This is a genomic window from Rhodanobacter koreensis, from assembly GCF_054782855.1.
Genome location: NZ_BAAGRR010000011.1, coordinates 57672 through 172584 on the forward strand (window position 1 = coordinate 57672; position 114913 = coordinate 172584).

General features: G+C 65.0%; 103 protein-coding genes and 1 pseudogene (2 of these 104 only partly in view). 59 read left to right on the top strand and 45 right to left on the bottom strand.

Annotated elements, in window-relative coordinates; genetic code table 11:
- The 9 genes from ACYVKM_RS12560 to purH all read left to right on the top strand — a co-directional run.
- A protein-coding gene (locus tag ACYVKM_RS12560; protein ID WP_460877951.1) for a protein-disulfide reductase DsbD family protein crosses the window boundary here: on the top strand, positions 1-140 show its 3' end. The gene continues 2068 nt to the left of window position 1, outside the view; the window shows 140 of its 2208 coding nt (coding positions 2069-2208); its start codon lies off the left edge, out of view; it ends in the stop codon at positions 138-140.
- Positions 140-676 (top strand): TlpA family protein disulfide reductase, encoded by a 537-nt coding sequence (locus tag ACYVKM_RS12565; RefSeq protein WP_460877952.1) that lies wholly within the window; start codon positions 140-142, stop codon positions 674-676. Before ACYVKM_RS12560 ends, ACYVKM_RS12565 begins: the two co-directional genes overlap by 1 nt.
- A gap of 142 nt (positions 677-818) precedes the next feature.
- Positions 819-1277: a type II 3-dehydroquinate dehydratase gene (aroQ, locus tag ACYVKM_RS12570; protein WP_460877953.1), complete on the top strand. Its 459-nt coding sequence runs from the start codon at positions 819-821 to the stop codon at positions 1275-1277.
- Between the two features lie 74 nt (positions 1278-1351).
- Positions 1352-1819, top strand: a complete 468-nt coding sequence (gene accB, locus ACYVKM_RS12575; RefSeq protein ID WP_460877954.1) for an acetyl-CoA carboxylase biotin carboxyl carrier protein — start codon at positions 1352-1354, stop codon at positions 1817-1819.
- A 10-nt stretch (positions 1820-1829) separates the two neighbouring features.
- Positions 1830-3197 (top strand): acetyl-CoA carboxylase biotin carboxylase subunit, encoded by a 1368-nt coding sequence (gene accC, locus ACYVKM_RS12580; RefSeq protein ID WP_460877955.1) that lies wholly within the window; start codon positions 1830-1832, stop codon positions 3195-3197.
- Positions 3198-3345: 148 nt separating this feature from the next.
- Entirely contained in the window at positions 3346-4245 is a 900-nt protein-coding gene (prmA, locus tag ACYVKM_RS12585; protein ID WP_460877956.1) for a 50S ribosomal protein L11 methyltransferase, read from the top strand.
- 108 nt (positions 4246-4353) lie between these two features.
- Positions 4354-5199: a zinc-ribbon and DUF3426 domain-containing protein gene (locus ACYVKM_RS12590; protein WP_460877957.1), complete on the top strand. Its 846-nt coding sequence runs from the start codon at positions 4354-4356 to the stop codon at positions 5197-5199.
- Between the two features lie 142 nt (positions 5200-5341).
- A complete protein-coding gene (locus tag ACYVKM_RS12595) occupies positions 5342-5674 on the top strand; it encodes a helix-turn-helix domain-containing protein (protein ID WP_460877958.1) in 333 nt (110 codons plus the stop codon).
- A 68-nt stretch (positions 5675-5742) separates the two neighbouring features.
- The gene (gene purH / locus ACYVKM_RS12600; protein ID WP_460877959.1) at positions 5743-7353 is read left to right on the top strand and encodes a bifunctional phosphoribosylaminoimidazolecarboxamide formyltransferase/IMP cyclohydrolase; all 1611 of its coding nucleotides are present in this window, start codon (positions 5743-5745) and stop codon (positions 7351-7353) included.
- Between the two features lie 70 nt (positions 7354-7423).
- Here purH and ACYVKM_RS12605 read toward each other — a convergent pair whose 3' ends face one another.
- Positions 7424-8434 (bottom strand): bile acid:sodium symporter family protein, encoded by a 1011-nt coding sequence (locus tag ACYVKM_RS12605; protein ID WP_460877960.1) that lies wholly within the window; start codon positions 8432-8434, stop codon positions 7424-7426.
- A 226-nt stretch (positions 8435-8660) separates the two neighbouring features.
- Between ACYVKM_RS12605 and ACYVKM_RS12610 the strand changes: the two are divergent.
- Positions 8661-9369 (top strand): annotated as a pseudogene (locus ACYVKM_RS12610) (glutathione S-transferase).
- Positions 9370-9384: 15 nt separating this feature from the next.
- Here ACYVKM_RS12610 and ACYVKM_RS12615 read toward each other — a convergent pair.
- Both ACYVKM_RS12615 and ACYVKM_RS12620 read right to left on the bottom strand, forming a co-directional pair.
- The gene (locus tag ACYVKM_RS12615; protein ID WP_460877961.1) at positions 9385-9816 is read right to left on the bottom strand and encodes an EamA family transporter; all 432 of its coding nucleotides are present in this window, start codon (positions 9814-9816) and stop codon (positions 9385-9387) included.
- Positions 9817-9888: 72 nt separating this feature from the next.
- Positions 9889-10392 (bottom strand): DUF2782 domain-containing protein, encoded by a 504-nt coding sequence (locus ACYVKM_RS12620; protein WP_460877962.1) that lies wholly within the window; start codon positions 10390-10392, stop codon positions 9889-9891.
- A gap of 237 nt (positions 10393-10629) precedes the next feature.
- Here ACYVKM_RS12620 and polA point away from each other — a divergent pair, with 237 nt between their 5' ends.
- From polA to uvrD, 3 genes are all read left to right on the top strand, one after another.
- On the top strand, positions 10630-13413 hold the full coding sequence (polA, locus tag ACYVKM_RS12625; RefSeq protein WP_460877963.1) for a DNA polymerase I: 2784 nt from the start codon (positions 10630-10632) through the stop codon (positions 13411-13413).
- 312 nt (positions 13414-13725) lie between these two features.
- Positions 13726-13944: a hypothetical protein gene (locus ACYVKM_RS12630; protein WP_460877964.1), complete on the top strand. Its 219-nt coding sequence runs from the start codon at positions 13726-13728 to the stop codon at positions 13942-13944.
- A 72-nt stretch (positions 13945-14016) separates the two neighbouring features.
- Positions 14017-16212, top strand: coding sequence for a DNA helicase II (gene uvrD / locus ACYVKM_RS12635; protein WP_460877965.1), 2196 nt, complete (start codon positions 14017-14019; stop codon positions 16210-16212).
- A 107-nt stretch (positions 16213-16319) separates the two neighbouring features.
- Here uvrD and ACYVKM_RS12640 read toward each other — a convergent pair whose 3' ends face one another.
- The 4 genes from ACYVKM_RS12640 to ACYVKM_RS12655 form a co-directional block, all read right to left on the bottom strand.
- Entirely contained in the window at positions 16320-17087 is a 768-nt protein-coding gene (locus tag ACYVKM_RS12640) for a hypothetical protein (RefSeq protein WP_460877966.1), read from the bottom strand.
- A gap of 305 nt (positions 17088-17392) precedes the next feature.
- Positions 17393-18649, bottom strand: a complete 1257-nt coding sequence (locus tag ACYVKM_RS12645) for a heme biosynthesis HemY N-terminal domain-containing protein (RefSeq protein ID WP_460877967.1) — start codon at positions 18647-18649, stop codon at positions 17393-17395.
- Positions 18646-19791 (bottom strand): uroporphyrinogen-III C-methyltransferase, encoded by a 1146-nt coding sequence (locus ACYVKM_RS12650; RefSeq protein ID WP_460877968.1) that lies wholly within the window; start codon positions 19789-19791, stop codon positions 18646-18648. The genes ACYVKM_RS12645 and ACYVKM_RS12650 overlap by 4 nt, the downstream gene beginning before the upstream one ends.
- 56 nt (positions 19792-19847) lie before the next feature.
- A complete protein-coding gene (locus tag ACYVKM_RS12655) occupies positions 19848-20618 on the bottom strand; it encodes a uroporphyrinogen-III synthase (RefSeq protein ID WP_460877969.1) in 771 nt (256 codons plus the stop codon).
- Between the two features lie 89 nt (positions 20619-20707).
- Here ACYVKM_RS12655 and ACYVKM_RS12660 point away from each other — a divergent pair, with 89 nt between their 5' ends.
- From ACYVKM_RS12660 to ACYVKM_RS12670, 3 genes are all read left to right on the top strand, one after another.
- Positions 20708-21181: a YiiD C-terminal domain-containing protein gene (locus ACYVKM_RS12660; protein ID WP_460877970.1), complete on the top strand. Its 474-nt coding sequence runs from the start codon at positions 20708-20710 to the stop codon at positions 21179-21181.
- 55 nt (positions 21182-21236) lie between these two features.
- Entirely contained in the window at positions 21237-21650 is a 414-nt protein-coding gene (locus ACYVKM_RS12665) for a hypothetical protein (protein ID WP_460877971.1), read from the top strand.
- 91 nt (positions 21651-21741) lie between these two features.
- Positions 21742-22188 (top strand): rhodanese-like domain-containing protein, encoded by a 447-nt coding sequence (locus ACYVKM_RS12670; RefSeq protein WP_460877972.1) that lies wholly within the window; start codon positions 21742-21744, stop codon positions 22186-22188.
- A gap of 59 nt (positions 22189-22247) precedes the next feature.
- On the opposite strand, the gene ACYVKM_RS12675 is transcribed toward ACYVKM_RS12670, so the two are convergent.
- Positions 22248-23330: a 2Fe-2S iron-sulfur cluster-binding protein gene (locus tag ACYVKM_RS12675; protein WP_460877973.1), complete on the bottom strand. Its 1083-nt coding sequence runs from the start codon at positions 23328-23330 to the stop codon at positions 22248-22250.
- A gap of 54 nt (positions 23331-23384) precedes the next feature.
- Between ACYVKM_RS12675 and ACYVKM_RS12680 the strand changes: the two genes are divergently transcribed.
- From ACYVKM_RS12680 to ACYVKM_RS12715, 8 genes are all read left to right on the top strand, one after another.
- On the top strand, positions 23385-23825 hold the full coding sequence (locus ACYVKM_RS12680) for a hotdog fold thioesterase (protein WP_460877974.1): 441 nt from the start codon (positions 23385-23387) through the stop codon (positions 23823-23825).
- The gene (locus tag ACYVKM_RS12685; protein WP_460877975.1) at positions 23768-24766 is read left to right on the top strand and encodes a serine/threonine protein kinase; all 999 of its coding nucleotides are present in this window, start codon (positions 23768-23770) and stop codon (positions 24764-24766) included. Before ACYVKM_RS12680 ends, ACYVKM_RS12685 begins: the two co-directional genes overlap by 58 nt.
- Positions 24767-24835: 69 nt before the next feature.
- Positions 24836-25273 (top strand): hypothetical protein, encoded by a 438-nt coding sequence (locus tag ACYVKM_RS12690; RefSeq protein WP_460877976.1) that lies wholly within the window; start codon positions 24836-24838, stop codon positions 25271-25273.
- 94 nt (positions 25274-25367) lie between these two features.
- Entirely contained in the window at positions 25368-26540 is a 1173-nt protein-coding gene (locus ACYVKM_RS12695) for a class I SAM-dependent rRNA methyltransferase (RefSeq protein ID WP_460877977.1), read from the top strand.
- Positions 26541-26606: 66 nt separating this feature from the next.
- Positions 26607-28160: a DNA recombination protein RmuC gene (locus tag ACYVKM_RS12700; RefSeq protein WP_460877978.1), complete on the top strand. Its 1554-nt coding sequence runs from the start codon at positions 26607-26609 to the stop codon at positions 28158-28160.
- Entirely contained in the window at positions 28157-28735 is a 579-nt protein-coding gene (locus ACYVKM_RS12705) for an FUSC family protein (RefSeq protein ID WP_460877979.1), read from the top strand. The genes ACYVKM_RS12700 and ACYVKM_RS12705 overlap by 4 nt, the downstream gene beginning before the upstream one ends.
- A gap of 81 nt (positions 28736-28816) precedes the next feature.
- Entirely contained in the window at positions 28817-29419 is a 603-nt protein-coding gene (folE, locus tag ACYVKM_RS12710; RefSeq protein WP_460877980.1) for a GTP cyclohydrolase I FolE, read from the top strand.
- Entirely contained in the window at positions 29419-29748 is a 330-nt protein-coding gene (locus ACYVKM_RS12715; protein WP_460877981.1) for an EF-hand domain-containing protein, read from the top strand. The genes folE and ACYVKM_RS12715 overlap by 1 nt, the downstream gene beginning before the upstream one ends.
- Positions 29749-29786: 38 nt before the next feature.
- Here the strand turns inward: ACYVKM_RS12715 and ACYVKM_RS12720 are convergent, their stop codons facing one another.
- Genes ACYVKM_RS12720 through ACYVKM_RS12745 form a run of 6 tightly spaced genes read right to left on the bottom strand, consistent with a single transcriptional unit; the run spans position 29787 to position 34337 of the window.
- Complete coding sequence (locus tag ACYVKM_RS12720) at positions 29787-30992, bottom strand: ABC transporter permease (protein ID WP_460877982.1); 1206 nt, start codon at positions 30990-30992, stop codon at positions 29787-29789.
- Positions 30989-31723, bottom strand: a complete 735-nt coding sequence (locus ACYVKM_RS12725; RefSeq protein WP_460877983.1) for an ABC transporter ATP-binding protein — start codon at positions 31721-31723, stop codon at positions 30989-30991. Before ACYVKM_RS12725 ends, ACYVKM_RS12720 begins: the two co-directional genes overlap by 4 nt.
- Positions 31720-31893 (bottom strand): hypothetical protein, encoded by a 174-nt coding sequence (locus ACYVKM_RS12730; RefSeq protein WP_460877984.1) that lies wholly within the window; start codon positions 31891-31893, stop codon positions 31720-31722. Before ACYVKM_RS12730 ends, ACYVKM_RS12725 begins: the two co-directional genes overlap by 4 nt.
- Positions 31894-31904: 11 nt before the next feature.
- Positions 31905-33485, bottom strand: a complete 1581-nt coding sequence (locus ACYVKM_RS12735) for an alpha/beta hydrolase (protein WP_460877985.1) — start codon at positions 33483-33485, stop codon at positions 31905-31907.
- A 3-nt stretch (positions 33486-33488) separates the two neighbouring features.
- Positions 33489-33686 carry a helix-turn-helix transcriptional regulator gene (locus tag ACYVKM_RS12740; RefSeq protein ID WP_460877986.1) on the bottom strand — a complete coding sequence of 66 codons (198 nt, stop codon included), beginning with the start codon at positions 33684-33686 and terminating at the stop codon, positions 33489-33491.
- 33 nt (positions 33687-33719) lie between these two features.
- The gene (locus ACYVKM_RS12745) at positions 33720-34337 is read right to left on the bottom strand and encodes a hypothetical protein (protein ID WP_460877987.1); all 618 of its coding nucleotides are present in this window, start codon (positions 34335-34337) and stop codon (positions 33720-33722) included.
- Between the two features lie 420 nt (positions 34338-34757).
- On the opposite strand from ACYVKM_RS12745, the gene ACYVKM_RS12750 reads away from it, so the two are divergent.
- The 4 genes from ACYVKM_RS12750 to ACYVKM_RS12765 all read left to right on the top strand — a co-directional run bounded on the left by ACYVKM_RS12750 (position 34758) and on the right by ACYVKM_RS12765 (position 40021).
- On the top strand, positions 34758-35309 hold the full coding sequence (locus ACYVKM_RS12750; RefSeq protein ID WP_460877988.1) for a fimbrial protein: 552 nt from the start codon (positions 34758-34760) through the stop codon (positions 35307-35309).
- 103 nt (positions 35310-35412) lie between these two features.
- Positions 35413-36159: a fimbrial biogenesis chaperone gene (locus ACYVKM_RS12755; RefSeq protein ID WP_460877989.1), complete on the top strand. Its 747-nt coding sequence runs from the start codon at positions 35413-35415 to the stop codon at positions 36157-36159.
- Between the two features lie 68 nt (positions 36160-36227).
- Positions 36228-38927, top strand: coding sequence for a fimbria/pilus outer membrane usher protein (locus ACYVKM_RS12760; RefSeq protein WP_460877990.1), 2700 nt, complete (start codon positions 36228-36230; stop codon positions 38925-38927).
- Positions 38924-40021: a fimbrial protein gene (locus tag ACYVKM_RS12765; RefSeq protein ID WP_460877991.1), complete on the top strand. Its 1098-nt coding sequence runs from the start codon at positions 38924-38926 to the stop codon at positions 40019-40021. Before ACYVKM_RS12760 ends, ACYVKM_RS12765 begins: the two co-directional genes overlap by 4 nt.
- A 565-nt stretch (positions 40022-40586) precedes the next feature.
- Here the strand turns inward: ACYVKM_RS12765 and ACYVKM_RS12770 are convergent.
- Positions 40587-40979 (bottom strand): hypothetical protein, encoded by a 393-nt coding sequence (locus ACYVKM_RS12770; protein WP_460877992.1) that lies wholly within the window; start codon positions 40977-40979, stop codon positions 40587-40589.
- 265 nt (positions 40980-41244) lie between these two features.
- Positions 41245-41991, bottom strand: a complete 747-nt coding sequence (locus ACYVKM_RS12775; protein ID WP_460877993.1) for an FAD-binding oxidoreductase — start codon at positions 41989-41991, stop codon at positions 41245-41247.
- 345 nt (positions 41992-42336) lie between these two features.
- Between ACYVKM_RS12775 and ACYVKM_RS12780 the strand changes: the two genes are divergently transcribed.
- The 3 genes from ACYVKM_RS12780 to ACYVKM_RS12790 all read left to right on the top strand — a co-directional run bounded on the left by ACYVKM_RS12780 (position 42337) and on the right by ACYVKM_RS12790 (position 44930).
- Positions 42337-43311 (top strand): ABC transporter ATP-binding protein, encoded by a 975-nt coding sequence (locus ACYVKM_RS12780; protein ID WP_460877994.1) that lies wholly within the window; start codon positions 42337-42339, stop codon positions 43309-43311.
- On the top strand, positions 43308-44087 hold the full coding sequence (locus ACYVKM_RS12785) for an ABC transporter permease (RefSeq protein WP_460877995.1): 780 nt from the start codon (positions 43308-43310) through the stop codon (positions 44085-44087). Before ACYVKM_RS12780 ends, ACYVKM_RS12785 begins: the two co-directional genes overlap by 4 nt.
- A gap of 123 nt (positions 44088-44210) precedes the next feature.
- Entirely contained in the window at positions 44211-44930 is a 720-nt protein-coding gene (locus ACYVKM_RS12790; protein ID WP_460877996.1) for a pseudouridine synthase, read from the top strand.
- 107 nt (positions 44931-45037) lie between these two features.
- Here the strand turns inward: ACYVKM_RS12790 and tsaD are convergent, their stop codons facing one another.
- Positions 45038-46111 (bottom strand): tRNA (adenosine(37)-N6)-threonylcarbamoyltransferase complex transferase subunit TsaD, encoded by a 1074-nt coding sequence (gene tsaD / locus ACYVKM_RS12795; protein WP_460877997.1) that lies wholly within the window; start codon positions 46109-46111, stop codon positions 45038-45040.
- 68 nt (positions 46112-46179) lie between these two features.
- Between tsaD and rpsU the strand changes: the two genes are divergently transcribed.
- Both rpsU and ACYVKM_RS12805 read left to right on the top strand, forming a co-directional pair.
- Entirely contained in the window at positions 46180-46395 is a 216-nt protein-coding gene (gene rpsU, locus ACYVKM_RS12800) for a 30S ribosomal protein S21 (protein ID WP_007081639.1), read from the top strand.
- A 209-nt stretch (positions 46396-46604) separates the two neighbouring features.
- Positions 46605-47051 carry a GatB/YqeY domain-containing protein gene (locus ACYVKM_RS12805; RefSeq protein ID WP_460877998.1) on the top strand — a complete coding sequence of 149 codons (447 nt, stop codon included), beginning with the start codon at positions 46605-46607 and terminating at the stop codon, positions 47049-47051.
- A gap of 3 nt (positions 47052-47054) precedes the next feature.
- Here ACYVKM_RS12805 and ACYVKM_RS12810 read toward each other — a convergent pair whose 3' ends face one another.
- Entirely contained in the window at positions 47055-47357 is a 303-nt protein-coding gene (locus ACYVKM_RS12810; protein WP_460877999.1) for a hypothetical protein, read from the bottom strand.
- A gap of 173 nt (positions 47358-47530) precedes the next feature.
- On the opposite strand from ACYVKM_RS12810, the gene ACYVKM_RS12815 reads away from it, so the two are divergent.
- Entirely contained in the window at positions 47531-47701 is a 171-nt protein-coding gene (locus tag ACYVKM_RS12815; protein ID WP_460878000.1) for a DUF1328 domain-containing protein, read from the top strand.
- Positions 47702-47740: 39 nt separating this feature from the next.
- On the opposite strand, the gene ACYVKM_RS12820 is transcribed toward ACYVKM_RS12815, so the two are convergent.
- The gene (locus tag ACYVKM_RS12820; RefSeq protein WP_460878001.1) at positions 47741-48382 is read right to left on the bottom strand and encodes a GNAT family N-acetyltransferase; all 642 of its coding nucleotides are present in this window, start codon (positions 48380-48382) and stop codon (positions 47741-47743) included.
- A 152-nt stretch (positions 48383-48534) separates the two neighbouring features.
- On the opposite strand from ACYVKM_RS12820, the gene dnaG reads away from it, so the two are divergent.
- The gene (gene dnaG / locus ACYVKM_RS12825) at positions 48535-50271 is read left to right on the top strand and encodes a DNA primase (RefSeq protein WP_460878002.1); all 1737 of its coding nucleotides are present in this window, start codon (positions 48535-48537) and stop codon (positions 50269-50271) included.
- A 129-nt stretch (positions 50272-50400) separates the two neighbouring features.
- A complete protein-coding gene (locus tag ACYVKM_RS12830) occupies positions 50401-51021 on the top strand; it encodes a DedA family protein (RefSeq protein ID WP_460878003.1) in 621 nt (206 codons plus the stop codon).
- Between the two features lie 115 nt (positions 51022-51136).
- Here the strand turns inward: ACYVKM_RS12830 and ACYVKM_RS12835 are convergent, their stop codons facing one another.
- The 9 genes from ACYVKM_RS12835 to ACYVKM_RS12875 all read right to left on the bottom strand — a co-directional run bounded on the left by ACYVKM_RS12835 (position 51137) and on the right by ACYVKM_RS12875 (position 64050).
- Entirely contained in the window at positions 51137-52648 is a 1512-nt protein-coding gene (locus ACYVKM_RS12835) for an efflux transporter outer membrane subunit (RefSeq protein ID WP_460878004.1), read from the bottom strand.
- Between the two features lie 2 nt (positions 52649-52650).
- Positions 52651-55746, bottom strand: coding sequence for an efflux RND transporter permease subunit (locus tag ACYVKM_RS12840; RefSeq protein WP_460878005.1), 3096 nt, complete (start codon positions 55744-55746; stop codon positions 52651-52653).
- A complete protein-coding gene (locus tag ACYVKM_RS12845) occupies positions 55739-56866 on the bottom strand; it encodes an efflux RND transporter periplasmic adaptor subunit (protein WP_460878006.1) in 1128 nt (375 codons plus the stop codon). The genes ACYVKM_RS12840 and ACYVKM_RS12845 overlap by 8 nt, the downstream gene beginning before the upstream one ends.
- 339 nt (positions 56867-57205) lie before the next feature.
- A complete protein-coding gene (gene mgtA / locus ACYVKM_RS12850; RefSeq protein ID WP_460878007.1) occupies positions 57206-59860 on the bottom strand; it encodes a magnesium-translocating P-type ATPase in 2655 nt (884 codons plus the stop codon).
- Between the two features lie 156 nt (positions 59861-60016).
- Positions 60017-60271, bottom strand: coding sequence for a hypothetical protein (locus tag ACYVKM_RS12855; protein WP_460878008.1), 255 nt, complete (start codon positions 60269-60271; stop codon positions 60017-60019).
- A 358-nt stretch (positions 60272-60629) separates the two neighbouring features.
- Complete coding sequence (gene cyoE, locus ACYVKM_RS12860; protein WP_460878009.1) at positions 60630-61532, bottom strand: heme o synthase; 903 nt, start codon at positions 61530-61532, stop codon at positions 60630-60632.
- Positions 61533-62708 (bottom strand): COX15/CtaA family protein, encoded by a 1176-nt coding sequence (locus ACYVKM_RS12865; protein ID WP_460878010.1) that lies wholly within the window; start codon positions 62706-62708, stop codon positions 61533-61535.
- Entirely contained in the window at positions 62708-63280 is a 573-nt protein-coding gene (locus ACYVKM_RS12870; protein ID WP_460878011.1) for a hypothetical protein, read from the bottom strand. The genes ACYVKM_RS12865 and ACYVKM_RS12870 overlap by 1 nt, the downstream gene beginning before the upstream one ends.
- Positions 63277-64050 (bottom strand): SURF1 family protein, encoded by a 774-nt coding sequence (locus ACYVKM_RS12875; RefSeq protein ID WP_460878012.1) that lies wholly within the window; start codon positions 64048-64050, stop codon positions 63277-63279. Before ACYVKM_RS12875 ends, ACYVKM_RS12870 begins: the two co-directional genes overlap by 4 nt.
- 59 nt (positions 64051-64109) lie before the next feature.
- On the opposite strand from ACYVKM_RS12875, the gene ACYVKM_RS12880 reads away from it, so the two are divergent.
- Positions 64110-64325, top strand: a complete 216-nt coding sequence (locus ACYVKM_RS12880) for a twin transmembrane helix small protein (RefSeq protein ID WP_077445008.1) — start codon at positions 64110-64112, stop codon at positions 64323-64325.
- A 144-nt stretch (positions 64326-64469) separates the two neighbouring features.
- Here ACYVKM_RS12880 and ACYVKM_RS12885 read toward each other — a convergent pair whose 3' ends face one another.
- The 5 genes from ACYVKM_RS12885 to ACYVKM_RS12905 form a co-directional block, all read right to left on the bottom strand.
- On the bottom strand, positions 64470-65357 hold the full coding sequence (locus tag ACYVKM_RS12885; RefSeq protein ID WP_460878013.1) for a cytochrome c oxidase subunit 3: 888 nt from the start codon (positions 65355-65357) through the stop codon (positions 64470-64472).
- A gap of 115 nt (positions 65358-65472) precedes the next feature.
- On the bottom strand, positions 65473-65619 hold the full coding sequence (locus tag ACYVKM_RS12890; RefSeq protein WP_460878014.1) for a hypothetical protein: 147 nt from the start codon (positions 65617-65619) through the stop codon (positions 65473-65475).
- Positions 65620-65676: 57 nt separating this feature from the next.
- Complete coding sequence (gene ctaD / locus ACYVKM_RS12895) at positions 65677-67293, bottom strand: cytochrome c oxidase subunit I (RefSeq protein WP_460878015.1); 1617 nt, start codon at positions 67291-67293, stop codon at positions 65677-65679.
- A 72-nt stretch (positions 67294-67365) separates the two neighbouring features.
- The gene (gene coxB / locus ACYVKM_RS12900) at positions 67366-68289 is read right to left on the bottom strand and encodes a cytochrome c oxidase subunit II (RefSeq protein ID WP_460878016.1); all 924 of its coding nucleotides are present in this window, start codon (positions 68287-68289) and stop codon (positions 67366-67368) included.
- A 20-nt stretch (positions 68290-68309) separates the two neighbouring features.
- A complete protein-coding gene (locus ACYVKM_RS12905; RefSeq protein WP_460878148.1) occupies positions 68310-68750 on the bottom strand; it encodes a DUF2244 domain-containing protein in 441 nt (146 codons plus the stop codon).
- Positions 68751-69041: 291 nt separating this feature from the next.
- On the opposite strand from ACYVKM_RS12905, the gene putA reads away from it, so the two are divergent.
- The 8 genes from putA (at position 69042) to ACYVKM_RS12945 (ending at position 83955) form a co-directional block, all read left to right on the top strand.
- A complete protein-coding gene (putA, locus tag ACYVKM_RS12910) occupies positions 69042-72197 on the top strand; it encodes a bifunctional proline dehydrogenase/L-glutamate gamma-semialdehyde dehydrogenase PutA (RefSeq protein WP_460878017.1) in 3156 nt (1051 codons plus the stop codon).
- A 115-nt stretch (positions 72198-72312) separates the two neighbouring features.
- Positions 72313-73392, top strand: coding sequence for an AraC family transcriptional regulator (locus ACYVKM_RS12915; RefSeq protein WP_460878018.1), 1080 nt, complete (start codon positions 72313-72315; stop codon positions 73390-73392).
- A gap of 129 nt (positions 73393-73521) precedes the next feature.
- The gene (locus ACYVKM_RS12920; protein WP_460878019.1) at positions 73522-74757 is read left to right on the top strand and encodes a parallel beta-helix domain-containing protein; all 1236 of its coding nucleotides are present in this window, start codon (positions 73522-73524) and stop codon (positions 74755-74757) included.
- Positions 74754-75962: an SO2930 family diheme c-type cytochrome gene (locus ACYVKM_RS12925; RefSeq protein ID WP_460878020.1), complete on the top strand. Its 1209-nt coding sequence runs from the start codon at positions 74754-74756 to the stop codon at positions 75960-75962. Before ACYVKM_RS12920 ends, ACYVKM_RS12925 begins: the two co-directional genes overlap by 4 nt.
- Positions 75963-76033: 71 nt before the next feature.
- Positions 76034-78547: a TonB-dependent receptor gene (locus ACYVKM_RS12930; RefSeq protein WP_460878021.1), complete on the top strand. Its 2514-nt coding sequence runs from the start codon at positions 76034-76036 to the stop codon at positions 78545-78547.
- 90 nt (positions 78548-78637) lie between these two features.
- Positions 78638-80053, top strand: coding sequence for a coniferyl aldehyde dehydrogenase (locus tag ACYVKM_RS12935; RefSeq protein ID WP_460878022.1), 1416 nt, complete (start codon positions 78638-78640; stop codon positions 80051-80053).
- A gap of 83 nt (positions 80054-80136) precedes the next feature.
- The gene (locus tag ACYVKM_RS12940; RefSeq protein ID WP_460878023.1) at positions 80137-80430 is read left to right on the top strand and encodes a YcgL domain-containing protein; all 294 of its coding nucleotides are present in this window, start codon (positions 80137-80139) and stop codon (positions 80428-80430) included.
- 72 nt (positions 80431-80502) lie between these two features.
- Entirely contained in the window at positions 80503-83955 is a 3453-nt protein-coding gene (locus tag ACYVKM_RS12945) for an ankyrin repeat domain-containing protein (RefSeq protein ID WP_460878024.1), read from the top strand.
- Here ACYVKM_RS12945 and ACYVKM_RS12950 read toward each other — a convergent pair.
- The 5 genes from ACYVKM_RS12950 to bioD form a co-directional block, all read right to left on the bottom strand.
- Complete coding sequence (locus ACYVKM_RS12950) at positions 83931-85064, bottom strand: glycosyltransferase family 9 protein (protein ID WP_460878025.1); 1134 nt, start codon at positions 85062-85064, stop codon at positions 83931-83933. The two genes, ACYVKM_RS12945 and ACYVKM_RS12950, sit on opposite strands and share 25 nt — an antisense overlap.
- Before the next feature lie 98 nt (positions 85065-85162).
- Positions 85163-86998, bottom strand: a complete 1836-nt coding sequence (locus ACYVKM_RS12955; protein ID WP_460878026.1) for a monovalent cation:proton antiporter-2 (CPA2) family protein — start codon at positions 86996-86998, stop codon at positions 85163-85165.
- A gap of 154 nt (positions 86999-87152) precedes the next feature.
- A complete protein-coding gene (dcp, locus tag ACYVKM_RS12960; protein WP_460878027.1) occupies positions 87153-89363 on the bottom strand; it encodes a peptidyl-dipeptidase Dcp in 2211 nt (736 codons plus the stop codon).
- 138 nt (positions 89364-89501) lie between these two features.
- Positions 89502-89849, bottom strand: coding sequence for a hypothetical protein (locus ACYVKM_RS12965; RefSeq protein ID WP_460878028.1), 348 nt, complete (start codon positions 89847-89849; stop codon positions 89502-89504).
- 56 nt (positions 89850-89905) lie between these two features.
- Positions 89906-90583 (bottom strand): dethiobiotin synthase, encoded by a 678-nt coding sequence (gene bioD / locus ACYVKM_RS12970; RefSeq protein ID WP_460878029.1) that lies wholly within the window; start codon positions 90581-90583, stop codon positions 89906-89908.
- A gap of 100 nt (positions 90584-90683) precedes the next feature.
- Between bioD and ACYVKM_RS12975 the strand changes: the two genes are divergently transcribed.
- On the top strand, positions 90684-91175 hold the full coding sequence (locus tag ACYVKM_RS12975; protein WP_460878030.1) for a GAF domain-containing protein: 492 nt from the start codon (positions 90684-90686) through the stop codon (positions 91173-91175).
- 47 nt (positions 91176-91222) lie between these two features.
- On the opposite strand, the gene yihA is transcribed toward ACYVKM_RS12975, so the two are convergent.
- A complete protein-coding gene (yihA, locus tag ACYVKM_RS12980; protein WP_460878031.1) occupies positions 91223-91873 on the bottom strand; it encodes a ribosome biogenesis GTP-binding protein YihA/YsxC in 651 nt (216 codons plus the stop codon).
- 164 nt (positions 91874-92037) lie between these two features.
- Here yihA and ACYVKM_RS12985 point away from each other — a divergent pair, with 164 nt between their 5' ends.
- The 5 genes from ACYVKM_RS12985 (at position 92038) to ACYVKM_RS13005 (ending at position 95842) form a co-directional block, all read left to right on the top strand.
- The gene (locus ACYVKM_RS12985; protein WP_460878032.1) at positions 92038-92769 is read left to right on the top strand and encodes a c-type cytochrome; all 732 of its coding nucleotides are present in this window, start codon (positions 92038-92040) and stop codon (positions 92767-92769) included.
- 98 nt (positions 92770-92867) lie between these two features.
- The gene (locus tag ACYVKM_RS12990; protein ID WP_460878033.1) at positions 92868-93743 is read left to right on the top strand and encodes a thiol:disulfide interchange protein DsbA/DsbL; all 876 of its coding nucleotides are present in this window, start codon (positions 92868-92870) and stop codon (positions 93741-93743) included.
- A gap of 66 nt (positions 93744-93809) precedes the next feature.
- On the top strand, positions 93810-94460 hold the full coding sequence (locus ACYVKM_RS12995) for a thiol:disulfide interchange protein DsbA/DsbL (protein ID WP_460878034.1): 651 nt from the start codon (positions 93810-93812) through the stop codon (positions 94458-94460).
- 135 nt (positions 94461-94595) lie between these two features.
- The gene (locus tag ACYVKM_RS13000; RefSeq protein WP_460878035.1) at positions 94596-95411 is read left to right on the top strand and encodes an endonuclease/exonuclease/phosphatase family protein; all 816 of its coding nucleotides are present in this window, start codon (positions 94596-94598) and stop codon (positions 95409-95411) included.
- Entirely contained in the window at positions 95411-95842 is a 432-nt protein-coding gene (locus ACYVKM_RS13005; protein ID WP_460878036.1) for a hypothetical protein, read from the top strand. The genes ACYVKM_RS13000 and ACYVKM_RS13005 overlap by 1 nt, the downstream gene beginning before the upstream one ends.
- Here ACYVKM_RS13005 and ACYVKM_RS13010 read toward each other — a convergent pair.
- Positions 95753-97351: a glycoside hydrolase family 17 protein gene (locus ACYVKM_RS13010; protein ID WP_460878037.1), complete on the bottom strand. Its 1599-nt coding sequence runs from the start codon at positions 97349-97351 to the stop codon at positions 95753-95755. The two genes, ACYVKM_RS13005 and ACYVKM_RS13010, sit on opposite strands and share 90 nt — an antisense overlap.
- Before the next feature lie 133 nt (positions 97352-97484).
- On the opposite strand from ACYVKM_RS13010, the gene ACYVKM_RS13015 reads away from it, so the two are divergent.
- The 4 genes from ACYVKM_RS13015 (at position 97485) to ACYVKM_RS13030 (ending at position 104345) form a co-directional block, all read left to right on the top strand.
- Positions 97485-99533: a transglycosylase SLT domain-containing protein gene (locus ACYVKM_RS13015; RefSeq protein ID WP_460878038.1), complete on the top strand. Its 2049-nt coding sequence runs from the start codon at positions 97485-97487 to the stop codon at positions 99531-99533.
- 29 nt (positions 99534-99562) lie between these two features.
- Positions 99563-100501, top strand: a complete 939-nt coding sequence (locus ACYVKM_RS13020) for a complex I NDUFA9 subunit family protein (protein WP_460878039.1) — start codon at positions 99563-99565, stop codon at positions 100499-100501.
- A 314-nt stretch (positions 100502-100815) separates the two neighbouring features.
- Positions 100816-102051, top strand: coding sequence for a multifunctional CCA addition/repair protein (locus ACYVKM_RS13025; RefSeq protein ID WP_460878040.1), 1236 nt, complete (start codon positions 100816-100818; stop codon positions 102049-102051).
- A 77-nt stretch (positions 102052-102128) separates the two neighbouring features.
- A complete protein-coding gene (locus ACYVKM_RS13030; protein ID WP_460878041.1) occupies positions 102129-104345 on the top strand; it encodes an LTA synthase family protein in 2217 nt (738 codons plus the stop codon).
- A gap of 53 nt (positions 104346-104398) precedes the next feature.
- On the opposite strand, the gene ACYVKM_RS13035 is transcribed toward ACYVKM_RS13030, so the two are convergent.
- Both ACYVKM_RS13035 and ACYVKM_RS13040 read right to left on the bottom strand, forming a co-directional pair.
- Positions 104399-105592 (bottom strand): class I SAM-dependent methyltransferase, encoded by a 1194-nt coding sequence (locus tag ACYVKM_RS13035; protein ID WP_460878042.1) that lies wholly within the window; start codon positions 105590-105592, stop codon positions 104399-104401.
- A gap of 317 nt (positions 105593-105909) precedes the next feature.
- Positions 105910-108084 (bottom strand): TonB-dependent receptor, encoded by a 2175-nt coding sequence (locus ACYVKM_RS13040; RefSeq protein ID WP_460878043.1) that lies wholly within the window; start codon positions 108082-108084, stop codon positions 105910-105912.
- A gap of 216 nt (positions 108085-108300) precedes the next feature.
- Between ACYVKM_RS13040 and ACYVKM_RS13045 the strand changes: the two genes are divergently transcribed.
- Both ACYVKM_RS13045 and ACYVKM_RS13050 read left to right on the top strand, forming a co-directional pair.
- On the top strand, positions 108301-109083 hold the full coding sequence (locus tag ACYVKM_RS13045) for a hypothetical protein (protein WP_460878044.1): 783 nt from the start codon (positions 108301-108303) through the stop codon (positions 109081-109083).
- A 57-nt stretch (positions 109084-109140) separates the two neighbouring features.
- On the top strand, positions 109141-109887 hold the full coding sequence (locus ACYVKM_RS13050) for a pteridine reductase (protein WP_460878045.1): 747 nt from the start codon (positions 109141-109143) through the stop codon (positions 109885-109887).
- A gap of 39 nt (positions 109888-109926) precedes the next feature.
- On the opposite strand, the gene ACYVKM_RS13055 is transcribed toward ACYVKM_RS13050, so the two are convergent.
- The 3 genes from ACYVKM_RS13055 to folB all read right to left on the bottom strand — a co-directional run bounded on the left by ACYVKM_RS13055 (position 109927) and on the right by folB (position 111712).
- Positions 109927-110787 carry a DUF6159 family protein gene (locus tag ACYVKM_RS13055; protein WP_460878046.1) on the bottom strand — a complete coding sequence of 287 codons (861 nt, stop codon included), beginning with the start codon at positions 110785-110787 and terminating at the stop codon, positions 109927-109929.
- Positions 110788-110864: 77 nt separating this feature from the next.
- Complete coding sequence (folK, locus tag ACYVKM_RS13060) at positions 110865-111353, bottom strand: 2-amino-4-hydroxy-6-hydroxymethyldihydropteridine diphosphokinase (protein ID WP_460878047.1); 489 nt, start codon at positions 111351-111353, stop codon at positions 110865-110867.
- On the bottom strand, positions 111353-111712 hold the full coding sequence (gene folB, locus ACYVKM_RS13065) for a dihydroneopterin aldolase (protein WP_460878048.1): 360 nt from the start codon (positions 111710-111712) through the stop codon (positions 111353-111355). Before folB ends, folK begins: the two co-directional genes overlap by 1 nt.
- A 99-nt stretch (positions 111713-111811) precedes the next feature.
- Between folB and dbpA the strand changes: the two genes are divergently transcribed.
- Entirely contained in the window at positions 111812-113191 is a 1380-nt protein-coding gene (gene dbpA / locus ACYVKM_RS13070) for an ATP-dependent RNA helicase DbpA (RefSeq protein ID WP_460878049.1), read from the top strand.
- A gap of 38 nt (positions 113192-113229) precedes the next feature.
- Positions 113230-114913: the 5' portion of a tetratricopeptide repeat protein gene (locus ACYVKM_RS13075; protein ID WP_460878050.1), read on the top strand. The gene runs 362 nt beyond the window's last position; the window shows 1684 of its 2046 coding nt (coding positions 1-1684); the start codon lies at positions 113230-113232; the stop codon falls past the right edge of the window.

The window sequence follows — 114913 nt, forward strand, 5'->3', positions numbered from 1 at the left end:
GTGCCTTCCTGCAGCAATACCATTCGCCGGGCGTGCCGCTCTACGTGGTATTTCCGAAAAATGGCGGCCCGGGCAGGCAGCTGTCGACCGTGCTGACCTCGTCCATGGTCGAACAGGCGCTGACGGAAGCGGCGCGCTGATGCTGGATCGCGGCAACTGGCTGATTCTCGGCCTGGCGGTACTGGCCGCGGCGATCGGCGGCTATGTACAGCACCGCCAGCAGCCCTCGCCACCGGATCTGGCATTGCTCGATCAGCGGGCGCCTGCCATCACCTTGTCCGGTCTCGACGACAAGCCGCACCGGCTGAGCGATTACCACGGTCATCGCGTGCTGCTGAATTTCTGGGCCAGCTGGTGCGGTCCGTGTCTGGACGAGATGCCGGCGCTGAACCGGGCACAGGCAAAGTTCGGCGAACAGGGGGCGATCGTCGTCGGAATCGCCATGGATGAACCGGAGCGGATCCGCGCCTTTCTGACCATGCATCCGGTGAGTTACCCGATCTTGCTGGGTCGCCTGAACTCGCCAAGCACCTCGCTGCAACTGGGCGATATCCGCGAAGTGCTGCCATATAGCGTCCTGATCGACGCTGATGGGCGCATTCTTGCCACCCATGCAGGGGCCCTGTCGGCAACGCAGCTGGAACACTGGCTGACGCCCGGCCGCGACAAGCCCTGACCAAACCTCGACATACGCTTCCGCACGGATAGTTGCGCTTCTCCGTCAAACATCGTCGATCTGCAGTGAACTGGACAACATCCCCGACTGCGCGCACACTGCGCCGGGTTCCGGGGCCTCCGGACGCAGAGTGGACGGTTTCGTGGCGAAGATCCTGGTCCTGCACGGACCCAATCTCAACCTGCTGGGTGTACGCGAGCCGCAGATCTACGGCCGCGAGACGTTGGCTGACATCAACCAGCAGCTGGCCGCGCGTGCACAGGCGGCGGGACACGAACTGGCCTGGTTCCAGTCGAACGCCGAGCATGAGCTGATCGGCCGTATCCACCAGGGCCGCGACGACCAGACCACGCTGATCCTGGTCAATGCCGGCGCGTTCACCCATACCAGCATTGCCCTGCGTGATGCACTGGCTTCGGTGGCAATCCCGTTCATCGAAGTGCATCTGTCCAATGTGTTCGCGCGCGAGTCGTTCCGCCACCATTCGTACCTGTCGGACATCGCAATCGGCGTGATCTGCGGTTTTGGCGGCGACAGCTACCGGCTGGCGCTGGAAGCGGCGATCCAGCGATTGCGGACGCCAGCACCTGGCGCGGCATAAACGAATCTGGCCGCATGGCCAACCCCATCCCCTTCCGGCCACCCGTGGTGGCATGACTGACAAAGGCTGATCCGATGGATTTGCGCAAAATCAAGAAACTGATCGATCTGCTCGAGGAATCCAACCTCGCCGAACTGGAGATCAAGGAGGGCGAGGAAGTCGTCCGCCTGTCGCGCGTGCCCAAGAACGCCGCACCCGCCACCGCACCGGTGAACGTGGCCGCCGCGCCGGCGCCGATCGCCGTCGCGAGCGCCCCTGTCACGGCAGCTGCTGCTCCGGAAACTCCGGCCGCACCTGCGCTGCCTGCAGGCCACGTGGTGAAGGCGCCGATGGTCGGTACGTTCTACGCCTCGGCCACACCGGGCACGCCGGCCTTCGTCAAGGTCGGCCAGCAGGTCAAGGCCGGCGAGACGCTGGGCATCATCGAAGCGATGAAGATGTTCAACCAGATCGAGGCTGATGTAGCCGGCACCGTGCAGGCCATCCTGGTCGAGAACGGCCAGCCGGTGGAATTCGACGAACCCATGTTCGTGATTGCCTGAGGCCGCCCGGATGCTCGAGAAGGTCGTCATCGCCAACCGCGGCGAAATCGCGCTGCGTGTGCTGCGCGCCTGCCACAGTCTGGGCATCAAGACCGTGGCGGTGCACTCCACTGTGGACCGCAATCTGAAACACGTCGGCCTTGCCGACGAGTCGATCTGCATCGGCCCCGGCCCGTCGGTCGACAGCTATCTGAACATCCCGCGCATCATCGCGGCGGCCGAAATCACCGACGCCCAGGCGATCCATCCGGGCTACGGTTTTCTTTCGGAGCGCGCCGACTTCGCCGAGCAGGTCGAGCAATCCGGTTTCATCTTCATCGGCCCGACCGCCGAGGTGATCCGCCTGATGGGCGACAAGGTCGAGGCGATCCGCGCAATGAAGGCCGCCGGCGTACCGTGCGTGCCCGGCTCCGGCGGCCCGCTTGGCGAGGACGTCGACACCAACCTGAAGATTGCACGCGAGATCGGTTACCCGGTGATCATCAAGGCCGCCGGCGGCGGCGGCGGCCGCGGCATGCGCGTGGTGCGCACCGAGGCGCACCTGGGCAATGCCATCACCATGACCAAGGCCGAGGCCAAGGCCGCGTTCGGCAACGAGCAGGTCTACATGGAGAAGTTCCTGGAGAATCCGCGCCACGTGGAAATCCAGGTACTCGCCGACGGCCAGGGCAACGCGATCCATCTGGGCGAACGCGACTGCTCGATGCAGCGCCGCCACCAGAAAGTGGTCGAGGAAGCACCCGCGCCGGGCATCACGCCCGAGCAGCGCGAAGCGATCGGCAAGGTCTGTGTCGACGCCTGCATCCGCATCAACTACCGCGGCGCCGGCACGTTCGAATTCCTGTACGAAAACGGCCGCTTCTACTTCATCGAGATGAACACCCGCATCCAGGTCGAGCACCCGGTGACCGAGCTGATCACCGGCATCGACCTGGTGCGCGAGCAGTTGCTGATCGCCGGCGGCGAAAAACTGTCGATCAAGCAGGAAGACATCGTGATCCGCGGCCATGCCATCGAATGCCGCATCAATGCCGAAGACCCCGATACCTTCATGCCGTCGCCGGGCACGGTGAAGCGCTTCGAGGCACCCGGTGGCCCCGGCGTGCGTGTCGACACGCATCTGTACGACGGCTACAGGATTCCGCCGAATTACGATTCGATGATCGGCAAGCTGATCGTGCACGGCCCGGATCGCGAAACGGCGATCGCGCGCATGCGCCTGGCGCTCGCCGAAACGGTGATCGAAGGCGTCAAGTGCAATATCCCGTTGCAGCAGCGCATCATGGCCGACGTCGGCTTCCAGCATGGTGGACAGAACATCCACTATCTGGAGAAGCGGATGGCGGAGCAGAAGGAACACCCCGCCACCGGCCACTAACAGAAAGAAGTGAGTGAAGAGGAGTGAGAAGAAGCAGGCACGCCCTGCTTCTCGTCATGAACCGAAGTTTCTCTCCGCAGCCCGACACACTCGTCACCGTGCCCGCTCTTCTCTCTCTACTCACTCCTCTTCACTCACTCCTCGCCCTATGCCCTTTCTCGAACTCTCCCTCATCGTCCGCACCGAACAGCAACCCGGCGCGGAAGAAGCGCTGGACGATCTCGGCGCGCTGTCGATCACCCTGCAGGACGCCGATGCGGAGACGCCGGACGAGCAGGCGATCTTCGAGCCGGGCGTGGGCGAGCTGCCGCTGTGGCCGACGATCACGCTCAACGCGCTGTTCGATGAGCACACCGATCGTCGCGGCCTCAGCGCAGCGCTCGGCGAACTGCTGCCGTGGCTGGAGCCGGATCAGCTGACGTTTCGCGATGTCGCCGACCAGGACTGGGAGCGCGCGTGGATGGATCAGTTCAAGCCGATGCCGTTCGGTCGGCGGCTGTGGATCTATCCGTGGAACATCGAACCGCCGATCGACGATGAACTGGTGGTAGTTCGACTCGATCCTGGCCTTGCGTTCGGCAGCGGCACCCATCCGACCACGGCGCTATGCCTGGAATGGCTGGATGGCCTCGATCTCGCCGGCAAGACCGTCACCGACTACGGCTGTGGCTCCGGCATCCTGGCGATTGCCGCACTGAAGCTCGGTGCAGCCAGCGCGGTCGGCGTCGACAACGATCCGCAGGCGCTCACGGCTTCGGCCGACAACGCCGAGCGCAATGGCGTGGCCGAGCGCCTTGCACTGTTCCTGCCGGAAGATGTCGGCGCCGCACCTGCGGACGTATTCATCGCGAACATCCTCGCCGGTCCACTTGGTGAACTCGCCTCGACCTTCGCCGCCGCGGCGAAACCGGGCGCACCGTTCGCGATCTCCGGCATCCTCGACGGCCAGCAGGACGAGTTGCTGCAGCGCTACTCTGCATGGTTCGACGAGCTGCGCGTGGACACCCGCGAGGACTGGGTGCGTATCAGCGGCCGCCGCCACGCCTGATTGCGTCGGATCGATGCAAGCGATTCGCTCGTGGTTCGCGCACGCACCGTGTGCGAACCACGCGAGGCTCCCTGCTAAGCTTGTCGCTTACTGATCGAAGCGGCCCGCATGTACACCCAATGCCCCGAATGTCTGTCGGTGTTTTCGCTGGATGTGCACACGCTTGCGCAGGCCCACGGCCACGTCGTGTGCGGGCATTGCAAGGCCTGGTTCGACAGCATCGCCACGCTCACCGACCAGCTGCCGCCGGAACCGTTTCACGAACTGCCGGTGAACGAACCCGCGTTTGAACCGCCGTGCATCGACCTGGTGGTCTACCGGCCACGCCCCGTGCCGCCCGCCGTGGCCGAAGCCGATGTGGCGGCGGTGGAAGCGCCGAAGACGGAGGATTTCTCGCAATTGGTGTTTGCGCCACGCTTTGCCCGCGAGTCGCCTACGAGCCGGCTGGCGCGGTCACCGCGCCAGCAACGCACGCGTTCGTCCGGTGAGCACCGCTGGCCCTGGATCATCGCCTGCACCCTGCTCGCCTTGCTGCTGGCCGCGCAGCTGGCCTGGGCCGAACGCGACCCGTTGCTTCGCAATCCCACTACAGGAGGCTGGCTGCGTAGCAGTTGTGCGGTACTCGGCTGCCCTCTGCCACTGGTTGCCGCGCCAAAGCAGCTGCGTCTGCTTGCCAGCAATGTGCAGGCGCATCCGAGTGTGTCCGGTGCGCTGATGATCAGTGCCCGCGTGCGCAACGATGCGGCGTTTGCCCAGCCGTATCCCGTGCTGACGATCACCTTGTCGAACGCGCAGGGCCAGCGGATTGCCATGCGTCGGCTGCAGCCAGCCGAGTACCTCGACGACCCCGCCATTCTGGGCCGCGGCCTGGCCCCCGGTGCCAGCGCGGTGCTGTTGCTGGAAGTGGAGGATCCCGGCGACAAGGCGGTCGCATTCGAATTCGGCTTCGAATAGCACTTAAAATTATCGGCACGCACGGGTAGACTCGACCCTCTGCGCAAACCGGCAACCGGTGCTCATGCACATCACGGTCTGCGGCGATAATCAAAAACACATGCAGTGGCCCACGCAGCCGCCGCTTCGTACATGAGGGAAGATGTCCGTGAATGCCGTAAGACTGCCTGCCGTCGAGGCCGCAAAACAGACCTCGTCGCAGGGCACCGATTCGCCGGGTGCCGGCACGCACAGCGCAAGCTCGCAAAGTGCACTGAGCGAATGCGTCAGCCGCACGGTACGTCGCTACCTCGCCGACATCGGCGACACCGAATGCGCCGAAGGCCTGCACGCGCTGGTGCTGCGCGAAGTCGAGGTACCGCTGCTGCGCGAAGTACTGGCGTTCCATGACGGCAACCAGAGCCGCGCCGCCAGCGCGCTCGGCATCAACCGTGCCACCCTGCGCAAGAAACTGGCTGCACACGGCCTGCTGTAACCCCCGCCAAAACCGCCGATCATCCGGACGGCTATAATCAACGGCTTTCCCCTCCTGGAAACCCGCTCATGCCCGCTCCCCAGCTCGTCCCGGTTCGTCGCGCCCTGCTCAGTGTTTCCGACAAGGCCGGCCTGATCGACCTGGGCCGGCGGTTGGCTGCCAGGAACATCGAACTGCTCTCCACCGGTGGCAGCGCGAAGGCGCTGCGCGAGGCCGGCATCGCGGTCACCGACGTCAGCGAGCTCACCGGCTTTCCCGAGATCATGGATGGCCGCGTCAAGACATTGCACCCGAAGGTGCATGGCGGCCTGCTCGGCCGGCGCGGCACGGACGACACGGTGATGGCCGAGCTGGGCATCGCGCCGATCGACCTGCTGGTGCTGAACCTGTATCCGTTCGAGGCGACCGTGGCAAAGCCCGGCTGCACGCTGGAAGAGGCGATCGAGAACATCGACATCGGCGGCCCGGCGATGCTGCGCTCGGCAGCGAAGAACTGGAACGATGTCGGCGTGCTGACTTCGCCCGACCAGTACGACGGCGCGTTGGCCGAGATTGAAACCCAGGGCGGACTCAGCCGCGCCACCCGCTTCAAGCTCGCGGTCGCCGCGTTCAACAACGTGTCGAACTACGACGGCGCGATCAGCGACTATCTGTCGGCGCTGCAGCTCGACGAGGCGCAGGAGGCCATCGCCGGGCACGATGCGTTCCCCGGCCAGGTCAACGGCCGCTTCGTGAAGCTGATGGATCTGCGCTACGGCGAAAACCCGCACCAGCAGGCCGCGTTCTACCGCGATCTCTATCCGGCGCCCGGCACGCTGGCCACGTTCAGGCAGCTGCAGGGCAAGGAACTCTCGTTCAACAACATCGCCGACGCCGACGCGGCGTGGGAATGCGTGCGCAGCTTCACCAAACCGGCCTGCGTGATCGTCAAGCACGCCAACCCGTGCGGCGTCGCAGTGAGCCTGGACGGCATCGACAAGGCGTATGACCTGGCCTACCAGACCGATCCCACCTCGGCCTTCGGCGGCATCATCGCATTCAACCGCGAGGTCGATGGCGCCACCGCCCGCGCGATCGTCGAGCGCCAGTTCGTCGAGGTAGTGCTGGCGCCCGGCTATGCGGACGACGCGCTGAAGGCGTTCGCGAAGAAAGGCAACGTGCGCGTGCTGGTGATCCCGCTGCCGACTGATGGCAACCTGCTCAGCGCACATCCCGGCAACAGCTCGAAGCGTGTCGGTTCGGGCCTGCTGATCCAGAGCGCCGACCTCGGCATGGTCGGCGCGGACGATCTGAAGATCGTCACCCGCCGCGCGCCGACCGAGGCACAGATCCATGACCTGATCTTCGCCTGGAAGGTGGCCAAGTTCGTCAAGAGCAATGCCATCGTGTATGCCCGCGACCGCCAGACCATCGGCATCGGTGCCGGCCAGATGAGCCGCGTCTACAGCGCGAAGATCGCCGGCATCAAGGCGGCCGACGAGAAGCTCGAAGTGCGCGGCTCGGTGATGGCCTCCGATGCCTTCTTCCCGTTCCGCGACGGCATCGATGCCGCCGCGGCTGCCGGCATCAGCGCGGTGATCCAGCCCGGCGGGTCGATGCGCGACGCCGAGGTTATTGCCGCGGCCGACGAGCACGACATGGCGATGGTATTCACCGGGATGCGCCACTTCCGGCATTAATGCCGGAAGTAAATTCGGCAATATCGTCACTGAAAGTGACGGAAATCAATCGGGCAAGTCGGGCATGGGTTCAATCGGCGGGCGCGATGTCCGTTTCGGCCAATGGCACGACTATTCCCGTCGAGGGCCGCCGCGCATAGCGCCGCGCCAGCACCGCGCAGGTCATCAACTGGATCTGGTGGAACAGCATGATCGGCAGCACGATCATGCCCAGCGGATGGCCGGCAAACAGTACCTTGGCCATCGGCACGCCACTGGCCAGACTCTTCTTGGAACCGCAGAACACGATGGTGATCTCGTCCTCCTTGCTGAAACCCAGCGTGCGCGAGCCGTAGCAGGTAATCAGCAGCGCCAGCGTCAGCAACACGGCATTGATCACCAACAAGCCCAGCAGCACCGGCAGAGGTGCCTGTTTCCACAGCCCTTCCAGTACGGCTGCACTGAACGCGGTGTAGACCACCAGCAGGATCGAACCCTGATCGACCAGGCCGACCAGCGGCTTGTGCCGCTGCACCCAGCCACCGATCCAGCGTTGCGCCACCTGCCCCGCCACGAACGGCACCAGCAGTTGCAGCACGATGCCACCCACCGCATCCCCCGACATGCCGCCCGACCCGTGTGACTCCAGCAGCGCGCCCACCAGCAGCGGCGTGATGAAGATGCCGAGCAGGCTGGAAGCGGAGGCCGAACAGACCGCCGCGGAAACATTGCCATGCGCGATCGAGGTGAACGCGATCGACGACTGCACCGTCGACGGCAAGGTGCACAGGAACAGCACGCCCAGGTACAGGTCCGGCGTCACCAGCGGTGACAGTACCGGCCGCAGCAGCAACCCCATCAACGGGAACAGCACGAAGGTGCTGGTCAGCACGGTCAGGTGCAGCCGCCAGTTCGTGATGCCGGCGACCACCGCCGTGCGTGACAACTTGGCGCCGTGCAGGAAGAACAGCAGCGCGATCGCCACATCGGTGAGCACGCCGAACACCGGTGCTGCCGCGCCACGGCATGGCAGCATGCTGGCCAGCAGCACGGTGCATAGCAGCGCGCAGGTGAAGTGATCGGGGAGGAAACGACGAAGCATCGGCGATAGGCCTGCCATCCGGAACGACGGCGCGGAAAGTGAGCAGTGGCTATTGCACCGTTCCATGGCTGATAAATCAAATCGTCTTGTCTTGTGCCCAGGATCTACGTCTTGCGCATGGCCGAGCCGATCTCGGCGAGACTCCACGAACTTGTCGACGAACCGATCGCTCACATCGTCTTGAACCTCGCGCATCTAATCTCGACGGCAACCACCGGAGAACGTCATGCGTTACCAGCTCTACTACTGGTCCGGCATCCAGGGACGGGGTGAGTTCGTGCGACTGGCGCTGGAAGATGCCGGGGCTGAATATGCGGATGTCGCCCGCGACCTGGGCGACGCGGCGATCATGCCGTTCCTTGAGGGCGAACGAGCCGGCGCGCTGCCGTTCGCACCGCCCTTCCTCAAGGCGGGACGCACGGTGATCGCACAAACCGCTGCGATTCTGCTTTACCTGGCGCCACGGCTGAAACTGGTGCCCGCAGGTGCCGCCGCCTCGCTTTATGCGCACCAGCTGCAGTTGACCATCGCCGATCTGGTCGTCGAGGTTCACGACACCCACCACCCGATCGCCAGTTGCCTGTACTACGAAGACCAGCGCGTCGCCGCCAGGCAACGCGCGCAAGACTTCCGCCAGCACCGGTTGCCGAAGTACCTCGATTACTTCGAGAACGCGCTGATACGCAGCGATGGACGGCATGCGCTGTCCAGGCATTCCTATGTCGATCTTTCGCTGTTCCAGATCATGAGCGGGCTCGATTACGCCTTTCCACTTGCGATGCGCCGGCTGCGCCGCAAGCGGCCGCATCTGTGCGGACTGGCCGCGCAAGTCGCCGAACGACCACGCATCGCCGCCTACCTGGCCTCGCCGCGCCGGCTGGCCTTCAACGAGGACGGCATTCCGCCACTATCGTGAACTGGATGCTTCGCGCTGAACGCTGCACGGGCCTTCAGAACAGTGCTATCACCATCGCACCGGCCACGATCAGGCCACCGCCGATCAGCAAGGGCAGACTCGGTTTCTCACCGAGGAATACCAGCGCCAGCACGATCGCGATCGCCACGCTCAGCTTGTCGATCGGGGCGACCTTGCTCACCGGGCCCAGCTGCAGCGCGCGGTAATAGCACAGCCACGACAGCCCGGTGGCGATGCCGGACAGCACCAGGAACAGCCAGCTGTGCAGCGGCAGCCCGCTTGGCTTGGCCCATTCCTGACGCAGGCTGAGGATGCCTGCGGTGACGATCAGGATCACGATGGTGCGAATGAAGGTGGCGAGGTTGGAATTGATGCCGACCACGCCGAGTTTGCCGAACAGTGCCGTCAATGCGGCGAACAGCGCCGAGCCGAGGGCAAACAGCAGCCAGCTTTCACGCAGTTGCATCGTGCTGTTCTCCGCTCGACATACAGCCCGTTGTGCCACGCCGCGCTGCCCGCCGACGGCGACATTCAAGGATCAATGACTGTTCTCATCCGGATTCGTCTGCGACGAATCCTCGGCGGCCGGTTTGCTCTTGCCCCATTCCAGCACCTTGTACATCGCCGGTGCCACCTCTCGCTTGCCGTGCTCGTCGATCAATCGCCCCTGCGGATCGACCATGTAGGTCTGTTGCAGCCCGTGCTTCGGGGTAACCACCACCATGTAGACCTGCCCACTGTGGCTGTACTCCTGGATGGTGTTGTCGCCCTCCTGGCGCACGCGGATCTGTGGCAACTGCGCCTCCCTGCCACCCGGCGCGGCACCCTGCACCTCCGGCAGGGGCGGCGGCTCCCGGGTCATCGGGTTGCTGTTCTGCGACGCGGGGGCGGGGGCTGGGGATGCCGCCGCCTTCACGCCAGGGTCATTGATGCCTGGCGGTGGCGGCACGCTGGCCGACATGGACTGCGCAGAAACGTTCGACACGAGCAGGCTCGAAGCGAACAGGGCGCTGGCGGCAGCCAGCAAGGCAGCGATTTTCATGGCGGCAACCTCGATCGGGTGGCAAAGCATAGCAGCGCCTTCGCACAGCTTCCGTGAAGCGGATTGCCGCATGCGAGAATGCGGGGTGTCTGGCCATGCGAAGCAGACCGGGTCCGCTTGCCAGCGATCCTGCGCCATCATTCGGTCGTGTATCGACATACACTCCCTCACTCTTCCTTGGTTTCGCCGGCAAGCAGCTCCCGGCGCGACCTGCTTCGCTCTAGGTCAGCAAACCTCATGCCCAAACTCATCCTGATCGACGGCTCCTCCTACCTGTATCGCGCATTTCACGCGCTGCCACCGCTGACCAATGCCCATGGCGAGCCGACCGGCGCACTGTTCGGCGTGGTCAACATGCTGCGTGCGACGCTGAAGGCGAAACCGGACTATCTCGCGTTTGTCAGCGATGCACCCGGCCCGACCTTCCGCGACACGCTGTACGACCAGTACAAGGCGAACCGTCCGCCGATGCCGGACGACCTGCGCGCGCAGGTCGAGCCGATGCTGGCAATCGTCGGCGCGCTGGGCTTCCCGATCCTGCGCGTACCCGGCGTGGAGGCCGACGACGTGATCGGTACGCTGGCCGTGCGTGCGCAGGCACTCGGCATCGAGGTCGAGATCTCCACCGGTGACAAGGACATGGCGCAACTGGTGAACCCGCACGTCACCCTGGTCAACACCATGAGCAATACGGTGATGGACAGCACCGGGGTGATGGAGAAGTTCGGCGTACGGCCGGAGCAGATCATCGACTTCCTCGCGCTCACCGGCGACACCGTCGACAACGTGCCGGGCGTGCCCAAATGTGGCCCGAAGACCGCCGCCAAGTGGCTGGCCGAATACACCACGCTGGACGGCGTGATCGCGAACGCCGGCAAGATCGGCGGCAAGATCGGCGAGAGCCTGCGCGCTGCGCTGCCGCAGCTGCCGCTGTCGCGTGAACTGGTGACGATCAAGACCGACGTGCCGCTGGAACTCGGCCCCACCGAGCTGGCCCAGCGCGAGGCGGACACTGCACAACTGCGCGAGCTGTATGCCCGCTACGAGTTCAAGGCAGCGCTGAAAGAGCTGGATAATGCAGCGTCGGCAGCCGGGAATCCCTCCGGACACGACAACCCAAGCGGGAGCGACCTCAGTGGCAAGACTATGGCGGATAGCCCGAACCAGAACGTCACCACTGAAGTCGCCTCCCCGGAAACATCGGACCTTTCCTTCGCCGGCGAGTACGAACTGGTCACCACCTCGTCACAACTTGACGCGTGGCTGGAAAAACTTCACCACGCCGAATTGATCGCCTTCGACACCGAGACCACCAGCATCGATGCGATGCGTGCGGACATCGTCGGCCTCAGTCTCGCCGTGGAGCCGGGCAAAGCCTGCTACATACCGCTCGGCCACGATTATCCCGGCACCCCCAAGCAGCTGGATCGCGACAAGGTGCTGGCCGCGCTGAAACCGGTGTTCGAGGACGCCGGCCGGCCGAAACTGGGCCAGCACGCGAAGTACGACATCAACATCCTGTCGCACTACGGCATCGCCGTGCAGGGGCTGAAGCACGACTCGATGCTCGAGTCCTACGTGTGGAACGCCACCGCGACACGCCACGACATGGATTCGCTGGCGAAGAAATACCTCGGCTACGAGACGGTCAAGTACGAACAGGTTGCCGGCAAGGGTGCCAAGCAGATTTCGTTCTCGCAGGTGGATCTGGACACCGCCTGTCGTTATGCCGCCGAAGACGCCGATGTCACCTTGCGCCTGCATCACGCACTGTGGCCGAAGCTGGAAAGCGTGCCGACGCTGCGCAAGGTCTACGAGGACATCGAGATTCCGCTGGTGCCGGTGCTGGCTGCGATGGAACGGCGCGGCGTGCTGATCGACGGCGACGAGTTGCGCAAGCAGAGCCAGCAACTCGGCAAGCGCATGCTGGAACTGCAGCAACAGGCCTGGGCCCTGGCCGGGCGTGAATTCAACCTGGATTCGCCAAAGCAGCTGCAGGCGATCCTGTTCGACGAACTTGGCCTGCAGGCAAAGCTGAAGACACCGACCGGCCAGCCATCCACCAACGAGGAAGCCCTCGAGGCGATCGCCGACGACCATGCGCTGCCGGGGCTGATCCTCGACTATCGCGGCTTCGCCAAGCTGCGCTCCACCTATACCGACAAACTGTCCGGCATCGTCAATCCGCGCACCGGCCGCGTGCACACCAGCTACCACCAGGGCGCGGTGGCGACCGGCCGGATCTCCTCGTCCGACCCGAACCTGCAGAACATCCCGGTGCGTACCGAGGAAGGGCGACGCATCCGCCAAGCCTTCATCGCGCCGCCCGGCTGGAAGGTGCTGGCCGCGGACTATTCGCAGATCGAGCTGCGCATCATGGCGCACCTGTCCGGCGACGAAGGCCTGCTGCGCGCGTTCCGTGAAGGCGGCGACGTGCATCGCGCCACCGCCGCGGAAGTATTCGGTCTCAAACCGGAAGAAGTCAGTACCAACCAGCGCCGTGCCGCCAAGGCGATCAACTTCGGCCTGATGTACGGCATGAGCGCGTTCGGGCTGGCGCGCCAGCTTGGCGTCGACCGTGGCGAGGCCAGCGATTACATGGCGCGTTATTTCTCGCGCTATCCGGGCGTGCGCGCCTTCATGGACGCCACCCGCGAGCAGGCACATCGCGACGGTTATGTCGAAACGATCTTCGGCCGCCGGCTGTATCTGGAAAACCTCACCTCACGCAACCAGGGTCTGCGTCAGGGCGCGGAGCGCGCCGCCGTGAACGCGCCGATGCAGGGCAGCGCGGCCGACATCATCAAGCGCGCGATGATTGCCGTGGCCGCGTGGATTGACGGGCGCGACGACGTGCACCTGCTGATGCAGGTGCACGATGAACTGGTGTTCGAGGTGCGCGACGATGCAATCGACGAGGTGCGCGCCGCCGTGATCGCCCGGATGTCCGGCGCCGCGGAACTGGCGGTGCCGTTGCTGGTCGATGTCGGGGTGGGAGCGAACTGGGACGAGGCGCACTGAGGCCAGGCCCTCGCGTTAAGGTTTCATCAAATGAACCGGCACTAAATTTTTTCGCCAGAGGTTGAAACTTTCCCGGTGCATCCGCATCTAAGTCTTCGGATGCACGCAACGGCATCCATGGCAGGCTCACCTCCCTGAGCAGCCACGGGCGCGAACCTCCTCCCCTGGGTTTTCGCGTCCGCCCGGCCCCGAAGGTTCCCCCTAACCTTCGGGGCCTTTTTTTGCCTGCCATTTTCATATGCGATCGACCTGTACTTTTTGTGCACACCTGCAACCGGCATACTCGACGCACATCCATCAAGGGGAACCTCCATGCGCGCAGGACTGATCATCGTCGGCATCATCTTGCTGGTCGCCGGCATCTGGGTCGTCACCGGTCACGCCAGTTACCAGGACACCGATACGCTGCTGCAGGTCGGCTCGGCCAAGATAACGGCCACCCATGACAAGGGCGTGCCCCAATGGGTGGGCATCGCCGGCATCGTGGTCGGCGGCCTGCTGGCGGTGGGCGGTTTCATCAGCAAGCGTTAAACCGCCATCCGATGCACAGAAAACCGCCGCCTGCCCGGCGGTTTTCTTTTGTGGCCCGCTACAATTGACAGGATGGATGTCTCGTACCTGATCGACCCGCTCAACGACGCACAGCGCGAAGCGGTCTGCGCTCCGCCCGGCCACTACCTGGTGCTGGCCGGCGCCGGCTCCGGCAAGACCCGCGTACTCACCCACCGCATCGGCTGGCTCAACCAGGTCGAACGCGTGCCGCCGTGGGCGATCCTCGCCGTCACCTTCACCAACAAGGCCGCCGGCGAGATGCGCGCACGACTGGAGGCGCTCATTCCCGGCAAAACCCAGGGCCTCACCGTCGGCACCTTCCACGGCATCGCCCATCGGCTGCTGCGGCGGCACTGGCGCGAGGCGGGCCTGCCGGAAACCTTCCAGATCCTCGATGCCGACGATCAGCTGCGCCTGGTCAAGCGTGTGGTCGCCGGACTGGGGCTGGATGACGCGAAGTACCCGCCACGCCAGGCCAGCTGGCAGATCAACAACTGGAAGGACGAGGGCAAGCGCCCGGACAGCATCGAGCATCGCGACCATCCGGTCACGCATACGTTCGTCAACATCTACAAGGCCTACGAAGATGCCTGCCGGCGCGCCGGACTGGTCGATTTCGCCGAGCTGCTGCTGCGCGCGCACGAACTGTGGCTGAAGAACCCGGCCGTGCTGGAGCACTACCAGCAGCGCTGGCGTTACCTGCTGGTCGACGAGTTCCAGGACACCAATACGCTGCAGTACGCGTGGATTCGTGTGCTCGCCGGAAGCACCGGCCAGGTGTTCGTGGTCGGCGACGATGACCAGGCAATCTATGGCTGGCGCGGCGCCAAGGTGGAGAACGTGCAGCAGTTCCTGCGCGATTTCCCCGGCGCCAGGACGATCAAGCTGGAACAGAACTATCGCTCCACCTCGACCATCCTGAAGGCCGCCAACAGCGTGATCCAGCGCAACGGCAGCCGCCTCGGCAAGCAGCTGTGGACGGCGGGCGAGGACGGCGAGCGCATCGCGCTGTACGCCGCCTACAACGAGCAGGACGAGGCGCGCTTCGTGATCGAGCGCATCCGCGAATACATCGCCGAGCATGGCCATGCGAAGGATTGCGCGATCCTGTATCGCTCGAACGCGCAGTCGCGCAACTTCGAGGAACAGCTGACCCAGCACAGCATCAAGTACCGCGTCTATGGCGGCCAGCGCTTCTTCGAGCGTGCCGAAGTCAAGGATGCGCTGGCCTATCTGCGCCTCAGCGCGAACCGCCATGACGATGCCGCGTTCGAGCGCGCGGTGAACACCCCGCCGCGTGGCATCGGCGATCGCACACTCGATGCATTGCGTCGTCGCGCACGCGGCGACAATACCTCGATGTGGGAAGCGGCACTCGTCGAACTGGCCAGTGGCAGTGAGCTGGCCGGCCGCGCGAAGAATGCGGTGAAAGCCTTTCTCGTCTTGATCGACGAGATGGCGCGTACTTTCGTCGGCCAATCGGATGATGAAGCGCTCAACCTGGCCGAGCAGATCGACCACGCCATCACCCACACCGGCCTGCGCGACTTCTACGAGAAGGACAGCCGCGGCAATGCCGAGTCGCGGGTGGATAACCTGGACGAACTGGTCAACGTCGCCAGCCGCTTCGAGCTGACACCCGACGATATCGAAGCCGGCCTCGGCGAACTTTCGGCCTTCCTCTCGCACGCCGCGCTGGAAGCCGGCGAGAACCAGGGCGAGGCGTGGGACGACTGCGTGCAACTGATGACCCTGCACTCGGCCAAGGGCCTGGAGTTTCCGGTGGTGTTCCTGGTCGGTATGGAGGAAGGCCTGTTCCCCAGTCAGCGCTCGGTCGACGACGAGGGCCGGCTGGAAGAGGAACGCCGGCTCGCCTACGTCGGCATCACCCGCGCCCGCGAGAAACTCGTCGTCACCCACGCCGAATCACGCCGCATGCACGGCACCGAAATGCTGGCACGACCCTCGCGTTTTCTCGGCGAAATGCCCGCCGAACTGATCGACGAAGTCCGCCCGCGCGTACAGGTCACCCGACCGATGTATGCCGGTCGCTCGCGCGAAACATCGTCATCGCTCGAAGAAGCCCTGCCGGTGAAACTCGGCCAGCGCGTCAGCCACCCCAGCTTCGGCGAAGGCGTGGTGCTCAGCGCCGAAGGCAGCGGCGCGCATACGCGGCTGCAGGTGAATTTCGAAGGCGCCGGCAGCAAGTGGCTGGTGGCGGCGTATGCGAACCTGACGCCGCTGTAGGTCAGCACCAAGTGCCTTGTCGCTGGCCACGACACCTGATCTTGCGCCGCCAGCAGCGAGACGGATTCAGGCCCATAGAAACAGCGGCCTCGCCATCAGCGCACTGGTCACTTTTTCGGCGCCGGAACCGGCTCAAGAGGCCCGACGTCGACGTGCCCGAATTGACTGGTGATGAACTTGTCGAACTCCTGTTTTCGCGCCGACCAGAAATTCGCTTCGGAGGATACGCTGGTCCGCATGCTTGTCGCGTTCAACTCGGAGATCAGGGCGGCATTGCCCATGGGCGTTCCGGCAGGGTTGAAACCGCTGGTCGAGAAGACGTAAGCGGTGGGATCGTCTTCCGTGGTCGCGGATCCGAGGCGCGCAGCACGGTAGCTTCGCTCGAACAGCTGGGTCGCCCGCGCGAGAGTGAACCTGTCGCCGTAGACGGCCTCCAGTGTTTTCCAGATCCCGTCTGCGCGCCGGCGTTCGTCAGGACTGAGTTCCGCGTACGCGCTGACCAATGCCTTGTCGTAATTGGGCTCGTGTTCTTCGGCAGCGATGCCAAGCCACGCGGCACCGCGCGCGCGGTCTGCGGGGATGCTCCCCATGCCGTGAAAATAGATTTCGCCGAGATCGTATTGAGCTACCTTGTTGCCCCAGTACGCGGCTTCCTTGTAGGCGCTCACGGCATCCGCATAGTCCTTGCGATGCATGGCATCCAACGCGATGCGTTCGTAGTATTTGGCCGGCAAGTAGTTGCGGGTTGGATCCGTGACTGTCTCGTGCGGCAATGCATCGAAGCGACCGGCAGCGGCGACATTCCACCAGCAGCACGCCAACAGGCATGCCATGGGGCCAACCCAGCTCTTCACGGATACGCCTGCAGCAGTCATCGTGTTGCTCCAACGTGACCCTCGCAGCCGTATCTTAATACCGAGCCCATCGGCGATGAGGTGCAAGATCACGGTGGCCGGTTCCGGGCACAACACCGTGCGCACAAGCGGACCCTAGACCGCTCCCGGTTGCGTGGAGATTGCGCCATGAAGCCCGCACCCGCCAAGTCGCCCGGCTCGACCGACCGCGAATGTCAGCAATGGGTCGAGGATTCAACCGATCGACGCAGCACGCTGAAGCCTGACCAGGCAGCGGAGGTGATGCCGATGAGATTCAGGACGCGGTTGTTGCGCCTCCAATGCATCTACCCGCGCAACCGCGGCACACCGTGCTGGTCACGTTCCTCGACCGCGATCGATTGGGTATCGAGGCGGGTCCCGCGGCTGTCTGGCGGCAGCGCATCGACCGCCTCGCCACGGATGAACGCCAGCGCGTTGCGGTAGCAGCGTTGCGCCTGCTCGACGTCGCCCTGACCGGCGAAGCTGTCGCCGAGCGCTTCCCACGCGCCGGCACTTGGGGCCAACGCCAGCGAGCGCTGGAGATGCTGCTGCGCCTTGCCCCACAGCTTGAGCCGCACGCACATGCGGCCGAGCGTGAGCAGGAGCACCGCGTCATTCGGATGGCCGTCGTACCAGCCTTCGGCGCGGCGCAGGCGTGCCTCGATATCGTCGCCGCCAAGCGTGCCGTAGGTCTCGATCAGCAATGGCGACCATTCGCGGCGCAAGGCAGATTCGACTTCATCCATCGCCGGCAGGATCAGGCCGAAGCCGGCCGCGCGACGTGCATACGCGTCGATCACCGCGGGCACCCGACGCTGCGCCTTCGGTAGTTGCGACCACAGCGTGTTGAGTGCGGCGCCATCCGGCGCGGCGTTGATCGTCGCGGCGAGTACCTTCGCTTCCAGCGCAGCGTAGGCGCGGCTGCCAAGTGCGCCGCTTTTCTGCAGCGGATCGAGCGCCTCGCGGGCGCGCCGTATATCGCCGCTGGCCAGCGCTGCCAAGGCCAGCTCGCGCCAGCCTCCGGGAGTCAGCGTGCCCTTGTCGGATTCGGGCGCCAGCAACGCCACTGCCTCGCCCGGCTTGCCTTCGCGGCGCAGCACGCGAGCGCGCAGTACACGGGATGCCTGCGGTGCGGCTTGCGAGGCCTGGTTCAGCGCTTCCAGCGCACGACCGTGTTCACCACGACGCGAGGCCGCTTCGGCAGATGCCAGCAACGCCGGACCGCGCAGACTGTCAAGTCGCGAGGCGCGGTTGAGGTCGCGTTCGGCGTCGCCATGACGGCCCTCGATCAGGGCGATCAGCCCCTCGCCCATGCGCTGCTGGCTGAGTCGCCGATGCCGCCGCGAGAACGCGCCGAATGGCCAGCGCAGCAGACGCCACAGCGCGGTAAGCAGACCCCACGCCAGCAACAGGATGAGCACGGCCGCCACCACCGTGGTTTCCACGCGCCAGCCGCGCAGCCGCAGCAACACATAACCGGGATCCACCGCCACCCAATGCCAGCCGAACGCAGCCAGCGCGGCAACGATCACCAGCAGCAGGATCCAGCGCCACAACTTCATGGCCTGGCTCCGGCTGCTGGCTTTGTCGTGCCGCTGGCGGCGGCAGGGGCGGCATCCGGTTTCAATGCATGGACGGTACGCAGGTTGCGCAACTCGCTCAACGCGGCACCGAGCTGTACCGGGGCCTTCGCGGGCAAGGCGGCGGCGAGCTGTTTGATCGTGGCGTGCGCCTGCTGCACGGCCGGCGTGCTGCCGTCGAACTGGGTCGCCAGTGCAATGTCCACCCGTTGCAGCGCGGCCGCATACGCGGGGCCGTCATACGCCATCAGCGCGATCTGCGCCTGCGCCAGGTCCAGTTCGGCCAGCTCGCGGGCAAAGCGCGCATCGGCCACTGCCAGCGGTGCACCGTTGTCGCGCTGCACGCTGACCACACTGGCCAGCGCATGGCGGATGCGCGACCAGGTATCCGGCATCTGGACAACGTTCGCGGTGTCGAGCGGCTTCAACGGCAGCGTGGCCAGTGCGCCGCGCAACTCGGTCAGTTGCTGCAGGGCGCTGGCCTGGCTGGCCGGCTGGCTCTTCGCCAGCGCGTCACGTTCGGCGTCGATGGCCTGGCGCACGCCGGAGAACGCACCATCGTTGACCGCCGCCAGGGCCTGGTCGGCCAGTACATATGCAGCCGCAGCACCCTGCGCGTCGTGAAACAGCGTATAGCGCTCGCTGGCCATGCGCAGCAGCGATTCGGTTTCATCCAGCAGCATCGCATCGTGCCCGGACAGGCTCTTCTCGGCGAGCTTCGCCACCGCGTCCTCGAGATTGCGCGTGCGCTCCGCCTGACCAAGCAGCTCCTCGCGCAGTGAACGGTTGACTGCCGCCGCGTCGTTCAGGCGCTGGTTGAGGCTGGTACGTTCGCCGCTGACACCGGTCAGTGTGGTTTCCAGCGCGGCGACGCGCTGCTGCAGGCCGGTCACGCTCCGGCTGTCGGCAGCGTTGCCCTGTTCCTGTTGCCACTGGCGCCAGCCGACGTAGCCGGAAGCGCCGAGCGCGATCAGGGCCAGCAGCAAGGCAAGCGCCAGACTGCCGCCGCCACGCGGGCGCGATTCGCGCGTGGCGGGCGCGGTTCGCACCGGACGCACCGGCATCGCATCGGGACGGGCGCCCTCGGGCGCGGCGGACTCGTTGGGCTTGTCTACGTTGCTCATGCGCGCATGCTAACAGCCCATACGCCCGCGTTCGTAGCAAGGTGGCGTGAAGAGGCTCAACCCACGCGCATGGCAGCGCCAAGCAGATCGGCCGGCAGCGCCGAGGTGGCCAGCACGATGCGCGAGAAACCGCTGTCGCGAGCGACCGCCGCCAGCCGCTCGCTGCTGACCACCGCAGTTGCCGTGCACAGCCGCGCCCATGCAGCTGCCGGCAGCTGCTGCTGCAGGTTGTGCAACGCCTCCGCGCTGGACAGCAATACCTGCGCCGAGGACGGCAGCACCATCAGCGCATCGACATGCCGGCGATCCAGCCGCGGCGCCACGCGCCGATAGACATGCAGCTCGTGCAATTGCGCACCACGCGCGACCAGCTGCTCGCGCAGCAGGCCGCGACCGCCGGCGGCACCGATCAGGCCGACGCGGCGGCCACGCAGGTCATGCAGGGCCGGATGTTCCAGCAGGCCTTCGCTATCCTGCTGCGACGGCGTCAGCGGCATGCGGATACCGTGCCGGCGCAACGCCCGTGCGGTGCCGTGGCCCACGGCCAGCACCGTGGCCGTTGTCTGCAACGGTGCCAGGATCGCGGCGAAGCGAACGGCCGCCGGGCTGGTGAAGACCAGTACGTCGCCCTGCAACACTGCCCGCAGGCCCTTGCGTGCCGCGGCCTCGTCGGCGACGCCACGCAACGTCAGTCCAGGCAGCAACAAAGGCACGCCACCCAGGCCACGTACCCGTCGCGTCAGGGCGGCGGCGGTACCGGCCGGACGCGTGATCACCACGACCCGACCGCACAGACCCGCGTTGTCTACCGGGGTTTGCCGCTGCATCCGCGCATCGCATTCGTCATGGTCATGGCCCCAGTGTAATGGTCGCCCTACACTGGGAGGTCATTCTTTCAGCAAGGCACCCGATCAACGTGAGCACCACCGACGACGCAACCACCCAGGCGCAGCAGCTGATCCGGTTCATCCGCGACGAGATTCCGCTGGCCCACACGATGGATCTGCAGCTGGGCGAATCCAGCGACGACATGCTCAGCCTGCTCGCGCCGCTGGCCCCGAACGTCAACGACAAGGGCTGTGCCTTCGGCGGCAGCCTGGTCAGCCTGATGACACTGAGCGGCTGGGCGCTGGTGGAACTGGCACTGCGCCGGCAAGGCCATGACTGCGATGTGTTCGTGGCCGAATCCAGCGTGCGCTACCTGACGCCGCTGTGGCAGGACTTTCGCAGCGAGGCGCGGTTGGCCGCCGACGCCGACTGGGTCACGTTCTTCAACACACTGAACGCACGCGGCAGGGCACGCATCGAAGTCGCCTGCGTGGTGCCCGGCAATGACGGCAAGCCGGCCGCCACGCTGAGCGCACGCTTCGTCGCCAAGCGGCGCAAGTGAACCTCGACAACCCGGTTGAGGCAGAATGGGCCGGTCTTCATCGGGAGCAACCTTCATGCGCCGTATCCTGAGCATTCTTGCCTTGCTGTCCGTGCTGTTTCTGGCCGGCTGCGCCACCCAGAAACAGGGTGACATACTGACCACCACACTCAATGCATATGCGAGCACGCTGCGCTGGGGCGATTTCCAGAGCGCTGCGCAATTCATCGATCCCGATATCCGCGAAAAGCATCCGCTGAGCGCGCTGGACATCGCGCGCTACAAGCAGGTCAAGGTAAGCGACTACGACGACGGCAACGGACCGCTCCCGGCCGGCAAAGGCAAAGTCCAGCAGACCGTGCATATCAGCCTGGTCAACATCCATACCCAGACCGAGCGCAGCATCGTCGACCACCAGACCTGGCAGTACGACGAGAAAACCAAGCACTGGTGGCTGATCAGCGGGTTGCCGGACATCACCCAGGACTGAGTTCACCGCCACCCGCCCCTTCCAGCCGCGCGGTGCCCGTATAATCGACGGTTTACCCGAGCTGGTGCGATCAAGGCACTGTGGACTGACGATGAACGATTTCCTGCACAAGCTGCCCGAATTTATCGGCAATCATGTGGCCCTCGTGGCCCTGTTCGCGATCCTCCTGGTGGCGTTGATCGCCATGCAGATCGCCGAACTGTTCAGCAAGACCAGGGAACTGACTCCGGCTGGCCTGACCCTGCTGATCAACCGCGAGAACCCGCTGCTGATCGATCTGTCCGCCTATGCGGATTTCGAAAAGATGCATGTGCCGGGCGCGAAGCACGTGGCGATGAGCCAGTTCGATCCGGAAAACAAGGATCTGACCAAGGCGAAGGAACTGCCCGTCGTGGTGATGGACAAGGATGGTCGTGGCAACTCGGTCAAGGCCGCACAGCGCCTGGTCAAGGCCGGTTTCGGCAAGGTCCATACGCTCGGTGGCGGCGTGCTGGCGTGGCATGCGGCGCAGCTGCCCGTGGCCAAAGGCAACAAGTAGCAGGAACGAGTGGAAAGGAGTGAGAGAAGGCATGCACAGCGCGGCTCTTCTCTCACTCCTCACTCTTTTTCTCTCACTTCTCCGCTGTCGTGGATCCCCGCGCGACCGGCCATGATCTGCGCCAGCACGTCCGGTGCGTATTCGAACGAGTCGTAATACAGTCGGTCCTCCGGCAGGCCGGCATCGAGGAACAACGGGTGGGCGGCATCGATCATCGCCGGCGGCCCGCTCATGTACAGGTCGTGGCCGGACAGGTCGGGCTGATCCGCCAGCACCGCTTCGTGCACCAGACCGGTACGCAGGCCAGCCGCCTGCTCCGAATCGAACACCACTGGGTGGAACTGCAGGTTCGGCAGCTCGCTCGCCCAGCGCTCGGCCAGCGGGCGCAGGTACAGATCCGCCGCCGTGCGTGCGCCCCAGTAGACCTGCATCGACCGACGTGTACCCAGCGCGATGAAATGCTCGACGATCGCCTTGACCGGCGCGAAACCAGTGCCACCCGCCATGAACAGCATCGGCCGCTCGGAATCCTCACGCGGCACGAAGGTGCCCAGCGGCCCCTCGATGCGCAAGTGGTCGCCCACCTTCAGCACATCGTTGACCCACGAAGTGAAGCCGCCGCCCGTCACATGCCGTACATGCAGTTCGATCATGCCGTCGGCCTGCGGGCCGTTGGCGACCGAGAAGGGGCGTCGCCTGCCGTCCTCCAGCAACACATCCAGGTACTGGCCAGGCAACCGGTTGAGCCGGCGCTCGCCGTGGGCAGGCAGCAGGCGCAGGCCGATCACGTCCGCTGCCAGCGACCACTTGTCGGTCACCACCATGCCGAGCTGACGCCGCGCGATGTCCTCCACCGAGGTCACCTCACGCGCCTCCAGCAGCAGGTCGCTGGTGGGCACCGCCTGGCACAACAGCACTGCTTGATGGGCGAGCGCGCTGGCACTCAGCGCCAGCGGCGGGTTGCGCGGGTACTCGCAATGCCCCTGCAGCAAGGTCGCCTTGCAACTGCCGCAGACGCCGGCGCGACAGGAGTACGGCAAGGCCACACCCGCCCGTTGCGCCGCTTCCAGCACGGTTTCACCGGCAGCCACCGAAAACTGGCGGTCCGAGGATTTGAGGGTAACGGTAAACACCAGGTGCATTGTCGTTGCGATCGCGGCGGACAACAATGCGGGCCCGGTATCTAGGAATCAACCATGAGCATCTGGAAACAGCCTGCCGACCTCGCGCGCATCAACGCGTGGAGCGCCAACACCATGATGGAGACGCTCGGCATCCGCATCAGCGCGATCGGCGACGACTGGCTGCAGGGCACCATGCCGGTCGATCATCGCACTCACCAGCCGTACGGCCTGCTGCACGGCGGTGCCTCGGTGGTGCTGGCCGAGACGCTGGGCAGCACCGCGGCGATGCTCACACTCGATCCGGACAAGGAGCTGGCGGTCGGTCTCGACATCAACGCCAACCATGTCCGCGGCGTGCGCAGCGGCACCGTCACCGGCACCGCGAAGATGCTGCATCTTGGCCGCACCACGCAGGTCTGGGAGATCCGCATCGAGAGCGATGAAGGTGCGCTGGTATGCATCTCGCGCATCACCATGGCGGTGATTCCGGCGCGCGTCGTGGCGCCGCGTTGAACGACACGCCATACGCCAGCCTCAGCCCCGATCTGGTGCTCGACGCCGTCGCCACCTGCGGCCTGTGGCCGGATGGCCGGTTGCTCGCGCTGAACAGCTACGAGAACCGGGTATGGCAGGTCGGGCTGGAAGATATGCAGCCGGTGATTGCGAAGTTCTACCGACCCGGCCGCTGGAGCGACGCGGCGATCATCGAGGAGCACTCGTTCACCCAGGAACTCGCGGCGGCCGAGTTGCCGGTAGTCGCACCGCTGGTGTTCGGCGGGCGCACTCTGCTGTTCCACGGGGGCTTCCGCTATGCGCTGACCCCGCGCCGCGGCGGCCGTGCACCGGAACTGGAGGCCCTCGATCAACTGCAATGGCTGGGCCGGCTGATCGCGCGCATGCACGTGGTCGGCGCGCGCCAGCCGTTCGCCCATCGCGGCCGGCTCGATCGCGAGACGATGGTGCAACAACCGATGCAGGCAGTGCTTGCGTCGTCCTTGCTGCCGGCATCGCTGCAGACGAAATACCGGGCGGCGGCGACGCGTCTCGATGCCGCCATCGCATCGCGCCTTGAAGCGGTCGGCCCGGTGCGGCAACTGCGCCTGCACGGCGATTGCCATCCCGGCAACGTGCTGTGGACTGACGACGGCCCGCACTTCGTCGACCTCGACGACGCGCGCACCGGCCCGGCCGTGCAGGACCTGTGGATGCTCGCCGGCGACGAGCGCGCGATGGATGCCGTGCTCGACGGCTACCGCCAGTTCCGCGATTTCGACGACGGCGAATTGCTGCTGGTCCCTGCCCTGCGCGCAATGCGCCAGCTGCATTACGCCGGCTGGATCGCCGCACGCTGGCATGACCCGGCCTTCCCCGCCGCCTTCCCGTTCGCCGCCGAATCACGCTGGTGGGAGCAGCACATCGCCGACCTGCACGAACTGGCCGACGAGCTTGAATAATCGCCATATCCAGCAAGAACGCACAGGGTGCGCTCCTACAATTTCCATCCTTCCCCATCGGAGTCCTGCATGCGCACCATCCTGTTCCGCCTGATCGGCATCCTCGAAATCGCCGGCGGCCTGTATGGCGTGGCGGCGATGCTGCATCGGCTGCTGCCGTTCGGTCCGGCCCACGAAAGCCTGATCGCCCTGCTCGGTCTGGCGCTGTACGGATTCGTGCTGGCCGCCGGCGTGCAGTTGCTCGACGGCAGCGACCGCGGCGTGCGCATGTCCGGCTGGGCGCAACTGCTGCAGCTGCCGCTGATCGCCCTCCCGTTCTTCAGCTATGGGCTGCACTGCGGCGCCTTCGTGAATGTGTTCGCCACGCTGCACGCCGCGCCGCGACTCGGCATCGACTGGTACTTCGGTAGCCAGGGCTTCGTGCTGGCGGCAGCCGGCCCGTCCGTTTCGCGGCTCGGCATCAACCTGCTGGCACTATTGTCATGGCTGGCGCTGCGCCTGCGCTGACACAGCGCTTCGCTCCCTTCCCTGCAAAGCCCCAAAAGAGGACTCCGCTTTGGTCGCAGGGAGGGGAATCGCAGCCACCAGCTATCATGCGCAGATGAATACTCCTGCTGCGTTACCTGTCATCCGCCTGAAATCCGATCGTGCCCCGGGCCATCCGTGGGTATGGTCGGCGCAGATCTACAAGCCGGAGCAGAAACTGCCACCGGGCAGCCTGGTCGAGGTTCACGACGCCAAAGGGCGCTTTGTCGGCCGCGCATTCTGGAACGGACATGCGCGCATCGCGCTGCGCCTGCTGGACACACATCCAGCTTCCATCATCGACGCCGACTGGATCGCCGCGCGCATCGCCCGCGCAGTGCAGCTGCGTCGCGACTGGCTGCAGCTCGACCAGGTCAGCGACGCCTGGCGCGTGGTGCACAGCGAAGGCGATGGCCTGTCCGGGCTGATTGTCGACCGCTACGCCGACATCCTGGTGATCGAATACTTCGCCGCTGGCATGTGGCGTTTCCGCGAGGCGATCCATGCCTCGCTGCTCAGCCACTTCCCCGGCGCGCAGCTGTACTGGTTCGCCGAATCGCATGTGCAGAAGCAGGAATCGTTCGATTGCCGCAGCCCCGACGTGCCCGCCGCGTTCGAGGTGCACGAGCACGGCCTGCGCTTCCACGCCGCACCGGGTTCGGGCCACAAGACCGGCTTCTTCGCCGACCAGCGCGACAACCGCCGCCGCTTCGCGGAACTGGCGAAGGGCCGCCGCGTGCTCGACCTGTGCTGCAACGCCGGCGGTTTCGCGGTGCATGCGATGGCCGCCGGCGCGCGCGAAGCGGTCGGCGTCGATCTGGATGCGGGTATCCTGGAGGTCGCCCGCGCCAACGCCGCCGCCAACAACGTTGCGGTGACGTTCGAACAATCCGATATCTTCGACTGGGTGCGTGCGGCCGTGGCACGCGGCGAACAGTACGACGCGGTAATCCTCGATCCGGCCAAGCTCACCCGCGATCGCAGCAAGGTGATGGATGCGCTGAAGAAGTACTTCGCGATGAACCGCATGGCGCTGGACATCATCCCGCCCGGCGGTCTGCTGCTGACCTGCTCGTGCACCGGTCTGGTCGGCGAAAGCGAATTCCTGGAAATGCTGCGCCGCGTGGCACTGAATGCCGGACGCGAGATTCAGGTACTGGAAGTGCGCGGCGCCGGTGCCGACCATCCGTTCCGCACCGATGTACCGGAAGGGCGTTACCTCAAGGCCGTGTTCTGCCGCGTGGATTGAGCGACCTGATCGCAGCGGGCGAGACAGCCTTGCGTAAACTCGCAGTCTGCATCACTGGATTCTCTTATGCCTGCCACTGAAATGCTGTTGATTGTTCTCATCATCGCCGTGCTTGTGGCTGGCGTGCTGCAAGTGATCGCGCTGCTGCGAGGACGCCGGAGTTACGACGATTCGCAGAAAGCCCTGGTTGATGCCAATGCGAGTTTGCGCGAAGTTTCATCAGAACTCGCACGAGCGCAAGCGCAGGCGGAACGCGCCCAGGCTCTCGAATTGGAAATGCGCGCTGCGACCGAAGAAATCACCGCCAAACGTGAAGATCTGGCCGGCAAATCGAGCCAGTTGGACGCGGTCGAAAAAGCCCTTGCGGTGGCGAATGCTCAGCTCATCGAGCTAACCGCTACCAATAAAAACATTGTCGAGAGTAAAGGCGCACTTCTCGAATCCAATGCACGACTTGAGCAGGAAGTGAAATCCGCAAAACAGCGGGAAATCGAAACAACCACGCTACTTGCAGGCGCGAAAGAGGAAATGGCCAAAGAGTTCAAAATCATGGCCAATACCTTGCTCGAGGAGAAGGGCGCAAAGCTGACAGAGCAACAGAGATCCACTCTTTCCACGTTGCTTGATCCCTTCAACGAGACTCTCAAGGATTTCAAAGGCAAGGTTGAGTCCGCGCGCGAAGCGGATGTCGCTGCAAGAGCAGGTCTGATCGCTCAGATTCTCGAGCTTACGAAGTTGAACCAGGATATAGGCGCCAAAGCCCAATCCCTTACGAATGCCTTGCGCGGTGAAAGCAAGACGCGCGGCATATGGGGGGAAGCAGTGTTGCAACGTATTCTGGAACTAGCCGGGCTACGCGAAGGTATGGAGTTCCGGACCCAGGTGAGCCACAAAGTCGAAGGCACCGATGAGCGACGCGTTCCTGACGTCGTGCTGGACCTTCCGCAAGATCGTTCCATCGTAATTGATGCGAAAGTCTCTTTGGTTGCCTATGAGCGCTTCGTCTCTTCAAGCGGCGATGAACAAGTACGCATGGCGGCCCTGGACGATCATTCAGCATCTATCAAAAGGCATATCCAAGATCTGTCAAAGAAAAACTACCCTTCGCTTTACAACCTAAAAAGTGTGGACTTCACACTTCTCTTTGTACCTATCGAAAGCGCATTAATGGCTGCAAGCGAAGCCGATCCCAATCTTGCTCAATACGCTCTCGAACGTCACGTCGCCCTCGTGTCACCCAATACGTTGTTTACCGTTCTGCGCACAATCGAGTACATCTGGCGTGTGGACAAAACAACACGCAGCATGGAAGAGATCGTCAAGCGTGGAGGGTTGATGTACGACGCCGCTGTGCGGTTCAGCGAGCATGTCGTGTCCATCAACGATGCACTTGGCAAGGCGACCATAGCTGCGCAGTCAGCCGAGAAAGCACTGATCAACCCCAGGAATGGTCTGGTGCGTCAGGCCGAGCAACTGCGCGACCTTGGCATCAAACCGAAGAAGTCCATGCCGAAGAGACTCTCCTCGAATAGCGATGGTACAAAACCGACTGATTCTCTTGATAGCGGACTTGAGCACGACAGCAGCGACACCGATAACGAAGCTGACGAGGAAGCATGAACGAACCGCGACGACCGTTGACCGAGCATCGTCGCCGACTCGATCTGCTGACGGATGAACTTGCGCGGCTGCGACAGGCGTTGCCGCCACGCGACCGCCTGATTGTTGGTCTGGTCCATGCACTACGCGCCGTGCTCGCCGCGAGCCTGGGCTATTTCACCGCCCTCGAACTGGGCCTCGGGCAAGGTTTCTGGGCCGCGATCACCGCGATCTCGGTCAGCCAGAGCAGCTACGCGGAAGTGCGCAGTTCTTCGCGCGACCAGTTTGTCGGCGCGATGATCGGTGGCCTGATCGGGCTGGGCGCCGCCATGCTCGGGCACGATCACTACCTGGCTTACGTACTGGCGGTGATCGCCGGCATGCTGCTTTGCTCGGTGTTCGACCTGGGTGCGGCCGGCCGCATCAGCGGCATCACCACCACGATCATCATGCTGGTACCTCACAGTGGTGCGTTCTGGCAGTTCGCCCTGTTCCGGCTCGGCGAAGTCACCCTGGGGGCTGCCGCTGCGCTGCTGGTCACGCTCGCGTTCGGCGTGCTGGAACGGCGCCTGTTCGACAAACTCCCCTCCCGATAAAGGGCCCCATAAAGGGCTCGCCATTCCATCGACGAGTGCGGCCGCTACACTATCGCTCTGTCTGACCCCCAAGGACTCCCCATGAGCAAGCAGCCACCGGACACCGGCGTCACCCAGCAACAGGCCGAAGATGCCGTGCGTGTACTGCTGCGCTGGGCCGGTGAAGATCCGGCACGTGAAGGCTTGCTCGACACGCCGAAGCGGGTGGTCAAGGCGTACCGCGACTGGTTCTCCGGCTACGAGTCCGATCCTGGCGACTACCTGCGCCGCACCTTCAAGGAAGTGGAGGGCTACGACGAGATGGTGGTGTTGCGCGACATCGAGTTCGAGAGCCACTGCGAGCACCACATGGCACCGATCATCGGCCGCGCCCACGTGGGTTACCTGCCGACCAACCGCGTGGTCGGCATCAGCAAGCTGGCCCGCGTGGTCGAGGGTTTCGCGCGCCGCTTTCAGGTGCAGGAGAAACTCACCGCGCAGATCGCCCACTGCATCCAGGAAACCCTGCAGCCGGCCGGCGTGGCGGTGGTGGTCGACGCCAGCCACGAATGCATGACCACCCGTGGCGTGCACAAGCGCGGCGTGTCGATGGTGACCAGCCAGATGCTCGGCACTTTCCGCGACGACGCGCGCACCCGCGCGGAATTCCTGCAGTTCATCGGCATCCACGGCAGCAGTCGTTGATGCGTCGCCTCGTCATCGCTGCGGCCCTGCTCCTGCCGCTGGTCGCGTTCGCGCAGGATTCGCGTGCGGATTACCTCAAGCTGTTCGACACCAATGGCGACGGCAAGGTGAGCGAGGCCGAATACGTGGCCTACATGAGCCAGGGTTTCGAGCGCATGGACACCAACCACGATGGTGTACTGGAAACCAGCGAACTGCCCGGCGGCCGCGGCAAACCGATCACGCTGAAGGAATACCAGGGCAATCTGCGCCGGCAATTCCACAAGCTCGACCGCCACCACCACGGTTACCTCAATGCGCAGGAACTGACCGCGCCGCCACAGGGCTGAAGATGCACGCGCCGCAAGGCGCGCGCATCACTCCTGTGTCAGGCCGAAATCGCCAGCCGCTCGGAGCGGTACAGCTGAATCGTCGCCAGCAGTGCGAGCAGCGCAGCCGCAAGGCTCCCGAGCAGGCACAGACCGATCTGCTCCACGTTGACGCCGTCGCCGCGCAGCAACTGCATGATGCCGAGGTTCTGGCCCAGCAGCGGCACCGCATACATCCAGGCCTGCGCCTTGATCGGCATGAACGACAGCAGCGCACTGGGAATCAGCGGCACCAGCATCAGCAGCGAGATGTAGGTCTGCGCTTCGCGGTAGCTCTTGGCGAACGCCGCCACCATCGACTGCAGCGCGGACAGCAGCAACACCAACGGCAGCATCAGCAACAGCACGTACGTCGCAAAGTGCAGGCCCAGGTCCAGCTCCATGCCGATCTTCTCGGCGGGGATGAACTGGCCCACCACGGCAAACGCGAGCAAGGTGATCAGCAGGCTGGCGGTGGAGAACACCGAGATCGCCGCCAGCTTGCCGCACAGGATTTTCCAGCGTGCCACCGGATTGGCGAACAGCGGCTCCAGCGACTGCCGCTCGCGCTCGCCGGCGGTGAGGTCGATGGCCAGGTACATGCCGCCCATGAAGACGGTGATCACGAAGAAGTACGGCAGCATCGCGAACATCAGTACCGCACGCGACTGCGGCGTGGCCTGATCGCGCTTGGCAACCTGCAATGGCCATGCGGTACTCGGCGACATCCCGCGTGCGACCAGCCGCAGCACACCTTGCTGGCGGCTGTAGTTCTCGACCAGGGTGCTTACCCGCTCCACCGAGGTATTGGCATCGCGCTGCGAGGAGTCGTAGAACAGCTCCACCTGCACCGGTTCGCCCTTGCGCCAAGCCTTGCCGTAGCCGGGTGCAATGCGCAGTACCACGTCGGCGTCCTGCTTGCGCACGACCTGGGCCGGATCGGCCACCGGCGCGCCCGGCACCACGCCGCCGGCCTTGAGCGCATCGACCAGGTTCGGCGCGTACTCGGCACCGATCACCGGTACCGGCAGCGATTTCTCGGCCTTGTCCAGCTCACGGTTGAGAGTGACATTGAGCAGCATCACGAACAGCACCGGACCGAGCAGCGGGCCGGTGAGGAAGGCGCTGATCAGGGTGCGCCGGTCGCGCAGATTCTCCTTCACTTCCTTCAGGAACACGGTGAGGAAGGTACGGCTGCGATTCACTTTCTTTGTACCGGCATTCATGCGGCCAGGCCCTCGTCGGTACCGATGATCTTCACGAACGCATCCTCCAGGTTGTGCTCACCGGTCTGCGCGCGCAGCGCATCCGGCGACTCGTCGGCCACCACGCGACCATGCGCGATCACCACGATGCGGTCACACAGCGCCGCCACCTCCTGCATGATGTGGCTGGAAAAAAGCACGCAACGGCCTTCGTTCTTGAGCTTCTGCATGAACTGGCGCAATGCCCGCGTCGCCATCACGTCGAGGCCGTTGGTCGGCTCGTCGAGGATCACGTTGCGCGGGTCGTGCACCAGGGCACGGGCGATCGCCGTCTTTACCCGCTGCCCCTGCGAGAAACCCTCGGTACGACGCTCGGCGATGTCGCCCATCTCCAGTGCCTTGATCAGCGCATCACGGCGACTCGCCAGCAGATCCTCCGGCAGGCCGTGCAGACGTCCGAAATAGTCGATGTTCTCGCGCGCGCTCAATCGCTTGTACAGGCCCCGCGCATCCGGCAGCACGCCCAGTTCGCGACGCACGCCGAGCGGATCGATTGCCGCGTCGATGCCATCCACCAGCACCTGGCCGCTGTCGGGATTCATCAGCGTGTAGAGCATGCGCAGCGTGGTGGTCTTGCCGGCGCCGTTGGGGCCGAGCAGGCCGGTGATCTCGCCATCGCGGGCAGTGAAACTGACGCCATCGACGGCTTTCACTGCGCCGAAGGCCTTGTGCAGATCCCTGACTTCGATCACGAGATGTCACTCCGGTTGAGGCATGCGTCCGGACCGGCCATGAGCAGCGACAGCGTGGCCAGCATCGGCAGCAGGACAAGGGAAAGGAACACGGGCGCCTTGAGCACGGCCGCAGCAAGAATGGCCGCGGCCCAAAGCATGGCATTCGCCAGCACGTAGCGTTTTTTCATGACGCTGCTCCTCAAGGGGTTGAACCGTTGAAATCAATGAAGATCGGGGTGGGCTGCAACCGACCCAGGCACGTCGCATCCAGCGTCTTGGGATCGAGCTTCTCGACGAAATGCTGGACCAGCTGCGGCGTGCAACCGGCCGCCAGCACACTGTGGCCCTGCCCCTTGAGCACCAGCACGCGTGCCTTCGGCAGGCCTTTCGCCACTTCCTCGGCATAGCGTGGCGGCGTCACCGGATCGTATTGCCCCGCCAGCAACAGGACCGGTTTGTCGGTTTTCAGCGGCTGATGGAAGTCTGCCGGGCGCGTGCCCTTCGGCCACACCGAGCAGACCGCCTTGAGCGCGTCGATCATATGCGTGCCGAGGATGGTGTTGGCATCCTGCGGGCGTGGCGTGAGCAGGTCGGCGTCCTCGGCACAGATCACCGAATACTGCATGCCGCTGCCCATCAGCTCGGTCAGGGCACCAGACAGGATCTTCGCCTGACCCAGCAACGGACCAACATCACCGTGTGCAGCCGCGTCGATCGACAGTGGCAGCAGCGCAGCCGTCTCCGGCTTGTAAGCGAACATGCGCACCACGCTGGCCAGCGCATTCTCGTTAAGCACCCGCTTGACCGTCTGGTAACTCTCGGGATCGCGGAAGCTGACTTCATGAGGATTGGCACGCAAGGCATCGCGCAGCTGGTACAGCGTCTGGTCCGGATCCCCGAACTGTTTTTTGCACGCCGGTTCGGCGGTGCAGCGCGCAAACTGCGCCTTCAGGGCGTCGTCCAGATTCCGCGCAAAGTCCTCGCCCAGTGCCAGCGAGTTCGGCACCACACTGTCCAGCACCACGCTGCGCACGGCGTCCGGATAACGCATCAGGTATTGCTGCGCCATTCGCGTGCCGTACGACACCCCGACCAGATCGAACTGCGGCGAGCCGAGCGCCTGGCGCACGTCCTCCAGATCCTGCGCCGCGATCGTGGTGGTGTAGAAACGCGGATCGGCCCGGTCAGCCAGCTGCTTCAGGCAATCGGCCGCCGCCGCGCGCATCTTGCCGGCATCGAGGCTGTCGTCGTCATCGGGCATGGCTGCTTCGTCCGACTCCTTGCAGCTCAATGCGTTGGAGCCACCCGTACCGCGCTGGTCGAGCAGCAGCACATCACGGTGGACGCGCAAAGGGTCCAGCATCGTGGCGATCGCACCCGCCGCATTGGTGGCCGCCTCGCCTGGACCGCCGGCGAGGAAGACGAGCATGTCCCTGCTCGACACCTGCGCACGGGAACGAAGCAGCGCCAGCTTCAGCTTGATCGTGCGGCTGTGCGGATCGGCGCGGTTTTCCGGCACCGGAAACATCGTGCACCACGCCGCCGTGCTCAGGCCGCTGTTCGGCTGGCTCAACTGGCATGCGGTCAACGTCACCGTACCCAGTTTCCACGTCTGCGGCTTGGCCGGCGGCAATGTGGCGGCTGCCGTCGTGGTTTTCTGTATGCCGGCTGCAACCGGTGCCGCGGTCTGTTGGGGATGCTGGAACTGCTTCCACGCCAGCACCCCCAAGGCCACGACGACCACGCCGATGCGCATCGCGGTACGTCCCTTCAATGCCATGCCTTACTCCTCACCCGGTACAAAAATCGATTCGATCGGACGGCCAAACAGTTTCGCCAGCTTGAACGCCAGCGGCAGGCTGGGATCGTACTTGCCTGTCTCGATCGCGTTGATGGTCTGCCGCGACACCTCCAGCCGCTCGGCCAGATCCGCCTGCGACCAGCCCTGCTCGCTGCGCAGCTCGCGTACGTGGTTATTCATTGGCGTTCGCCGACATCCGGCGGCAACTCGGCATCACGATGCCTCGCGGCCGCCACGGTGCTGCCTGCGCCAGCGCAATACGGCCAGCACGACGGCCCATGCGCCGAGTGCCGCACTCATGCCACACAACATGCCGAGCTGGTAATCGCTCATCTGATGACGCCCCAGCCCGGCGATCGCCGCAATCACCAGCGCAACAAGCAGCAGGCGCCAGTGCACGGCCACACCGTTGTCGCACATCACATCGGAGCTGCCACCGTAGCGGCGACTGGCCCAGCCGCGCCCGAAGGCATACACCACTACCAGGATCGGCCATACCCAGATCAGGATCGCGCCATCCAGCTTGATGATGCCCGCCGCGGCAAGGAAGCCGCCGACCAGGCTGAGCGTGCTCACCACCGTGGCCGCCACCGCCAGGCCGATCAGGTGGATGCGCTGCTCCAGCTCGTCGCTGCCCAGCACCAGCCGCACCATCGCACGCACCACGAACAGCACCGGCACCACCGGCAACAACGCAAGCACGACTTCCAGTAACGCGTTGTGCACCTTCGGCAGCAACGGCCACAGCAGGAACATGATCGCGACATAGGCCGCCATCGCCGGCCAGAACTCGCGCTGATAGCGCTGATGGATGGAACGGGGCTTGTTCAAGGACAACTCCGATTGTGCATGTCAAGCAACCTTGACATTCGCAGCGTACGGAGTGCTTCCAGTCGTGTCAAGCACGCTTTACATTTGCCCTGGATTTACCACATTCGCAACTTTTTGCGTGTGGCTCGCGTGAATCTTTTGCTCACAATAGGTGACGTGGTTCGCACTTTTAGCTGCCATAATTTGTCAGGGATGACCTACAGCGCGGGCCAAACGCCCGCCACGCCGGTACGTCAGCCCTTTGCCAACGGCAGGGGAGCCGATGGTAATCGTTTACATCCAGAGCTTGGCACACAGCTTGCTTTTCCCCCATCGACCAGCCACGCGCAAGGCTGCAGTCGGGGTGGTGCAGTAGCGCGACCACATTGTCCACAGCGCGTCGACCCAGTTAACAACCCAACATCCTGAAAGGAAATACGCATGAACAAGACTCTTCTCTCCGCCGCCTTCGCCACGCTCAGCGCGCTGGCCTTGGCGCCAACCGCCCAGGCGGCTGCCAACACCGGCACCATCAATATCACCGGCAAGGTGGTCGCGGACACCTGCCAGCTCAACGTCAATGGCACTCAAAATGGCACCGTGACCCTGCCCACCGTGACGACAGCGACCCTGAACACTTCTGTCGGCACAGTCGCAGGCGCCACAGCCTTTAACCTCACCCTCACCAGCTGCGATACATCGGCCACCTCGGCATCGCTGAATTTCAGCACCGGCGCCAACAACGACGCTGCCACTGGCAACCTCAAGAACACCGGCACCGCCGGCACCAACGTCGAGGTTCAGCTGCTGAACGGCGGTACTAGCGGCAGCGCCATCAACGTGGCCAGCAACGCCAATGCTCCCGCCAATATCGCGCTCACCAGCGGCTCATCGGGCACCATCGCCATGGCTGCCCAGTACTACACCAAAGCAACGACAGTGGTAGCCGGTACGGTCAGCACCAACGCCACCGTTACCTTCTCGTACCAGTAAGCAAGTAAGCGGCGCTGCGTGCCGCAGCCACCCTTGGCTGCGGCACGCCTTCTCGCCCCGTCTCCGACACCGCACCTGGCCAGACCCAGCAGGGACACTCTTGATGAAAAGCCTCTTCTGCAGCGTGGGCGTAGCCTTGGTAGCGCTCGTCGTCGGCATCGGCCCTGCCCATGCCAGCGTCGTCATCGCAGGCACCCGCGTGGTGTTTCCTGCCCAGCAGGGCGAAGTCACCGTGCGCCTGACCAACGACGGCGACCATCCCGCCTTGGTTGAGGCATGGATCGACGAAGGCGACCTCAATTCCACGCCGGACAGCGCCAAGTCGCCATTCCTGATCACGCCGCCGCTGTTCCGCATGGAATCAGGCAAGGATCAGAACCTGCGGCTCATCTACACCCAGGGCTCCCAGCCACTGCCGACCGACCGCGAGTCGCTGTTCTGGCTGAATGTGCTGGAGATCCCGCCCAAGCCCAGCGGCGCGCAGTTTGCCGGCCGCAACTATCTGCAGTTCGCGATACGGTCGCGGCTGAAATTGTTCTACCGCCCTCCCAGTCTGCAGGGCGATGCGCTGAAGGCGCCCGACAAACTGGTCTTCAAGGCTGCCGCCGGCCAAGGCGCGGCGCTGGAAGTACATAACCCCACGCCGTATTACGTCACGATCAGCAAGCTTTCGTTCGGCGCCGACAGCAAACCGCTCGACGGAGCGAGTGGCATGGTCGCACCGTTCGGCGACCTGCACTTGACCCTGAAGGGTCTCGCGCAGGCACCGTCCGCCGGCACGTCGGTGGTGTTCACCGCCATCAACGATTACGGCGGTATCGACGCGCACAAGGGCACCGTAGCGCCATGACAATGGCACGGCGCGCCATGCTTCAGCACCCGACCGGGCGCCATACGGCGCTCGTGTTGGCGTGCGGCATGGCGTTGGCCGTCGCCACGGGCTGGCCTCGCCCGACCTGGGCGGCAGCCTCAGCAGCTGCGGATGGCGCGACCGCCGATGCCAGCGCCAGCGGTGGCTTCGCCGATTTCGACCGCAGCATGCTGCCCGGCGCCGGGCACGACACCGCCGACCTCTCGCGCTTCGAGCACGGCAACCCCGTGATGCCCGGTGTCTACAACCTCGACGTCTATCTCAACAAGAACTGGATGGGGCGCATGGACGTGCGCTTCGCCGCACCGTCCCCCGGCGCCAACGCCGTGGCCTGCGTCAGCACCGCGCTGCTCGATCGCATGGGCCTGGTGCCCGCCAAGGCCGATGCCGCGGCGGCTGCGAAACTGTCGTCGCCGTCCGACTGCGTGAACCTGGGTGACCTGATTCCCGGCGCCACGCTGTCTTTCGACATGTCCGACCTGCGCATGGACGCCAGCGTGCCGCAGGCCTACATGAACCAGCGGCCGCGCGGCTGGGTCAACCCGGCGTCGTGGGACGCGGGCGTACCGGCGTTCCTGCTCAACTACAACTTCGACAGCTACCACAGCACCAGCGGCGGGCAAAGCCAGACCAGCACCTACCTGGGCTTGCGTTCCGGCTTCAACATCGGCCTCTGGCAGTTCCGGCAGGACAGCACCGGCACGCTGCAATCGGGCACCAACCAGCCCAGCCAGCATCACTGGCACAACATCGATGCCTACGTGCAGCGTGCGCTGCCCAGTCTGGGCGCCGTGCTGAGCCTGGGCGACAGCTACACCGACGGCGCCGTGTTCGACAGCTACGGCCTGCGCGGCGTGCAACTGGCCACCGACGACCGCATGCTGCCGCAGTCGCTGCGCGGTTACGCGCCGGTGGTACATGGCGTGGCCTACACCAACGCCAAGGTCACGGTGACCCAGAACGGCGTGCAGATCTACCAGACCACCGTCGCGCCCGGCCCGTTCGTGCTCAACGACCTTTATCCCACCGGCTACGGCGGTGACCTGGTCGTGAACGTGACGGAAGCCGATGGTCGCCAGCACAGCTTCACCGTGCCCTACGCCTCGGTGGCACAACTGATGCGCCCCGGCGTCACTCGCTTCGACATCGCCGCCGGACAACTGCGCGATACCACCCTGCAGAACCGGCCCGACGTGATCCAGGCCGCAGTGCAGCACGGCTTCAGCAACCGACTCACCGGCTACGCCGGCGTGCAGGGTTCGGACGGCTACGCCGCTGTACTGGTCGGCGGTGCGCTCAACACACCCTACGGCGCATTGGCGCTGGATATCACCCACGCCCACGCGAACATTCCCGGCTACGGCACCTACGACGGCCAGAGTTTCCGCGTCAGCTACAGCAAGATCATCCCGGAAACCAACACCTCGCTGAGCGTGGCCGCCGACCGCTATTCAACCAGCGGCTTCCTGAGTCTGAGCGACGCCGAAGCCGCACGCGATTACGCCAGCCACGGCTTGAATGCACTGCAGTACCAGCCGACCAACCAGCAGATGATCGACGGGCTGCCCGCGCAGAGTCTGCTCACGCCAGCCCAGCTCGCGGCACTGAGCGGGACCGCCTACAACGTCAACAATCTCTACACCGCGCATGGCCTGCTGCAGCAGCGCAACCGCTTCACCCTGACGCTCAATCAGCAGCTGGGAAGCAGCGGTGGTTCGCTATACGCCAACGCCTCGATCAACGACTACTGGAACCGCAGCGGCAACGACACGCAGTTCCAGATGGGCTACAACAACCATTTCGGGCGTCTTACTTACGGCGTTTCCGTGAGCCGCGGACGCACGGAACTGGGCGGTTACGACAACCAGGTTTCCTTCAATGCCAGCCTGCCGCTGGGCGACACTCCGCATGCGCCAAGCCTCTCGTTCAACCTCAACCACGACACCAACAGCGGCTCGCAGGAACAGGCCACCGTCAACGGTACGCTGGGCCAGTGGAACCAGTTCACCTATGGCGCCACCGCCTCGCACGGCAGCAACGATACCGGCAGCTCCTACAGTGCAAATGCCGGCTACAACAGCCCCTACGCCACGCTCAACGCCAGCATTGGCAACGGCAGCGGCTACTCGCAGGCATCCTTCAACGCCAGCGGCGCGGTGGTTATGCACCAGGGCGGCATCACCTTCGGTCCGCCGATGGGCGACACCGTGGCCATCGTGCATGTACCCGGCGCATACGGCGCGCACATTACCAATGCACCGGGCCTGAGCGTAGACCGCTCCGGCTATGCACTGGTGCCCTATCTCACGGCCTACCAGCTCGATACCATCCAGATCGACCCCCAAGGCCTGCCGCTGGGCGTGCAACTAGACGCCACCAGCGCACAGGTGGCGCCATATGCCGGCGCGGTGGTGATGGTGGACTTCAAGAGCAAGGCCGGTCGCGCACTGATCGCACGCATCCGCATGTCCGATGGCAAACCGGCGCCGTTCGGGGCACAGGTGTTCGATGCCACGGACGAAGCGTTGGGCGTGGTCGGACAGGGTGGCTTGACGCTGCTGCGCGGCGTCGGCCCACGCGGCAGACTCAACGTCCAGTGGAATGATGAGCAAGGCGTGGCGCACGCTTGCGCATTCCCATACACACTGCCCAAGCCCGGCAAGGGTGCGACGGCGTATCAGCAGATCCAGGCCACGTGCGTCGCGGACAATACCGCAGCACAGCCGCAGAAGGAGGATGGAGCATGATCGAGCGTGCAACCGTCAGCACGGCGCCCCTGCATCGCGCATCCTGCCATGCAGTTGGACGACAAACGGCAACCGCTGCGGTCCAGGCACATCCATGGCATCGCGCCGGCTATAGCTACAGGCAGTTGGCGGTACTTCTGCTGGCCATGGTTGCGCTGGCTCTGTCTGGCCGTGCCCACGCCAATTGCACCAACTCCAACAATCCCGGCACGGTGACGTTCTCACCACCTGGTGGCCAAATTACGCTGTCAAGCACCGGCACTGCCATAGGTACCGTCCTGTGGACGTCGTCACAAGCGACTCCTGCAAACTACCCCACCCTCACCTGCACGGGCGCCACCAACAATGGCGTCGTCAGCAGCTACGGGGCGCCCGTTGGCAGCGACGACACCCTCTATCCAACCAATCTTTCGTGGCTGTCCTTTCGGATTCTGCATCCGGATACATCCTCCCCCTTGTCAGCCTATCCGAACAATGCGTCCGTACCGACAGGAAGTGTTGCCTTCAGCGTAGCTTCTGCTTTGCAACTGGTGGTGACCGGCATCATCCCCCAAGGTCAGCAAGGCAGCACACAGCAAATGACAATCCCGGCTGGACAGCTTGCGCAGTGGAATGTCGACATGACAAACGGCGCCAAGCCTGTTGAAATTTTCAAGATAACCAACATCAAGTTTGTCATTCCCACCTGCACGGCGGCTGTCGATCCCACTGTAGTGACGCTTTCTGCGGTAAGCGCCACGGCTTTTACCGGCAACGGCAGCACTGCCGGCCAACAACCGTTCCAAGTGCAATTGAACTGCGTCTCCGGTGCCAATCTCAGTATCACCCTGAGCACAACCAACGGTTTCGGCGCCAAGACGCTCGGCGTGATCAGCAACACCACCGGCGCAGGCTACGCGACGAATGTAGGCGTGCAGATCCTCCAACAGAACGGTAGCACCGCTGTTACCTTCGACAAGGCAATCTCCGAGGGCGCCACTCAGGACGGCACCATGAACCTGCCCTTTTTCGCGCGGTACTATCAGACCTCCAACAGCACAGTGACAGTCGGTCAGGTCAGTGCCACGGCCACCTATACGCTGACCTATAACTAATCCTATGTGTTGCTCAATTGCCGCCAAGACGATCGGGGCGACACCTAACGGAGCCGCCTCAGTGGGCTACTTTGCGCGCTTCTACCAGACCAGAGACACCGATAGCGCAAGCCTGCTCAGCACTACGGCGACATCCACACTGCGGCATCAGTAGATGCTTCCGCTCAATCGCATGTGCGGACAACTATTCCCACCGTGCCGCCAGCAACAGCTGCGTAGCTGGCGAAATAAACCAACAGCCGATCATTGGCGATAGTCACGAGGCTGGCCACCGTGCGCGAATAGGAACGGCCCGCACCTGCAGGGGGCTGGTCGCATGTCAGGCGCCCCGCCCATCATGGTTCGGCTGTAATCGGTTTGCCGTACCGGCATCAATACCAGTTTGACTTTCACCATCAGAAACATGTGCATGACATATCGGCAATGTTACGCAGACATAGTGCTTGCACGGATACGGCTACACGAGGCCGTAGCGTCCACAGAACGTGGCAGCATCAGCTTCAACTTGGCGGCGCGCGTCCCTGTTCAAGCATGCTGGTGGCGACCGGCACCGACTGATCAATGCTTACTCAAAAGTCTGGGTGACGAGCCTTGCCGTCGCCTCGTTGCCTGCAGCTTTCATATAACCGGCAAAGTAGTCGAGCACCCGATCGTGATTGATCGTGGCCGCATCGAGGTTGACGACGGTGAGCGAGTAGAACCGGCCAGAGTCGGCGCTCGTCCGGGCGCTGTTACACGCGAAACGATGCGGCGTGGCAATGCTGCTCGAAGGCATCAGTGCATCGGCACCTATGCTGGCGGCACTGGCCGCACAAGTCGCCTCGACGATGGTCCCTTCGAATGTGATCCGTCCGCCTGATGCACCCATCGACCCGCTTGCCGCAGCTATCCGCGGGATGCATAGCATTCCGACAACGGTGGCAACACCTACGCACAACCAGCCGATCGACCACTTCATATCGCACCTCGCGATACCCCGTGGCTATTACGGGGTACCTAAGCGCTATCGGTCTGACGCAACCGAACCTTTAGAGGTGAAATCAACTCTGTGCTCGGTTACGCATGAGAAATGCGAACCAGATCACGTTTTGATGGGAGAACGGGGATGTTGTCGAAATACATCTGATGACGGCGTGAAGCGATCACTCGGCTGATTGACCACTTGGCCTATCGGGATAGTTCGAGCCGTGAACTGGCGCGAACGATGTATGCGGCAATGCTGCTCAGCGCGACGAGATGTATTTCTCGCGCCGGATCTGCGGCACCGGCAGGCCGAACTCCTTCAGCACGGTGAAGGCCGCGTCAACCATGTTCGGGTTGCCGCATAGATAAGCGATGTCGCGCTCGGCGCTGGGACCGAGTTCCGCAAGCACGTTCTGCACGTGGCCGCTGCGATCCGTGCTGCGCGGCGTGGCGCGTGGCTGACGGCTGAGGCAGCCGTGGAAGATGAAGCCGGGATGTTGCTGCGCGAACGCTTCGAACTGTTCGCCATAGAGCAGCTCGGCTTCGGTGCGGGCGCCGTACAACAGCACCACCTCGCGACCGCCTTTCGCCAGCAGTTTCCCGATCTGCGGCAGCATCGCGCGGTACGGGGTGACGCCGGTACCGGTGGCGAGCAGCAGGTAACGCGGATGGACGTCCGCGTCCTGCAGGCAGAAACGGCCGTAGGGCCCGCTGGCGTCGATGATGCCGCCATTTTCGAGATCGCCCAGCAACCGGGTCGCCGCACCACCGTCGACATAGCTCACCGCGATCTCGATGCGTTGCACCGGTGAGCTGCCATCGCCCACAGTGGCCACCGAGTAGCTCCGCTTGGTCGCGGTGCCGTCGTCGTAGTGGAAGTGGATCTGCAGGAACTGACCAGGCATGAATGCCAGCGGTTGGTCGTCAGCACGCTCGAACACGAGATGACGCACGCTGGGCGCCAGCATGTGGCTGTCGACGAGGCGTAGCTGGAAGTGGTCGGCCATGTAGCGGATTCCGGGAAACAGTGAGTGCGCCGGCAAGAGCCTGTCGGGCTTGGGGTGGTCGAGGCGAAAATGCGGCTGCGCGAAGACAGATTTTCGCCGATTTGCCGACCCATGGTGGTTCCATGGGTCAAGAAGCGACGGAAATATGGATCGCGTAGGCGAATTTGCAGCCCGGCCAACCCAAGCCCGGCAGGCTCTCAGCCCGGGCAGTGGCATCAAGCCCGCTATAATAGGTGGCTGCGAGCCACCAACCAAGTTGCAGGGCACGCTCGGCTACCCGTTTTGTCGGTGTCGCCATGCCCATGCGGCTGGTTTTCCTCGGCTTTCCCTCACCCGGCGCCATCCATGACCTCCACACCCGCACTCGTTGTCGACAACCTGCGCAAGACGTACAGCAACGGCGTGGAGGCCCTCAAAGGCATCTCGCTGACCGTACAGCCCGGCGATTTCTTCGCCCTGCTCGGCCCCAACGGTGCCGGCAAATCCACCCTGATCGGCATTCTGTCCTCGCTGGTGAACTCCAGCGGCGGCGACGCGCAGGTGTTCGGAGTGTCGGTGAACAGGCAGCGCAGCGAGGCGATGAGGCTGATCGGCCTGGTGCCGCAGGAGATCAACTTCAACCAGTTCGAGAAGCCGTTCGACATCTGCGTCAACGAGGCGGGTTTCTACGGCATCCCGCGCAAGATCGCCGCCGAGCGCGCGGAAAAGTACCTGAAGGAGCTGCGCTTGTGGGACAAGGCGCAGATGCAGGCGCGCACCTTGTCCGGCGGCATGAAGCGGCGCCTGATGATCGCCCGCGCGATGATGAACGAGCCGAAGCTGCTGATCCTCGACGAGCCGACCGCCGGCGTGGACATCGAGATCCGCCGTTCGATGTGGCAGTTCGTCAGCGGCATCAATGCGGCCGGCACCACGGTGATCCTGACCACGCATTACCTGGAGGAAGCCGAGTCGCTGTGCCGCAATATCGCGATCATCGACCACGGCACGATCATCGAGAACACCACGATGAAACGTCTGCTGGCGACGCTCGACGTGGAGACCTTCGTGCTCGACGTGGCGGCGATGCCGGACGAGCTGCCCAGCGTGCCCGGCGTCACCCTGCGACGTCATGACGAGCATACGCTGGAAGCCGAGATGGCCCGTTCGCACGACCTCAACTCGCTGTTCGCGACGCTGTCCGCGCACGGCATCACGGTAACTTCGATGCGCAACAAGACCAACCGGCTGGAGGAGCTGTTCGTGCGACTGGTAGAGAATGGTCGACAAGAGCCAGGCCGACAGGAGCCGGGCCGCAACGGTCAGGAGAAAGTGGCATGAGCAATACCGCTGCCAACCTGGTCGCCCTCAACACCATCGTGCGCCGCGAGATCGTGCGCATCATGCGCATCTGGACGCAGACGCTGATCCCGCCGGCGATCACCATGACGCTGTACTTCGTGATCTTCGGCAAGCTGATCGGCAGCCGTATCGGCACGATCCAGGGCGGTTTCAGCTACATGCAGTACATCGTGCCCGGCCTGGTGATGATGAGCATCATCACCAACAGCTACGGCAACATTTCCAGCTCGTTCTTCGGCGCCAAGTTCAGCCGCGCGGTGGAGGAGATGCTGGTGTCGCCGATGCCGAACTGGGTGATCCTGCTCGGCTACGTCTCCGGTGCCGTGGCACGCGGGCTGGTGGTCGGCGTGCTGGTGCTGCTGATCGCACTGTTCTTCACCAATCTGCAGGTAGTGCATCCGCTGATCACCTTCGCCTCGGTGCTGCTCGGCGCCACGATCTTCTCGCTGGCCGGTTTCGTCAACGCGGTGTACGCGAAGAAGTTCGACGACATCGCGCTGGTGCCGACCTTCGTGCTTACCCCGCTCACCTATCTCGGCGGCGTGTTCTATTCGGTGAACATGCTGGCCGAGCCCTGGCAGGCAATCTCGCGAGTCAACCCGATCCTGTACATGGTCAATGCGTTCCGCTTCGGCGTGCTTGGCATCAGTGATGTCAACGTGGGCGTGGCGTTCGTGGTGATGCTGGGCTTCGTGGTCGGACTGTCGATCGTGGCGCTGCAATTGCTCAAGCGCGGCGTCGGGCTGCGTTCCTGATTTTTTGCTCGTCATCCCGGCGAAAGCCGGGATCCAGTGACTCCACAATCAACACGAACGACGCTGGATTCCAGCTTGCGCTGGAATGACGAATTCCTCGTATTCGTTCAAGGTTGTTCGCCCATGCGCGTCAACAAATACATCAGCGAAGCCGGCCTGTGCTCGCGCCGCGAGGCCGATGAGCTGCTGATTGCCGGCCGCGTCAGCATCAACGGCGAGATCGTCTCGACCGGCGCCAAGGCATTGGAAGGCGACGAGGTGCGCGTGGATGGCGAGATCGTGCGTGCGCGCATCCTCGCCGCCACGCCGGCGGCGAAGAAGGCGGTGTATATCGCGCTGAACAAGCCGATCGGCATCACCTGCACCACCGATCACGGCGTCGACGGCAATATCGTGGACTTCGTCGACCATCCGCAGCGGATCTTCCCGATCGGGAGACTGGATAAAGACTCCGAGGGTCTGATCCTGCTCACCAGCAACGGCGACATCGTCAACGAGATCCTGCGCGCCGAAAACGGCCACGAAAAGGAATACCTGGTCGCGGTGAACAAGGCGGTCACCGACGAATTCCTCGCCGGCATGGCCAAGGGCGTGCGCATCCACGGCCAGATGACCCAGCCCTGCCGCGTGCGCCGCATCGCGAAGTTCGGCTTCTCGATCGTGCTGACCCAGGGCCTGAACCGGCAGATCCGACTGATGGCTGCGGCGTTCGGCTACCGCGTGACCCAGCTGCGCCGCGTGCGCATCGTCAACGTGAAGCTGGCCCACTTGAAGGTCGGCCAATGGCGCAACCTCACCGAAGCGGAATTGAAGGGGCTGCTGCCCGGCCGTACGCAGTGGTGAAACACGGCAATTGCATTGGTTGAGAAGTCGTCATTCCCGCATCTACGGGAATGACGGCAAAAGCGGCACGTGACAAGCAGGTCGCAGGCTGCCAGCAGTACTCCGAACTACGCCGCCGGCAGGCTCTGCAGATCCCAGCGCGGATGGACCTCAACCGATTCGCCCTGATGCTGACCGCCGGCCAACCGGATCGCGCCGGCCAGCGCGATCATCGCGCCGTTGTCGGTGCAGAAATCCAGTCGCGGGAAATAGACCTGGAAACCGTCCTTCGCGCCGGCAGCCGCCAGCTCGCTGCGCAATCTTCGGTTCGCGCCGACGCCGCCGGCGATCACCAGCCGGTGCGCGCCGCTGGCCTGCAGGGCGCGTCTGCACTTGATGATCAGCGTGTCGACGATCGCCTCCTCGAATGCGCGGGCGATGTCGGCGCGGGTCTGTTCGCCCTGATCCGACTTCTGCCAGGCCAGCAACACCTGGGTCTTCAGGCCGGAGAAGCTGAAATCCAGCCCGGGCCGGTCGGTCATCGGCCGGGAGAAGCGGAACGCGCCGGCACGGCCCCGTTCGGCCAGCTTGGCCAACGCCGGGCCACCGGGGTACGGCAGGCCCATCAGCTTGGCGGTCTTGTCGAACGCCTCGCCGGCGGCGTCGTCCAAGGTGTCGCCGAGGATGGTGTACTGGCCGATCGCCTTCACCTCGACCAGCATGGAATGGCCGCCGGACACCAAAAGGGCCACGAATGGCGGTTCCGGCGGGTTGTTCTCCAGCAACGGCGCCAGCAGATGACCTTCCATATGGTGGACGCCGATCGCGGGGACGCCCAGCGCCCAGGCCAGCGCACGCCCGGCCGAGGCACCCACCAGCAAGGCGCCGACCAGGCCGGGCCCGGCGGTATAGGCCACGCCGCCCAGATCCTGCACGGTCAGGCCGGCCTGGGCCAGCGCCTCGCGGATCAGCGGCAGCAGCTTGCGCACATGGTCGCGGCTGGCCAGTTCCGGCACCACCCCGCCGTAATCGGCATGCAGCTTGATCTGGCTGTAGAGGGTATGTGCCAGCAGGCCACGACCCGGGGCATCGGGCTCCCAGCGCAGCAGGGCCACGCCGGTTTCGTCGCAGGAGGTCTCGATGCCCAGCACCGGGCCTATTACCGGCCTGTTCGCCGGCTTTGAAAATTCTGTGATATCCACGGTATAATTCGCGGCTCGCCCTATTTGACAGTCCCGTACAAGCGGGCAGATTACCACTCGGAGTTTCCATGCCCAACGTAAAAGTTCGCGAGAACGAGCCGTTCGAGATCGCACTGCGTCGTTTCAAGCGTACCTGCGAAAAGGCCGGCGTCCTGGCTGAAACGCGCAAGCGCGAGTTCTACGAAAAGCCGACCCAGGAGCGCAAGCGCAAGCGCGCTGCCGCGGTAAAGCGTCACCTGCGCCGCCTGTCGCGTGACGTCTCGCGCAAGGTCCGCCTGTACTGAGTTTCCGCCGATCCGCCGCTTCGTCGGTGGATCCTGCAGCGCCACGGCGCTGCGCGCATCAGGAAACGCGGTTGGCGCGGGTTCTCGCAGCCACCGCAAGCACTCGGCTTCGATCCGGCCGGTGTTGTCCCCAGGGGCAACGCCGGCTTTGTCGTTTCCGTAGAATCGACTTTCCATCGTCATCCGCCCCCACACCCCGAGGCCTCGCCATGACACTCAAGCAGCAGCTCACCGAAGACATGAAGAACGCCATGCGCGGCGGCGACAAGCACCGGCTGGGTGTGATCCGCCTGATGCTGGCAGCGATCAAGCAGCGCGAAGTGGATGAGCGGGTCGAGCTGGGCGACGTGCAGGTCCTGGCCACGCTGGAGAAGATGCTCAAGCAGCGACGCGATTCCGTCACTCAGTTCGAGGCCGCCAGCCGCGAGGATCTGGCCGCGATCGAGCGCGCCGAGATGGTGGTGATCGAAACCTACCTGCCAAGCAAGCTTGACGATGCCGAGATCGACGCGTTGATCACCGCCGCCATCGCCGCCACGGGTGCCAGTTCGGCCCGCGACATGGGCAAAGTGGTGGCCGCGGTGAAGGAAAAGGCGGCCGGTCGCGCCGACATGGCCGTGGTCTCGGGCAAGATCAAGGCAAGGTTGGCCGGCTGAGTTTCAGCCCACGCGTGCCGCCAGCAGTATCACCGCCAGCACCACCAGCAACCCGGCGATAATCGCCAGCAACGCCAGGCGCCGGCGACGCTGGCGCAGCCGCTGCCAGTTCGCCACATCCAGAAAATAGCGCCCCTCGCCTGGGCAGCGCAGTACTGCCTGGCCCACCAGCTGGTGCCAGGCCATACCCGGTTTCACGCCCAGTTGCTCCGCGGTACACGCCGTTGTCGCCGTAATCGCGGCGGCCTGCACGAACGCACGCACGATCGCGCCCTGCCTGTGCGCCATGACTGCGGTGATCACCATGATTGTCGTTCCTGTCGGCGTGGCCCTGTTGGCTCGACCGCGCAGCTTGCCGTCCCGATGCAGTGACTGGCAAGGCGCGATGCATCGCGTTCACATCCGCTCCATTACAAAGCAGCACTTGGCCCGCCGGCTATTCCTGGCCGCATGGGCAAGCATCACTGCAGGAGAAACGCATGCTCAAGTGGGCCATCATCTTCGCCATCGTTTCGCTGGTCACCGGCTTGCTCGGCTTCCGGGGCATCTCGGGTGTTGCGGGCACCATCGCCAAAGTGCTGTTCGCGATCTTCGTGATCCTGTTCCTGATCGCCGTGCTGGCGGTCATCGGCGTATTCCATATCCTCTGACGTTTGCGGCACGATGGTGGCTTGTCATCGTGCCGCGCCTCAAGCGAGCAGGCGCTGCATGCGCCGATGATTGGGCACCCTTCCCTGCGCGTTGGCCAGCCGGGACGACCGCTCCCCGGTCACATTGAAGCCCAGCCGCGCATAGAGCCGCTCGGCCGCCGGATTGCTGGTGGCGACATCCAGCACGATCTGCTGTCGCCCCAGCACGCGCGCCTGTGCCAGCAGGTGTCCGATCAACGCCTGCCCGATACCTTGCCCCTGCCAGGCAGGCGCCACGGCAAGATGTGCAAGGTAATGCATGGCCCCCGCAGGCGGCGGAATCACTGCCTCCACCCGCAAACCACGGACGATCGTGCCACTGGCATGGCGCCAGCCATAGTGGCCGAGGATTTGCCGCGCCGCCGCCAGCGTGAACGACCACTTCGTGTCGCTGCCGAAACCGGCTCCGACCGCCACCACCGCACCATCCAGTTCACCCACCACATGATTGCGCCAGCCGAACTCGCCGGCGCCATCGATGAATGCCTGACGCAGGAACGCCTGCGCATCACCATGTCCCGGCACGGCGAACACGTAGTCGAACGCCGCCGGGCCGGAGCTGTGGATCAGCGGCACCACCGGCAATACATCGCCTGGCGTTGCCTGGCGAAACTGCAGTGGTGCGCGTCCTGTCTGATGCATCAGAGTCTCGTAAAGGGCAACCAGGGGTTGTCCGGCATGCTAGCGTGATGATTGCCGCCGCATCGTCCGGTGCCGGCAGATTGGCCGGGCTCCCCACCACTTTGGCCGACTCGCCCCCGTCGCCGCAGTACTAGTCCTAAACTAGGTCGCTTATGCGCGGCCTGATTCCCGACAGCTTCATCGATGAACTGCTTGCCCGCGTCGACATCGTCGACGTGATCGAACGGCGCGTGCCGCTGAAGAAAGCCGGGCGCGAATGGACGGCGTGCTGCCCGTTCCACAACGAACGCTCGCCGTCGTTCTATGTCAGCCCGGCCAAGCAGTTCTTCCACTGTTTTGGCTGCGGCGCACATGGCAGTGCGGTGAAGTTCCTGATGGACTACGAGCGGCTGGAGTTTCCCGACGCAGTCGAGGAACTGGCGCAGACGGTCGGCCTGAAGGTACCGCGCGAAGGCGGCCGCGAGGCCGCGCCGCGTGAGGACAAGACCGATCTGTACGCGCTGCTCGACGCCGCAGCGGGCTGGTACGAGAGCGAGCTACCGCGCAGTGCCGAGGCACAGGCCTACTGCAAAAAGCGCGGACTGGATGCGGAAACCATCAAGCAGTTCCGGCTTGGCTGGGCGCCGGCAGGCTACGACGGCGTGATCAAGGCGCTGGGCAGCAGCGAGCGGCGCATGCAACTGCTCAACGAAGCCGGCATGGTCGCCAGCAGCGAGCGTGGCAGCAAGTACGATCGCTTCCGCGAGCGGCTGATGTTCCCGATCCTGGACCGCCGCGGCCGCGTGATCGCGTTCGGCGGTCGCGTGCTGCAGTCGGAGCAGAGCCCCAAATACCTCAACTCGCCCGAGACGCCCCTATTCCACAAGGGCCGCGAGCTTTTCGCGCTGTGGCAGGTAAAACAGGCCAACGCGAACCTCACGCGGATCATGGTGGTCGAGGGCTACATGGACGTGATCGCGCTGCACCAGGCCGGGCTGCCGATTGCGGTGGCCACGCTGGGTACGGCGACCACACCGGAACACACCGAGGTGCTGTTCCGCGCCGCACCCGACGTGGTGTTCTGTTTCGACGGCGACCGCGCCGGCCGTGCCGCCGCGTGGAAGGCGCTGGAATCCGCGCTGCCACGGCTACGCGATGGCCGCCAAGCGTATTTCCTGTTCCTGCCCGACGGTGAGGATCCCGATTCGCTGGTACGCAAGGAAGGCAGGGATGGTTTCGAACAGCGCATCAAGCAGGCGATGCCCCTGTCGGACTACTTCTTCAACGAGCTGTCGCACGATGTGGAGATGGGCAGTCTCGACGGCCGTGCGCGACTGGCCGAGCGTGCCCGTCCGCTGATCGCCAAGCTGCCCGACGGCGCGTTCCGCGACCTGATGGCGCAGGAACTGGAGAAGCGCAGCGGCGCCCGCGCACTGCTGCAACCGGACCCGGCCACGCATCGCGCGGTGCAACGTCCGGTGGCGGTGCAGCGCAGCCTGGTACGCAGCGCGATCTCGCTGCTGCTGGCCCAGCCCGGGCTGGCCGACCAGGTGGAAAGGCCTTACCGTTTCCTGCGGCTGGACAAGCCGGGCGTGGAACTGCTCGCCGAATTGATCGACACGGCCCGCTCACGCCCCGGCATCAACCCGGCGATGCTGGTGGAGCATTTTGCCGAGCGGCCGGAGTATTCGTCGCTGCAGAAGCTGATGGCGGCGGTCGCGGTGGGCGAACTCGAAGCGCAGCGGGCCGAGTTCTTCGATGCACTGGCACGCATGGACGATCAGGCCACCACCCAGCGCCGCGACATCCTCACCGCCAAGAGCCGTGAAGGTATGCTGGACAGCGCCGAAAAAGCCGAATTGCGGGAATTGCTGGCCGCGCGCGTGCGGCCGGTTACCGCTCCGGACTGACGTGACACCGCATTGCATGCCGAGGCCCCGCCCACATCATTTGGCTTCGCCGGGAGGCCATCACCGGCCGACTGTGGGATCATGCCCCGCTGCTGCGAGGCAGACTAGGCAAGACGCGCAAGGATATCGATGGATCTGCTTGAACGACTGATCACGATTTTCGCCGAGAACGGCTATGTCGCGGTATTCATCGCGCTGATGATCTGTGGCGCCGGCCTGCCGTTGCCGGAAGACATCACCCTGGTGGCCGGCGGCGTGATCGCCGGGCTCGGCTACGCGAACGTGCACGCGATGTTTGCGCTGACGATGTTCGGCGTGCTGCTTGGAGACTCCGCGATCTTCCTGCTTGGCCACCACTACGGTGCACGCATGCTGAAGTGGCGGTTGGTGGCGCGCATACTCACGCCCAGGCGTTATGCCATGGTGCAGGAAAAATTCGTGCGCTACGGCAATCGCATGCTGTTCATCGCGCGCTTCCTGCCCGGCATGCGCACCACGGTCTACATCACCGCCGGCACCAGCCACCGGGTCTCGTTCACGCGGTTCCTGCTGATCGATGGACTGGCCGCGCTGATCAGCGTGCCTTTCTGGGTGTACCTGGGCTATTTGGGCGCCGACAACCACGAATGGCTGATGAAGTGGGTTCACCGTGGCCAGAGCAGTCTGTGGGCGCTGGTCGTCCTGCTCGTGCTGATCCTGCTGGCGCTGTGGTGGCGGCATCGTCGCAACGCGCGCTGCGCAGAGGATTGAGCTTCGCGCAGCGGGTGTGCACCGCAAAGCGGCACCCACCCGTGAAATCACCGCTCCAGTAACGAACGAAGCCGCAGCCTGTTGATTTCCCGATTTGCTGCATCGACATCATGTCTCATGGTGACGAAACCGCCGTCGTCACTACGTCGTGCCTGTTCCACCAGCCGCCACCCAGTGCCTGGAACAACGCCACCGTATCGGCGTAACGATTCGCACGCGCCTGCGCCAGGGTGATTTCGGCCTGCCGCCAGGTCTGTTCGGCATTGAGCATCGCCACCTCGCTGAGGTCGCCCATCGCGAGCTGCTGCTGCGCGATCGCCAGGTTGCGTGCGGCGGCATGCTCGGCCAGTTCCGCCGAAGTCAGTGCGGCGGCATCGGACTGCACCGCGTGCAGCACGTCGGCCACGTTCTGCACCGCGTCGATCACCGTGCTGCGGTATTGCGCGGCGCTCTGCCGGTAGGTGGCCTCGGCGGCACGCTGCTTGTGCTTCAACGTACCACCGTCGAACAGCGGCGCGGTGATGCCGGCGCCAAGACTCCAGAAACCGGTGCCGGCCGTCAGCAACGAACTCGCCTTCTCCGCCGCACTGCCGATGTCGGCGCTGATCTGCACGTTCGGCAGCCGGTTGGCGATCGCCACGCCGACCTGCGCACTGGCCGCATGCAGCTGCTCGTCGGCCATGCGCACATCGGGGCGTTGTTCGACCAGACGAGCCGGCAGGCTCAGCGGCAACTCGGTCGGCAACTGCAGTGCGTCCAGCGTGAAGCGGGCATCGATAGTGTCGCCAGGCATGCGTCCGCTGAGCGCGGCGAGCAGGTCGCGTTGCTGGGCGAGCTGCTTTTCCAGCGGGGGTAAGGTGGCACGGCTCTGTTCCAGCGCGGCCCACTGTGCGGCGACGGCGGCCTCGGAAGCGTCGCCGAGCGTGCGCTGGCGCTGCAGCGTTGCCATGATCTTTTCCTGGTCCGCGACGATGCTGCGGGTGGCGTCGATCTGCGCACGCAGCGAGGCCTCCTGGACCGCCGCATTGACCAGGTTGGTGGTCAGCGTGAGGTAGGTCGCTTCCAGCTGGAAACGCTGTGCGTTCGCCTGCGCCACCAGTGATTCCACCTGGCGACGATTGCCGCCCCACAGATCCGGCGAATACGACACGCTGACCTGCGCCGTGGTCAGGCTGTAGAACGTGGCACCGGATTCGGCCGGACTAGCCAGCACGTGCGCGATCTTCTGCCGGGTCGGTTCCACGCTGGCATCGACCTCGGGAAAATACGCGCCACGCTGCGCACGCACGTTTTCCCACGCCGCCTGCAGCGCCGCTTGCGCCGCCTCCGTATCCGCGTTGTGTTTCAGCGCATCGTCGATCAGCGCATTCAAGGGCGCGGAATGAAACAGCGTCCACCACTGCCCCGGGATATCCATGTCCTGCACCAGTCGCTGTGCGTTGCCGCCCGGGCCGGGTGCGGCAGTGGTGGTTTGCGGCAGGGCTGTCGGCGCGTAGTCATGCGTGGCAGGCGCCGCCGGGCGCTGGTAATCCGGCCCGACTGCGCATGCGCTGAGCAGCAGGCCGATGCCAAGACCGAGCAGCGTGTTGCCAGCGCAGCGTGTCGTGATTTTGTGGAAAGCGTGCATGGTCAGATGTCCTTCGCCGACGGCGCGTGGCCGCGGTGCCTCTCGATGAAGCGCTCGATCGCGAAATAGCAGCCGGGCAGGATGTACAGCGTCAGCAGGGTGGCAATCGGCAGGCCGCCGACCACCACGGTGGCCAGGCCACGCTGCACGTCCGTACCGATACCGGTGGCCAGTGCTGCCGGCAGCATGCCGACGCTGGCCACCGTGGCCGTCATCAGCACCGGGCGGAACCGCTCGGTCGCACCGACCAGCACGGCCTCGGCAAGTGACAGGCCTTCCTTGCGGACACGGTTGATGTTCGACACCATGATGATGCCGTTCTGCACCGCCACGCCGAACAGGGCGATGAAGCCGACAGCCGTGGCGATGTTCAATGTCTCGCCATGCAAGTGCAGCGAGACCAGGCCGCCCACTGTCGCCAACGGAACCACCGCCAGCACCAGCAATGCCTGATGCAGCTTGCCGAACTCGGCGAACAGCAGCACCGCCATGATCGCCAGCACCATGCCGAGGACCACGATCAAACGCGCCTGCGCGCGCTGCTGGTTCTGGAAGTTGCCGGCCCATTCAAGCCGGTAGTCCTGCCGGTCGAAGTGCACCTTGGCATCGATCTGCCGTTGCGCATCGGCCAGGTATTCCGACAGCGCGCGATCGCGGTTGTCGATGCGGATGGTCAACTCGCGATGACCTTGTTCATGCGAGATGGTGCTCTCGCCGGTCTGCAGGCCGATGTGGGCCACCAGCTTGAGCGGCACCTGCGCACCGCTGGCCGATGTCAGCGGCAATGCGCCGATCGCCTCGAGATTGTTGGCCACCGCATTGGATACGCGCGCGGTCACGTTATAGCTGCGATCGCCCACATGGACCTGGGTGATCGGCGCGCCGCCGATGGCGGTCTGGATCAGGTTGCTGATGTCGCCGACATTGATGCCGTAGCGTGCCGCGGCGTCACGGTCCGCCACGATCGCCAGCTGCGGGATCGGCGGCTCCTGGAAGATCGACGCATCGGCCGTACCGCGCACGCCCTTCAGCACGTCGACGATCTGGCCGCCGATGCGACGCATCTCCTTGAAGTCGTCACCGTAGATGCGCAGCACCAGCGGACTGTGCGCACCGCCGACCATGTCGTTTTCGCCGTCGATGATCGGCTGGCTGATGCCCACGCTGATGCCGGGAATCTGCTGCATGCGCGCATTGAACTTGCGCAGGAACTCCGCCTTGGTCTCGCCATTTGCCCAGCTGCTGTAGGGCTTCAGGCCGACGGCGGACTCGACATGCGACGGCGTCCACGGATCGGTGCCGCTGTCGTTGCGGCCGAGCTGGGTCACCACGTAGGACACTTCCGGAAACTCGCGCACCGCGCGACGCAGCTCGGCCGTCATCGCGCTGGCCTGGTCCAGCGACAGGCCGCTCGGCATCTGCACCTGCAGCCACAGCGAACCTTCATCGAGTTCGGGCAGGAACTCGCGCCCGATCGTCGCACCGAGCACCAGCACACCGAGCAGTGCCACGCCGGCCGTCACGTAGACCACCGGCAGCCGATGCAGCAGCCGGCCCAGGCTGACGCTGTAGGCAGCCTGCAGCCGCTCCAGTGGCTTGTTGTGGAACAGCTTGCGCGGCTTGCGCAGCGCGATATAGGCCAGCCCCGGCGTCAGCGTGACCGTGCACAGCAGGGCCGCCAGCAAGGCATAGCCCACGGTGAACGCCATCGGCCGGAACAGCTTGCCTTCGGCGTGCTCGAACGCGAACAGCGGCAGATAGGCGGTGATGATGATCAGCGTCGCAAAGAAAATCGAACGACCGACATGCTTGGTCACCGTCATCACGTCGTCTTCGGTGAGCACCGCGTCGGGCTTCTCCTCGCGCCGGCGCAGGATCGCCTCCATCACCACGATGGTGCCGTCGACGATCACGCCGAAGTCGATCGCGCCGAGCGAGAACAGGTTCGCCGGCATCCGGGTGAACTGCATCAGGATGAACACCGTCACCAGCGACATCGGGATCGCCACCGCAGCCACCAGCGCCGAACGCGGACTGCCCAGGAACAGGATCAGCACGATGCAGACCAGGCCGACTCCTTCCATCACGGTGTGGAAGACCTTCTGCTTGGTCGCGTTGACCAGGTCGTCGCGATCGATGTACGGCACGATGCGCACATCCTGCGCTGCCAGCTGCTGGTTGAGTTCGTCGACCTTGGCGTGGATACCTTCCAGCACCCGCGAGGGGTTCTCGTACTTGAGCAGGTCGACGATGCCCTCGATCGTGTCGGGGTCGTTGTCCTTGCCCAGGATGCCTTCGCGCACCTGATGGCCGTACTGCAACTTGCCCAGATCGCGCACCAGCACCGGCACGCCATTGCTCTGGGTCACCACGATGTCGCCCAGATCCTTCAGCGTATGCACCATGCCGATGCCGCGCACGATGTACGACTGCTCACCGCGGGTGATGCGACCGCCGCCGGCGTTGGCGGTGTTGGCCGAGATCGCGCTGGTGACCTGGTTCACGCTGACGCCGTAGTGCAGCAACTGGGCCGGATCCAGTTCCAGCTGGAACTCCTTGGTGAAGCCGCCGAAGTTGTCGACGTTGGCCACCCCGGGCACGGCTTCCAGTGCGGGGATCACGACCCAGTTCTGCAACTCGGACAACTGCATCAGGTTCTTGCTGTCGGATTCCAGCGTGTAGCGATAGATCTCGCCGGCCGGCCCGGAGACCGGGTCGAGACCGGGCGTGATGCCCGGCGGCAACGTGACCTGCGCGATGCGCTCCATCACGCGCTGGCGCTCCCAGTAATCCTCGGCACCATCCTTGAACACCAGGGTGATCAGCGACAGCCCGAACGTGCTGCTCGAGCGCATGCTGACCAGACCGGGCGTGCCGGCCAGGCCACGCTCCAGCGGGGTGGTGATCTGCTGTTCGATTTCCTCGGCGGCCAGGCCCGGCACCTGGGTGGTGACCTGGGCGGTGACATCGCTCAGTTCCGGATACGCCTCGATCGCCAGCTGGGTCCAGGAGTAATAGCCGAAGCATGCGACGAGGATCGTCACGACGATGAACAACATGCGCTTCTGGAAGCAGAACTGGAAGATCGCGTTAATCATTGAGCAGCACTCCGCCCTTCACGATCACGCGATCACCAGCCTGCAGGCCTTTCAGCACGCGCGCGCCAGCCGTCTCGTCGTAGCTCAGTTCGACCGTGCGGCGCTCGAACGTCCACGGCGCCACCTCGACGAACACCGTGGTGCTGTCGTTGTTCATCAGCAGCGCCGACTCCGGCACGAACACCTGCGCCGGCTGCGGGATGTTGAAGCTCGCATTCGCGTACATGTTCGGCTTCAGCCGTCCGTCTGCATTGGACACGGCAACGCGCACCATGTCGCGGCGGGTATCCGGCTGCAGCAGCGGGCTGACAAAGCTGACGCGGCCATGGAACACTTGATCCGGATAGGCCGACAGCGTGGCGTCGACCGCTTGCCCCCTGGCCACCAGGCCAACCTCGCTTTCCGGCACGTTGGCGGTGATCCACACCGAATCGAGGTTGGCGATGGTCATCATCGCCGCGGTGGCATCGTTGACGTACATGCCCGGCGACACCGACAGCGCGGTCACGTAGCCGCTGACCGGTGCGGTCACATCCATCGTCCGCGCCACGTGCGAACCCGATGTGCCGCCTACCGCGACAAGCCGCGCCTGTGCGCGATTGAACTCGGCCAGCGCCTGGTTGTAGCCGCTCTGCGCCGCCTCCAGATCCTTCACGGCATTGCCGCCGGCCTGCTGCACGCCATGGGCGCGATCCAGACTCTTCTTCGCCAGACCGAGTGCGTCGCGCGCCTTGTCCGCATCGGCATAGGCCTGCGCCAGGTCGCCCGAATCGATCACCGCCAGCAGCTGGCCGCGGCTGACGTGATCGCCCAAACCAACCTTCAGCTCGACCAGCTTGCCGGTCAATGCAGGCAGCACGTTCGCGGTGCGCGCCGGATCGGCCTCGACCGTGGCCGGGAACGTCACCGCGTGCGGCGCTGCGCGCGACTCGACCGGCTGGATCACCAGTCGCGCGCGCAGCGGCGATTTTTCCGGTACCTGCAACCGGCCGTGATCGGCCGTCACGGCGGGTGTCTCCGGTACTGTCTCGTTCGCCCCATGCGAGCAGGCAATAAGTGACAACGCCAGCAGCATGGCGGCGGTCAGGCGCGAAAGATTTTGAATGGAATGGAACGACATGAGCTTCCCCTTCGACATGAAGGCATGAACGCGCCCGCGGCGACCCTGCGGCCAACGGGCAATACATGCGGGAGGGAAAGGCCGCCGTTCGCTGGCGAACGGCAGGCGCATCCCGGACCGCGGTTGGGCCGTCAACGGCCGCCGCGTCCGGGACTCACTTCAGGACGAAGTGTGTGCGGTGCAGCGCCGATACGGCTGACTTGGAGGTGGTTGATCGGTTGAGCGACTACTGTGCAAGACCAGGTTTCTCCTGATGACTTGATGATGATGACCGAGTGTTACGCCATGCCGTCGCTGCCGGACCCATGGCAATGCCGGGACCGGACGCCCTGACCGGCATTACAGCCAGCGTCCATAGCGGCGGATATAGATCAGCTTCACCAGCTGGGTCAGCGCGCAGTACGTCAGCACGGTCAGCGCCACCCAGCCGAAGAACACCGCTGGCAATGGCACCATGCCGATCTTCGTGCCGATGTCGGTGAAGGGTATGAACAGGCCGATCAGGATGATCGCGGTGGTCAGTGCCAGCACCGGTGCTGCCGCCACGCTCTGCAGGAACGGAATGCGCCGGGTACGGATCATGTGCACGATCAGCGTCTGCGTCAGCAGGCTCTCGATGAACCAGCCGGACTGGAAAAACGGCTGGTGCGCGTCCGAGTTCGCGCCGAACACGTACCACAGCAGCAGGAACGTGGTGATGTCGAAGATCGAGCTGACCGGGCCGATCCACACCATGAAACGGCCGATGTCGCTGGCGTCCCACTTGCGCGGCTTGCGCAGGTATTCGTCGTCCATCCGGTCGAACGGGATCGACAGCTGCGAGATGTCGTACAGCAGGTTCAGCACCAGGATCTGCAGCGGCAGCATCGGCAGGAACGGCAGGAACGCGCTGGCCACCAGCACCGAGAACATGTTGCCGAAATTCGAGCTGGCGGTCATCTTGATGTACTTGATGATGTTGCCGAAGGTGATGCGGCCCTCGATCACGCCCTCCTCCAGCACCATCAGGTTCTTCTCGAGCAGGATGATGTCGGCCGACTCCTTCGCGATATCGGTGGCGGTATCCACCGAGATGCCGACATCCGCCTCGCGCAAGGCAGGCGCATCGTTGATGCCATCGCCGAGGAAGCCCACCGTGTGACCCTGGCGCTGCAGCGACTTCACCACGCGCGCCTTCTGCAGCGGCGACATCTTGGCGAACACCGTGGTGCGCTGGACCAGCTCGTCCAGTGCCGCATCATCCAGCGGCTCGATGTGCTTGCCCTGCGCCGAGTGCTCGACATCCAGCCCGACTTCGCGGCAGATCTTGCGCGTCACCGCCTCGTTGTCGCCGGTGATCACCTTCACCTGCACGCCGTGATGATGCAGCGCGGCGATCGCGGTGGCAGCCGAATCCTTCGGCGGATCGAGGAAGGCCAGGCAGCCCACCGCGGTCAGCCCGCTCTCGTCGGCGACGCCATACGGGCGACCAGCCGGCGGCTGCTGTTTCACGGCCACCACCAGCACGCGCAGGCCGTCCTCGTTGAGCCCTCGCGTCATCTCCTTGATCTCGTCGCGCTGCCCATCGGTCATCGGCACGATGTCGTCGCCGGTCTTTGCGTAGGCACAGATCGACAGCATCTCTTCCACGGCTCCCTTGCACACGATCAAGTCGTGGCCGTCGCCGTTGCCGAGCACCACCGACATGCGCCGGCGCTGGAAGTCGAACGGAATCTCGTCGACGATGCGGTAGTGCGCCGCGGTCGGTTCCAGGTCGCGATGCGCCAGCACCGCCTTGTCCATCAGGTTCTTCAGGCCGGTCTGGAAGCGGCTGTTGAGATAACCGTATTCCAGCGCCTCGTCGGAATCCTCGCCGTACAGGTCGAGATGGCGCTCCAGCACGATCTTGTCCAGGGTCAGCGTGCCGGTCTTGTCGGTGCATAGCACATCCATCGCGCCGAAGTTCTGGATCGCGTTGAGCCGCTTCACCACCACCTTGCGCTTGGACATCGCCAGCGCACCCTTGGCCAGGTTCGCGGTGACGATCAGCGGCAGCATCTCCGGGGTCAGGCCGACCGCCACCGACAGCGCGAACATGAAGGCCTGCAGCCAGTCGTGCTTGTCGAAGCCGTTGATCAGGAACACCACCGGCACCATCACCGCCATGAAGCGGATCAGCAGCCAGCTGACGCTGTTCACGCCGCGGTCGAAGCTGGTCTGCACGCGCTGGCCGACGATGGTGTGCGCCAGCGAGCCGAGGTAGCTGCGCGGACCGGTCGCCACCACCACGGCGGTAGCGGTGCCGCTGACCACGTTGGTACCCATGTAGCAGATCGTCGGCAGGTCCAGCGGATTGGAATGGTCCGCCTCGGCCATGCCGCGCGCGCTCGGTGCGGCCTTCTCCACCGGCAGCGACTCGCCGGTGAGGATCGCCTGGCTGATGAACAGGTCCTTCGCACTGAGCAGGCGCAGGTCGGCGGGCACCATGTCGCCCGCGCCCAGGTGCACGATGTCGCCGGCGACCAGCTCGCCGACCGGCACCTCGATGCGCTCGCTGTGGCCGTCGGAAGCACGGCGCGTCACGGTGGCGGTGTTGCGCACCATCGCCTTGAGCTTCTCCGCCGCCTTCGAGGAGCGGTATTCCTGGGTGAAGCTCAGCAGCACGCTGATGCCCACCATCACCGCAATGATGATCGGCCCGGTGAGATCGCTGGAATCGGTGAACAACTGCACCCCGGCCAGCACCAGCAGCACGATGATGAACGGGTTCTTGAACGCACGCAGCAGCTGCCGTGACCAGTGCGGCGGCTTCTCGTGCGAGACCTCGTTGATGCCGTCGCGGTCCAGCCGCTCGGCGATCTGTTCCTCGTCGAGGCCGGCCGGCGTGCTGTCCAGCGCGGCCAGCAGCGCCTCGTTGTGGCGGAACGCCTCCTGGGCTACCGCCACATGCAACGCTGTCGGCGCACCCTTGCCGGCCGCCTTCGGGAGGCCGCCCTGGATGGATTGCTTGATCATGACCCGCTTCCGTGAATTCGCTGATGCCTGTCGTCGGTGCGAGCCTGCGGAATCAATCCGCGAACTGCGCCACCGTCGGTGCGCATGGCCGCACATGCGGCCGGAACGGTGCCGCCATTGGCGGAGGCCATCCCTTGCATGACGTCATGGCGACCATCAGCGACTGGATACCAGTGCGAGATGTACGGATGATGGCAGTGCATCATTCCGGGCATGGATCGGCGAACGATTGGCAGCCGCGGGGGATCGGCGGTGCAGTTCGATCACATTGCTGCCGGCCGGTTGCTCCAACGGAGCACGGTCCAGCGGGGCGGGCACGGTGACGGTATAAGTGGCACGCACGGCATCACGACGACCAGCCAGCAGCCGGTGCAGCACGCGCAGCAAAACGGAATCGCGAAGGAGCTTCATAGCCCATCTCCTCGTTACGGCGCCTACGGCGCCGCAGGAGGTGGGCCGGTCTTCCCTAGTCGAGGAAAGCGCCAGCCGACCGCAGACGGTCGCCGCAGATCATCAGCTTGTTATGCAATGCCGGCATCCGATGCTCGCGGATGTCGACGTTGCGACTAGGGTAAACGTCCATATGCCTTGGTTTGTCAGGACTGGGAGCCAGCCGACGCGGTGCGCCGGGAGGCGCGCGCATTGTCGTGCTGCGCTGCGGAAGTGTCAACCCATGCGAGCTGAATGGATGGATGAAAAGTCTGAAACCGGCGATATCGGATCCAGGCGAAGCGATGCGATCGGAAATCGCCGGACGGATCGCCGGCGTTCAACCCACCGATTCCAATACCAGTCCGTGCTGCACCATCGGTGCGACCAGCCAGTGATCGGCCAGCAGGAAGGCGAACAGCGCCATCAGGTACACGATCGAGTACTTGAACACCTTCATCGGAAACAGCTCATCCGGCGGATTCAGCAGGCGCACGGCGTAATACAGGAAGCCCGCACCCAGCACGACCGCGCCACCCAGATAGATCAGGCCGCTCATGCCGGTCAGCGCGGGCAGCAGGGTCACCAGCACCAGCAGCACGGTGTAGAACAGCACATGCCAGCGGGTGTACACGACGCCATGGGTGACTGGCAGCATCGGCACCTGCGCGCGCGCATAGTCGTCGCGGCGGAAGATCGCCAGCGCCCAGAAGTGCGGCGGTGTCCATACGAAGATGATCAGGCACAACTGCAGCGCGAAGGCATGCAGGTGCCCGGTGACCGCAGTCCAGCCCAGCACCGGCGGGATCGCGCCGGCAAGGCCGCCGATCACGATGTTCTGCGGCGTGGCGCGTTTCAGGTAGGCCGTGTAGACCAGCGCATAGCCGATCAGGCCACCGAAGGTGAGCAAGGCGGTCAGCGGGTTGACCAGCAATGCCAGCACCAGCATCGAGACGATGCCGAGCAGCACTGCGAACACCAGCACCTGGCGCGGCGTGAGCGAGCCGGTGGCCAGCGGGCGCCGCGCGGTGCGCGCCATCAGCTTGTCGATGCGCTCGTCGATCAGGTGGTTGAACGCCGCGGCCGAACCCGAGGCCATCCAGATCCCCAGCGTGCCGAACACCAGCGCGCGCCACGGCGGGATGCCTGGCACGGCGAGGAACATGCCGATCACCGCACAGAACACCAGCAGCGCGACCACGCGCGGCTTGGTCAGTTGCAGGTATTCGCTGAACGATCCCATTTAACGCGACTCCAGCGACAGGAACATCGACTCGTCATGCCGACGCTGGGTACGCGCCAGTGTGGCCAGCAAGGTGAACAGCAAGAGTGCGGCCACGCCATTGTGCGCGGTCGCCACCGCCAGCGGCAAACCGAAGTACACATTGCTGATGCCCAGCAGCACCTGACTCACCAGCGCCACGGCGATCGCGATGCCGAAGACGCGCAGGCCGCGCCGCGCCAGCTTGTGCGACAGCCAGCCGAGATAGCAGAACACCACCAGTGCACCGAACCGATGCACGAGCTGGATTGCGCTGCGTGCCGCCATGTCCAGCACGCCGCCTTCGTAATTGACGCCGATCCCGCGCCACAGCACGAAGCCCTGGTGGAAATCCGTCGGTGGTGCCCACTGACCCAGGCACTGCGGGAATGAGCCGGGACCGTAGCCGCAGGCCAGTGCCGCATAGTTCGCCGAGGTCCAGCCACCCAGCGCGATCTGGCAGAACAGCAGCACCACGCCGATCACCACCAGCCGGCGCAGGTCGCCCAGGCGATCATCCTGCGCGCCGATGCCGGCAAACCGCAGCGCCGCATACGCCAGCAGTGCGAACGTGGTCATGCCACCCAGCAAGTGCCCCATCACCACCACCGGCTTCAGCAGCAGGGTCACCGTCCACATGCCGAGCATCGCCTGGAAGATGATCACCGCCAGCGCGAGCACGCTGATCCGCCACGCGCCGGGTCGGCGCAACACGATCGCCGCGTACAGCGGCAGCGCGATCGCGCATACCGCCAGCAGCGATGACCAGCGATGCTCGCCGCCTATGTACAAACCCACTCCAACGGCCGCAAACACCGCGCCGGCGATCACCGCCCATTGCGCACCACGCCGGCGCCAGCTGGCCAGCAAGGCCAGCACCAGCACCAGCACGCCCAGCGTGCCGGCCAGGAAGCGATGCACCTGCTCGCGCCAGGCCTTGTGTGCCTCGTACGGACGGTCGGGAAACGCCGCGTCGGCCTTCGCCACCGCCTGCGCATGTTGTGGCCAGGTCACCTGGCCGTAGCAGGTCGGCCAGTCCGGGCAGGACAGGCCGGCGTTGGACAGGCGCACGAAGGCACCGAACATCACCAACCCGAAGGCGAACACCGCGGCAAGCAGGGACAGCCAGCGCAGGATTTTCAGGATGCGTGGCGACATCACTTGATCACCTTCAGCATGTCCCGCAACAGGCCGGGAACATCGAAACCCGCCGGGTACAGCGACAAGGCGGTGCCGTTGGATTCCACCAGCACCGCACTGACACTGTCCGGCGTGGTTGGCACATAGGCAGCCAGCTTGCCATCCGCGTCACGACCCAGCGTCCAATACGTTTGCATGGCGACGCGGCGACCCGAATCTGCCGGCGGTGTACCGATGTAAAGCAGGCGCAGGCGGGACTGACTGCGATTGAGCATGACCCGCGCCTTGGCGATTTCGGTCAATGTCTCGAAGCATTGCGCGGCACAGTCCGGGCCGGCCAGCGCAACCAGGGTAAGCCGCGGTTCGCTATCGCGCCACGGCCACGACGTGCCGTCATCCAGCTGGACCTGCACCTTCTCGTCGAGGAAGTTGCGCTGCGGCAGGATCGCATGCCCATTGCCCTTCACACCCGGCTGCCAACCGCCCCAGGTGAGCAGGCCCGCGACGATCATCGGCGCAGCAAACACCAGCGCGATCAGGATCAGGAACATGCGGCTGCGACGCAACGACTTGGGGTCAACAGTATTCATCGGACTTCATCGTCATCGGACTTGATTTCATTCGGGGATCGGGATTCGCGCGGCCTGCGCTTGCGATTGAGCACCAGCAGGATCACCACCGCCGCCAGTGCAAACGAGAACCACTGGAAGGCATAGGCCCGGTGGCGAGCCGGCGGCATCGAGGAAAAATCGAGCGTGTGCACGCGCACGTAGATCGACGCCGGATCGGCATCCAGTGCCAGCACACGCGGATACAGCGGACGACCAAGGTCATGGGCGACGGCTGCCGGATCGAGAAAGATGCTGTTCTTCGGCCACCGCGTCTGTCGCGCCAGCGCATCTCCCCCCATCTCGAAACCGAGCGGCGGCGGCGGCACGTACAGGCCTTGCAAGCTGACCTCACCGGTTGGCAGGGCCGGCAGTTGCGGTACCTGTGCAGTGCCGTTGCCCGGCAAAAAGCCCAGATCCACCAGCAGCAATCGTTGTGGATCGCGCAACTCGAACGGTGCGAACACTTCCACACCCCCGCGTTCGTCATGCTGGGGATTGTCCAGCAGGTACAGCCGATCGACCAGGTAACGGCCTTTCACCTGCACCCGCGGAAAACCATCCGTCGGGGGCGCCTCGGCCACCTTGGCGAAGTCTTGCAGCGGTGCGGACGCCGATGCGGCATACCGCCGCAGAAGTGCGTCCTTGAAGTCGGCGCGATGGAGCTGCCATATGCCCAAACGTATGAACAGCAGGGCGCCAGCCACCGTCAGCAGCAATGCCCACCACGGCGGACGGCGAAATCCGATCACGCGGCGCACCCGCCGGCGGTCGCTATACTTGCCCTGTCGAAATGGATCGGATCAATCACGTGGAAACCGTCTACAAATGTGCGCTGGTGGTGGTACTGCTGGTGGTGATCTTCAGCCTCGGCCAGGCGCTGTACTTCATGATGACTGACAAGGACGACGACAAACGCACCGTATGGGCGCTGACCCGTCGCATCGGCCTGTCGCTGGTGCTGATCGGCATGGTCGCGCTCGGCATCTGGATGGGCTGGCTGCACCCGCACGACGTCGGCCGGTAATTGTACCCGGCTGCGCCGGCGACGCAGCCGGCCGCGACAAATCGCGCGAACTGGCGGTCGCCGACGGCAACCGATGAGTGATCTCTCTCCAACAAAAAGCCCGCCATTGGCGGGCTTTTTGTTGGAGAAGTCAGTACGGCTGACTCAAAGAATATAAACGAACATGAACAAGCCCAGCCAGACCACGTCGACGAAGTGCCAGTACCACGCCACGGCCTCGAAGCCGAAGTGGTGGTCCTTGTTGAAATGACCCTTCAGCACGCGGAACCAGATCACCGCCAGCATGATCGTACCCAGCGTCACGTGCAGGCCGTGGAAACCGGTCAGCAGGAAGAAGGTGGAACCGTAGACGCCGCTGTGCAGGGTCAGGTTCAGCTCCTTGTAGGCCTCGATGTACTCGTGCGCCTGGAAGTTCAGGAACAGCGCGCCCAGCAGGACGGTCAAGCCGAGGAACAGCAGGATCTTGCCACGATGGCCGGCGCGCAGCGCGTGATGCGCAATCGTCACGGTGACACTGGAACTGAGCAGGATCAGCGTATTGAGCAGCGGCAGACCCCACGCCGGCACGGTCGAGAACGCGCCACCGGCATGCTCCGGACCATTGCCGCCAGCAGCGCCCCACGAGGCGGCGTAATCGCTCCACAGAAACTGGTGGGTCAGCGTGCCGTGACCTTCGCCACCGAGCCACGGCACCGAGAACATGCGGATGTAGAACAGTGCGCCGAAGAACGCCCCGAAGAACATCACCTCGGAGAAGATGAACCACATCATGCCCATGCGGAACGAGGTGTCCACCTGGTGGTTGTAGCTGCCGGACAGCGACTCCTTGATCACCGAGCGGAACCAGCCGAAGAACATGCCCAGCACGCCGATCACGCCGACGGTCAGCACGGTCTTGCCGAAGCCGGCGTCGCCGGGCTCCGCGTTCAGCCAGTGCGCGGCGCCGAACACGGTGGTGAACATGACCACTGCGGCCACGAACGGCCAGTAGCTCTTGGCCGGAACAAAGTAAGCGTCGTGCTGCTGACCCATGGTGAGACCCCGTGGATTTCTCTTGATGACTTAACCCCGTCAGGCCGACCGGGGAACTGCATGCCGGTCGTCAAACCCGACCGGTTGAAGAAAACATGTAGCGACTGCGGTACCGCTATTTCATCAGCATGATCTGCGCGAACGACACCAGGAAGAAGGCGGCCACGATCACGACCAGGATCGTCACGGTGCGCCGCACACCCTTGCGGCGGTCATCGTCGACCTGGTCAGTAACTGCGGGCGGCATCTTCGGTTGCGTCATGTGGATCGGCTACTTGCGGCGCCTGCCGTTGCCGGCATGGCGCCATGATGGATGGGATCAATCGTTGACGTGACCGTGTGCCAGTTCCTCGTCATGGATCACCGGCGGCACCTCGAAGGTGTGGTGCGGCGCCGGCGAAGGCACCGTCCACTCCAGGCCCTTGGCGCCTTCCCACACGCGGTCGGCGGCCTTCTTCCTGGAGAACCACACGCCATGGATCAGCACGCCGAGGAAGATCAGCTGCGAGGCGCCGAACAGGAAGCCGCCGATCGAGCTGATCATGTTGAAGTTGGCGAACGCCACGTTGTAGTCCGGGATGCGGCGCGGCATGCCGGCCAGGCCCAGGAAGTGCTGCGGGAAGAACAACACGTTGACCCAGATCACGCTGTTCCAGAAGTGCACCTTGCCCCAGAACTCGCTGTACATCCGGCCGCTCCACTTCGGCAGCCAGTAATACGTGGCGGAGATGATCGCGAACAGCGCGCCGGTCACCAGCACGTAATGGAAATGCGCCACCACGAAGTAGGTGTCGTGGTACTGGAAGTCGGCCGGCACCAGCGCCAGCATCAGGCCTGAGAAACCGCCGATGGTGAACAGGATGACGAACGCGATCGCGAACAGCATCGGCGTCTCGAACGTCATCGAGCCGCCCCACATCGTGCTGACCCAGTTGAATACCTTCACGCCGGTCGGCACCGCGATCAGCATCGTCGCGTACATGAAGAAGATCTCGGCACCCATCGGCAGGCCGACCGCGAACATGTGGTGTGCCCACACGATGAACGACAGGAAGGCGATCGAGGCGATCGCGAACACCATCGCCTTGTAGCCGAAGATCGGCTTGCGCGCGAAGGTCGGGATCACTTCCGAGATGATCCCGAACGCCGGCAGGATCATGATGTACACCTCGGGATGTCCGAAGAACCAGAAGATGTGCTGGTACAGCACCGGGTCGCCGCCGCCGCCCGGGTTGAAGAAGTTGGTGCCGAAGTACTTGTCGGTGAGCAGCATCGTCACCGCACCGGCCAGCACCGGCATCACCGCGATCAGCAGGAAGGCGGTGATCAGCCAGCTCCACACGAACACCGGCATCTTCAGCAGCTCCATGCCGGGTGCGCGCATGTTGAGGATGGTCGCGATGATGTTGATCGCGCCCATGATCGAGCTGATGCCCATCAGGTGGATGGCGAATACCACATAGGCCAGCGAGTCGCTCTGCAACGACAGCGGCGGATACATCGTCCAGCCGCCGGCCGGGCCGCCGCCTGCCATGAACAGGGTGGACAGCATCAGCGTGAACGCGAACGGCAGGATCCAGAACGACAGGTTGTTCATGCGCGGCAACGCCATGTCCGGCGCGCCGACCATCAGCGGGATCATCCAGTTACCGAGACCGACGAAGGCCGGCATGATCGCGCCGAAGATCATCACCAGCGCATGCATCGTGGTCAGCTGGTTGAAGAAATACGGCTGCATAAGCTGCAGGCCCGGCTTGAACAGCTCGGCGCGGATCAGCATCGCGAAACTGCCACCGATGAAGAACATCACCAGCGCGAAGACCAGGTACAGCGTGCCGATGTCCTTGTGGTTGGTGGACATGCACCAGCGCTGGAAGAAATTCTTCGGCGCGCCGTGGTGATCATCGTGCTGATCATGGGTGGCTGCGTGGGACATGGCCTTGCACCTCTAACCTGAAAATATGGAATGCGACTGCAATGAGACTGCGTGAGTAGCTGGGAATCAGCCCTACTTGGCTGTGGCAGGCGTCGCAGCGGTTTGCGCGGGCGCCGGTGCAGCAGCCGTGGATGCCGCCGCCGGTGCCGCCGACTGCGCCTCCTGCTCAGCCAGCCACTTGGCGAAATCCGGCTTCGACTTGGCCACCACCACGATCGGCATGAAGCCGTGATCCTGTCCGCACAACTCGGCGCACTGCCCGCGATAGGTGCCAGGCTCCTTGATGTTGGTCCAGGCGGCGTTGATGATCCCGGGGATCGCATCGAGCTTCCAGCCCAGCGCCGGCACCCACCAGGAATGGATCACGTCGGCACCGGTGATCACGAAGCGGATCTTGGTATCGACCGGCACCACCAGCGGCTTGTCGACATTCAGCAGATAGGTGTTCTCGTCACCCACCTTGACCGCATACGGATCCATGCCGGAACCGAGCTGGCGGGTCTGGTCGCTCTGCGTATCGAGCTTGGACATGAAGCCGACCTTGCTGATCGGCTTGCCCAGGTAATCGACATAGTCGTAACGCCACTTCCACTGGTAGCCGGTGACCTTGACCGTCATCTGCGAACCGGTCGTATCCGACCAGGAAGTGATGCCACCGGTGGCCAGATAGGCCAGCGCGATCAGGATGATCACCGGGATCGTGGTCCAGACCACCTCCAGCATGGTGTTGTGCGACCACTTCTCGGCCACCGCGCCACGCGACTTGCGGAAGCGGAACATGGCGATGAACATCGCGCCGAACACCAGGATACCGATCACCACGCACACGCCGAGCGAGATGTTGTTCAGATCGTATGGCACCTGCGACCAGGTGCTCGCGCCGCGCTGCATGTTCAGCTGGTACGGACTCGGATCGGCCTGAGCCACGCCGCCGAACGACGCAAGGGCAAGCGCCGCCCATGCCGTGAATGATCGCCTGATGCCGCCAGATGTCATGTCTTGCACCTTTGTTGAACCTATTTGCGTGGCTGTCCGTTGAGCTCGGCCAGCAACACCACGAGTTTCTTCGACAGCTCGACGCGTTCCTGTTCCGCCAGAAAAGCACCAATTTCCATTTCGCGCCCGTGCGATGACAGCAGCAGGCGCTGACGCCCGTTGCCCGGCTCCAGCAACACGCGCACCCAGTAGGACTGGAAACGCGTGCTGCGGCGGCCCGGCAGGGATTGCACCTCCAGCGACGACGCGTCGAGGGTGATGCGCTCACTGCGGTCGCCAGCCCGCCAGGCCACGCTCAAGGCGACGGCCACGGCGGCGGATTCCACCAGGGCAAACAGCGGAGCAAATACATTCCCCTGCCACGCACCCAGTCCTGCCGTTATCAGCGCCAGGGTCACCAGAACCATGATCAATCGACGCAGGCCGCGTCGGCTGAGCGTGCGATTGGGCTTGAGCCACATCGTCACGCACGGCAAGCCGGCGGCAGCTGGTCGAAGCACGATCATGGAGATCCGGCGTGCCTGGAACAGCGGAATGATAGGCCGCGGCGAGTCGGCGGGCAAGAATGCCGCACCCGGATGACCTGGATCAGATGGCGAATCCACATCATCCAATGGCTCTTCGACCGGCTCGACAGGCCGCCCGCACCACCGGCCCATCATCGGCAGACGTCCGATATCGTGCACGCGGCATCCCATGTCCAGCGTACAATCGCACGGTTAACCATCCCTGCCATCACATCGATCCCCACCGTGACCCAACCCATCCTCAGCCCCGAACTCCCCACCGGCGCCGAGCCGGCCCGCGCGCGCATCACCGCCGCCTGGCTGCGCGACGAGACCGAGGCGGTCAACGACCTGCTCGCCCAGGCCACCTTGCCGCCGGTCGAGCGCGAGAAGGTGATCGACCTGGCCGCCGACCTGGTCACGCGCGTACGTGCACGAGCGAAGGACCAGAGCGCGGTCGAATCCTTCATGCGCCAGTACGACCTGTCCTCCGAGGAGGGCGTGCTGCTGATGTGCGTGGCCGAGGCGCTGCTGCGCATCCCCGACAAGGCCACCGCCGACAAGCTGATCCGCGACAAGCTGGGCGATGCGGACTGGAAGAAACATCTCGGCCAGAGCGAGTCGCTGTTCGTCAACGCCTCCACCTGGGGACTGATGCTCACCGGACATCTGGTGAACCTCGCCGAGGACACCCGCCACGACTTCGCCGGTGCGCTGAAGCGGCTGGTCGGTCGCGCCGGCGAACCGGCGATCCGCCTTGCCGTGCGCCAGGCGATGCGCATCATGGGCCACCAGTTCGTGATGGGGCAGACCATCGACGAGGCACTGGACCGCTGCGCGAAGAAGGAATACGCGGTCTACCGCTACTCCTACGACATGCTGGGCGAGTCCGCGCTGACCAGCGAGACCGCCGAGCGCTATCAGCAGGATTACCGCAACGCGATCGCCGCGATCGGTGCGCGCGGCCCGTTCGCGAACCACACCGACGCACCGTCGATCTCGGTCAAGCTGTCCGCGCTGCATCCGCGCTACGAAGTGGCCAAGCGCGAACTTGCCCATCGTCAGCTCAGCGAGAAGCTGCTGGAGCTGTCGCAGCTGGCGATGAAGTACGGTATCGCGCTGTCCGTGGACGCCGAGGAAGCCGAGCGCCTCGAACTGTCACTGGACATCATCGGCGACGTGTTCGCGCATCCGTCGCTGCAAGGCTGGAACGGTCTCGGCATCGTGGTGCAGGCGTATGCCAAGCGCACCCCGTTCGTGATCGACTGGCTGATCGAGACCGCCCGCGCCGCCCATCGCCGCTGGTATGTGCGCCTGGTCAAGGGCGCCTACTGGGATGCCGAGATCAAGCGAGCGCAGGAAAACGGCCTGGCCGGCTATCCGGTGTATACGCGCAAGCCGAATACCGACGTGTCCTATCTCGCCTGCGCACGCAAGCTGTTCGGTGCCGGCGTCGAACTGATCTACCCGCAGTTCGCCACGCATAACGCGCACTCGATCGCCGCCGTGCATCACATCGCACAGGGCCGTCCGTACGAGTACCAGCGCCTGCACGGCATGGGCACCGACCTGTATGCCGAAGTGATCGGCCCGCAGAACTTGAACGTGCCCTGCCGCGTCTACGCGCCGGTCGGCACGCACGAAGATCTGCTGCCGTACCTGGTGCGTCGCCTGCTTGAGAACGGCGCCAACACCAGCTTCGTCAACCGCGTCGTCGACGAGAGCGTGCCGGTGCGCACGCTGGTTGCCGACCCGTGCGAAACCGTGCGGTCATTCGCCTCCATCCCGCATCCGCGCATCCCGTTGCCGGTCAACATCTACGCAGAACTCCGGAAGAATTCCATGGGCGTCAACTTCTCCAACGACAACGAACTGAAGGCGATGGCCGACGCGGTCAACGCCCATGCCGGCCCCTGGGCCGCTGCTCCACTGGTGCCGGGCGCGACCGCCAACGGCCCGACCGTGCAGGTGACCAACCCGGCCGACCGCCGCCAGAACGTGGGCAGCTACGTCAGCGCCGACAGCGCCACAGTCGACAAGGCGCTGGCGAATGCCACTGCCGCGCAGCACGGCTGGGATCGTCTGCCCGCGGCCAGCCGCGCCGCGATCCTCGAACATGCCGCCGAGCAGCTCGAAGCGCATCGCGGCGAGTTCATCGCACTGTGCGTGCGCGAGGCCGGCAAGAGCCTGCCCGACGCGATCGCCGAGATCCGCGAGGCGGCCGACTTCCTGCGCTACTACGCCACCATGGCGCGTCGCCTGTTCGGTCAGCCCGAGCAGTTGCCGGGTCCGACCGGCGAGAGCAACCAGCTGTTCCTCAACGGCCGCGGTGTGTTCGTCTGCATCAGCCCGTGGAACTTCCCGCTGGCGATCTTCCTCGGCCAGGTCAGCGCCGCGCTCGCCGCCGGCAATGCCGTCATTGCGAAACCGGCCGAGCAGACCTCGCTGATCGGCCATGCCGCGGTGAAGCTGTTGCACGACGCCGGCGTGCCGACTGATGTGCTGCAGTACCTGCCGGGCGACGGTGCCACCGTCGGTGCCGCACTGACTCGCGACCCACGTGTGTCCGGCGTCGCCTTCACCGGCTCCACCGAGACCGCCTGGGCGATCAATCGCGCCCTCGCTGCACGCAATGCGTCGATCGCCGCACTGATCGCCGAAACCGGCGGCCAGAACGCGATGATCGCCGACTCCTCCGCCCTGCCCGAGCAGATCGTCAAGGACGTGATCGCCTCCGCGTTCCAGTCCGCCGGTCAGCGCTGTTCCGCTGCACGCGTGCTGTTCGTGCAGGAAGACATCGCGGACAAGGTCTGCGCGATGCTCGCCGGTGCGATGGGCGAGCTGAAGGTGGGCGATCCGGGCCAGCTGTCCACCGACGTCGGCCCGGTGATCGACGAGGATGCCAGGAAGATCCTGGTCGACCACGCCGCGCGCATGGACAAGGAAGCGAAGAAGATCGGTGAAGTCGCACTCGATCCGGCGCTCACCGCCAACGGCACCTTCTTCGCCCCGCGCGCCTACGAGATTCCCTCGCTGGCCACGCTGACCCGCGAAGTGTTCGGTCCGGTGCTGCACGTGATCCGCTGGAAGGGCAGCGAGCTGAAGCAGGTGGTCGACCAGATCAATGCCACCGGCTATGGCCTCACCCTCGGCATCCACAGCCGCATCAACGACACCGTCGACTACATCGCCAGCCACGCCCGCGTCGGCAACTGCTACGTCAACCGCAACCAGATCGGCGCGGTAGTCGGCGTGCAGCCGTTCGGCGGCGAGAACCTGTCCGGCACCGGTCCCAAGGCCGGCGGCCCGCACTACCTGCTGCGCTTCGCCGGTGAGCGCACGCTCACCATCAACACCACGGCGGCCGGTGGCAATGCTTCGCTGCTGACGATCGGCGAGTAGTCCCCGGACGCTGCCGACCGCTTGTGCAATGCGCAAGCGGTCGGCAGCGCATGCGTGATAGAAAGGGGCAAGCGCCGACACCGGTCGGCTGACATGCGCCCCGAGTGATCGCACCATGGCTCGTCCCGCCACCATGATCGGCCTGCATCACGCCATCAGCCCTTCGCTGGCTGATGACCCGCGTTACACCGCGGCCGAGATTCCGCCGAACGTGCTGGTGTATCTGACCGAGCTGGCTGCCTCGCGTGGCATCGCCTGCGACGACTGGTTCGCCGGGCTTGGCCTGGACCGGCGCCAGCTCAGCGATCCGGCGCTGCGTGTCTCCTACCGGCAGGCGAGCATGGTGGTACGCCGTGCCTTGCAGGTGATCGGCGAACCCGGCCTAGGCCTGAGCGTCGGGCGCACCGAGACGCTGGGCAGCTTCGGCCTGCTTGGCCTCGCCATGATGACCGCGCGCACCTTCGGCGAAGCCATGGGCGTGGGTATCGAATACCACAAGGTCTGCGGCAGCCTGCTCGACGTCACCTTCGAAGTGGTCAACGAACACCAGGTGGCGGTCGTCGCGTGGCCGCGCTTCAGCGATGCGGCCCTGCTGCCGTTCCTGTGCGAGGAACTGTTCGCCAGCTCGCTGGCGATCGCGCGACAGCTGCTCGGCGCATCGTTCAATCCCGTGCGGCTGGAACTGAGCTATCCACAGCCTGCACATGTGCAGGCCTATGCCGAACTGTTCCAGTGCGAACTGCAGTTCGGTACCCCGCTCAACCGCGTGCTGGTGGATGTGCAATGGCTGGGACGGGAACTGCCCGGCCACAATCCGCTCACGGCGCGGCAGGCGCTGGCGCTGTGCATGCAACAACGACCCGGCGGCAGCATCGCTCACCAGGAGATCGTCGCCGCCGTAGAACGCCTGCTGCGCGGCCAGTTGCGCCAGCCGCCCAAGCTGTATGACGTGGCCCGCACGCTCCACCTCAGCGAACGCTCCTTGCGCCGCAAGCTGGCCGAGAGCGGCCGCATCTTCCGCGAGATCCACGACCGCGTGCGTGCCGAACGCGCACTGCAACTGCTGCAGGCCGGCAAACTGAGCGTGGCGGAGATCGGCAACGAGGTCGGCTTCAGCGATCCGCGCGAGTTCCGCCGCGCCTTCAAGCGCTGGACCGGCATGCCGCCGCAGGAAGCCCGCCGCGCGGCGGCCTGATTACCCATCAGGCCGCATTCTGGCCGGATTGCCCCCCGTCTCCTGGCCGTTTTGCCCTCCCCCGACGGGGTGGATTGGGCGACAGTGGAATCCATCATGGCAGCGGATCTGACTGGGGAGTTCACGATCATGCGCAAGTTGTTCATCACCATCGCGCTCGGCGCGGCCATTGCCGGTTGCGGCAACCACGAACCGGCTCCGCAGAATGCCGGCGACGCCAGTTTCGAGGCCAAGCTGCAGGAACAGTTGCTGGATGCCAAGCCCGGCAGCGTGATCGAGATCCCCGCCGGGCATTATTCGCTCAAGCGCGGCCTCAGCCTGCGCACCGACGGCGTCACCATTCGCGGTGCCGGCATGGACAAGACCGTGCTGTCGTTCAAGGGCCAGGTCGTCGGCCCCGAGGGCCTGCTGGTCAACGCCAACGATTTCACCATCGAGAACCTGGCGATCGAGGACACCAAGGGCGACGCGCTGAAGATCAACCAGGGCAAGAACATCACGATCCATGGCGTACGCATCGAGTGGACCAATGGCCCACAGACCACCAACGGTGCCTACGGCCTGTACCCGGTGAAGACGCAGAACGTGCTGGTCGAGGACTCGGTGGTGATCGGTGCATCCGACGCCGGCATCTACGTCGGCCAGTCGCACGACATCATCGTCAGGCGCAATCGCGCCGAACAGAACGTGGCCGGCATCGAGATCGAGAACTCGGTCAATGCCGATGTCTACGACAACACCGCGACCAAGAACACCGGTGGCATCCTGGTCTTCAACATGCCGAACCTGTCGCTGCATGGCGAAGCCACGCGCGTGTTCAAGAACAAGGTGTTCGCCAACAACACCGGCAACTTCGCCGCCAAGGGCGCGGCGGTGGCCAGCGTGCCGGCAGGTTCCGGCGTGGTGGTGAACTCGAACGACAAGGTGGAGATCTTCGACAACGACATCGCCGACAACCAGACCGCGAACATCATCATCGCCAGCTACTTCTCCACCAACTACTACAACACCCGCGGCGTGGCCGCCGACTACAACCCGTACCCGAAGGGCATCTTCGTCTACGGCAACCGCCTCAAGGGCGGCGGCGATTCGCCCGACGGGCTCAAGCTGAAGACGCTGAAGACCGCGATGTACGGCCTCACCGGCGGCTTCCCCGACGTGCTGTGGGACGGCTACGTCGACCCCAAGGACCTGGTCGACGGCCTGCCACCGGCAGCCGATCGCATCTGCATCCAGGACGTCAACGGCGTCCTCGATGCGGATGGCCCGCACGACTACAAGAACCCGAGCAAGGACATGAAGCCGTTCGCATGCACCCTGCCCAAGCTGCCGCCGGTGGTGCTGAATCCGGAACCCAAGGTGTGAGGCTGCCGTTCGTGTGGGTGAAGTTCGTGCTGAAGAAGTTCATGAAACAGGCGCTGCCCCTGCTTGCCCTGCTCCTGGTCGCCTGCCAGCGCGGCATGCCGCCGGTGGCGTTCCACGCCGATGGCCGGCCACCGAAGCTCAGCGACTGGCATGTGGTCGAGGTGCATGACGGCAAGCTTGAGCTCAACCAGGGAGTGGTGCCGTACGACCTCAACACGCCGCTGTTCACCGACTACGCGCACAAGCTGCGCACGATCTGGATGCCGAAGGGAGTGACCGCGAAATACGAGCCGGTCGACACGCTCGATTTCCCGGTCGGCACGGTGATCAGCAAGACGTTCTATTACCCCAGGCCTGATGAAGGCCGCACCGGCGACGGCAAGTTCACCGACGTGGCGCGCACCGACGACTATTCGCACGACTTCGCCGGGCAGGGACTCGACCTGTCCCGCGTGCATCTGATCGAGACGCGCATCCTGGTGCATCGCAAGGAAGGCTGGGCGGCCATTCCCTACGTGTGGAACGACGCGCAGACCGAAGCCACGCTGGCGCGCACCGGCGCGGTGATCCCGCTGACCCTGGTCGCCACCGGCGACAGCAACGCCGGCGTGCCCGCGCGCGAGGACTTCAACTACGTGGTGCCCGACGAGAGCCAGTGCGCCAGCTGCCATGCGCAGGACTGGATCGACCGCAAGGTGCATCCGATCGGCCCGAAGGCACGTCACATCAACAAGGACTACCACTACGCCGACGGCGAGCAGAATCAGCTCGAACATCTGATCAAGGTCGGCTACCTCAGCGATGCACCGGCGCTGGACCAGGTTCCGCGCGACGCGAACTGGGCCGACCCGAAGGCGCCGCTGGATGCGCGTGCGCGCGCCTATCTCGACATCAACTGCGGCCACTGCCACAACCCGCATGGCGCGGCCAACACCACGGGCCTGTCGCTGATCTACGGGACGCCCGAGGATCACCGCCTGGGTATCTGCAAGCCGCCCACCGCCGCCGGCCAGGGCACCGGCGACCACTTCTTCGACATCGTGCCGGGCAAGCCGGATGATTCGATCATCCCGTTCCGGCTTTCGTCGACCGAACCGGGCACGATGATGCCGGAGATCGGGCGCAGTACCGTACACCGAGAGGGAGTCGCGCTGATCAAGGCCTGGATCGCGGCACTGCCGGGCACTTGCGTGGTACTGCATTGAACACCTGACACACAAACCAACAGCACCGCGGCCAGACCTGGCGCGGGCATTCCATGCATGGGGAGCACGGCATGAGCATGCGTCAACATCCACTTTCGATCGCCTTGCGCCGGTTGTTGCTGGGCGCCAGTACGCTGCTTCTGTGCGGCCCGTCGCTGGCCATCGCCGCCGACCCTGCTCCACAGGACAATGCCACCAGCAGCACGGCCACCACGCCTGGCCAGGCGCATGACAGCAAGGCCAAGGTCGCCGAGGCGAAGCTGCTCGGCAACGTGACGGTGACGGCGCAGAGCCGCTCGCAGGAGATGCAGTCGGTGCCGATCCCGCTGCAGATCATCACGGCAAAGGAGGTGGACACGCTGGCTGCCACCGACATGAGCAAGATGGACATCTTCGTGCCCGGCCTGGTGGTCAGCGCGGGCCAGCCGACCCAGCCCTCCTATTCACTGCGCGGCATCGGCGGCAGCGGGTTCGGCATCGGCACCGAACCGGCGGTCGGCGTCTATATCGATGGCGTCTATGCCGCACGCTCCGGCGGCGCGTTGCTGGCGTTCAACGACATTGCGCGCATCGAGGTGCTGAAAGGCCCGCAAGGCACCCTGTTCGGCCGCAATTCCGCGGCAGGCGCGATATCGATCGTCACCAACGAACCGAGCGACAAGTTCGAGGCAACGGGCACTCTGCGCTACGGCAATTACGGAGAGCGCTACGGCGATGTGCTGGTGAACATCCCGCTGAACAACGACATGGCACTGCGCGTGAGCGTGCTGGACAACCAGAGCGACGGCTGGGTCAAGGACCAGGCGACCGGTCAGCACTATGGCAAGAACGACGACTGGGGCACCCGCGCGGTATACCGCTGGAACATCACGCCGGATACGCGCGTACTGCTCTCGTGGGACCACGAACAGCTCAAGCAGCCACCGCAGCCGGCATTCGGCCTGGTGCCGCTTTCCAGCTATGTGCCCCGCCCCGCCCCGTTGACCGGCCTGGTGCCCCCCTTCCCGGCCGACCCCCTGACCTACCTCAATCCCTTGCATGCGCCGCTGTACAACGATGCGGTGGGTGCGGCCGAAACGCGCCGCTTCGACGGCGCCACGCTGACCGTGGACCACTCCTTCAGCTGGGGCAGCTTCACCTCGACCACGGCATGGCGCAACTTCGACACCTTCAACCTCGGCGACTACGACGGCACCAGCAACATCGATACCTACCTCACCACCGCCAACATCGAGCACAACAACAGCTGGTACCAGGAGTTCAAGCTGTCCGGCAACACCGACCTGGTCGACTGGGTTGCCGGCACCAGCTTCTATCACGAGCAGGCGCGCCAGATCAGCCAGGTCGGCACCAACACCAACACCCTGGATACGCTCGGCTTGAACAGCGGTGCACTGACGCCGACGGGCACCTTCGCCTACTACGACTCGCTGTTGCCGCTGTTCGGCTACGGGCAGTACCACCTGCTCGGCAACCCGTGGCTCGAAGAGGTCCGCAACGACGAGAACATCACTGCCTATGCCGCCTATGGCGACGTGATCTGGCACCTCACCGACAACCTCAACCTCACCACCGGTGCGCGTTACACGCTCGACCAGAAGCAATTCAGCTGGTTCAACCCGACCCGCTACGCGCCCCAGCTGGATGCCACCCTGGCCGGACTGGCACCGCTGCTGCAACTCGCCGGCATCGACCCCAGCGTGTTCCAGCAAAACCAGATCTTCAATGCCGCCACCGGCGCCCCGGTCGGTGTATTGGCGCAAGCCCGCAACAGCTGGCGCGACTTCAGCCCGCGCGTCGTGCTGGACTACCACTTCACTCCGAACGTGATGGCCTATGCCTCGGTCACCAAGGGCTACAAGGCCGGTGGCTACAACGCGCTGGAGTTCAACTCGATCTACGCGCCTGAACATGTCACCAACTACGAGGCCGGCATCAAGACCGTGTTCCCCGACCAGCGCCTGCTGTTCAACGTGACCGGCTACTACTACACCTACAACAACCTGCAGGCCCTGGTGCTCCAACCGGCCACAGCTGGCACCAACGGCATTCCGGAATACGTCACCAGCACCAGCGACCAGCACGCCCGCGGCCTGGAGGCCGAACTGCAGTGGGCACCGCTCGATGACCTGCGCCTGGGGCTGAACGGCGCCTTCATCGATTCGATCTATACCCATTACATCGCCCCCGACGGCAAGAACCTAGCTGGCCAGCCCACAGGTACGCCCCGCTTCTCCGGCGCCGCCACCCTCAGCTATACCCTGCCGCAGGTGTTCAATGGCAGCCTGGTCTACGACGCCTCCTACGGCTATCGCGGCAAGTCCCGCTGCAACAGCGATTCGATACTGCAGGGCACGTGTCAGGTCAGCCCCAACTTCAGCGTCGGCAGTGCGCAGCAGAGCGTCGACATGCGGCTGGACTGGAATGCACCGGGCGATCACTGGGGCGTCGGCATCTTTGTCACCAACCTGCTCGACAAGCGCTACGTCACCGGTGTCGACAATACTGCGGCGCCACTGGGCTCGGCTTACGCGAACATCACGCCGCCACGCATGTGGGGCGTCGAACTGCGTGCGAAGTTCTGACATCGGCTACCGGCGCAGCCACGCGGCTCGTCCTCACGCACATTTCCGCTGCATGGGCGCATGCTGCAACTCTTCACACAAGTGGCCTTCATGATCGATTCCGCAACCGACCTCAGCCAGCGTCTGCAGCTCCTGCGCACCGCCCAGCGCGCCGAGCCCATGCCGGAGTGGCCTGCGCGCGCCACCAGGCTGCGTACGCTGGAGAAGATGCTGCTCGAACAGCGCGAGGCCTTCGCGGTGGCGATCAATGCCGACTTCGGCTGCCGTCCGCGCGAGGAAACCGACCTGCTGGAACTGTTCCCCAGCCTGTCGGCGGTCCGCCATGCACTCGGCCACGGCCGGCGCTGGATGAAGCCACGGCGCCGGCTGGCCGGCCTGGCGTTCCTGCCCGCACGCACCGAACTGCGCCCACAGCCACTCGGCGTGATCGGCATCATCGTGCCGTGGAATTACCCGCTGTATCTGGCGGTCGGCCCGCTGGTCGACGCGCTGGTCGCCGGCAATCGCGCGATGCTGAAGATGAGCGAGTTCACGCCGCGCTTCTCGGCGCTGTTCGCCGAACAGGTAGCCCGCTATTTCCAGCCCGACGAAGTCGCTGTGGTGACTGGCGATGCGGCCGTGGCGCAGGCCTTTTCCGCGCTGCCGTTCGACCACCTGCTGTTCACCGGCTCCACCGCGGTCGGCCACCATGTGATGCGCGCCGCGTCCGCCAACCTGACCCCGGTGACGCTCGAGCTGGGCGGCAAGTCGCCGGCGATCATCGGGCCCGGCGCGCGTTTCGAGCATGCAGTGGAACGCATCCTGTTCGGCAAGCTGGTCAATGCCGGGCAGACCTGCATCGCGCCCGACTACGTGCTGCTGCCCCGTTCGCAGGTGGCGGATTTCGTTGCTGCAGCTCGCACTGCCGCTAGCCGGCTGTACCCCAAGCTGGGGGAGAACGCGCAATACACCAGCATCGTCTCCGATCGCCAATACGAGCGCATTGCCGCGCTGCGTGACGGCGCGGTGGCCGCCGGCGCGCGTGTCGAAACCTTGGGTGACGAGACCGCAGGCAACACGCAACCGCGTCGGCTGTCGCCGGTGCTGTTGACCGGTGTCAACGACACGATGACCGTGATGCAGGAAGAGATCTTCGGCCCCTTGCTGCCGCTGGTGCCGTACGACAACCTGGATGAGGCGATCGCCTACGTCACCGCGCATCCGCATCCACTGGCGCTGTATCTGTTCGAGCAGGATCAGGCGTTGATCGACCGCGTGCTGGCACGCACCGTGGCCGGAGGCGTCAGCCTCAACGACACGCTGTTTCACATCGCCCAGCATGGCCTGCCATTCGGTGGCGTTGGCGCCTCGGGCATGGGCGGTTATCACGGCGAAGCCGGCTTCCGCACGTTCTCGCATCTGAAGCCGGTGTTCCGGCAGGCTCGCTTCAACGGCGTCGGCCTGCTCAACCCGCCGTACGGCGCACGCTTCAAGCGCATGCTGGGCCTGCTGCTGAAACGCGGCTGAAACGGCGCGGTTCGTCCGCGCTCCTGCTACCCTCGTGAATGCTCCGGGCTTCGTCCCGCCATGCGTTCCAGGCAGGTATCGCCATGCAGTGTTTTGTCTATGCCAGTCTGCGCAAGCACGACAGCTACCTGTGGCTGGCGCAGCGCGACGGGTTCGACGTCTTGCCCGAATCACTGGTGCTGTTGCTGGGCGAGTTGCGCTTCGTGATGGAGGTGTCACTGGACGAGCAGCGCAAGCTGCCGGTCGAGGATGCTGCCCAGGTACTCGAACATCTGCGCACGCAGGGCTGGCATCTGCAGTTGCCACCGCAGGAGACCCTGGCCTCGGCCAACCACCCCGCCTACCAGCACTCTCCCCGGAACGATCGAGGCGAGTGAATCGCGCGAATATGTCGATGGGGTTAACACTCGGTTACCGTCTGCACATCCAACGATTTCTATACTGTCGCCATGACCCAGCCCAAATCGCGCCGCCGCCCGCCATTACTGCAAGCCCTTGCCTGGTTCATTCCGGGACTTATCGCGGTCGCTGCCGCCGGCTTGGCCACGCATCCATTGACGCTGATTCCGTTATTGCTGGCCAATGCGCTGACCATGGCGGCGATCTGTCATGCCATCGGCTTCGATCCCGAGCCGCACTTCTTCCGCACGGTGTTCCGTCGTGGCGCCGCTCATCTGGTTATGTTCACCGGCTATACCGCGTTGGTGTTCGTCCTGGTCGCGTGGCCGATGCTGCAACTGAGCCAGGCACCCAGCCTCGGTGCAGTGCTGCTGCTGGCTGCCGCGCTGGTGCTGGCGCTGGTGGCACTGTGGCGCCTGTGGCCCGCGTTTGGTCTGGTATTCGTGTGGGACGACGCCTATCCGAGCCAGCGCGATGGTTCGTGGATCTTCACGGCGACCTTGCGCAGCATCGCATTCGGGCGACATCTGTCGCACGAGGAGCGGTTCTTCAGCCATTTCCTGCCCGCGGCGCTGGCCTTGCTCACGCTGGCGTTCGGTGCGATCGCGCTGACCGGCCTGGTCGGCGTGCTGCCATCCGAACCACGCATCGCCGCGCTGGCGCTGTATGGCATCGTGCTGCTGCCGCTGGGTTGCCTGGTCATTGCCAACCGCACCTTGCGTGCGCTGTTGTGCGAGCGGCACCAGCCGCGTCGGCGTGACGACCAGGCCCGAACTGCAGCAGTGGGAAACATGAGTGCCCCGCGACCGGTGCTGACCGAGGAAGAACGCACTGCCGGTACGCCCGAGCAGGCCGAGGCCTTGCTGGTCGCCACCCGCGATGGCGATATCGAACGTGCACTGGCACTCGTCGAAGCCGGCGCCGATCCCGATACCGCACCTGCCGCCGAGGATCGCGATCAGCGTCCGGTGCTGATGCTGGCCGCATTGCTGCCCGATACGCGCCTGCTGCGTGCGCTGATCGCCAAGGGTGCCGACGTGAATCGCGCCACCGGCGGTCTCACGCCATTGCTGGCGGCCACCCGCGACAGCTGGCACGGCCGCGCCGAGGCTGTGCTGACCCTGCTCGCCAATGGCGCCAGCCCGCTGGCCACGGATGCCGAAGGCAATACCGCGCTGCATGGCGCGGTGCTCAGCGCCGAACCGGGCGTGGCGGCCATGTTGCTGGATGCCGCCGCACCGATCAACGCAGTGAACCAGGCCGGCGTCAGCCCGCTGGCCACCGCCTGTCGCGCCGCCAACTGGCCGCTGGCGAAGTTTCTGCTGGAACACGGCGCCAAACCGGCGCCAGCCGATGGTGAGCCGGCCTTGGTCGCCGCCGCCGGCATCGCCGACGACGATGTCACCGGGGTCAAACTGTTGCTCAAGCACCGCGCCGCGGTGAATGCCGTGGACGCGCGCCATCGCCATGCACTGCTGAGCGCCGCTGCCGAAGGTCACGAGCAGATCGCCCGCGTGCTGTGCACGGCGGGTGCCGACGTCAATCTGATCGACCGGCACGGCAGCACGGCCTTGATGGAGGCTGCCCGCGCTGGTGCCGGCGGCATCGTGCAACTGCTGGCCGAGGCACAGCCCGATGCGCGCGTGCGCGACCAGCATGGCCGCGACGCACTCACCCTCGCCTGCCAGTCACCGCACGCGCAAGGCGAAACCGTGCGTGCGCTGCTCGCGCTGGGCGCCGAACCGAAGGCGCCCGGCAGCGATGGCCGCAGCGCGCTGGATCATGCCGCCGCCGCAGGCCGCTGGGACCTGGTCGCGCTGCTCGATCCGGACACGCCGTTGCCGGCCAGCCTCAGCCACGATGTGCTGACCGAAGGTGCGGACACCCCGGCACACTTGCTGGATGCGCTGCGCTTCGGGCACTGGGCGATCGTATCGGGCTTCGCCGAACGCGTGCGCGAATGGCCACAGGCACAACTGGCGCAGCTGTATCTGGATCTGGCCACACCGGGTCTCGCCGCGGCCCGCCGCTGGCTGCTCGAACACGGTCTCGACGCCGAGGCACGACTGGAAGCACCGCGACTCGACGATGCCGACACCGGTGAAACACCCGCACTGCCGCCCCTGGGCCGGCGTCTGTTCGATGCCTTGCTGCAGCAGCTGCCGAACTCGACCGAAGCGATTGATGACCTGCTGCAAAACGGTGCCAGCCCGGCCGGCACCGGTCTGCTGGCCCAGGCGCTGGCGCGCTTGAACGGCACGGTGCAAGGTGCCGCGTTGCCGTTGAACCTGCTCGAACGCGGCGCCGATCCGTTCGGTCCGGACGCGCGCGAACGCACCCCGCTGCACCTGGCCGTGGTCAATGCCCAGCTCGACCTGCTGCAGGCACTGCTGGCACGCGGCTGCGATCCGAACACCCGCGACCGCGACGGTCGCACTCCGCTGTTTGCCGCGCTCGAACACGGTGCACAGGCACTGCCGCTGGTACGCACGCTGATTGCCTACGGCGCCAACCCGGAAGCGGCCGACGCCAATGGCGAGACGCCGCTGGGACTGGCGCTGGAGCATCCGGCGGTGGAGCGCTGGCTGGACTGGCGCGACTGGCCACGGCCGAACCGCCCGCTGCGTGCCGACGATCTCCCGGTCACCGCGGCGGCCGGCGCACTGGCCACCGTGCAACGGCTGCTGGAGCTGGGCTTCACCGTCGATACGCGCGACGAACAGGGTGCCTCGGCGCTGCTGCGCGCATGTGGCGCCGGTCATCGCGAGATCGCCGCCTGTCTGCTCGCGGCCGGTGCCGATCCGGCGCTGGCCGCCAACAGTGGTGTGACACCGCTGGCTGCGGCGGTCGCCGCGCGGCGCGAGGCACTCGTCGAGCTGTTGCTGGAGCATCACGTCGGCGCCGACCAGCGCCTGCCGAACGATGCCACCGCCCTGATGGTCGCCGCCGCGATGGGTTATCCGGAAATCGCCGAGCGGCTGCTCGATGCCGGCGCCGACGTCAACGCGGTCGACGCCGGTGGTCGCACTGCGCTGCATGCCGCCGCGCAGTTCGGCTTCGAGCACAGCGACAGCCTGCGTGCGCGACGCCTGTTCGACGGTCTGCTCAAGCGCGGCGCCGACATCAACCGCGCGGACAGCGAGGGCAAGACTCCGCTGCTGCTGCTGCTGGGCGCGCAACTACGTCCTGGCGTCGAGTGCGACGCCACCCATATCGGTGCGCTGGTGCCATTGCTGCTCGACGCCGGCGCGCTGGTCGAGCATGCCGACCAGCGCGGTGTCACCGCCCTGCACGCCTGCGCCATGCACGCCCTGCTGCCGCCGGCGCGCGTGCTGCTGTCACGCGGTGCCGACCGCGCCGCGGCCGACGCATTCGGTCGCACCGCCGCCGACGTGGCGCGCCAGTTGGGCTATGTGGATATCGCGCACGAACTGGCTGCACGCAGCAGTGCCATCCCGAGCGTGCGGCAGACCCTGCGTCAGCCGGCGCAACCGGCCGAATAGACGCTACCCGCTTCGGCACTGCTTTCGGCGGCCGTCGCCATGGCAGTGCGCCAGCGCAGTGCCCGCCAGGCATTCACCACCTGGACCGTATCGATCTCGTCCACACGCCGGATCGACGGCAGGCCGCCAAGCACGATCACGTCGCTGCCCGACCCGCTGCGCGGCGTCCACAGCTGCGGCTCGCGGGAACCCATAAGCACCACCAGCGGGCAGCCCATGGCGGCGGCCAGATGCCCTGGTCCGGTATCCACCGAGACCATGCTGTGGGCAATCTCCAGCAACGCTTTCAGACGACCGATCGGCAAGATCGCGGCCTCGATCCTGGGTGACGCCGTATCCATGACCGACATCAGGAAATCAAGGTAACCCGCCTCGGCCGGCGAGCCGCAAAGCAGCACCTGCGCCTGCGGCAGACGGTGGCTGATGGTGCGTGCCAGCGCGGCCCAGTGTTCAGCCGGCCACGACTTGTCGTCATCCTCGGCGGCACGTACTCCGTTCCAGCGCATCGTGCGCTTGTTGGCCGGCTGCAGCAGGACCAGCGGGCGACCACTCAGGCCTTGCGCACGCAACCAGTCATCGCGATCGGCACGCTCGGCCACGCTGACTTGCAGCTGCGGTGCGGCGGCAACGGGCGACGTCGGCTCAGCGCAGGTTGCGCGGAATGCTGCCGGCGTGGTGTCGCCGAAGCGCAGCAGCAGGTCCACCCAGTGCTCGTGCTCGATCAGCGGAATGTCTTCGATGAACGTGCAATGTTCGGCCGGCACGCCGGCCAGCGCCAGCATCGGGCGCACCTTGGTCCGCGTACGCTCCACCGGTTCGCTGATGTAGAACGGCGATCCGCGCAGGCGCCGCAATGCCAGCACCGCACGCCAACGCTGCGGATGCATCCAGATTGGCCCATAGAACGAGTTCAGGCGAATGCAGCCGGCCACTTCGGCCTGTGCCGAATAAATCGCCGCCGGCCAGTCCCCCAACGCCAGCAATCGGCAGGGCTGGCCGTAGCGCATGTGCAGTTTATGCAACAGCGGCTGCAGCAGGATGGTGTCGCCGAGCCGACCGAAGCGGATCACGACGGGGCTGGCTGCTGCGGTGAGGTGAGTCGCGGGCATGATTCCTAGCAACGTGGGAACTGGCAACCGGTTGACGCCGCCCATGTCCCACCCCGCGAACCCGCCGCTGCCGGCCAGCAGCGGGGTAGCCGACCCAGTCAGTCGTCGCCGGTCAGCGGCACATCGGCATCACGCCGGCGGATCCGCGCCGCCGCCGGCTCGGCATCGGCCTCGAACAATTTCTCCAGATCGGTGAGTGCCTCGCGTGTGGTCTGGATCAGCTTGGCCTCGTCATCGTAGACCGCATACTGCATCTTGATCAGTTCCGCATCCTGGCGCCGGAAGCGTTCCACCTGATCAGCTGCCTGTTCCGATGCAAGACCGAGCGCCTCGAGCGCCTTGCGGGTCATCTTGAGGCTGGAATACAGCGTCTCGCGCACCGGTTCGTCCACGCCCAGGTCCATCAGCCGCCACACATGCTGGCGGTTGCGCGCCCGGGCAATGATTTTCAGATGCGGATACTGCCGTCGCACCACCCGCGCCACGCGCAGGCTGGATTCGGGATCGTCGCTGGCCAGCACGAACACCTCGGCCTTGTCCGCCTGTGCGGCGCGCAGCAGCTCCGGGCGCGCCGGATCGCCATAGAAAATGTCGGTGACGTTGCCGAAGCGCTGTACCAGATCGAGCTGCTCGACCGAATGATCCAGTGCCACGAACGGAATACCCTGGGCGCGCAGCACACGTGCCACGATCTGCCCCATGCGGCCGTAGCCGGCAATGATCACCCGCGGCGTGTGGGTGTCGATCGTGTCGTACGGGCGCATCGGCTTGTGCGACTTGCCACCGACCAGCTTCGCCACGAGCGTTACCAGCAAGGGCGTCAATGCCATCGACAAGGTGATCGCCAGCACCAGCAGGCTGCCCTGTCGCGTGCTGAGCAGTTGCTGCCCGGCCGCCAGTTTCAGCACCACGAAGGCAAACTCGCCGCCACAGGCCAGCAGCACCGCCAACCGCAGTGCATCGGTTCGATCGAGTTCGCCGAGCAGCCGTCCGAGCGGCCACAGCAGCACGCCTTTCAGCAACATCAGCGCGGCCACCAGTCCCAGCACCAGCAGGGGCACATGCAGTAGCAGCGACAGATCCATCGACATGCCGACGCTGATGAAGAACAACCCCAGCAGCAGGCCCTTGAATGGCTCGATATGCGATTCGAGTTCATGCCGGTATTCCGAATCCGCCAGCAGCACGCCGGCCAGGAACGCACCCAGTGTGGTCGACACATGCGCCAGCTCCATCAGCAACGCCGTACCCATCACCACCAGCAGTGCCGTGGCGGTGGACACCTCCACCGAATCGGCACGTGCCACGAAGCGGAACACCTGGCGCAGCAGGTAACGGCCACCGATCATGACCACCGCGATCACACCGACGGTGCGCAGCATGGCTAGCAGGTCGATACCGTGTGCGGCCGACGAACCGGCCAGCAGCGGCACCGCGGCAATCAGCGGAATCGCCGCCAGATCCTGGAACAGCAGGATCGCGAAAGCCTGGCGGCCATAGGCCGAGCCAGCCTCCTTGCGCTCGCCGAGGATCTGCAGCCCAAATGCGGTGGACGACAACGCCAGACTGCCGCCGATGATCGCGGCCGCATTGCCCGGCAGGCCGAACAGGAAGTACGCCGCGGCGCCGATCGCCAGGCTGCACGCCAGCACCTGCAGCAGGCCGGTGCCGAACACCGGGCGACGCATCACCCACAACCGCTGCGGCGACAGCTCCAGGCCAATCACGAACAGCATCAGCACCACGCCGAACTCGGAGATCGTCGCGACCCCTTCGGTATCGCTGACCAGGCCCAGCAGCTGCGGCCCGATCACCACGCCGGCCAGCAGGTAGCCCAGCACCGAGCCCAGCCGGAAGCGCTTGGTCAGCGGCACCGCGATCACCGTGGCAAGCAGGAACACCACCGCGGTCTGCAGGAAATGAGAGCTGTCCACGCGTGCGCCATTAGTGTCGAAGAGGCCTGATTATTCCACGCGGAACCACGTTTCGTGCGGCGACAACATCACAGCGGGCGCCCGAAAAGAAACAGGCCCGCACATGGCGGGCCTGTCATGCAGCAAGGGCGATTCGACTGCCCCGGCATGCCGGTTACTTCTTCGGCGCTTCCTTCAGACCACGGTTCTCCAGCATCGGCTCGATGCTCGGATCCTGACCGCGCCAGTCCTTGTACAGCTTCGCCAGATCAACCGTGTTGCCGCGCGAGAGGACCATCGCGCGGAAACGGTCGCCGTTTTCGCGGGTCAGGCCACCGTGGTCCTTGAAGCCGATGAAGGCATCGTCGGCCAGCATCTGCGTCCACAGATAGGCGTAGTAACCGGCGGCGTAGCCATTGCCCCAGATGTGCTGGAAATAGCTGGAACGGTAACGCGGCGGCACGTAGCTGAGGTCGATGCCGTCCTTCTTCAGCGCGGCCGTCTCGAACTGGTCGGCGTCCTGCAGCGGCGCATCGGCGCCGAGCGTGTGCCAGTTCATGTCGAGCAGGGCCGCTGCGGTCAGCTCGGTCATGGCGTAGCCACTATTGAACTTGCCGGCCTTCTTCATCTTGTCGACCAGCGCCTGCGGCATCGGCTCGCCGGTCTTGTAGTTCTTCGCGTAGTTCGCGAACACCTTCGGATCGGTCGCCCAGTGCTCGTTGAACTGCGACGGGAATTCGACGAAGTCGCGCGCCGTGGCGGTGCCCGACAGGGTCGGGTACTGCTCGTCGGCGAAGATCCCGTGCAGGCCATGGCCGAATTCGTGGAACATGGTGATCACGTCATCGAACGACAGCAGCGCCGGCTGACCGGCGGCCGGCTTGCTGAAGTTGGCGACGTTGTAGATCACCGGCTTGGTGCCGAGCAACTTGGACTGCCCCACCAGGTTGTCCATCCAGGCGCCGCCGTTCTTGTTGTCGCGCTTGAAGTAGTCGCAGTAGAACAGCGCGATCGACTTGCCGTCCTTGTCGAACACCTCGAACACGCGCACATCCGGCTGGTAAACCGGGATGTCGTGACGCTCCTTGAAGGTCAGCCCGTACAGCTGGTTGGCCGCGTAGAACACGCCATTCTGCAGCACGTTGTCGAGTTCGAAATACGGCTTGATCTGACCTTCGTCCAGGTCGTACTTCGCCTTGCGCACCTGCTCGGCGTAGTAGTTCCAGTCCCACGGCTCCAGCTTGAAGCTGGACTGCTTGAGTGCGGCCTGGTCCTTGTCGATCTGCGCCTGGATGTCGGCAGCTTCCTTCTTCGTGCGAGCCACGGCGGCAGGTGCCAGCTTGTCCATGAAGGCCATCGCCGTTTCCGGCGTCTTCGCCATCTGGTCGTCCAGCTTCCACGCCGCATAGTTCGGGAAGCCAAGCAGCTTGGCCTGCGCGGCGCGGATCTGCGCCAGCCGTTCGATGATCTTGCGGGTGTCGTTGGCATCGCCCTTTTCGGCGCGGTTCCACGAGGCCTCGAACAGCGTCTTGCGGGTATCGCGATCGCTCAGGTCCTGCAGTTCGGGTTGCTGCGTGGTGTTCTGCAGGGTCAGCACGTATTTGCCGTCCAGCTTGCGGTCCTTGGCGGCCTGCTCGGCAGCGGCGATCTCGGCATCGGACAGGCCGGCCAGCTTGGCCTTGTCGTCGACCACCACCGCGGCGTCCTTGGTGGCCGCCAGCAGCTTGTTGGTGAAGTCGGTGCTGAGTGTGGATTCTTCCTTGTTGAGATCCTTCAGCTTGGCCTTGTCGGCGTCGGACAGCTTGGCGCCGGCATGCACGAAGTTCTTGTAGACCACCTCGACCAGACGTGCGGATTCCGGATCGAGCTTGAGCGTGTCGCGCTGGTTGTAGACCGCTTCGACGCGCTGGAACAGCTTGCTGTTGAGATAGATCGCGTCCTCGTGCGCCGCCAGTTCGGGCGCCACGTTCTCCTGCACCTTCTGCAGTGCATCGTCGGTATTGGCACCGGTGACGGCACCGAACACGGCCATCACGCGATTCAGCATGACGCCGGATTTTTCCATCGCCACGTAGGTGTTCTCGAACGTCGGCGCGTCCGCGTTGTCAGCGATCTTCTCGACCTCGGCCAGCTGCTGCTTCATGCCCTCCTCGATCGCCGGCTGATAGTCCGCGTCCTTGATCTTGTCGAACGGCGGTGCCTGGAACGGCAGGGTGCTGGCGCTGAAGAACGGGTTGCTGGTCATGGCGGTGGCGGCCGGTGCGGCGCTGCTGGCGGCAGCCGTCGAAGCGGCCGGCGCGGGTGAGGTAGCGGCCCCCTGAGGTTGCTGTGAACAGGCAGCAAGGGCCATCGTGGTAGCGATCACAATCAAGCGGAGACGTAGCATCTGGCTTCCCCAAGTGGCGCGTCCGTGGTCGGACACAGTTAAGTCGGAACCTCCGACTGTACCCATTCCCGGGGGGTTTCTCCAAGCCCACAAGTCATGCCATCAACCATCGTTCCGGCCGATGCCACCGGCTTCGGCTCAGGCCGCCCGCATGTCGCGCAGCTGCCACGCCGCGCCGATCAGCAAATACAGCCGGTGCCGCACCACGCTCATCGGCAGGTCGGTCACCAGGTCGACCTCGGTGTGCAGATCGACGACCCTGGCGGCCACCTGCGCCGCGGGATCCGTTGCGCCGAGGCTTGTGTCCACGGCGTCCGGATCCGGCTGCACGGCACGCCAGCGCTGGAACAGGCCATCGTCGCGCAGGGATTGCTGCAACGCGGCAGCAAAGTCATTCGGACCCACGCCTGCATAGGCAAAGCGCGGGTCGGCACCGCGCGCATGAGCCAGATCGGCGATGGAGAGGTAATAGTGGTTGCGGGCCATAAGGCCTCCGATGATGGGCATCCATGCCCATCCAAGCACAACGGATGTGAAAGAACTCAGTCCAGGACCGCCACGGCGGCATGCAGCTGCGCGGCAGCGACGACCGGCGCCACGCCGTGCGGCAGCACGCCCAGACACGGCGCCGGCAACAGCTCGCGCAGGGTCGTCAGGTTCTCTTCCGTCGCCGCCATGGCCGGATCGATGGCATTGCCGATCCAGCCCAGCAGGCGGCAACCATCAGCCTCGATCGCGCGCGCGCTGAGCAAGGCATGATTGAGACAACCCAACCGCAACCCGACCACCAGGATCACCGGCAGTCGCCATTGCCTGGCGATGTCAGACGCGAACAGTCCCGGTGCCAGCGGCACCAGCCAGCCGCCGACGCCTTCGACCACCACGCGTTGATGACTGTCGACCAGTTGCCCGAAGGCGTGCTGCAGCGGCGCCAGCGCGATCTCGACGCCCTCGTGGGCCGCCGCAAGATGTGGCGACAGCGGATCGCGCAATGCCACCGGATTGATCAGCGCGTACGGCAGCGCGTGGCTGCTGGCCGCCTGCAGCGCCAGTGCATCCTCGTTGCGCAAGCCTTCCGGCGTTTCCGCACAACCGCTGGCTACCGGTTTCATGCCGCAGGCTGTGTATCCTGCAGCACGCAAGGCATGCAGCAAGGTGCACGCCGTATGGGTCTTGCCGATACCGGTATCGGTCCCGGCGATGAAGACGCTGCGATCCATTCCAGACAAACTCATACCTCGCCGGGGCTTGCTGCAAAACTTCCGTCCGCCCTCGCGGATGGGTCGGCGCATAATAGGGACTTTGCATCCGGATCACTTCATGTTCGAACTGAAATCACACGTCTACGCCGGCAAGCGCGAGCACTACGAAGACTTGGCGCAGCAGGCGCGTGGCCTGCTCACCGGCGAACGCAACCTGATCGCGAACGCGGCGAATTTCAGCGCGCTGGTCTATCACAGCCTGCCCGACCTCAACTGGGCCGGCTTCTACCTGTACGACGGCAGTGAGCTGGTGGTCGGTCCGTTCCAGGGCAAGCCGGCGTGCATCCGTATCGCACTCGGCCGTGGCGTCTGCGGTACCGCCGCGCAGACGCGCGAAACCCAGCTGGTACGCGACGTCAACGCCTTCGCCGGCCATATCGCCTGCGACGCTGCCTCGCAGTCGGAAATCGTGGTGCCGCTGGTCAAGGCCGACGGCAGCCTGCTTGGCGTATGGGACGTGGACAGCCCGGTTATCGATCGCTTCGACGAAGACGACCGCGCCGGCATGCAGGCGCTGTGTGCGGTGTTCATGGAAGCCGTGCGCGATTGATCTGTGGGGAGCAACTGCAGTTGCTCCCACCATCTCGTGACTCGATGTCAGCGCCCCTGATGCGCACCGTCGCGTGGCTGCCGCAGCAGCGTCATCACCGCTTGTCGCGCCTCTTCCACGCCGGTGCCGGCGGACGAGGAGAATATCTGCGCAGTAGCGTGCAAGCCTTCGGCCATGAACTGCTTGCGCAGTGCCGCGAGCGCCTGCGCAGCCTGTCCGCGCGAGAGCTTGTCGGCCTTGGTCAGCAGCAGGTGGCACGGTAACTGGGTGGCAAAGCAGAACTCCAGCATCAGCCGGTCGAACTCCTTCAGCGGGTGGCGGATATCGACTATCAGCACCAGTCCGCGCAGGCTGTGACGCTGATGCAGGTACGCATCGATCTCCAGCTTCCAGTGCTCGCGCATTTCCAGCGGCACCTTGGCATAACCATAGCCAGGCAGGTCGATCAGGCGCATGTCCGGCAGCGGCTCACCGTTGACCTGGGCCGACGGCAGGCTGAACGCAACCATTTGCTGGGTGCGGCCGGGTGTCTTGGAGGTGCGCGCCAGGCCCTTGTGATTGGTCAGCGCATTCAGCGCGCTGGACTTGCCGGCATTCGAGCGGCCGGCGAACGCCACCTCGGCGCCCTGATCGGCGGGCAGCTGGCTGATGCGGTGTGCGGCGAGCATGAACTGCGCGCCTTGCAGGGGATTCGACATGGGGATGGTTTGACCAAGCTATGGTGGCGCAGGGATAATTCTGCGGTTTCTGCCTGCTGCAGGCCTGATGGCTGCAATTCACGGCGGTGTTCGCAAGTCTCTCGGGAGTCAAGTGTATGAGTTTTCGCTCCGCCGGTTTTCGGCCCGCTGTTCTCGGGTCCGCCATGGCCTTGGTGCTGACACTGTCCGCCAGTGCGCTGATGGCACAGGATGCCCAGCCGAAGACCGCCGCGCCAGCCGCTGCCGGCACGGCAGCCGCACCGGCCAGCGCAGGCAGCACGACAGCGGCGGCGACCGTCGAGGCCGCGGTCAAGCCGGGCGACGCCACCGCCGGCCAGGCCAAGGCTGCCGCCTGCGGCGCCTGTCATGGCATGGACGGCAATTCCAGTGACGCGCAGTACCCGAAGCTGGCCGGCCAGAGCGAGCAGTACATCGTCCGCCAGCTGACCGACTTCAAGGCCGGCAAGCGACAGAACCCGATCATGCTGGGCATGGCCACACCACTGTCCGAGCAGGACATGCATGACATCGGCGCCTACTTCGCCAGCAAGACCTCGCTGCCCGGCGTCGCCGACCAGGCCCTGGTCGAGCACGGCGAGACACTGTTCCGCCAGGGCGATACTACCCGCGGCATTCCAGCCTGCATGGCCTGCCACAGCGTCGACGGTCGCGGCAATCCGGGCGCCATGTATCCGCAGCTGGCCAGCCAGCACGCGCAGTACATCGAAGCCACGCTGAAGGCCTGGCACGATGGCACCACCTGGGGCGACGATACGCACGCACAGGTCATGCCGTTGATTGCGAAGAAACTGGATACCGACGACATCGCCGCGCTGGCCAGCTATATCGAGGGCCTGCACAGCGCCGACATCCAGCCGGCCGCCGCCACGCCCTGATCTGAATCATCCACGCGCCGACCGCAAAGTCGGCGCTGTCGGTTTCAGCCTCCCGATTCAAGTCCAACCCGCTCAAGCTCCACCCGTCGAGGTACTCCATGTTGAAGCGTCTGCCGATCCTGTGTGCCGCCCTGCTCGCGCTTGCCGCCTGCAGCCATGACAACGGCAACGGTACTGCCCAGCCGACCGCGCCTGTCGCGACCAGCAGCGCAGCCACCACCCCGGCCGCCAGCAGTCCGACACCGGCGACGGCAACCACGACGGCAGCTCCCGCAGCCGCCACAACCAGCTCCGCTCCAGCAGCCAGCGGCACGACGGCCGCGGCACCGGCGGCACCGGCCGCTCCGTTCGTCGATACCGGCAAGTGGGTCGAGGGCAAGAACTACTTCCTGATCGACCCGGCGCAGCCGACCAGCCACCCCGGCAAGATCGAGGTGACCGAGGTGTTCTCCTACGGCTGCCCGGCGTGCAACTCGTTCCACGAGACGGTGGACCAGATCGCCAAGAGCCTGCCGGCCAATGCGGTGATGAACTACCTACCTGCCTCGTTCCGCCCTGACGAGAACTGGCCGCTGTACCAGCGTGCCTTTTTCGCGGCGCAGGCGCTGGGCGTGGTCGACAAGACCCACGATGCGATGTACGACGCGGTGTGGAAGAGCGGCGAGCTGTCCACCTACAACCTGAAAGGCAACGGGCTGAAGCCGAAGGAGGCGTGGCCGACGATCGATGACGTGGCGAAGTTCTATGCCAAGTACGGTGTCGATCCGAAGGAATTCGTCGGCATCGCCAACTCGTTCACCGTCAACACCCAGATGAAGCGCGCCGACGACCTGATGAAGGCCTACGGCGTCGACAGCACCCCGTCCATGGTGGTCAACGGCAAGTACCGCTTCACCACCAGTTCCGCCGGCGGCTATGCGCAATCGATCGAACTGACCCAGTGGCTGGTGGCCAAGGAAGCGGCCGGCAAGTAAGTCGCGGATCCGTCGGTTGGTCCGGTCCCCGGCAGCCGAACGGCTGCCATGCAAAGAGAACCTCCCATGCTCAAGCGAATGACCCGATTGCGTGCCATCTTCCTGCTCGGCGGCCTGCTGCTGGCCAGTGCCTGCACCGCCCAGTCCAGCGCGCCGGCGCCGTATACCGAGGGCAACGAATACGTGACCCTGCCTGCCCCCTACCAGCGCTACAGCAGCGCGGGCAAGGTGGAAGTGGTCGAGGTGTTTTCCTACGGCTGCATCCACTGTGCACACTTCGCACCGATCGCGGAAAAGCTGCGCAAGGAGTTGCCTGCCGGCGTCACGTTCAAGCTGGTGCCGGCACCGTTCAATGCCGAATGGCTGCCGTTCGCGCGCGCCTATTACGCGGCCGACCAGCTCGGCGTCGTCGATCGCACGCACCTGCAGCTGTTTGCCGCCAAGTTCGATCAACACTACCCGATCAATTCGATGGATGAACTGGCCGACTTCTACGCACGTGAGGGCGTCGACCGTGCGAAGTTCCTCAGTATCGCCACCTCGCCCGAGGCAACCGCGAAGCTGAAGAGCGACCTGAGCCTGATCCAGCACTGGCAGGTGGATGGCACCCCAAGCATCGTGGTCGATGGCAAGTATCGCGTGAACAATGTCCACTCGCTGGACGAGATAGCCGCCGTGGCCGTATGGCTGGCCAAACGCGAGCTCGGCGGCAAGTAAGCCGGCGGCCCGCGCATACCGCCAGTGGCGCAGCTGGTGCGCGGTTCACCTCGGGTGGATCATGCTGACGGCAGAATCCGGTCGACGGCCCATCGACATGGCCGTCGGCATTCCCCTTCCGTGCAGTGTGTTTCGATGACCCGCGCCGCCCTTCTCCAAGACGCCCCCGCCGAGCGCCGCCTGCGCCTGCTGAGCTGCAACATCCTGGCCGGCGCCAGCGTGCAGCGTTACAGCGAGTACGTCACCCGCAGCATCAATGCAGTGCTGCCGGGACGCAACAAGATGGACAACCTCGACCGGCTTGCCGAGGTACTGCCTCAGTTCGACGTGATCGGCCTGCAGGAAGCCGACGCCGGCAGCCTGCGCTCGGGCTTTCTCAACCAGACCCGCTATCTCGCCGAAACGGCCGGCATGCCGTTCTGGAGCCATCAGCCGAACCGCGCGATGGCGCGGCTGGCGCATTCGGCGAATGGCCTGATCAGCCGCTTGAAACCCCATTCGGTACTGGATTACCCGCTGCCCAGCCGCATCCCCGGTCGCGGCGCCCTGCTGGCGCAGTTCGGTGAAGGTGACAGCGCGCTGGCCGTGATGATCGCGCACCTGTCGCTGAGCGCCCCGGCACGCGCGCGCCAGCTCGGCTTTATTGCCGAGCTGCTGCAGGACTTCCCGCACGCGGTGCTGATGGGCGACCTGAACACCGAACCGAACAGCCTGGAGATGCGGCAATTGTTCACCAAATGCACCCTGCAGCCTCCGGCGCAGTCGACGCCGACCTTCCCCAGCTGGAAGCCGCGGCGGGCGCTGGATCACATTCTGACCTCGGCCACGGTGCGGCTGGACAAGGTATGGACACTACCGCAGGCGTTCTCCGATCACCTGCCGCTGGCCGCCGAAATCCGCCTGCCGGGGCATGTCGGCGGCAAGGCATCGGCACAGAGGCGTCGCCGGTGATGGCGCCGTTGTGGCGCCGGGCGCCGGCATGGCTGGGGCTGCTGGCGGTGGCGCTGGGCGCCGCATGGTTGCGTTACGGCCTGATCGAACCCAGCGTCATGGGCGAACTGTGCAGTGGCAGTCACGGTCCGGCATGGTGCGATTGGCGGCAATGGCTGGTGCTGGGTTTTCAGCACCACGCCGCTGGTATCAGCGTCTATGGCGTCCTCGCCTTGGCCACCGCCGTACTGGCCCTGCTGTCGAAACGTCCCTGGGCGGCCTGGCTGGCGGCCGCAGCGGGAGTGTTCGCGCTGGAGTTGTACTGCTTCGAACCCGGCGCGCTGGCCCTGCTGATCGGCTGCCTACGCCTGCTGCGGCTGCAGGCGCGAACGTCCAATCCACCACTCGGTCAGCACCGGCAGCGCGATCAGCAGATTCAGTCCCAGCCATAGCCACGCCACCGGCGTCAGCCAGGCCTCCTGCTCCAGCACGACCGTCGCCAGCACCGGCACTGCGACAGCGAGGAAACGCTCCTCCAGCGACGGCATCGACAGTTCGCGCCGGTCGGACAACCAGCCCACCAGCGCGTGACCGAGACACGGCAGCATGAACAGGCCCAGCGGAAAATCGCGATAGCGTCCGTCGAACGCCAGCAGCAATCCATAGAACGCCAGCACGAACAATCCGCCGAAGCGCAGCCAGCGCGGCAACGCAAGTGGCCTCTCCCCGGCCAAGCGTGCCGCGATCCAGCGCGCCATCCACAGCCCGCCGAGCAGGGCCAGCGCACAGGCGAGCAACGATACTGTCCACTCCCACGGATCGCGGCAGGCAAACAGCATTTGCCGGAACTGCCATGCCAGCGCACAACCGCTGGCGAGTCCGGCCAGCTTCAGGGCCAGCCAGCCACGCCAGCCGCTCCAGCGGCGGCGCCATGCGCCGATCAGCACGAACAGACCTGCTCCCACCACGCCAGCCAGCCAGCCAGCCCACCAGCGGGGTTCCTCGGTCACCGGTCCTTCCATCGCGAACTTCGGCCGTGCCTGCGCGTCGAAGATGCCCCAGTAACCGCCGGCGGTGCCTTCCTGCGCACGCTTCCATGGCTGGTCGAACGCCTCGATCACGTTGTACGGCATGTTCACCGTGGCCGCATAGCGCAGGAATTCGCGCAGATAGCGCGCCTCGTTGACCAGGCTGGCACTGGCCGCCTGGCGCGGCCGTCCCGCGCTGGGCCAGCCGGTTTCGCCGATCATCACGCGACGGCCGGGAAACGCCTGCTGCACCTTGGCGTACACCGTCGCGACATGCTGCACCGCGCGCTCCGGCGACACCGGCGTGTCCTCCCAATACGGCAGGATGTGGATGGTGAGGTAATCGACCGAACCGGCCAGTTCGGGATGGCGCAACCAGAACTCCCACACATCCGCATACGTCACCGGCACACTGATCGCGGAGCGCACTTCGTGCAGATAGCCGGCCAGTTGCACCGATGACAGCTCGCCACGCAGCAACACCTCGTTGCCCACGATCACACCACGCAGTACCTGCGGATATTTGCGCGCAATCGCGATGCCCAGCCGTACCTGCTGATCGTTCGCCTTCCTGTCGCCACCCAGCCAGATGCCCAGCAGCACCTTCATGCCGTAGCGACTGGCAATCTCCGGTACCGCGCTCAGGCCCTGCCCCTGCGAATAAGTGCGCACGCAGTCGAAGCGTTGCGACAGCGCCCGCAGGTCCTCATCGATGCGTTCGGGGCTGATGAAGGCCTTCGGATCGAGCGGCGTCTCGCCCGCCTTGCGGAACGGCGCATACGACACGCAGGCGATGCGCGCCGACGGCGCATCCGGCAGTGTCACCGGCCGCCCCACGGCCCACCACCAGTACGCGCCGGCCAGCGCCGACAGGACCAGCGCCAGCCAGGCGAATCCGTGCCGGTAATTGACGGGCGAAGAGGCTGACGACATGCCGGTTCCGTAGATGCTGACGATGAAGCGCGCCAGCTTAGCAGGCGCATACGGGCGCGCCGATGGCCTGCGTTCACCTGATCGCCCCAGGGTCATGAACTACACTGCCGGCGGATCGAGCACAGGAGTTTCCATGTCTGTTTCCACCCTTCCACGACGCGTCTCGCGGGCCTGCATGTTGCTGGCCGCCGGATGGCTGCTGGCCAGCACGACTGCTTGGGCCAGTGAACCGAATGCCAGCCAGCGCGCCGCCTTCAGGCAGGCCTATGCCGCCGCGCAGCAGGGTGGCGATGGCTGGCGCAGCCTGGCCGGCGGCCTGCGCAACTATCCGCTGTATCCGTACCTGCCGGCCGCCGCGCTGGAACACGACATCCAGCAGATCGACCGTGCCACGGTGGAGTCGTACCTGAAGCAATACCCGGACTGGATTCCCGCCGCCGACCTGCGCCGCGACTTCCTGCTGGAGCTGGCACGGCGCCAGGACTGGAATGGTTTTCTCGCGCTGTACCAGCCAGGCCTCGGCGATGCGCTGAGCTGCGATGCACTGCAGGCGCAGCTGGCGAACGGTGGTGCGCTGGACTTCGACAAGGATCTGGCAACGCTGTGGACGAAGCCGAACCTGCCCGCCGCCTGCGATCCGGTGCTGAACGCCGCGCACGATCAGGGCCTGCTCACCACAGCCCGGCTGTGGACGCGGATCGATCGCGCCGCCGACGCCGGCCAGGCCGGCACCATCGCCGGCCTCGCGAACTGGTTGCCGGCGGACGACAGCGCCGCCGCGCAGCGACTGGCGCTGGCCCTGCGCGATCCGGCGGGCGCCGCAGCGGCCGCCGCCAGCTGGCCGGATACCTCGCGCAATACGCAAGCCGTCACGCTCGCGCTGAGCCGCCTGGCCCGGCGCCAGTCCGCCAGTGCCGACAGCGCATGGCAGCAGCTGCAGGCACGTTTCAGCTTCAGCGAGCCGCAACGCAACCAGATCCTGCATGCACTGGCGCTGTTCCATGCCACCGATTTCGATGACGGCGCGCTGGCCCGGCTGATCGCCCTGCCGCCTGCCGCGCAAACCGATGCCAGCCGCGAATGGCGCGTGCGCGTCGCGCTGGCGCAACAGGAATGGTCCGCGGTGCTGGCCGCGATCGACGCGATGCCACCCGACCAGCAGCAGAACGGCGAGTGGCGCTACTTCCGCGCGCGTGCACTGGCCGCCACCGGCCAGACCGGACCGGCGCAGGCGCTGTACGCCAGCCTCGCCAGGGAAACCACGTTCTTCGGTTTCCTCGCCGCCGATCAGCTCGGCCAACCCTACGCAATCTGCCCGACTGCGCCGATCGATGACCCGCACCAGCAGCAGGCGCTGCTTGCGCAACCCGGCCTGCAGCGCGCATTCGAGCTGTTCATGGTAGACCTGCCGAAGCTGGCGCGGCGCGAATGGGCACGTGCGCTGGATGGCGCCGACGAACGCACGCAGGTGCTGGCCGTCAAACTGGCGGACGCGCGCGGCTGGTACGACCGCGCGGCATTCACCCTCAACCACGGTGAGGCGATGCACTACTACACGCTGCGCTTCCCGCTCGCCAGCCAGGACGGCGTGGTGCCACAGGCCGAACAGGCCGGCATCGATCCCGCTTGGGCCTACGGCATTCTGCGCGCCGAAAGCGCGTGGATGAGCGACGCGCGCTCCGGCGCCGATGCGCGCGGCCTGATGCAACTGGTGCCGGCCACCGCCGAACTGGTCGCCAAGCGCAACGGCCTGAACTGGAATGGAGGCGATTCGCTGTACGACCCCAGCGTGAACATCGAACTGGGCACGCGCTACCTGGCGCAGATGGCCGAGCGCTACAACGGCGCGCCATGGCTGGCCAGCGCCGCCTACAACGCCGGCCCGAACCGCGTCGACCAGTGGGTAGCCGCACGCAGCAAGCTGGCGCCGGACCTGTTCATCGCCACCATCCCGTTCAAGGAAACCCGCGAATACGTGGCACGCGTGATGGACTTCAGCGTGATGTACGACTGGCGCCTGCACGGCAAGGCCGTACCGCTGAGCGACCGCATGACCGCGATCGGCCAGCCATACAGCCTGCCCGATGCCGGCACCGCGCGACGCACGGTCGACTGCCCGGCGATCGCCCCGACCGGCACACCGGTACCCGCAGCCAGCACGACGGGGACCTCCTCGCCATAACATCCTGTCCGTCCCGAGGATCTTTCCACATGGCCGCACGGCAACTCGTCATCCTCGGTGGCACCGGTTTCGTCGGCAGCCATCTGGTGCCGCGACTGGCCGCCGATGGTCACCGCATCGTGCTGCTCAGTCGCAACCGCGAGCAGCATCGCGAGCTGGGCGTGCTGCCGCAGGTACGCGTACGCAGCGCCGACGTCTACAACGACGACGTGCTGCGCCGTGAACTCGATGGCGCCGACGCGGTGATCAACCTGATCGGCATTCTCAACCCGCGTGGCAAGCACAGCTTCCAGCGTGCGCATGTGGAGCTGACCAAACGCGTGATCGCAGCCTGCCATGCGAGCAGCGTGAAGCGATTGCACCAGATGAGTTCGCTCAAGGCCGGTCAAGGGCTGTCGCAATACCTGAAGACGCGCGGCGAGGCCGAGGCCCTGGTCAAGTCATCGGGACTCGACTGGACGATCTACCAACCCAGCGTGATCTTCGGTGAAGGCGATGGTCTGGTCAGCCGCTTCGCCACGCTGCTGCGGCGCATGCCGGTGCTGCCGCTGGCACGTGCGAAAGTGCGAATGGCGCCTACCTGGGTCGGCGACGTAGCCGAAGCGATCTCCCGTTGCGTCGGTAGCGACAAACTCGGCCAGCGTCGCAGCTTCGAGCTGTACGGCCCCGAAGCACTGACCTTGGGCGACATCGTGCGCGCCATCCGCGACAGCGCCGGCCTGCGCACGCCGATCATTCCGTTGCCCGACAGCCTCGGCCGGCTGCAGGCGCAGTTCGCCGGCCTGCTGCCCGGCAAGCCGTTTTCGCTCGACAACTTCCTGTCGCTGCGCACCGACTCGGTCGGCAAGACGGATGGCTACGCCACGCTCGGCATTACGCCACAGCCGTTCACGCCGTGGTTGCCGCGATTGCTCGGCAGATCGCCGCTGCAGCGGCGGCTGAATGGGGCGCGGGCGCTGCGTCGATAAGCTGTCACTCCTCAGCCGTCGACTGCTCTACCCGTTCTTTTCACTTCCAGATGGAGCCTGACGGGGAAGCTCCTCAACGGTTCACCTTTTTCAAAAGACTCTGTCGCTACATCTGTGTTTCGAAAACAAGGCGATAGTTTGTTGCGTTGTGTGATCGATAATTCTTTCGGTCCCGAAATTCTCGGCACTGAGGGCTGAGCACCCAAAGAGGTGGCTCGTCGAATCCACACCCCCGGTCGTTCTCTTGAGTTTTCAGGCTATCGTCGGTCGCGGATTCCTGCCGCCGGCGTGCAACCGCATGGCAGAATCCCCCTATGCACATCTATCTGGTCGGCGGCGCGGTCCGTGACAAATTGCTGGGGCGGCCGGTGGTCGATCACGACCATGTAGTGGTCGGCGCGCTGCCCGAGGAGCTGCTGGCGCTGGGCTACAAGCCGGTGGGCAAGGATTTCCCGGTGTTCCTGCACCCCAAGACGGGTGAGGAATATGCACTGGCGCGCACCGAACGCAAGACCGGACGCGGCTATCACGGCTTCGTGTTCCAGGCCGACGCTTCGGTGACGCTGGAGCAGGATCTGGCGCGGCGCGACCTCACCATCAACGCGATCGCCGAGGATGCGCAGGGCACACTGACCGATCCGTATCACGGCGTGCACGATATCGAGGCGCGCGTGCTGCGGCATGTGTCGCCCGCGTTTGTCGAGGATCCGGTGCGCGTGCTGCGCGTGGCGCGTTTCGCTGCACGCTTCGCGCCACTGGGTTTCACGGTGGCCGAGGAGACGATGGCGTTGATGCGGCAGATGGTCGACGACGGCGAGGTCGATCACCTGGTACCCGAACGCGTGTGGGCGGAGACCCGCAAGGCGCTGGGCGAGCCGCAGCCATCGGCGTTCCTGCGCGTGCTGCGCGAATGTGGTGCGCTGGCGGTACTGTTCCCCGAAGTCGATGCGCTTTATGGCGTGCCGCAGCGCGCCGAGTTCCATCCCGAGATCGATACCGGCGTGCACCTGGAAATGGTGCTGGATGCCGCGGCGCGGATCGCGCCGGGCGACGACCTGGTCGGTTTCTGCGCGCTCACGCACGACCTCGGCAAGGCGCTGACGCCGGCCGACGAACTGCCGCGACATGTCGGCCACGAGCATCGTGGCGTGGCGCCGCTGCGCGCGCTGACTGCGCGACTGAAGGTGCCGACCGAACATGCCGCGCTGGCCGAACTGGTCTGCCGCGAGCATCTGAATGCACATCGCGTGTTCGAGCTGAAGCCGGCCACCGTGCTGAAACTGCTGGGTTCACTCGATGCATTGCGGCGGCCGGCGCGACTGGCGGCGTTTCTGGCTGCCTGCGAAGCCGACAAGCGCGGCCGGCTGGGCCACGAACACGATGCCTACCCGCAGGCCGGATACCTGCGCGAAGCCACGGCCGCGGCGGCAGCCGTCGATGCCAGTGCGTTTGTCGAACAAGGCCTGACAGGGCCGGCCATTGGCACGGCCATGGCCGCAGCCCGCACCAGCGCGATCGCCGCCGTGAAAACTAACCACCCGCCAAGCTGATCCGCGGTATAAAACCCGGATAATGAAGCTCGCCCGCATCGGGCATCTGTCGATCCCATGTTCTGCTGGAGCTGCCCGTGTCGCGTGCATTCAATCCGCCCTCACCCCTGCGTCAGCGTTTTCGCCCTCTGCTGTGGCTGGCCATCGTCTTCCTGGCGATCTGCTTCGTCACCCGCGTCGCGCTGCTGGTCATGTCCGGCCAGGAAGTGCCGCATACGCCGTTGAATCTGCTGTACGCCTTTGGCGTGGGCCTCGGCTACGACCTGGTCACCTTCGTCTACGTGGCATGGCCGATGGTGCTGATGCTGTGGCTGGTGCCGGCGCGGCGCGCGTGGATTTCCGGGTTCGGACAGTGGCTGCTGTACCTGATCGGCATGGCGTTGCTGTATGCGGCCTGCCTCGGTCTGGTGTTCCTGCTGTGGCATGTGCATGCGCGCGAGTCGTGGCCGCTGATCGTGCTGTTCCTGTTCTTCCTGCCGATGCCGGCGCTGGCGTACTCGGCGCGCAGCGGTCAATGGGCGATGTACGTGATGGGCCTGGTGTTGCTGTACGGACTGTTCTTCGTGGCGGCATCCGAGCTGGTGTTCTGGAACGAGTTCAGCGTGCGCTTCAATTTCATCGCGGTGGATTATCTGGTCTACACCACCGAGGTGATCGGCAATATCCAGGAGTCCTACCCGATCGGCCGCTGGCTGGCGCTGCTGATGGTGGTCGCGCTGGTGGTGTTTGTACTGACCAAGCGCGGCCTGCGCACGCGCGATGGCGGCAGCCGCTTCTGGCAACGCAGCAAGCTGGTGCTGTTGTGGCTGGTGCTGACCGTGATCTCGCTGTTCGCGGTCAACAGCGGGATGAAGGATCGCACCGGCAACAACTATGTCGACGAGCTCGCCGGCAACGGCATCTACCAGTTCTTCGCCGCGTTCCGCAGCAGCCATCTCGATTACGCGAAGTTCTACCAGACCCTGCCGGACGACAAGGCATTCGGCATCCTGCGCGACAACCTGAAGGCGCCAAACGCGAGCTTCATCAGCGACGATCCCAGGGACCTCACCCGCGCGATCACCCACGTCGGACCGGAGAAGCATCTCAATGTGGTGCTGATCAGCGTGGAGAGCCTGTCCGGCGATTACCTGGGCACGTTCGGCAACAAGGAAAACCTCACGCCGTATCTGGACTCGCTGGTCAGCCAGAGCGTGTTCTTCGACAACATGTATGCGAACGGCACGCGTACCGTGCGCGGGCTGGAAGCGTTGTCGCTGTCGGTACCGCCGACGCCCGGTGATTCGCTGATCCGCGAGCACAACAACGAAAACCTGTTCTCGATCGCCGACATCTTCAACGATCGCGGCTACCAGTCGGACTTCGTCTACGGTGGCTACGGCTACTTCGACAACATGAACTACTTCTTCAGCCACAACGGCTACAAGACGGTGGACCGTGGCGACATCCCGAAGGATGCGGTGATCCACAGCCAGAACGTGTGGGGTGTCTCGGACGAGGATCTGTACACGCTGGCGTTGAAGCAGATGGATGACGCGCAGGCTGCCGGCAAGCCGTTCTTCCTGCACATCATGACCACCTCCAACCACCGGCCGTATACCTACCCGGCCGGACGGGTATCGCAGATCGCGCCGTCGCGTCCGGGCGCGGTGGCGTATACCGACTGGTCGATCAAGGACTTCATCCAGCGCGCGCGCAGCAAGCCGTACTTCGACAACACCGTGTTCGTGATCACCGCCGACCACTGCGCTTCCAGCGCCGGCAAGACCGCGCTGCCGATCAACCACTACCATATCCCGTTGTGGATCTATTCGCCGAAGAATTTCCCGCCGCAGCGCGTGCATACCTTGATGGGGCAGCTGGACATCCCGCCGACCCTGCTCGGCATGCTCAATTTCAGCTACCGTACGCGCTTCTTCGGCCAGGACGTGTTTCAGCTACCGGCCGGCGGCGGCCACGCCCTGCCGGGCACCTACGAGAAGCTCGGCTACCTGCGCGACGACGTGCTCACCGTGCTCGAACCACGCCGCAAGCTGGAGCAGATGAAACCGGATTACGCCACCGGCGACGCCACGCCGATCCAGCCGGTGAACCAGGCGATGGTCGATCAGACCATCGCTTACTACCAGGTCGCCAGCGACCTGTTCAAGCGTGGCCAGCTGGTACGCCGGCCGAGCGATTCGACGCCGGTGCAGCCGGTGCCGCTGCCCGCGCCGGCGGCATCCGCACCGGCACCTGCCACTTCGGTGCCAGCCAGTCCGATGGCAACACCGGCAGCGGCCGGCACTCACTGAGCGAGTCATCGCCCGGTGTCGTCGGCCGACAACACCGGGTTCGCCGCTGATGACTACAGCCGGTCGCCCTGATCGGCGGCCAGCAGTTCGGCCGGCAACGGCAGCGCCTCAAGGCCACGCGCCAGCAGCATCGCCTGGAAACGCTCGCCCATCTGGTCGGGCAGCATCAGCCGCTTCACCTGCTGCGCCAGCCGGTAGCGGCTGTGCTCGTCGGCGATCTTCGCCTGCTCGCTTTCGAAGATGTCCTGCAGGCCGGCGCCGATCAGGAACTGCGCTTGCGGCAGGTACGCGGCCACGCCGAAGCCGGCGCTGTTGCCGGCCTCGGCCAGCGCGGTGAAATCGACCGAGGCGGTGAGGTCGTTCAGGCCCGGCAGATACAGCGGATCGTTGTGCGCGTGATGGCGGTAATGCACCATCAAGGTGCCGTCGTCGCGCTCGGGCAGGTAGAACTCGCGGCGCACGTAGCCGTAGTCGACGAACAGCATCAGCCCGGCCGTCAGCGAACCGGCCACCGCCTGGATCCAGTACGGCAGCTGCGGCAGGATTTCCGAGCGGTAGCCCTCGGGGAAGTCAGTGCCGAGGTCACGTTCGACATGACGCACTGCGCCGACCACCAGCGCATCGGCCGGACGATCGACGCGCAGCAAGCGGCCCTCGCCATCCAGCGCCACATGCTCCTCGTAGACCTCGCCCGTGCGCATCGCGAAGCGGGTAGCCGGCAAGGCATCGATTACCTCGTTGGCAAACAGCACGCCGCGCCAGCCCTGCTCGGGTGGGCAATCCAGCCATTGCACGCGCGCGCTTAGCTCGGCCGGAAGATTCGCGCGCAAGCGTTCGCGCTGACGCGCGCGCAGGTCGGCGCTGGGTTCGAGGATCAGGTATTGCCGCGGCAGCGTGCCACCGGCGGCCAGCGCCTTGAGCGCCGCCTCGGCAAACGCGCCGCTGCCACCGCCCAGCTCAAGGAAATCCGCGTCGTCGCCGAGCATCGCCAGCACCGGCTGCACGGCATTGACCACGCAGCGCGCGAACAGCTCGCCCAGTTCCGGCGCGGTGACGAAATCGCCGGCCGCGCCGAACTTGGTCTTGCCAGCGCTGTAGTAACCCAGCCCCGGCGCATACAGGCAACGCTCCATGTATTGCGAGAACGGCAATGGCCCATGCGAGGCGATCTGTTCGCGCAGCAATTGCAGCAGGTGATCGGAATGCGCGCGCTCGTCGGCGCTCGGTTCGGGAAGTTGCGATCGCATGGGTTTTGCCGGCAGCAAAAAATCGCCGCCAGCATAGCGGATGAGACAACGACATCCGCTTCACCAGAGTGCTTCGAGCGGCTATCTGGCTAGCGCCCGCCGCTCATCCCGCCCTTCTCCCCAATGAGAAGAAGGGGAACCACGACCAGAAATGAACGATCCGTGCTTAAGCGCAAAGCTCCAATTTTCGTCATTCCTGCGAGGTGCTTTTCAACAGCCAAAGCCTGGTCAAGCAGGAATCCAGTGATTTCAGACTGCCAGAGGCGCTGGATCCCCGCTTCCGCGGGGATGACGAGCTCAAGTAAGTGTCATTCCGATCAGAAATCCTTCTGCAGGCTCAGGTACAGGCCGCGACGTGGACCGAACTGCGGCGCACCGACGCCGATGCCGGTGCCGTCACGCAGCTCGTAGGTGCGGTCCAGCGCATTGATCAGCGCCAGCTGGGTGTGCAGCTGGCCGAAATGATCGAACGTGAAGTCGTGCGACACATTGAAGTTCAACTGGAAGTAGTCCGGCAGGGTGCCACCGTTCGGTACGCTGCCGTCCTTGCGCAGGCCGGTGCCGAACAGGTAGTCGGCGCCGACCTTGGTAGCATCGCCCAGTGCGTAACTGACGCCGCCGGACGAGGTGTACTTCTGGTCGTGGTCGAGATAGATGTAGTTGTTGGCGATGTAGGCCAGATCTTCCGGACTGAAGTTGTACTGGCTGGTCATCACGTCCTTGCCCATCGCCTTGGTGTAGGAGAAGTTGAAATAGGCCGACAGCGGACCAGCGTTGTAGTTCGCCGTGAACTCCGCGCCACCGACGCGGCCGTACTTGTAGTTGAAGGTGGAATACACCAGCGCCGCGCCGAACTGGCCTTCGTCCTGCAAACGGCTCACCTTGCGGTAGTAGGTATCCAGGCCCAGCGTCCAGTCGCTGCCCAGGTTCTGCGAGACGCCGACGTCGAAGTAGTTGGAGCGCTCGGCCAGCGGCGTGTTGTCGCCATAGTTCTTCACCGCGTTGGTGGTGCCTGCAAACGCGGCGAGATCCGTCGAGGAAATCAGCTCGGTCGCCGGCGGTGTGAAGTAGCGCGAGTAGCCGGCGTGCACGGTGGTGGTGCTGGTGGCCTGCCACACTACGCCCAGGCGCGGGCTCAACTGGCTTGCGGTGGCATTGAACGCCTGGTACTGGTCGCCGCGCAGGCCGTAGTTCACCGTCCAGTTCTGGCCGATGTTCCACTCGTCCTGCACGTAGGCCGACCAGGTCTTGGCCGTGATCTGATCACCGGTGAAGATGTTGAACGGCACGGTGCTGGCCTGGCTTCCGTCCGGGTTGGCCGGAAACACCAGCGAATTGGTGTTGGTGCTGGCGTGGTCGAAGCTGCCGTACAAACCGTAACGCAAGGTGTGGTTGTCGCCCATCGGCGTGGAGAAATCCGCCTGCAGCGTACTGGCGCGATCGCTCTGGTTGATCGCGCCGGCGACACCGTTGAACATCAGGTCGCCGATGTCGTCGGGCAGGTACTGCAGGCCGCTGTAGCGCTGGCCCAGCGAGACCTGGTAGTCGGTACTGCCGAACTTGCCCTGCAGAGCCAGCACGCCGAAACGGGTCTGCTCGTTCTGCCGTTCGTCCAGGTTGGCGGAATTGAAGTCGACCGTGTCGAGGTAGCCGAACTGCGGCGTCTGATCCGGATTGTCGGGAATCTGGAAACGGTTGTTGGCAGCGCCAAACAGAAAGCTCAACCGGGTGTCATTGTCGATCAGGTAGCTGATGTCGCCGAACGCCTTCGCCTGGTTGGTGTGATCGTGGATCGGCGTGCGGCTGGCGGTCGGGTTTTCGATGCCGACATCGTTTTCCAGATAGTTCGCGGTGAAGAACGCGCTCCACTGGCCACTGCTGCCCCACAGCGAAACGTTGGGATTGAACGTGCCGAACGAACCGGTGGTGACGCCGACGCTGCCGCCATTACCCAGCTCGCTGCCGCTCTTGGTGGTGATGTCGACCACCGCCGCGGTGCGCAGGCCGTATTGCGCCGGCAAGGCGCCGTCGAGCAGCTTCACGCTCTGGATCGTGCGGGCGTCCAGAGTCTGGCCAAAGCCCGAGATCGACTCGGGAATGATCACGCCGTTGATGCGGTACTGCAGGTTGGCGTGATCGCCACGCACGTGCAAACCACCGTAGGAATCCTGCACCACGCCGGGCGCCTGCAGCAACACCTGGTTCATTGGCGTCGAGGCACCCAGCGGCAGCTGGGCAATCGCCTTCTGATCGATCACGTACTGGCTGCTGCCGGTATCCGGCGACAGTGCGTTGCGTGCCTGATCCAGCTTGGCCGACACGTTGATCGCGCCCAGATCCTTGGTCGTGGGCTGCGGGTTGCCGGCGCCGCTATCCGCCGGCTCGTCCGTGGCGGCAGTGGCCGTGGTCGTCGCTGCAGACGTATCGGCGGCATGAACGACGGTCGTGGCCAGCGCAACGGCAAGGCTCAGGGCAAGCAGGGAAGGTTTCATCACGAATTCCAGCGGGGACAAGGGGAAATGATCTATTTCGTAATGTTATAACATTACTAATCATCCGTCTCGTCCGCCTGCGCCAGAAGTCATGCATGCGGATCAGGCATATACCGCGGGCTGGCTCTCGCCGGCCCATTGAGTCTGGCTTCACATCGCTCCTCTAGACTGCGGACATACGCCAACTCACGGCGCGATCCCCTCACGGAGCTCCGCATGGCCAAGTACAGCGAGAACGTTCCCGCCGTCATCGCACCGGCCGACCACAACCGGGTGACCCAGGCCATCCTCGATTTCGTCAGCCGCGTGCCGGACAGCAAGGTCGGCACAAGCGGAGACCCCGCCAGCGAAGCGCGCCGGCTGGCCCAGCGTGCCGCCCAGCGTGCCGCGCTCACCGCCGGCTCGCTGGCATTGCCGCCCGGGCCGCTGGGCTGGCTGACCCTGCTGCCGGAGCTGATCGCGATCTGGAAGATCCAGGGCCAGATGGTCAGCGACATCGCCGCTGCCTACGGCCGCAACCACACTCTCGGCCGCGAGCAGATGCTGTGGTGCCTGTTCCGGCATACCGCGGCGCAGGCATTCCGCGACCTGGTCGTGCAGATGGGCGATCGTCTGGTATTCCGCCGCATGTCCTATACCGTCGCGCAGCGCGTGGCGAAGCAAGTCGGCGTCAAGCTCACCCAGCGCACGGTGAGCGAAGGCCTGTCGCGCTGGCTGCCGGTGATCGGCGCACTTGGCGTCGGCGCCTACGCGTATTACGACACCGGACAGGTCGCCAGCACCGCGATCGCCTTGTTCAGTGGCGATGTCGTGATGGAAAGCGAGCCCGATGAAGCCAGCGCGGAACCCGCCAAGGCAGCACCACGCAAGAAAGCATCGCCGGTGCGTCGCGCGGTGGACAAGCTGGTGGACAAGGCGACGACCGGTGCTGCACACAAGGTCGCCAGTGCCGCACGCAAGGCCGCGAGCAGGAAACCACGCAAGCCGAAGGCGGATTGACGGTACGCCTGCGTAGAATGGATCAGGCCATCCCTAGATTGCCGCAGGAGCCGACGCATGAAGCCACGCCATGAGCGACCCGTCGCGCTGATTACCGGTGCCGGTCGACGTGTGGGTGCGGTGATCGCGCGCACGCTGCACGCGGCAGGCTACGACCTGGCCCTGCACTATCGTCACTCCATCAACGACGCCCGCACGCTGGCCGACGAGCTGGAACAGCAACGCACCGGCAGCACCCTGCTGCTGCAGGCGGAGCTGGCCGATCTGCCTGCACTGCCGGTGCTGATCGAACAGCTGCTGGCGCATTACGACCGACTCGATGCGCTGGTCAACAACGCCTCTGCGTTCTACCCGACGCCGCCAGGCACGGCGACGCCGGCGCAATGGAACGAGTTGTTCGCCTCCAACGCGCAGGCACCGTTCTTCCTCAGCCAGGCAGCCATCCCGGCGCTGCGCGAGGCACGCGGCAGCATCGTCAGCCTGGTGGACATCTACGCCGAGCGCCCTCTGGCGCAACATCCGCTGTACTGCATGGCCAAGGCGGCGCTCGCCGCAATGACCCGTTCGCTGGCGCTGGACCTGGGTCCCGAGATACGCGTCAACGGCGTGGCGCCCGGTGCCGTGCTGTGGCCCAGCGACGGCAAGCCCTACGCCGACCAGCAGGCGATGCTCGCGCGCACTCCCTTGCAGCGGTCCGGCTCACCGGACGATGTCGCCGGCACCGTGCTGTGGCTGCTGCGCGATGCGCCATTCGTCACCGGCCAGATCATCCACGTGGACGGTGGCCGCACGCTGCCGGTGTGAGCGGCGGTTGCTGCATGCGGCAACCGCCACGTATCACGCTTACTTCTGCTTGCTGCGGAAGGCCTGCTCCAGCAACGCCTGGTCGAAACCCACGCTGGCTTCACCGGATTCCGCGTAGCGATACAGCGCTGCGGCATAGATGCCGTGCAGCGACGACTGGATCAGCCCGAGCAGGATGAAGCCGAGCACCGCCACGACCACGGCAAGCACGATCGCCACGACGGATTGCGATGCGACTGCGCCACCCACCAGCACGGCTGCCACCAGCACGGCCAACAACATGAGCAGGCCGAACACCACGCCGATGCCGCCGTTGCCGATCAGATTCTCGCCCCAGCTGCGCTTGAGCAGCTCCACGCTGCGCTTGACCGCATCCACCGGCCCCACGTCCTGGCTGGCCAGGATCGGCACCACCAGGAACGTGGCCACGGTCCAGGCCAGTCCGAGAAAGCCGACCACCAGCCGGCCGATCAGGCCGAGCCGTTCCTGAACCATCCGCAGCACCAGACCCACCGTGGCCGCGATCAGCGCATAGCCAAAGATGTGTGGCAGCCGTGAACGCGCCAGCGCAAAACCCGCCGCCACGCTGGTCGGCTCACCGCGCAGATGCATCAACGCCACGCCGGTCAGCGCGGTCTGGAAGAAGATGATCACGAAGTACTGCACCAGATAGAACGCGAACATCAGCAGATACGCACCCACCGACATGCGCTGATGGAAATCCTGCCCGACATGCTCGCCACCGATCACCATCACCGCGACCGGGATCAGGAAACTCGCCGCCACCAGCAGCGTGCACAGCCCCGACAGCAACGGAAACACCAGCAATGACTTGTCCGAACGCAGTACCGCCGCGCTCGCCTTCATCAAGGCCCAACTGCGTGCAAATTTTCCAGCCATGTGCGTCGCCCCCGCGTCCGTGGATTGTGAAGGCGTCTTTCTAGCACCAGCCATCAACACGCGACAGTGCGGACCACTCAGTCCGGCAACGACTCGACGATCAGTGGCTCGTGTTCCGCCGGAAACGCCGCCCATAGCTCGGCCATGCTGAGGCCACTCAGCGGATGCCGGAACATCGGTGCGATATCGGCGATCGGCCGCAGCACGAAGGCGTGCTTCAGCTCCTTGCGCGGAATCTGCAGATGCCCCGGCCCGTCGAGCACCAGCGCGCCATAGAACACGATGTCGATATCCAGCGTGCGGTCGGAATAGCGCGGCACATCGCGGCGGCGACCGTGGCGATCCTCCAGCGCGTGCAGCCAGTCGTTCAGCGCCTCGGGCGACAGTTCGGTATCCAGCCCCACCGCCAGATTGACGAAATCCGCCCCATCGAAACCCACCGACTTGCTGCGGTACGCCGGCGACACCGCGATTGCACCAAAGCGCTCGCGCAGCGCCGCGATCGCCGCGGGCAGGTAGCGTCGCGGCTCGAGATTGGAACCGAGGCTCAGGTAAACCCGCGCCATCAGTCTGGCCGCGTGCCGCGTTCGATCCGCACGCCCACCGCCTTCGCGCCACGCACCGCGCCAGGCTTGGACAGCTTCAGCCGCACCCAGCCAACCCCGAACTCTTCGCGGATGATCGACGCGCAACGCTCGGCCAGCGTTTCGACCAGCCCGAAGCTCGATCCACTTACATAGTCGATCAGGCGTTTGGAGACGTCCTTGTAGTTCAGCGTGAGCGCGATATCGTCGCTGGCCGCCGGCAGCGTGTTGTCGAACGCCATCTCGATGTCGAACGACAGCGTCTGGCGCACGCGGCGCTCCCAGTCGTAGATGCCGATGACGGTGTCGATGCGCAGATCTTCGATGAAAACGATATCCATGACGGTAATCACTGGGGCGATAGCCGTACAGGGTCGGCGAGCCGGCGCCTGGATGCAAGTCGCCGCGGCGCCACCTGGCACTCGTGCGATCATGTACCGATGACCGCCTTCAGCACACTGCCGCTCAAACCCGCCCTGCTCGCCAGCCTCGAAACGCTTGGCTACGCCACCATGACGCCGGTGCAGGCGCAGAGTCTGCCGCCGATGCTGGAGGGTCGGGACGTGATCGCGCAGGCGCAGACCGGCAGCGGCAAGACCGCGGCATTCGGGCTCAGCCTGCTGCAATCGCTGGATGTGGACACGATCCGGCTGCAGGCGCTGGTGCTGTGCCCGACCCGCGAACTGGCCGATCAGGTCAGCAAGGCGATCCGCAAGCTGGCGGCGAACATCCCGAACGTGAAGCTGCTGACGCTGTGTGGCGGCATGCCGCTGGGGCCGCAGCTGGCGTCGCTGACCCATGATCCGCATATCGTGGTCGGCACCCCCGGTCGCGTGCAGGAGCATCTGAAACGCGAAAGCCTGCATGGCGGCGGCATCAAGGTGCTGGTGCTGGACGAGGCCGACCGCATGCTCGACATGGGCTTCAGCGAGGCGATCGACGACATCGTGGGGCGCATCGCCAAGCATCACCAGACCTTGCTGTTCTCGGCAACTTATCCCGACGAAATCCGCGCGGTGAGCCAGCGCGTGCAGAAGAATCCCGTCGAGATCACGGTGGAGGCGCCGCTCGAGGCGAAGCCGGCGATCGAACAGCAGTTCATCGAAGTGGAGCCGGCGCAGAAACTCGATGCGCTGGCGCAACTGCTCGGCAGCGAACGCGGCCAGCATGCGCTGGTGTTCTGCAACATGCGCCGCGAAGTGGATGCGGTGGCGCAGGAACTGGATCGCCGCGGCTACTCGGCGCTGGCGCTGCATGGCGACATGGAGCAGCGCGACCGCGACGAGGTGCTGGTGCGCTTCGCCAACCGCAGTTGCGCCGTGCTGGTCGCCACCGACGTCGCCGCACGCGGGCTGGACATCGTTGCGCTGCCGCTGGTGGTGAGCTACGACATCGCGCATGACCCGGAGACGCATACGCACCGGATCGGCCGTACCGGCCGCGCCGGACAGTCGGGCCTGGCGATCACGTTGTGCTCCTCACGCGAGCGGCCGAAGGCCGTGAACATCGAGGAGCTGACCGGCACGCCGTTGCCGTGGCGTCCGCTGAAGATCACGCCGGCAAGGGGCAAGACCCTGTACCTGGCGCCGATGAAGACGCTGGTGATCGATGCCGGCCGCCAGGACAAGCTGCGCCCCGGCGACATACTCGGCGCACTCACCGGTGACGCTGGACTGGATGCGAAGGACATCGGCAAGATCGACGTTTTCGCCACCCGTGCCTATGTGGCGATCGGCCGCGCGCTGGCGAACAAGGCCCTGGAGCGATTGCGTGCCGGCAAGATCAAGGGGCGAAATTTCCGCGTACGATCTCTGGGCTGACGCGAACCGGCTTTCTTCACGTATCGCCAGGGACCTCCATGTCGCACGATGAGAAGACACAGCAGCGACCGCAGCATCCCGATGCGTCTGCGGTCGTGGCCGGCTCGCCCAGCCGGCAGGACCTGGATGCGCTGGTCAGCCTCATCACTCGGCAACATCACCTTGAAGCCGAGGCGCTGGCACGCAAGCTGGCCACCCGCTTTCCCGGCAGCGGTTTCGTCTGGAAGGCACTGGGTGCGGCGCTCAAGCCGCAAGGTCGCGTCGCTGAGGCCGCGACCGCCCAGCAACAGGCCGTCGCGCTGTTGCCGGGCGACGCCAGTGCGCATTACAACCTCGGCAACAGCCTGATGGCGCTGGGACGCCATGCCGATGCCGCCGACAGCTATCGGCAGGCGATCGAGCTCAAGCCGGACTACGTCGAGGCCTACTGCAACCTTGGCGATGCGCTGGGTGCGCAGAAACAGCTGGCGAATGCGGCGGACAGCTTTCGCCGCGCACTGGCGCTACGGCCGGAATTCACCGAAGCCCATGCCAGGCTTGGTCAGACCCTCATGGCACTCGACCAGCCCGGCGCGGCCGAGACCCATTTCCTGCAGGCGCTGGCGACACACCCGGACGATGCGCAGCTGCACTTCAGCCTCGGCATCGCTTATCGCAGTCAGGATCGCATGGCCGAGGCCGAAGCCTGCTTTCGCCGCGCGCTGGCGCTCAACCCGGACTCCGCCGAGGTGCACAACAACCTGGGCAATGCACTGCTTCATCAGGGGCGCAGCCAAGAAGCGGAATCCAGCTACCGCCACGCGCTGGCACTCAACGACGGACTCGTCGGCCCGCATTTCAATCTCGGCATCATCTTGCGTGAGCGGGAGCAGCACCTCGATGCCGAACGCAGCTTCCGGCGAGCGCTGGCAATCGAACCAGGCCATGTGATGGCGCTCAACAGCCTGGGTATCTGCCTGAAGCGGCAGGGCCGCGTGGAAGAGGCCTGCGAGTGTTTCGAAACCGCAATCGCGCTCAAGCCGGATTTCCTGCGCTCGCACTGCAATCTGGCACCGCTCAAGACCTATGCCGCCGACGATGCGCAGTTGCGCGTGTTCGAAAGCCAACAGTACCAGCTTCCCGGCCTGCCGCCGGCAAGGCGCGCCAGCTACTGGTTCGCGCTGGGCAAGATGTGCGAGGATGCCGGTCGTTACGACGATGCGTTCGCCGCCTATGCCGAAGGCAATCGTCAGCAGCATGTGCTGTACCCGCATGACGAGGCGCGCGAGGCGACGCTGATCGAACGCCTGCAATCCGTGTTCGGCGCAGACTTCTTCGCCAGCCGGCCACGGTCGGAACACGCCGGCAAGGCACCGATCTTCATTGTCGGCATGCCGCGTTCGGGCACCACGTTGATCGAGCAGATCCTGTCCACGCATCCGGGTGTGCACGGCGCCGGCGAGCTGACCGATATGGACGACATGCTGCGCGCCCTCGGCACGAAGAACAGCGAACGCGCAGATGCCTATCCCGAACTTGCCGCCACGCTGTCGGCCGACGACTTCCGCCGCCTCGGCGAAGCGTACACGGAGCGGGCGTGGCGGCTGGCGCCGCAGGCCGAACGCATCACCGACAAGTTGCCGATGAACTACCTGCACATCGGCATGATCCACCTGATGCTGCCACACGCGAAGATCATCCATGCCATGCGCGACCCGATGGACTCGTGCTTCTCGTGCTACG

What these genes read in the sequence shown, in the direction of transcription:
- ACYVKM_RS12565 (WP_460877952.1), top strand. Translation starts at nt 140, where the DNA reads ATGCTGGATCGCGGCAACTGGCTGATTCTCGGCCTGGCGGTACTGGCC.
- accB (WP_460877954.1), top strand. Translation starts at nt 1,352, where the DNA reads ATGGATTTGCGCAAAATCAAGAAACTGATCGATCTGCTCGAGGAATCC.
- accC (WP_460877955.1), top strand. Translation starts at nt 1,830, where the DNA reads ATGCTCGAGAAGGTCGTCATCGCCAACCGCGGCGAAATCGCGCTGCGT.
- prmA (WP_460877956.1), top strand. Translation starts at nt 3,346, where the DNA reads ATGCCCTTTCTCGAACTCTCCCTCATCGTCCGCACCGAACAGCAACCC.
- ACYVKM_RS12590 (WP_460877957.1), top strand. Translation starts at nt 4,354, where the DNA reads ATGTACACCCAATGCCCCGAATGTCTGTCGGTGTTTTCGCTGGATGTG.
- ACYVKM_RS12595 (WP_460877958.1), top strand. Translation starts at nt 5,342, where the DNA reads ATGTCCGTGAATGCCGTAAGACTGCCTGCCGTCGAGGCCGCAAAACAG.
- purH (WP_460877959.1), top strand. Translation starts at nt 5,743, where the DNA reads ATGCCCGCTCCCCAGCTCGTCCCGGTTCGTCGCGCCCTGCTCAGTGTT.
- ACYVKM_RS12605 (WP_460877960.1), bottom strand. Translation starts at nt 8,434, where the DNA reads ATGCTTCGTCGTTTCCTCCCCGATCACTTCACCTGCGCGCTGCTATGC.
- ACYVKM_RS12615 (WP_460877961.1), bottom strand. Translation starts at nt 9,816, where the DNA reads ATGCAACTGCGTGAAAGCTGGCTGCTGTTTGCCCTCGGCTCGGCGCTG.
- ACYVKM_RS12620 (WP_460877962.1), bottom strand. Translation starts at nt 10,392, where the DNA reads ATGAAAATCGCTGCCTTGCTGGCTGCCGCCAGCGCCCTGTTCGCTTCG.
- polA (WP_460877963.1), top strand. Translation starts at nt 10,630, where the DNA reads ATGCCCAAACTCATCCTGATCGACGGCTCCTCCTACCTGTATCGCGCA.
- ACYVKM_RS12630 (WP_460877964.1), top strand. Translation starts at nt 13,726, where the DNA reads ATGCGCGCAGGACTGATCATCGTCGGCATCATCTTGCTGGTCGCCGGC.
- uvrD (WP_460877965.1), top strand. Translation starts at nt 14,017, where the DNA reads ATGGATGTCTCGTACCTGATCGACCCGCTCAACGACGCACAGCGCGAA.
- ACYVKM_RS12640 (WP_460877966.1), bottom strand. Translation starts at nt 17,087, where the DNA reads ATGACTGCTGCAGGCGTATCCGTGAAGAGCTGGGTTGGCCCCATGGCA.
- ACYVKM_RS12645 (WP_460877967.1), bottom strand. Translation starts at nt 18,649, where the DNA reads ATGAAGTTGTGGCGCTGGATCCTGCTGCTGGTGATCGTTGCCGCGCTG.
- ACYVKM_RS12650 (WP_460877968.1), bottom strand. Translation starts at nt 19,791, where the DNA reads ATGAGCAACGTAGACAAGCCCAACGAGTCCGCCGCGCCCGAGGGCGCC.
- ACYVKM_RS12655 (WP_460877969.1), bottom strand. Translation starts at nt 20,618, where the DNA reads ATGCAGCGGCAAACCCCGGTAGACAACGCGGGTCTGTGCGGTCGGGTC.
- ACYVKM_RS12665 (WP_460877971.1), top strand. Translation starts at nt 21,237, where the DNA reads ATGCGCCGTATCCTGAGCATTCTTGCCTTGCTGTCCGTGCTGTTTCTG.
- ACYVKM_RS12670 (WP_460877972.1), top strand. Translation starts at nt 21,742, where the DNA reads ATGAACGATTTCCTGCACAAGCTGCCCGAATTTATCGGCAATCATGTG.
- ACYVKM_RS12675 (WP_460877973.1), bottom strand. Translation starts at nt 23,330, where the DNA reads ATGCACCTGGTGTTTACCGTTACCCTCAAATCCTCGGACCGCCAGTTT.
- ACYVKM_RS12680 (WP_460877974.1), top strand. Translation starts at nt 23,385, where the DNA reads ATGAGCATCTGGAAACAGCCTGCCGACCTCGCGCGCATCAACGCGTGG.
- ACYVKM_RS12685 (WP_460877975.1), top strand. Translation starts at nt 23,768, where the DNA reads ATGCATCTCGCGCATCACCATGGCGGTGATTCCGGCGCGCGTCGTGGC.
- ACYVKM_RS12690 (WP_460877976.1), top strand. Translation starts at nt 24,836, where the DNA reads ATGCGCACCATCCTGTTCCGCCTGATCGGCATCCTCGAAATCGCCGGC.
- ACYVKM_RS12695 (WP_460877977.1), top strand. Translation starts at nt 25,368, where the DNA reads ATGAATACTCCTGCTGCGTTACCTGTCATCCGCCTGAAATCCGATCGT.
- ACYVKM_RS12700 (WP_460877978.1), top strand. Translation starts at nt 26,607, where the DNA reads ATGCCTGCCACTGAAATGCTGTTGATTGTTCTCATCATCGCCGTGCTT.
- ACYVKM_RS12705 (WP_460877979.1), top strand. Translation starts at nt 28,157, where the DNA reads ATGAACGAACCGCGACGACCGTTGACCGAGCATCGTCGCCGACTCGAT.
- folE (WP_460877980.1), top strand. Translation starts at nt 28,817, where the DNA reads ATGAGCAAGCAGCCACCGGACACCGGCGTCACCCAGCAACAGGCCGAA.
- ACYVKM_RS12715 (WP_460877981.1), top strand. Translation starts at nt 29,419, where the DNA reads ATGCGTCGCCTCGTCATCGCTGCGGCCCTGCTCCTGCCGCTGGTCGCG.
- ACYVKM_RS12720 (WP_460877982.1), bottom strand. Translation starts at nt 30,992, where the DNA reads ATGAATGCCGGTACAAAGAAAGTGAATCGCAGCCGTACCTTCCTCACC.
- ACYVKM_RS12730 (WP_460877984.1), bottom strand. Translation starts at nt 31,893, where the DNA reads ATGAAAAAACGCTACGTGCTGGCGAATGCCATGCTTTGGGCCGCGGCC.
- ACYVKM_RS12735 (WP_460877985.1), bottom strand. Translation starts at nt 33,485, where the DNA reads ATGGCATTGAAGGGACGTACCGCGATGCGCATCGGCGTGGTCGTCGTG.
- ACYVKM_RS12740 (WP_460877986.1), bottom strand. Translation starts at nt 33,686, where the DNA reads ATGAATAACCACGTACGCGAGCTGCGCAGCGAGCAGGGCTGGTCGCAG.
- ACYVKM_RS12750 (WP_460877988.1), top strand. Translation starts at nt 34,758, where the DNA reads ATGAACAAGACTCTTCTCTCCGCCGCCTTCGCCACGCTCAGCGCGCTG.
- ACYVKM_RS12755 (WP_460877989.1), top strand. Translation starts at nt 35,413, where the DNA reads ATGAAAAGCCTCTTCTGCAGCGTGGGCGTAGCCTTGGTAGCGCTCGTC.
- ACYVKM_RS12760 (WP_460877990.1), top strand. Translation starts at nt 36,228, where the DNA reads ATGGCGTTGGCCGTCGCCACGGGCTGGCCTCGCCCGACCTGGGCGGCA.
- ACYVKM_RS12765 (WP_460877991.1), top strand. Translation starts at nt 38,924, where the DNA reads ATGATCGAGCGTGCAACCGTCAGCACGGCGCCCCTGCATCGCGCATCC.
- ACYVKM_RS12770 (WP_460877992.1), bottom strand. Translation starts at nt 40,979, where the DNA reads ATGAAGTGGTCGATCGGCTGGTTGTGCGTAGGTGTTGCCACCGTTGTC.
- ACYVKM_RS12775 (WP_460877993.1), bottom strand. Translation starts at nt 41,991, where the DNA reads ATGGCCGACCACTTCCAGCTACGCCTCGTCGACAGCCACATGCTGGCG.
- ACYVKM_RS12780 (WP_460877994.1), top strand. Translation starts at nt 42,337, where the DNA reads ATGACCTCCACACCCGCACTCGTTGTCGACAACCTGCGCAAGACGTAC.
- ACYVKM_RS12785 (WP_460877995.1), top strand. Translation starts at nt 43,308, where the DNA reads ATGAGCAATACCGCTGCCAACCTGGTCGCCCTCAACACCATCGTGCGC.
- ACYVKM_RS12790 (WP_460877996.1), top strand. Translation starts at nt 44,211, where the DNA reads ATGCGCGTCAACAAATACATCAGCGAAGCCGGCCTGTGCTCGCGCCGC.
- rpsU (WP_007081639.1), top strand. Translation starts at nt 46,180, where the DNA reads ATGCCCAACGTAAAAGTTCGCGAGAACGAGCCGTTCGAGATCGCACTG.
- ACYVKM_RS12805 (WP_460877998.1), top strand. Translation starts at nt 46,605, where the DNA reads ATGACACTCAAGCAGCAGCTCACCGAAGACATGAAGAACGCCATGCGC.
- ACYVKM_RS12810 (WP_460877999.1), bottom strand. Translation starts at nt 47,357, where the DNA reads ATGGTGATCACCGCAGTCATGGCGCACAGGCAGGGCGCGATCGTGCGT.
- ACYVKM_RS12815 (WP_460878000.1), top strand. Translation starts at nt 47,531, where the DNA reads ATGCTCAAGTGGGCCATCATCTTCGCCATCGTTTCGCTGGTCACCGGC.
- ACYVKM_RS12820 (WP_460878001.1), bottom strand. Translation starts at nt 48,382, where the DNA reads ATGCATCAGACAGGACGCGCACCACTGCAGTTTCGCCAGGCAACGCCA.
- dnaG (WP_460878002.1), top strand. Translation starts at nt 48,535, where the DNA reads ATGCGCGGCCTGATTCCCGACAGCTTCATCGATGAACTGCTTGCCCGC.
- ACYVKM_RS12830 (WP_460878003.1), top strand. Translation starts at nt 50,401, where the DNA reads ATGGATCTGCTTGAACGACTGATCACGATTTTCGCCGAGAACGGCTAT.
- ACYVKM_RS12835 (WP_460878004.1), bottom strand. Translation starts at nt 52,648, where the DNA reads ATGCACGCTTTCCACAAAATCACGACACGCTGCGCTGGCAACACGCTG.
- ACYVKM_RS12840 (WP_460878005.1), bottom strand. Translation starts at nt 55,746, where the DNA reads ATGATTAACGCGATCTTCCAGTTCTGCTTCCAGAAGCGCATGTTGTTC.
- ACYVKM_RS12845 (WP_460878006.1), bottom strand. Translation starts at nt 56,866, where the DNA reads ATGTCGTTCCATTCCATTCAAAATCTTTCGCGCCTGACCGCCGCCATG.
- mgtA (WP_460878007.1), bottom strand. Translation starts at nt 59,860, where the DNA reads ATGATCAAGCAATCCATCCAGGGCGGCCTCCCGAAGGCGGCCGGCAAG.
- ACYVKM_RS12855 (WP_460878008.1), bottom strand. Translation starts at nt 60,271, where the DNA reads ATGAAGCTCCTTCGCGATTCCGTTTTGCTGCGCGTGCTGCACCGGCTG.
- cyoE (WP_460878009.1), bottom strand. Translation starts at nt 61,532, where the DNA reads ATGGGATCGTTCAGCGAATACCTGCAACTGACCAAGCCGCGCGTGGTC.
- ACYVKM_RS12865 (WP_460878010.1), bottom strand. Translation starts at nt 62,708, where the DNA reads ATGTCGCCACGCATCCTGAAAATCCTGCGCTGGCTGTCCCTGCTTGCC.
- ACYVKM_RS12870 (WP_460878011.1), bottom strand. Translation starts at nt 63,280, where the DNA reads ATGAATACTGTTGACCCCAAGTCGTTGCGTCGCAGCCGCATGTTCCTG.
- ACYVKM_RS12885 (WP_460878013.1), bottom strand. Translation starts at nt 65,357, where the DNA reads ATGGGTCAGCAGCACGACGCTTACTTTGTTCCGGCCAAGAGCTACTGG.
- ACYVKM_RS12890 (WP_460878014.1), bottom strand. Translation starts at nt 65,619, where the DNA reads ATGACGCAACCGAAGATGCCGCCCGCAGTTACTGACCAGGTCGACGAT.
- ctaD (WP_460878015.1), bottom strand. Translation starts at nt 67,293, where the DNA reads ATGTCCCACGCAGCCACCCATGATCAGCACGATGATCACCACGGCGCG.
- coxB (WP_460878016.1), bottom strand. Translation starts at nt 68,289, where the DNA reads ATGACATCTGGCGGCATCAGGCGATCATTCACGGCATGGGCGGCGCTT.
- ACYVKM_RS12905 (WP_460878148.1), bottom strand. Translation starts at nt 68,750, where the DNA reads ATGTGGCTCAAGCCCAATCGCACGCTCAGCCGACGCGGCCTGCGTCGA.
- ACYVKM_RS12915 (WP_460878018.1), top strand. Translation starts at nt 72,313, where the DNA reads ATGGCTCGTCCCGCCACCATGATCGGCCTGCATCACGCCATCAGCCCT.
- ACYVKM_RS12920 (WP_460878019.1), top strand. Translation starts at nt 73,522, where the DNA reads ATGCGCAAGTTGTTCATCACCATCGCGCTCGGCGCGGCCATTGCCGGT.
- ACYVKM_RS12930 (WP_460878021.1), top strand. Translation starts at nt 76,034, where the DNA reads ATGAGCATGCGTCAACATCCACTTTCGATCGCCTTGCGCCGGTTGTTG.
- ACYVKM_RS12935 (WP_460878022.1), top strand. Translation starts at nt 78,638, where the DNA reads ATGATCGATTCCGCAACCGACCTCAGCCAGCGTCTGCAGCTCCTGCGC.
- ACYVKM_RS12940 (WP_460878023.1), top strand. Translation starts at nt 80,137, where the DNA reads ATGCAGTGTTTTGTCTATGCCAGTCTGCGCAAGCACGACAGCTACCTG.
- ACYVKM_RS12945 (WP_460878024.1), top strand. Translation starts at nt 80,503, where the DNA reads ATGACCCAGCCCAAATCGCGCCGCCGCCCGCCATTACTGCAAGCCCTT.
- ACYVKM_RS12950 (WP_460878025.1), bottom strand. Translation starts at nt 85,064, where the DNA reads ATGCCCGCGACTCACCTCACCGCAGCAGCCAGCCCCGTCGTGATCCGC.
- dcp (WP_460878027.1), bottom strand. Translation starts at nt 89,363, where the DNA reads ATGCTACGTCTCCGCTTGATTGTGATCGCTACCACGATGGCCCTTGCT.
- ACYVKM_RS12965 (WP_460878028.1), bottom strand. Translation starts at nt 89,849, where the DNA reads ATGGCCCGCAACCACTATTACCTCTCCATCGCCGATCTGGCTCATGCG.
- bioD (WP_460878029.1), bottom strand. Translation starts at nt 90,583, where the DNA reads ATGGATCGCAGCGTCTTCATCGCCGGGACCGATACCGGTATCGGCAAG.
- ACYVKM_RS12975 (WP_460878030.1), top strand. Translation starts at nt 90,684, where the DNA reads ATGTTCGAACTGAAATCACACGTCTACGCCGGCAAGCGCGAGCACTAC.
- yihA (WP_460878031.1), bottom strand. Translation starts at nt 91,873, where the DNA reads ATGTCGAATCCCCTGCAAGGCGCGCAGTTCATGCTCGCCGCACACCGC.
- ACYVKM_RS12985 (WP_460878032.1), top strand. Translation starts at nt 92,038, where the DNA reads ATGGCCTTGGTGCTGACACTGTCCGCCAGTGCGCTGATGGCACAGGAT.
- ACYVKM_RS12990 (WP_460878033.1), top strand. Translation starts at nt 92,868, where the DNA reads ATGTTGAAGCGTCTGCCGATCCTGTGTGCCGCCCTGCTCGCGCTTGCC.
- ACYVKM_RS12995 (WP_460878034.1), top strand. Translation starts at nt 93,810, where the DNA reads ATGCTCAAGCGAATGACCCGATTGCGTGCCATCTTCCTGCTCGGCGGC.
- ACYVKM_RS13000 (WP_460878035.1), top strand. Translation starts at nt 94,596, where the DNA reads ATGACCCGCGCCGCCCTTCTCCAAGACGCCCCCGCCGAGCGCCGCCTG.
- ACYVKM_RS13005 (WP_460878036.1), top strand. Translation starts at nt 95,411, where the DNA reads ATGGCGCCGTTGTGGCGCCGGGCGCCGGCATGGCTGGGGCTGCTGGCG.
- ACYVKM_RS13010 (WP_460878037.1), bottom strand. Translation starts at nt 97,351, where the DNA reads ATGTCGTCAGCCTCTTCGCCCGTCAATTACCGGCACGGATTCGCCTGG.
- ACYVKM_RS13015 (WP_460878038.1), top strand. Translation starts at nt 97,485, where the DNA reads ATGTCTGTTTCCACCCTTCCACGACGCGTCTCGCGGGCCTGCATGTTG.
- ACYVKM_RS13020 (WP_460878039.1), top strand. Translation starts at nt 99,563, where the DNA reads ATGGCCGCACGGCAACTCGTCATCCTCGGTGGCACCGGTTTCGTCGGC.
- ACYVKM_RS13025 (WP_460878040.1), top strand. Translation starts at nt 100,816, where the DNA reads ATGCACATCTATCTGGTCGGCGGCGCGGTCCGTGACAAATTGCTGGGG.
- ACYVKM_RS13035 (WP_460878042.1), bottom strand. Translation starts at nt 105,592, where the DNA reads ATGCGATCGCAACTTCCCGAACCGAGCGCCGACGAGCGCGCGCATTCC.
- ACYVKM_RS13040 (WP_460878043.1), bottom strand. Translation starts at nt 108,084, where the DNA reads ATGAAACCTTCCCTGCTTGCCCTGAGCCTTGCCGTTGCGCTGGCCACG.
- ACYVKM_RS13045 (WP_460878044.1), top strand. Translation starts at nt 108,301, where the DNA reads ATGGCCAAGTACAGCGAGAACGTTCCCGCCGTCATCGCACCGGCCGAC.
- ACYVKM_RS13050 (WP_460878045.1), top strand. Translation starts at nt 109,141, where the DNA reads ATGAAGCCACGCCATGAGCGACCCGTCGCGCTGATTACCGGTGCCGGT.
- ACYVKM_RS13055 (WP_460878046.1), bottom strand. Translation starts at nt 110,787, where the DNA reads ATGGCTGGAAAATTTGCACGCAGTTGGGCCTTGATGAAGGCGAGCGCG.
- folK (WP_460878047.1), bottom strand. Translation starts at nt 111,353, where the DNA reads ATGGCGCGGGTTTACCTGAGCCTCGGTTCCAATCTCGAGCCGCGACGC.
- folB (WP_460878048.1), bottom strand. Translation starts at nt 111,712, where the DNA reads ATGGATATCGTTTTCATCGAAGATCTGCGCATCGACACCGTCATCGGC.
- dbpA (WP_460878049.1), top strand. Translation starts at nt 111,812, where the DNA reads ATGACCGCCTTCAGCACACTGCCGCTCAAACCCGCCCTGCTCGCCAGC.